Source organism: Eisenbergiella tayi, from assembly GCF_001881565.1.
Taxonomy (GTDB): domain Bacteria; phylum Bacillota; class Clostridia; order Lachnospirales; family Lachnospiraceae; genus Eisenbergiella; species Eisenbergiella tayi.
Genome location: NZ_MPDJ01000001.1, coordinates 1,942,011 through 2,023,726, shown reverse-complemented (window position 1 = coordinate 2,023,726; position 81,716 = coordinate 1,942,011). Strand labels below are relative to the sequence as shown.

The following is an 81,716-nucleotide window of genomic DNA, read 5'->3' as shown; positions in this document are numbered from 1 at the left end:
AGCAGAGTGAGAACGTGCCTGCGCAGGGTATACAGATTCCCCGGGAAGGAGCGCCGCAGGGGGAAACCAGAGAGGCAAGCCGCCCGGCGGAAGACACGATGCACAGTTCAACCCTTCATTGTATTTTACCCGGATAAGTGCTAAAATACATGCATACAAACACAAAATGCCGGACAACGGCAGAATGGAGGATTTATGAGCAGAAAGGTAGTACTGGCCGGCGGCTGCAGAACCGCAATCGGCGTAATGGGCGGAGCGCTTTCCACCGTACCCGCGGCAGATCTTGGGACAATTGTAATAAAAGAGGCTATGAACAGAGCCGGAATCACTCCGGATATGGTTGACGAAGTATATATGGGCTGTGTTATCCAGGCCGGACAGGGGCAGAATGTGGCAAGGCAGGCCGCCGTAAATGCGGGCATCCCTGTAGAGGTTCCCGCCACCACCATCAATGTGTTATGCGGTTCCGGCCTTCACTGCGTTAATCTGGCCGCCAAGCTGATTGCCAGCGGCGATGCAGACATTATCATTGCAGGCGGTACGGAAAATATGTCCCGTGCACCGTATTTGATTCAGCAGGGCCGTTTCGGCTATCGTATGGGCAACGCGCCTCTTGAGGATTCTTTACTGAAGGATGCCCTCACCGATGCCTTCCACGGCTACCACATGGGCATGACCGCAGAAAACATCTGTGAGCAGTGGGGCCTGACCAGAGAACAGCTGGACGAATTTGCCGCAAACAGCCAGCAGAAATGTGAAGCCGCCATGAATGAAGGACGTTTCAAAGAGGAAATCGTTCCTGTGGAGGTAAAAACCAAAAAGGGATCCGTCATCGTGGATACGGATGAAGGCCCCAGAAAAGGCGTCACCAGCGAAGGCCTCGCCAAATTGAAACCTGCCTTTAAAAAAGACGGCGGAATGGTAACCGCAGGCAATGCTTCCGGAATTAATGACGGCGCTGCAGCCATCATAGTCATGAGTGAAGACAAAGCGAAGGAGCTTGGCATCACTCCCATGGCAACCTGGATTGCCGGAGAACTGGCGGGCGTGGATCCTTCCATCATGGGAATCGGGCCTGTGGCCGCCACCAAGAAGGTTCTGAATAAGACAGGCATGCAGATCGGCGATTTTGATCTGATTGAGGCGAATGAAGCCTTTGCCGCCCAGTCTGTAGCTGTTGGACATGACCTGGGCTTTGACCTTGACAAGCTGAATGTAAACGGCGGCGCTATCGCCCTGGGACATCCTGTGGGCTGCTCCGGCTGCCGTATCCTTGTAACCCTGCTTTATGAAATGCAGAAACGCGATGTGAAAACCGGCCTTGCCACCCTGTGCGTGGGCGGCGGCATGGGCTGCGCGGCAGTTGTAAAACGGGATTAATACACGGAGAATGCATTCTATCATTATTCCCCGCGGCCTCAGGGTCTGCGGGGAATTTTATCCATAGGGACAGATGCTGTCATGGTAAGGAGGTGTGCTCTTATGAGACACGAACGAAGTAAAAACTCAGTACAGTTTATGTAATCTGCCGGCAGATTGTACTGAGGTTATGTTTTCCGCTGACAGACATAGCTGTACTGACTTTTCTGCTGCTTTTCAACCATGCACATAAGGAGTACAGATATGAATTATTTAAAAGAAATTGCCGGAAAGAATAAGATCTGGATTTGTATTTACATAAGTCTTGGAATCGGCTTATCCTTTTTGTCCAATTACAATATCAGTTTCTTTCAGAAGCTGATTGATAAATTTACTGACGGCACGCTTTCTTTACCGGTTATTCTGGTCTATGGCGGCCTTCTTCTGTTGCTGTGTCTGGGAAATTACCTGGATGAATATCCGATGCAGAAGCTCAATAATGGCATATATCTGGATTTAAAGCTTCTCGCCCTGTATAAAACAAGCCGGATTGATTATCTGGCTTATCAATCCATGGGAACGGGAAAGCTGATACAAAGAGTGGAGAACGGAGCCATGGCGGGAAAAAATATACTGTGCCAGTTCTGGTTTCGAATTGCACGGGAACTGCTTCCTTCCGCTTTGTTCAGCCTGTTTTTTATTTACCGCCTGAACCATGTGATCGCCTGTACAGTAGCCTGCGGTTATTTACTGGTTTTTCTTATTACCAATTTATTGCTGAAGCTTCTGTACCGGATGAAAGAAAGAGTTCTGGATAACGAAGAACTGCTTAACCACTTTCTCACGCGGGGCTTCATGGAAATGGTCGTTTTCCGCCTGAACCGGAAGTTTAGCGCGGAAATAAAGAAGGCAGAAAAGGCCAGAGATCAGATTGTACGCTCCAAAATAGGGATTTCCTTTATCCACGAAGCTTTTTTTGCAGCTTTTGCAATCCTTATTACCTTGATCAAAGCGGCGCTGATTATATATGCCTGGTATACCCGTTCCATTTCCATCGGTTCGATTGTCGCCCTGCTCACTCTGGTGGATAATGCCTACACGCCCATTGCTATTTTTAATGTATTATTTGTTCAGTTCCGTCTGGATTTGTCTGCATTTGGCCGTTATGCAGATTTTCTTGATTTACCGGAAGAATCCCGGCTGTTTGAAGGGAAGAAGCTGCCGGAATTCCATGGGGACATAAGCATCCGGAAGGCTGTTTTTTCCTACCATGGCATGCCTGTCCTTAAAGAGGTGTCGCTGTCCATATCTCCCGGAGAAAAGGTGGCCCTGGCCGGAAACAGCGGTTCGGGAAAGTCCACTCTGATTAAGCTGATTGCCGGGCTTCTGAAAACGGAAGAAGGCTCTATCTCCATAGACGGGAATGATCTGAACCGGCTTAACCTGGACAGCTATTACAGGCATATTACATATATTCCCCAGGAAAGCCCCGTATTTGACGGCACCCTACGGGAAAACCTTTTATTTGATGCATTGCTTCCGGACGAGGACGCAATCCGCGTTTTAAACAAAGTACAGCTGAAGGGTTGGTTTGACAACCTGCCGGACGGACTGGACACGCAGTTAGGGGAGAAAGGCATTAAGCTGTCAGGCGGCGAAAGGCAGCGGCTGGCTCTTGCAAGACTATGGTTTTCTTCCTCCCGGCTCATTATTCTGGATGAGGCAACCTCTGCGATGGATAATGTAACAGAGGAGCTGGTTATGAATGAAGTGCTGTCACTGACGAACGGCAGAAATATCATTGCCATTGCCCACCGTTTAAATTCTATCCGTTCCTTTGACAGGATTATACTCCTGAAAAATGGGAGGCTGGAAGGCGATGGAAGCTTTTCAGATCTTATGACATATAATCCGTATTTTCAGGAGCTTTACCGGGCTGGTATGTAGATTCTGACCGTAAATATTCACTGAATGCACAAATCGCCGCCAGGCCTTATGACCCGGCGGCGATACTATTTGTGAAATTGGCTTTTCTTTCATTTTCTGCAGTTACTTACAGTAACCGGTCTCCAAATCAATCACATTTTTAAGCGGTTCGCCTGCCTGATACCGTCTCAGGTTATCTGCGAAGATCTCCGCAATCTGCTGAAGGGTTTCCGGCAGCGCATAACCTCCTGAAATATGGGGTGTTATAATCGCTCCGGGCGCTTTCCAGATAGGATGCTCTGCAGGAAGGGGTTCCGGATCAGTAACATCCAGGGCTGCACCTGCGATTTTACCCTCATACAGGGCATCGCTGAGAGCATCCGTATCAATAGCGGTGCCTCTTCCGGCGTTCAGAACAATGGCATTGGAAGAAAGCAATGCGATGCGCTCCCTGTTCAGGACATGATAAGTGGACGGGTTGCCGGGAAGGCTCATGGCGACCACATCCGCCCGGGGAAGAAGGTTATCCAGTTCTTCCATTCCATAGAGTTCATCCACAGCCTCCGGCTTGTCTCCCACGCGGCGCTTTACTCCTATGGTGCGGCAGCCCAGAACTTTCATTTTGGCGGCGAAAGAGGTTCCTATATCTCCCAGGCCGATTACAAGGACCGTTGAACCCTGTATGACTCCAACATGGCCTTCGCTTTTCCACCGGCATGCCAGCTGGTTGACATAATATAAGTCCAGTTTTTTGCGGAGCATGAACAGACAGGCCATCATATGCTCAGATATAGCCAGGCCATAGGCGCCGGTAGCATTGGTGAGCAGCGCGTCCCCGGGCAGTATTCCCGGTGTGCAGTAGCCTTCGGTTCCCGCATTGTTCAGCTGGATCCACTTCAGATTTTCTGCGGCCTGCAGCTGTTCCGGTGATTCCAGATTGCCCAGAATCACCTCCGCTTCTTTCAAAATGTCAGGCGTAATGTCTTTTTTCAGACAGAACCTGAGATCTCCCGCATTGACTGCGGCAGAACGTATCTTCCTTTTTTGTTCCTCCGTAAAAGGAGGCGTTACCAAAATTTTCATATACCCTTCCTTACTGCCAATATTTTCTGACGGCTTCCTGTGCTTCTTCTTCACTGATGCCAAACCTGATTTTCACCTTTTCCACTGTTTGCCGGAAATCGGCACCGAATTCCTTACAGGTTTCTGTTAAAGCTTTCATTCCCTGTTCCAATCCCTGTTCAAGTCCTCTTTCAATACCCTTCTCAATTCCATCATCCACCAAAAGCTTCCCCAATTTTGTCATAGCTATCATCTCCTTCACCCAATTCAGTTCTTTCTCACTTACAAACTTATCCGCAAAAGTATATAACACTGCCAGCATTTTTTCCTGTTCTTCCGCCGACAGGGATCCCGCCGCGTCCTGAAGAATTTTCATGCCTTTAATAATGCGTTCCCCGATTGGGGATTCGCCGGACATTAACGGGGTTAAGAGTACAGATACGAAATCGGCCCGTTCCAGCCTTTCTCCACGTCTTCCCTTTTCCTCCAGACGTCTGAACAGCAAATCAGCATTCCGTCCTTTCAGCCGGACAATCTTTACCCTGTAAGTATTAATACCTACCTTCAATTGCGCCTTCAGGCACTTCACTTTTGAAGAACAAATGACGTAAGTAACCACCTCCACGCCGAATTTCCGGCTCACTGCGGCTTCATATTCCCGAAACCTCCTTAAATCTTCATCTGTAACAGAATCACTTTCAAATTCCAGATGTGACCAGCTCCTGTCCTCCATAACATAGTTAAAGTCCTGATACATCTGCCTTGCCTCAAGCTTCACTGTCTCGGTCGGCGCTATGTATTCCACTATTCCCGAGATACCCAGTGCAGGAAGTAATTCTTCACCAAAATAGTGGGCAGCGGTCTTTAAGGCCAGATCCTCATGATGGAGTCCCTGGTTTTCCGATGGTTTTCCCTCATCTTTTCTTATGTCTTCCTTCACACAGCCTCCTGTTCCGTAAGCCATGCGTAAAAATCTGTCTCCTATTTAATTATAACCACTCATACGGCCCCGGACAACATACTCTTACAATTTTTATTTTTGCTTTCTTATCATACTAAGGAAAATCTTGTCCGATATGGACAGAATGAATTGTTTTATTTCAGAAATGTTTGTTGCACTCCAGACAGATTTTACACATATCAATGCTGTCAGAACCAAGTATTATTATACCATAAGCTGTAATTTCCTCCAACCTTTTTGTGAATCTTATGAATCAGTACTCCATTTTTCTGAAGCACCCGGAAACAAAAAGAATGGCCGCAGCCATTCTTTTCGATTTATTTTCCATCCGGGCCGGGAGCCAGGATTTCCATCATATTTTTCACGTTTTCTGCTATATTTCCGTTGAAAATTGCGGATCCGGCCACAATGATATTGGCACCGGCATCCAGAACGACCTGCACATTGTCCCTGGTGATACCGCCGTCTACTTCGATATCCACATGAGCCTTGCGGGCATCAATAAGCTGCCTGGCCTCCCGGATTCTAGCCGTGGAAGCAGGGATATACTTCTGTCCGCCGAAACCGGGTTCCACCGTCATGACGAGAAGCAGGTCGATTTTGTCCAGATATTTTTCCACAGCCAAAATGGGGGTGGAGGGCTTAATGGAAATCCCTGCCTTGCGTCCCAGGCTGTGTATCCAGTCCAGCGTTTCTTCCACATCGCTGCAGGCCTCCAGATGGACGGTGATGATATCCGCGCCGCTTTTGGCAAAATCCGCCGCATAACGTATGGGCTCTTCGACCATAAGGTGTACGTCAAATACCATATCCGTCACTTTTCTCAAAGAGGAAACCACACACATGCCAAAAGAAAGGGAAGGCACAAACATGCCGTCCATGACATCAATATGCAGATATTCGGCTCCCGCGGCTTCAACCAGGCTGATTTCTTCTCCCAGCCTGGCGCAGTCCGCCGCCAGAATGGATGGTGATAAAATATTCATATTTTTTCTTTCCTTTTGCGCTGTATGGCCGCCCCCATAAGGGCCGGCATGCCTTTTTCAGGTTTATTTTACAAACGCTTTTACTTTTCCATAAATTCCTTCTGCATCCAGGCCATATTTGGCAACCAGGGCTCCTGCGGATCCGGATTCACCAAAGATGTCGTTCATTCCGATACGGCATACCGGTGTGGGCGCTTTTTCGGAAAGCACTTCACACACAGCGCCGCCAAGGCCGCCGATGATGGAATGTTCTTCCGCCGTTACCACTTTTCCGGTCTTCTTTGCAGATTTAATGATGAGTTCTTCATCCAGAGGCTTGATGGTATGGATATTGATTACCTCTGCGCTGATGCCGTCGGCAGCAAGCTTTTCAGCTGCTTCCAGAGCTTCGGGCACGCAAATGCCGGTGGCTACGATGGTAACATCGGTTCCTTCGCGGAGAAGAACGCCTTTTCCGATTTCAAATTTATAATTATCATTGTCATTGATTACCGGTACGGCGGCACGGCCGAAACGAAGGTAAACGGGACCTACATATTCAAGGGCTGCCTGAACTGCGGCTCTCGCTTCCACGGCATCACAGGGATTGATCACTACCATTCCGGGGATGACACGCATAAGGGCTATGTCTTCCAGGCACTGATGGGATGCTCCGTCCTCGCCTACGGTAATTCCGGCATGGGTAGCGCCGATTTTTACATTCAGGTGGGGATAGCCGATGGAATTACGTACCTGCTCATAAGCACGTCCTGCCGCGAACATAGCGAAGGAGCTGGCAAAGGGGATTTTCCCTACGGTGGAAAGCCCTGCCGCAATGCCCATCATGTCACATTCTGCAATACCGCAGTCGATATGGCGTTCGGGGAATGCTTTCTGGAAGGTATTGGTTTTGGTGGCATTTGCCAGGTCGGCATCCAGGACTACCAGGTTGGGATACTGTGCGCCGAATTCAGCAAGGGCTTTTCCGTAAGCTTCTCTGGTTGCGATTTTCTGAACAGGTTTGTTATTTACTTCTGACATAATGCTTCACCTACTTTCTCCAAATCTGCCATTGCCACTGCATACTGCTCATCATTAGGAGCGGTTCCGTGCCATGCCACATTGCCTTCCATGAAGGAAACTCCTTTTCCTTTCAGGCTGTGTGCAATGATTGCAGTGGGCATGCCTTTGGTTTCTTTCGCTTCTTTGAATGCCGCGCGGATGGCATCGAAATCATGGGCATCTATATTGATTACATGGAAATTGAATGCTTCGAATTTCTTGTCGATAGGGTAAGGAGAGCATACCTGGTCGATAGGGCCGTCGATTTGGAGGCCGTTGTTGTCAACAACTACTACCAGGTTGTCCAGCTTATGGAAACCTGCGAACATGGCTGCTTCCCATACCTGTCCTTCTTCGATTTCACCGTCGCCCAGAAGGGTATATACGCGGTAATCTCTGTTATCCAGTTTTCCGCCGAGAGCCATGCCTGCTGCTGCGGAAATTCCCTGGCCTAAGGATCCGGTTGACATATCAACGCCGGGGATGTGCTGCATGCAGGGATGTCCCTGAAGATAGGAACCCAGTTTACGCAGGGTGGTGAGATCTTCTACGGGGAAAAAGCCTCTGTGTGCAAGGGTGGAGTAAAGTCCGGGGGCTGTGTGGCCCTTGGACAGGACAAAACGATCTCTTTCCGGTTTGTCGGGGTTCTCCGGGTCAATGTTCATTTCTTCAAAGTAGAGATAGGTAAAGATATCTGCTGCGGAAAGGGATCCGCCGGGATGACCGGCTTTGGCACTGTGAACGGCTGTTACAATGCCTTTGCGGATCTCGTTCGCCATTTTTGCGAGTTCAAGATTATCCATGAATGATTTTCCTCCATATAATATGATTTGGGGTGGGGTGGTGGTGACCAAAGTTAAAAGGACGCATAAAGCGGAAGGGGTGAGGGGGCCGGGGTATCGGGGTGGTGGTACCGGACGGCAGAACCTCAAGACCTTCGGTCTTTCGGTCGCTTCGCTCGCCGGGCAGGTTCAGAAGGTCTGGGAAGGGCAAGCATGGATGTGGGGCGTATCCATGTTTGTCCTTCCCAGGCCTTCTGAGCCTGTCCGGTTCTGCCTGGTCACGAATATAATACTCTATTTACCCCCGTTTTGTCCATAGTAAGCGTTGGCTCCGTGTTTTCTGAAGTAGTGTTTGTCCTGGAGTTCCTGAGGAGCGGGCTGGATTCTTGCGTTAATTGCTTCGGCACGGTAGGCCATTTTAGCCACTTCTTCCAGAACTACGGCATTGTGCACTGCTTCGTGGGCATCTTTGCCCCAGGAGAAGGGTCCGTGGTTTTTGCAGAGTACGGCGGGTACTGCTTTGGGGTCTTTTCCCATGGCCTTGAATTCATTTACGATAAGATGTCCTGTATTTTCCTCATAGGCGTCTTCGATTTCTTCTTTGGTCAGGCAGCGCAGGCAGGGAACCTCTCCGTAAATGTAATCCGCATGGGTGGTTCCGTAGCAGGGAATGCTTCTACCTGCCTGGGCCCAGCTGGTGGCATAGGAGGAATGTGTATGGACGATTCCGCCGATTTCAGGAAATGCTTTGTACAGCTCCACATGTGTTGCCGTATCGGAGGAGGGGTTATACTTTCCTTCCACTTTATTACCATTCAGATCCACAATGACCATATCTTCAGGGGTCAGCTTGTCATAATCCACGCCGCTGGGCTTAATGGCAAACAGTCCGCTTTCTCTGTCGATTTCACTTACATTTCCCCATGTAAAGGTAACCAGGCCGTGCCGGGGAAGAAGCATATTGGCTTCGTATACTCTTTTTTTCAGTTCTTCTAACATGTTTCCATCCTCCCGTCCGCTTTGGCGGACATTTTTCTCCAAAAGTCTTCTGTTTCCTGATACGGGCGCCCTCCGTCAGAAAGGCGCCGCATGATTTACAGCTAAATCAGATTTTCCACAGCCGCCTTCTCAATAGGAAGCCCTTTCGTATAACGTTCCACAAACTTATTGAAGCCTTCCACATCTCTTGGATCGGGCTCGATCTTCACGCCGGCATTTCCTGCAAACACTCTGTTATCCAGGAACTGTGCCAGAGATTCACCGTCCTTTTTGGTCATCATATAAGACGCCAGGAGGGCAATTCCCCAGGCTCCGCCTTCTCCTGCGGTTTCCATTACGGATACCGGAGCATTAACGGCTGCCGCCAAAAGCTTCTGTCCCACTTCCTTTGTCTTGAACAGGCCTCCGTGTCCCAGCAGCTTGTCAATCTGTACATTCTCTTCCTTCAGAAGGATATCCAGGCCTGTTTTCAGTGCGCCCAGCGCGGTAAACAGGTGAACACGCATGAAGTTCGCCAGATTAAAATTGCTTTCCGGATTTCTTACGAACAGCGGACGGCCCTCTTCAAAGCCTGTAATATGCTCTCCGGAGAAATAATTGTATGCCAGCAGGCCTCCGCAGTCCGGATCCCCTTCCAGAGCTTTCCGGTAAAGGGTGCCGAACAGATCATTTTTATCCACCTTCATACCGAACGCCTGTGTAAATTCCTCAAACAAATCAATCCAGGCATTCAGATCTGAGGTACAGTTATTGCAGTGAACCATGGCAACGGCGCTTCCGTCAGGGGTCATTACCATGTCAATTTCAGGATGTACCTTTGCCAGTTCTTTTTCCAGTACTACCATGGCAAACACACTGGTGCCCGCAGATACATTGCCGGTACGCTTTGCCACGCTGTTGGTCGCTACCATTCCGGTTCCTGCATCTCCTTCCGGAGGACAAACAGGGATTCCAGCCTGAAGCTGGCCTGTTGTATCCAGAAGACGCGCGCCTTCTTCCGTCAGGCAGCCTGCATTCTCACCTGCACCAAGGATTTCCGGCAGAATATCCAGAAGCTTCCAGGAAAAGCCTTCCGGAGCCACAAGCTCATCAAAAGCCTTTACCATCCTGCTGCTGTACTGTCTGGTTGCCGCGTCCACCGGCATCATTCCTGCTGCCTCACCGATTCCCAGCACCTTCCTGCCCGTCAGCTTCCAGTGTACATAACCCTCCAGGGTTGTCAGGAAATCGATATCCTTCACATGCTCTTCTTTATTCAGGATCGCCTGATACAGATGGGCCACGCTCCATCTCTGGGGAATATTAAAATCAAAAAGTTTCGTAAGCTTTACAGATGCTTCTTCGGTAATGGTATTCCTCCAGGTACGGAAAGGCACCATCAGCTCTCCCTCTTTATTGAAAGCCATATAGCCATGCATCATGGCGCTGATACCAAGCGCTCCCACCTTTGTCAGAGTCACGCCGTATTTGGCCTGCACATCCTTTGCCATTTCCTGATAGCTGTCCTGCAGGCCGTTCCAGATATCCTCCAGGCTGTAGGTCCAGATATTATTTTCATAACGGTTTTCCCATTCATGGTTTCCCGCGGCGATAGGAGTATTATCCTCTCCTACCAGCACAGCCTTGATTCTGGTGGATCCGAATTCAATACCTAAAGCTGTCTTCCCGTTTACAATCGCATCTCTTATTTCTGTCATACCCATTTTAAAATCCTCCTCCTTATCTGTAATAAATACTGTTCCATCTCAGCTCATTCTTGAAATTGCGGATGGTAGTGTCTTTATCAATAACAACGCTTTCAATTCCCATGGCCGCCGCCCAGTCAACCATCTGATCAACCGTTAAATCATAAGAAAATGCGGTGTGGTGAGCGCCTCCGGCAAGAATCCAGGCCTGTGCCCCGGTCGCAAGGTCAGGCTGGGGTGTCCAGAATGCTGTGGCTACAGGAAGCTTAGGCATTTCTTTTTCACACTTCTTACAGTCAACCGCATTGATAATGAGGCGGAAACGATTGCCCAGATCCACAAGGGAGGTGGCTACCGCGGGACCCGTTTTGGAAGTGAATACCAGACGGGCAGGATCTTCCCTGTTGCCCATGGAAAGCGGCTGTACTTTAATGGATATGGGGCCTTCCGCAATCGAAGGACAAACTTCAAGCATATGCGCCTGCAGGATTCCTTCTTTTCCCGGAACCAGATTGTATGTATAGTCTTCCATAAAAGAAGTTCCCTTTGCCCCCGGAACTCCTGCCGCCATAATTTTCATCAGGCGTACCATGGCCGCTGTTTTCCAGTCGCCTTCTCCGCCGAAACCATAGCCTTTTTCCATCAGTCTCTGGATAGCCAGTCCGGGAAGCTGCTGCAGTCCGCCCAGCATGCCGAAATGGGTAACAATCGCATGATAATCCCCGTCTTCCAGGAATTTCTCAAGGCCGATCTCTATTTTGGCCTGAGCCGCCACATGAGCGCGGAATTCTTCCGGCTCCCTGCCTTCCAGCAGAATCTGATACTTGCTGTAATACTCCTCCACAAGGGCATTAACGTCTCCCCCGGAAACAGCATTTACGTATTCCACCGCGTCGTTTACACAGTAGTGGTCGATTTCCCATCCGAATTTTACTTCGGCTTCCACCTTATCGCCTTCGGTTACGGCAACATTATTCATGTTGTCTCCGATACGGCAGACCCTGATGTGGGAGGATTCCATAATACCGATAGCCGTTCTCATCCAGCTGCCGATTTTTTCCTGTACTTCTGCATTCGCCCAATGTCCCACAATAATCTTGCGTTCAATCCCCATACGGCTTACCATATGTCCGAATTCCCTGTCTCCGTGTGCGGACTGGTTTTCATTCATGAAATCCATATCGATGGTATCGTAAGGAATTTCCTCATTGAACTGGGTGTGCAGATGGCACAGCGGCTTGCGGTATTCCTTCAGTCCCAGAATCCACATCTTTGCGGGAGAAAAGGTATGCATCCAGGTAATGACACCTGCGCATTCGCCGTCCTCATTCGCCTCATTGAGGGTTCTTCTGATAGTGGCGGGATCGATCAAAGTGGGCTTAAGAACCACTTCAAAGGGAAGCCTGCCGGACGCATTCAGCCCTTCCACGATTTTGGCGGAATGCTCTGCCACTTTTCTCAGACATTCCTCTCCATACAAATCCTGGGAACCTGTACAGAACCAGAATTTGTAGTCTCTTCCTGTTTTCATTTCACATTTCCTCCTGAATAAAATTTATTTGTAATTGTTCCTGTTTACCCTGAAATTAGCTCTCGCCTTGTTATACCCGATTCAGGCTCCTGACGGAATCTCTTTCCACAATTTCCGTCACAAATTCATAATTCCCGTCAAAATTTCTGTTTTTCATGATGGCCAGCAGATTTTCCGCCGCCCTGGCCCCCAGCTTATCCGTGGGATGATGCACGCTTGTCAGCCTGGTTTCCGCCAGCTCAGCCAGCTCCGAATCGTCAATGCTGATCAGGGAAATATCCTCCGGCACCCGGATTCCCTCTTCTTTCAGAAGGACCTCCAGCTGAAAGGCAATTTTATCGTTATAGCAGAAAACAGCGGTGCATTCTTTAAAATTCCTCAGTATCCTTTCCCGATAATCATGGAGGTGCTGCTCTCCCTCCGTATCCAGCCAAACAATCCCGGAATCTCCCGCCGGAATCCCCGCCTTCCTGCAGGTATCCAGATACCCTGCATAACGCAGATGCCCCTGTCCGTCATCGAATTTCAAAAGCGCTCCGACTTTACGGTGCCCTGCATGGATCAGATATTCCACCGCCATTTCTGCTGCCAACCTGTCGCTTAAGGTCACATGAGGCAGAGGCAGTCCGGGATAAAAGCTGTTTATGAATAAAATCGGGATTTTCCGTTCCATCAGCTTCTGCAGCAGCGGCAGGTTCGGATTGGGCAGACCGCTTTTCGTGGCTTCCATAATAATTCCCGCCACATCGTCCCTGGCTGTGATGTCTTCCAGTATGGTACGCTCCCGTTCCAGCTGATTGTTGGTAAAAGCGATTTGAACCGAGTAACCCCGTTCAAACAGGGTATTTTCTATCCCCTGAATAGTCCTGGGGAAAATATAGCTGTCCACATATGTGGTTACCACCGCCACTCTCGTCTTATTCTCAAGGTTGGCCATCCGGTTGTCACTGATATAGGTTCCGCTTCCCTGCCGTCTGGCAACAATCCCTTCCTCTTCCAGAACGCCGATGGCATGCCGCACGGTCTGTCTGCTTAAGCCGAACAGCTCACACAGCTCGTTCTCAGAATTCAGCTTATCACCGGGACTCAGTTCTTTCTTTTCCAGCCTTTCCTTTACCCAATCCACCACTTCTTTGTACTTGGGTTTTCTCTCCATCCGCAGTCTCCCCTCCTTTCCAGTTGTATTTGTTCTTTCTCAAGTTGTATTCTTTTTATTTCCCCGGCTGTTCACATGGTTCGCATGCAGGGAATACAAAAAAGGAAACTCATGCGTTTTGTCAGTATTAAACAAGGGTATTCCTCTGATTTTGTGCATATTCACAGCCTTCTTTCTTTCTCTTTTGCAGCGGCTGCCCATTACTTTCACTATAGTCCAAACAAAACCGCATGTCAATATTTTAATGAAATTATAAATACATTTAACCAAAGTTGTATGTGTACAACTTATCAAAAATAATAACCATAGCTTTCTCTGTCATGAATGTCTCAAGGAATACATAAACTGTTAAAAACCCCCCAAGGAATTAGTTCTTTGAAAAAACGCATGCCACTCATCATTGCCGCCGCGGCCCTTCTCCTTTTTTCGGGGCTGTTTCTTTTTTTATACTTCTATAACGATACCCTCCGCTTCCATCACATGACTGAAGAATTTTTTGCCGAAGCTTTTCGGCAGGATAGCCTGAGTCTTCATTATACTCTGGCGGAACCTTCTGATTACCTTCAGAAACCATCTCCTGCAACGCTTCCCCTGTACTCCAGACAGTCACGCCAGGAAGCGGCAGCCGCACTGGAGAACCAGCTTCTTATCCTGCAGGAAATCAATCCGGAAAGACTGAACCAGCAGGATCGTTATACCTGGTCCCTGCTCGTTCCTTATCTGGAAAATGAACTGGCAGGCGCCCGCTGTGAATACTATGAAGAACCCCTTACCCCGTCCTCCGGAATGCAGTCGCAGCTTCCCGTCCTGCTGGCCGAATATTCCTTCCGCACCAAAGAGGATCTGGAGGATTACCTGGAGATTCTGGAAAGCGTACCTGCCTATCTGGAAAGCCTTGCCCAATATGAAAAGGAAAAAGCCAATGCCGGATTATTCATGACAGAATCAGATGCCAGTAACATTGTAAAGCAGTGCGACACCATTATGGATCCCGATCTGCTCTCCGCAGGAGAGCATTTTCTGCAGACCACTTTTCAGGAGCGTGCAGAAGCCCTTGTCCAGGAAGGATTGCTGACCGGAGAAGAAATGGAGCTCTACATAGCCGAAAACAACCGGATTCTCACCACCCTGGTAGCCCCGGCTTATATTGCTCTGGCTGACGCTGTTTTTCTTCTCTCCGGAAGCGGCACACACGAGGGCGGACTCTGTGAACTGCCGTCGGGAGGCGCTTATTACCTCTACCTTCTGCGGCATAATACCGGTACCTCCCGGACTCCTGAAGAAATACAGGTCCTGCTGTCGGACCGGTTCCAGTTATGCTATCAGAACCTTCAGGCCCTGGTAGAAACCTATCGGGAACAGACAGGAAATACCTCCATTTCCCTTCAGGACATTCCTGCCTTTCCTTTTCAGGATGCCCAGGAAGTCCTTGCAGATTTACAGCAGCGGATCCAAACAGATTTTCCTCCGCTTGATGCACTTACCAAAACTCTGCCGACCTGCCGGACAAAGGCTGTTGCGGAATCCATGGAGGAATTTACCAGTCCTGCATTTTACCTCACACCGCCCATTGATGATATGGGAGACAATGTAATTTATGTAAATAACGCTTCCACCTCCCCGGGCCTGGAGCTGTACACCACGCTGGCCCATGAGGGTTATCCCGGCCATTTATACCAGACCGTATACAGCCAGCTGTATGAAAATTCCCGGACCAAAAATCCTGTGAGAAGCGCTCTTTTCTATGGAGGTTTTGTGGAGGGATGGGCTTATTACGTGGAAAATATCTCCTACGGCTATGCTTCCGACGTCCTTCTCGCCAACGGAGCCTCCAACATCACCCCTCTGCTGGTTGACATCGCCTGTCTGGAACGCAACCTTCAGGTAAACCTTTACTGTCTTTTGGATCTGTCTATCCATTATTACGGCGCCACCAGACAGGATATCTATCGTTCCCTGGCTGCCTTCGGCATCTCTGATAAGGATACTGCGGACGCTATTTATGACTATATCCGGACAGAACCTACCACTTACCTGAAATATTACCTGGGATATCTGGAAATTCTGTCCCTGCAGGATAAGGCCAAGGAGCTCTGGGGACAGGATTATACCCCTCTTCGTTTTCATACCTTTCTTCTTCAGGCAGGGCCTTCAGACTTTTCCAATCTGGAAAAACGGCTGACGGAAACACCGATTACACGAACCACTATTGCTTATACGCAGACGGAAAAGAAACTGGCCATGCGGTAAAGCTCGTATATATCCGCAAAAACTGACAGCGTATATAGTGAATAATATCACTATATACGCTGTCAATATAATGTAAATTACTATGCTTCCTTTCAGCCATCCATCAATACTGCTTCTTTTACCATATTTTTATTTTCCAAAAGCTACAGACAACGCGGCATAATCACCAATCTGCTCTCCCAGTTTTGCAGGAACTATCTTACATACATCCCTTGATGCCTTTAATGCTTCCTTCTCAATAACTTTTTTAACACTGGGCAATAACAAATGTTCACTACGCTCATAAATACTTCCAAGAATAATTATTTCCGGATTTAAAATGTCAATTATGATGGAGAGTCCCATTCCCAGATAAAAGCCGCTTGTTTTATAAATACTCTGTGCAAGCTCATCCCCTTGATCCGCTGCCAATGCTACCGTTTTTGCAGATAGATTATCCAAAGTACCCAATTCCGGACATAACGCCGGCTTCACTCCAATCTGCAGTTTTTCAATGACTTTTGCTTTTGCGATTTGAGCGATTCCGCCCCCGCTGCAAAAACCTTCAAAGGAGCCTGATTTTCCAAACCCTACGGGACCCTCTTTCTCCAAACGTATATGTCCCACTTCACCAGCCATATCATTAGTACCGTTATACAGTCGGCCATCCAAAATTAATCCTGCTCCCATTCCAGTGCCGAAAGTCAGGAAAACCAGATTTTTATAGCCTTTTCCTGCTCCAAATTTCCATTCCGCAAGGGCACAGGCATTTGCATCATTCTGTATCAATGTCTCTATATGAAATTCCTGTTCCATCAATTGTACAATTGGAATATCATTCCATCCATATAGATTAGGCGGATTCATTACTACCCCCTTTTTATGATCTAATGGCCCGCCGCAGCTGATTCCTATCCCCACTGTGTTCTTTGCATCAACATGGTTTTTTTGCATTACTTTATACACTGCATCTATAATATTGCTGATTGTATATTCCGGCCCTTTGGCTGCTTCTGTGGGAAAACATATTTTATCAAGAATAAAATCTTCCAGTCCGCTGTCCGGTATACGCCCTTTTCCAAGAACTACCGAACACTTCGTTCCCCCAATATCCACGCCGATTGCATAATTCTTCATGATTGTACTCCTTATCCGGACCAACTGAATCATTTATACAGACTGCAGCCCTGCTTTTCTAATGCATTCCATATATAAGTCCTTATTAAATGGAGGATTCCACAGTACATAGTGATTTTTAAATTTCTTTCCGTGACAAGTCCATTCCAGAAGGAAAAATGCATGATGCTCACTCGCATCTACAGATGCTATGACAACAGAGGAATCTGCAGGCAGACTGGTTTCTCCTTCATATATAATCCTGTCTGTAATTACATCAGTCACTTTAAATTTGATATCTTTATCAATACCATAATCATTAACACCATATAGCTGCACATTATGTCCGGCTGGTTCATCAAATATTAAAGCAGTTCTCGCCTGGGAACGTTTGATATAATAATAAGCCATTTTCTTATTGTAATAGTAATCAACTACCGCATCGGAGAACTGAGGGCATCCGTCAATTACATTCCACCATATAATTCCCGTCCTTCTCCATTTTCCAATACGAAATCTTTCGATAAAATATTTTTTTGCTTCTGCCTGCGATATTTGGCTCATGCACGCGAAATCTTCCAAATTATCCGGTACTTCCCCGAACAAAACTTTTATCTGATTAGCCATCAGTTCAATTCTATAAGCGTATGTCTCATCTTTTTTCATTGTCGGAGATGAAGCATGCAGCAGCCATTCCCCATTATCCTTATAAGGCCAAAGCCCTTCCGGTGTAATAAACTTTTTAATTGATTCTACAGAAGGACAGCCATGATACCCTGTTTCACTCGCAAAATGAGCAAAAGCATTTCTGTAATAATCTCCTTTATAATAATCTCTGGGGCCCCATAAGTGCTGCTCCGGAAGATATGTATCTGTAGTGGAATACCTGTATGCAGTTTCATCCATATAAGGGGAACTGGGCAGATACTCTCTGATGTAATCATTCATACGCAAGACCTGAGGAATTATTTTTCTGGTATTTCTGTTCTGGTTAGGATCAAGTCTATAGTTTGTAAGCCAGCCATACGACATATCATTTTCGTTATCACCGGACCATAACGCTAAACATGCATGCTGCCGCAGTCTTCTTACCTGCCATACAACTTCCTCCTCAAAGTTCCTGAGAAATGTTTCATTTTCAGGATATAATCCACATGCCTGCATGAAATCCTGCCATACTAAAATACCTAATTCATCACATCGATCATATAAATAATCATCCTCATAATATCCCCCTCCCCAACAGCGAATCATATTACAGTCTAAATCCTCAACAAGCTTTAATGACGGTTCAATGCGCTCTTTTCCCCTTGATGGAAGAGAATCAAGAGGAACCCAGTTGGTTCCCAGGATAAAAGTCTTTTTATGATTGACCCAAAGGCAGAATTCTCCTTTTCCGTTTTCATCTGTCAGACTTGTTTTCTGTAATTCCACAGTCCTGATTCCAAAACGAAAATCCTTTTGTGCGTAACATACCCCATCCTTCTTCAGTTGAACCTTCACATCATACAGTTCAGGTTCCCCGGAACGCCTTGGCCACCAAAGAAGAGGATTTTCTACATCGAATGTAAAATGTCCTGCTTTTGACCATACATCCCAGTTCATACTGAAGCTAGATTCTTTACAGTGTCCCTCCAATACAATTTCAAATCCATGATAAGGCGCTTCGTTTAAATCAACCTCATAAAAAAATTCCAATTGGGCACTGCTATAGTCTGTATTCAAATTTCTCACAAAAAGATAGCTTTGTATAAATCTGAAATCCGGTTTATTAAAAATTCTGACCGACTTCCAAATCCCTCCTGACAACATCCTGGGAAAAATATCCCACCCATACATATAAGGTGATTTTCTGATATTGAGACTGTCCATCTCATATTTCAAACCATTCTGGAATAATGGATTGTCATATTTTCTCGCTTCCAGGCTTACCGGTATAATATGTACCAGAAGCTCATTATCTCCCTTATTCAGCAGTTCTTCCCCGACCTCGAATTCATATCCTCTCAGCATGTTCTCAGTATGAGCCAAAAGGCTGCCATTCAAATAAATATCAGCAATGGTATCAATTCCATCAAATTGTAAAATATACTTTTCGTTTATCACCTTATCTAACACGAATTTTTTTCCATAAAAAAGATGATCCATTTCTCTGTCCAGCGATTTCAACAGATTTTTCCCATAAAAAGGATTTTCTATGATTCCTGCCTTTTCTAAATCTATCTCATAATTTCCTGGAACATGCCCTTCAATAACAGTTATATTACTGTTGCACAAACTATCCAGGTCAACTATGTTGATTTTATTTTTTCTGAAGGTATCATTCGAACATATCCCTAATTCCCATATCCCGTCCAATACTATTTTCTGCATTTTTGCTCCCATCTGCGTTTTTCTGTACGCTTACAATCCAGAAAGGTTTCAAGTTTTTTCTACCTTTTCCCCGTTCTTACCTACCCTTTTATCGCTCCCTGTGTCATTCCGCTTACAAGTCTGTCTGACATAAGAAGATAAACAATAAGCATTGGTATTACTGAAATAATTATACTTGATAAAAGAATCGGATAATTAGTAAAATGGTCTCCTTTAAACTGCGAAATAAATAACTGAATTGTCTTGCTTTTCTCCTTTGTCAAAAAGATTAATCCCATCATCAAATCATTCCATGCATTTAGGAAAGTAATAATTCCAATTGTTGCAATTGATGGTTTCAATAAAGGTAAAATCACTTTATAAAACAGCTGGCCGATTGATGCCCCGTCGATAACCGCTGCCTCTTCCAACTCCAAGGGAATGGACTGCAGGTATCCTGTCATAATAAAAACTGCTGTTGGTATGGCTCCCGCAATATAGATTAAAATAAGTGCCAACGCATTGGTAATATGCAGCCGGGAGACCGAAATATAAAGCGGAACCAGCAGAGAATGGATTGGTATCATAATTCCCATAAGTAAATATGTCATACATAATTTACTCAGTTTCCATCTCATTCTTGCAATCGCGTATGAGGCCATAGCCGAAACAATAACCGTTACAATACATGTTATTGATGAATATATAACGCTGTTGATTAAATTACGCAATATACCATATTCCGTAAATACCGCAATATAGGAGTCCATTCTGACTCGCTGAGGAAATGCCCATGGATTTCCGTAAATCTCTTCTGTCGTTTTAAATGATGACATGAAAATAAATAAAATAGGAAATACCACTACCAAAACAAGAAATAAAAACAATAAATACCTCAGGACATTTATCACTTTCTTCTTCATAAAGCAATTACCCCCTGTCCTTCAATATTGTCTGAATCACTCCGGAAAAGACCAGACAGAACAAGAAAAGTATTAATCCTATCGCACATCCATATCCATAATTCAACTGTAAAAAAGCTTTATTATACATATGTGAAGCCATTACCTCAGTCGCGTGAGCCGGACCGCCGCCTGTCATGACATAAATGGAATCAAAGGCTTTAAAGGAACTTGTGGTTATTAACACAATGCTAACCCTCAATACAGGTTTCATATTAGGCGTAATTATTTTTGTTGTAAGCTGCCATGAATTTGCGCCGTCTATTCTTGCTGCTTCAATCATATCAGTAGAAATGGACGTAATCCCTGTTACAAATATTACCATATGATACCCTATCCATTGCCATGCAACCGCAATACATACACAAAGCATGGCAGTCTTACTGTCCGCAAGCCAAAAATGAACTAAATCTTCCTGACCTATCATTTTTAAAAAAGCATTTAACAATCCTACCTCCGGATGATATATAAAATAAAACATAAGGGAGACTGCCGTTCCTGAAATAATTGCAGGCATAAAAACAGTATTTCTTACAAGCTTTTCAAAACGTTTTCCTCTTGTTAGCAATATAGCAAGAAAATAAGCAAGAGGAATTTGAAAAAGGATAGACAATCCAAGATATTGAAATGTATTTCCAATAGACATTCTGAAAATATCATCTCTTGTAAACAATTTGACAAAATTTCTGATCCCCACAAATTTGGCCTTAGAAAGTAAATCCCAGTCAAAAAACGACAGACCAACAGACATAATCAGAGGCACTGGTATAATTAATGTAAAAATCAGAATGGCTGGTAAAATAAATATTGCAATAGTTTTCTTGTTACTCAACATTTTATTCATTCAGTGTTCCTCCTATATATTATGTCCGGGCGGCCTGCCCTCATAACGAAGGCAGGCCTGAAATATCATTCACCCCAGGCATCTTCTGCATATTCCTGCAGCTTTTCAAACTCTTTCTGAGGATCTCCTCCTGTAATAATCGCCTGCGTAGTATTATTTAATTCCTGTCCCACGTCAGTTCCCAACGGATTATCCCAAGGTATAATAGAATAGGCGGCACTCTCAAATGCGTCCAATACTTCCGTCGTTAGTGCACTTATCTTACTGGTATCATAATTTACATTCTTACATGCAATAAGAGCTCCCGTCTCTGCATAAGCTGCCTGTCTTTCCGGAGAAAAAATGAATGCCAGGAAGGCTTCCGCTACCGGTTGGTTTTTGGTCCCGGAAGAAATCGCAAATCCTTCATCAAAATTCATAAGCCAATCATCGGAACTTCCGGTTCCTCCTTCAATTTCAGGGAAATTAAAAATTCCAACATCTTCCCCTAATGTTTCGGCATAACCCGGTACTGACCATGAGCCATCAATAATCATAGCTGATTCACCAGCCTTAAATTTATTGCCAGCCTCTTCCTGGGAAATAGCAACAATCGATTCATTAAACATTTTCCTATTTACTATCTCCTGCAGATATTTACCGGCATTAACAAAAGCATCATTTGCAAAATCGGCTTCTTTATTAAGGACTACCTTTTCATAAAGTCCATTACCATTCAGGCGATTAAAAATCATCATATAAGGAATGGTTCCCGGCCAGGGATCTGAAATTCCTAACATACAGGGTGTAATACCTTTTTCATTAAAAAGATCTACCAGCGCCAATAACTCATCATACGTTTTGGGAATCTCGGCACCGCATTCTGCAAAAATCTTTTTATTATAAAAGAACATTTCCCCACTTGCAATCAAAGGAATCGCATAAGCCTTTCCGTCAAATGTAGATAATGCAAGTGCCTTATCATTCATTATTCCTTTTGTTTCCGGATAGGTTTCCAACATATGTTCAATAGGCAGCACCTTTCCTCCATCAACAAACGGCTGTAGCCTGCCGGTGAGATATGTACGAAATACATCCGGAGCATTACCTGCCGCAACTTCCGTAGTTATTTTTGTAAGATAATCTTCACCGGATGCTATAAAAGTCGCTTCTACTTCACATCCCGGATACTTTTCTTCAAAAAGCTTAATATTTTCTTCCATCCACGGATAGGTATGGTCATTAGTATTACTCTTATCCCCTGTGGTCCAAAAAGTAATTTTTCCGCTTAATTCGGAATTTTCTGTTTCTGCCTTCTCTTCCGTGTTTTTTTCTTCGGAAGCAGGTTCGCTATCCTGCGTCTGTTTCACAGAAGGTTCCTCCGCCTCCTTCTGTCCACATCCTGCCAGAACAGATGCCCCCAGCATAAATACCAAAGCTATTGATAATATTTTTTTCTTCATACTCCCTCCGTCCTGCGTAATATATACGCTGATAACATATTGATGTTTACAATTGAATTGTAGTAAATATATAGATTAAAGTCAATTAATTTTATTATATATTTGCATATTCTATATAAATAACAATTTTACATATCATATTTTGTTTATATTTTCTATATAATTAATCTATATTTTTATATTTAATAAATCTTCTATACTATTGTCTTTTATAAACACTATGTTATAATTTGAATAAAGGTATGCTGTTTCATCTGTCATAGAGTTTTTACTCATGCTGCAAAAGAAATAGGGAGAAACAAATGCAGAAAAGTTCAGGATCAAATAATCAGGATGTAAAACAAAAAAACCGTATGCTAGTGTTAAAGCTCATTACAGTGAATAAGGGGGTTTCCCGTGTTGATATAGCTAAAATGACAGGATTATCCAAAATGACAGTCGGAAATATCGTAACCGAATTGATTGAACAGGGAATCGTTACCGAAAAAAACCTGTCGGATAATCCGTTCCCTCAAAACAATGGTAATTATGGCAGAAAACCTATTATGCTTACTCTTTCTCCTGATTCTCCCTGCATATGCGGTATGTTGATAAAAAGAGAATTATGTCAGATTGTCATAGGTGATTTAAGCGGAACTATTTTGGAACAAATCAATTATGAATTTTCCAGTCTTGAAAACGGGGATGCATTGATTGATATGCTCATGCAGGGATTTCAAACATTAACAGCCCGAATAGAACGTCCAATACTGGCAATCAGCATCGCTTCGCTTGGTCCATTAAACAGTTCCGATGGAATAATATTGAATCCTCCCTATTTCTATGGAATAGAAAATTTTCCAATTACTTCTATCATCCATAAAATTACGGGGCTTCCCACTTTTTTAGTAAATGATGCCAATGCAGGAGCACTTGCAGAAAAATTATATGGTATTGGAAAAGATATTCCTAACTTCACTTATCTTCATATTATGAATGGAATTGGCTCCGGACTTGTTTTAAAAGACAGTTTATATGAGGGAGACACAGGTCAAAGCGGAGAAATCGGACATACTTCGATTAATTTTGCAGGTCCTCAATGTGCCTGCGGAAATAAGGGATGCCTTGATCTGTATGCCAATGTAGACAATATGAGACAAAAGGTTTTTGAATTATCTCCCTTCTATCCTGCTTCTCCCCTGGCATCTGTCAGTCATCCAACCTGGTATGATATTGTAGATTGTGCAAATAGAAAAGATGCTCTTGCTATTATTGTAATTGAAGAGTTTTGTTCTTACGTTTCTTATGCATTAATTAATACTCTTAATTTACTAAATATAGCCACTTTAATTGTCGGGTATGATTCTTCTCTCAATGGTTTTATTATTGAAGATATTATTAAGAATAAATTGTCCCGCACTCTTTTATCTGCCAATTATGATGATATAACTGTTATCCATTCTAAGTTTAATGGTAATGCTCCGTTAATTGGTTCTATCGCTTTTATTGCGGATAAAATATTCTCACTGAATCTCTCTCTTTTTAAATAATTGTATTGAAAAATCCCCCGATAACAGATATTTAAACATCTGTTATTGAGGGATTCCTCTGAATATAATTATTTTGTTTGTTAACCAGCTTTTATCTATTTCTTCCCATTCTGTATCCCCTGGAAAAACCCGAGCAAGTTCCCCAGAGACTTCTCCAGCACGGCCTGTTCGTCTTCACTCAGCCCTTCCAACACCATCTGTATCATCTCATCATGAAACCTTTTATGATGGGCAAATGCCTTCTTCCCTTTAGCAGTCAGGGAAATAAGAACCACACGCCGGTCTTCCTCACTCCTGACACGATCCACATATCCTTTTTTCACCAGGCTGTTTACAGAGATTGTAAGAGTTCCCGTAGTTACTGCAAGAGCCTTGGCCACGGAAGTCATATTCCTGGCCGCACCGGTACCTATGGCCTCAATGACGTGCATGTCGTTGGTGGTCATATCCTTATATTCTTCCGTGCGGATGGCCTGCTCCTCAATCGCGTTGATGCTGCGGAACAGCTTCACCAACAGTTCATTGAGTGTTTCATTGATATCCAACGGGGCTTCCTCCTTTGCCTGCAGCAAGACTTCTTTATCAGTCATCCTTACAACGATCACTTATCTTCTCTATTATAATTTACTCCACTCCATATTTCAACCAAAATGCTTTGAAACTCAAATATTCATTTATTTTCCAGTTCCGGAATTACTCTCTGTCTTGTTTACTCCACTGATTTCATGGATTCCGCCATATTGATGCCGTCCAGCTTTTTGTTCATGGCCCAGTCCACAATCCCCGCGAACACAAAGGTGAGAACAATACTGTACAGGACACTGAGGGGCGCAATATGCACGTCAAAAGCAATCATATCAATATCGATGTTATACATGACAAACTGATGGAGATACCGACCCATTATCAGCCCCACTCCGGCCCCTATTCCTGTCAGCACCAGGTTTTCCCGGAATACATAGCTCGCGGTTTCCCTGCGGTAAAAGCCCAGCACTTTGATAGTGGCGATCTCCCGCAGTCTTTCCGTTATATTGATATTAGTCAGATTATACAGCACGATAAATGCTAGGGAACCCGCGCAGCCGATAATCAGAAGCACTACATAATCCAGGCTCTTCATCATACTGCTGAAACGCACTTTCATATCGTCGTTTACGGTAACGGAAGCCACGCCGTCACAGTTCATTACGGCAGCGGATACGCTGTGGACATCCTTTTCTTCTTTCACATTGATATAAGCGCTTTTGTATTCCGGCGCACTCCCGATCTGCTCCGTCCAGGTTTCCGGGCTGATATAGGCATAATTATAGACATAATTTTCGCTGATGCCGGAAACCTTCAGCTCCAGTGTATTCATATCGTCATCCTGCAGGGTAACCATATCTCCGATACCGGCCCCGCATTTATCAGCCAGCTTTTCCGTAAGAACCACTTCGCCCTTACCCGGGAAAGCGATCGGTACATCACGTGTTGTATGCAGATTCAGAAAAGAAGAAATATCCTCCGCTTTTTCGGGAATCACCAGAGTAAGAGACTTGCTTTTGTCACCCTTAGTCAAATCCGTACTCTCTTCAAAAACAAGGGTATACCTTTCCGCATTCTCCGCCATGATTTCTTCAAAATCACTGTTATCCATTTCATACCATGGATCATTGAAAACCACACTCATATCATTTATCTGGATTTCATCAAACTGGTTGTAGGTAATGCTTTTAATAGAATCTTTGATTCCAAAACCGGTCAGCAGCAGCGCCGTACAGCCTCCGATGCCGAAAACCATCATGTAAAAACGCTGTTTATACCGGAAAATATTCCTGGCAGAAACCTTCCGCAGAAATTTCATACGGTTCCATAAAAAGGGAATACGCTCCAGAATGATCCGCTTGCCGCTTTTTGGGGCTTTGGGCCGCATCAGTTCGGCCGCCACACTGGTCAGCTCATAGCGGCAAGTGGCAATCGTTGTTCCCATGGAGCATAAAATGGAGACGATAAGGGAAATTAACCCCAGCTTCCAGTCCAGAATAATCCGGATATCCCCCAGCCGGTACATAATCCGGTACGCGCTCCAGATAACCACAGGGAAAATATAGGAACCAAGCAGGAATCCGATGCCGCAGCCCAGTACGGCGGCGCTTCCTGAATAAAACAGATATTTCCCCATGATAGTGCCTTCGCTGTAGCCAAGTGCCTTCAGGATACCTATCTGCGTCCTCTGCTCCTCCACCATCCTCGTCATGGTAGTAATACACACCAGCGCAGCCACCAGGAAAAAGAAAATAGGAAATACATTGGAAATTCCCTCTACAATATCCGAATCACTTTCAAAACAGGCATAACCGATATTTTTATCCCGGCCCAGCACATAGGTTTCCGGCTCCTTCAAATCCGCCAGTTTTTCTCTGGCATCCTCCAGCTCCTTCCTTGCGTCCACCTTCTCATCCGCCAGCTTCTGCCGGTTTTCTTCATATTCCTCCCAGCCGTCCGCCAGTTCTTTTTCCGCGTCTTCCAGCTCTTTTTCCGCATCCTCCAGTTTTTTCTCTTCCCTGGCTATTTTATTTTCAGCCGCCTCCAGCTGCCGGCTTCCCATATTGGCCTGGGCAAGCCCTGCCTCTACCTGGGCTTTCTTTCCCTTTACCTGCGCTTCCTTCAGATTCAGGCCGGTTTCGTAAGCATCCTTTTCATCGCCGTCCTCCATATCCGAAGCCTCTATCCTCTTTTCCTCCAGAAGCTCCAGGCCATCTGCTATTTCAGCCTTTCCATCCTCCAGTTCAGACAGGGAATCCGTCACTTTCTGCCGGTTTTCTCCGATTTCCGCTCTGGCATCGGCGATCTCCTGCCAGCCGTCTGCTATTTCCTTTTTGGCATCCTCTATTTCCTTTTCTCCGTCCAGAAGCTCATCTTTGGCATCTGCCAGCTTTTCATCCGCTTCGGACACCCGTTTCTCCAGCTCCCGTTCGCCGTCGGCGATCTGCCACTCCGCGTCCTCCTTAAGCCTTTCATAACGTGCCTGGGCCACATCCTCACAAAGCGGTTCCGCCCAATCCATGGCCTCGTCAATATAATCCTTATATTCCTGGCTGTAGAGAGGGAATTTATCCGTAAGACGTATGAAAACCTCCGTATAGGTATCCGTATCAAACCCGTCCTCAGGTATATAAATATAGCCCTTCAGCTTGCCATTCCCCAGAGCGGTGCTTCCTCTTTCATAATTAATATAATAAGAAGCGTCACAGATACCCACAATTTTATATTCCCTGCCGGCAAACATATCTATGGTATCTTCTTCATTGTTCTCAGAAACACGGATGGTGGTACCGATATCTTTCCGTGTAAAGCTCAGGCTGTCCACCACACATTCATCCGGCGCCGTAGGCATTCTCCCTTCCTTCACCACCACATGGTTCTGTACCCATAACAGCGAATGAGCGCGCAGGACTGTTTCCGCCCCGCTCTCATCCTGAGCGAGAAAATCCACATATACCGCGCCTTCTGCGATTTCCACACCTTCGCGGCTGTTCAGTTCTTTCACATCCTGTTCGTCGAAACCGACCGTAGACAGCAGGCGCAGATCATACAGGTTATTCTTCTCCAGATACTCACCGCCCGCCTTAAGCATGGCCGGCTTTGTTACCTTTAATCCCGTAAAAAAACCAACCCCCAGCGCTACAATGGCTAAAATAGCCATATAGCGTCCCAGGCTTTCTCTGATTTCCCGTAAAGTTGTCTTTAATATGGTAGATTTCATTCTATCCCTCTTCCGACTGACAAACGATTACCTTCTGCTACCATTCAATTTCTTCAACCGGCGTAATATGGGGATTCATTTCCATGCTGCGTATGGTGCCGCTCTTTACCCGGATAATACGATCCGCCATGGCCGTAATGGCCTGATTATGGGTAATAACCACCACAGTCATCCCCGTCTCCCGGCAGGTATCCTGCAGCAGCTTCAACACCGCCTTTCCCGTATTATAATCCAGCGCACCCGTAGGCTCATCACAAAGCAGCAGCTTGGGATTCTTGGCAAGCGCCCTGGCAATCGCCACCCTCTGCTGCTCTCCGCCGGAAAGCTGGGCTGGGAAATTGGACATTCTCTCCTCCAGCCCCACCTTTTTCAATGTTTCCCCCGCATCCAGCGGGTTCCTGGATATCTGTGACGCCAGCTCCACATTTTCCAGGGCTGTCAGATTCTGAATCAGATTATAAAACTGAAAGACAAACCCTATTTCATATCTTCTGTAGGAAGTCAGCTGCCTCTGATTATAAGCAGAAATTTCCTTCCCATCCAGTATGACCTGCCCCTCGGAAAGAGTATCCATCCCTCCCAGAATATTTAATATCGTGGTTTTCCCTGCCCCGGAAGCTCCTACAATAACGCAGAATTCCCCTTCCTGAATCTCAAAATTCACATCCTGCAGGGCATGGATATCCACTTCTCCCATATGATATACTTTTTTTACATTTTTAAATTCCACAAATGCCATAACCGTACCGCCTTCTTCCGGCGTTCAACACGCCTGAGCCATAGAATGCTCCACAGCCGGAGGCAGCGCTCTCCGGACGCATTCTAATCCTGTTCTTCCATCATGCTGTCAATATAACCTCTGTCCCAGAGAAGAATCTTCAGCTTCCCTGCTGCCGCAACCGCTGCTGAAGTAAAATACTGGTTTGTCATTACCGCTCCTACCATCCTGTCATAATAGTCCCGGCCCGCGTAGACCTCCTGTACGGCTTTCACGCCGATTGGCGCATTGTAGCACTTACACTGAACCGCATAAGTCACTCCATCCTTTTCCGCCAGGATATCCACACCGTAATCTCCGCTTCCCTTCGTGACCTCCACATCCAGGAATCCGTTTTTCCGCAGAAGATCCGCACAAAAATATTCGAAATCATGCCCTTCCATTTCATCCATCAGCTGGCTTCTTCTTCTGCGCTTCCACCTCCTTGATACCAGAAAAGCGGCAAAAACAAGAACCGCCAGGCCCGCTGCAGACATAATACTGATAAAAATAACTGATGACTGATCCATATAACGAAACTCCATTATCTGTATGGCCTTCTCCGGCCTTTATTTTATCCTTAAGGACGCGCCTTCTATCACAAAAAGAACCAGACCGGCTGTCTTACCGGCGCCGGCTCTGATTCCCCTCATTTACATAATACTCTTTTTTCTTCTGATTTCCTAGATATAATTTATTAAATCTCTCTTGTCATTGGAATATTTATACGCATTTTCCCGTGTAATCATTCCCAGAGACACAAGACGGGCAAGATCTCCGTTCAGCGTATGCATGCCGTTTGCCGCACCGGACTGCATGATGGTGGACATCTGATGCCCCTTGCTTTCCCTGATCAGATTCATGACCGCATCCGTCCCCGTAAGCAGCTCCGTTGCCGCTGTCCGTCCCCTTCCGTCTGCCGTGGGGATCAGACACTGGGTAATGATCCCTTTCAGCACTCCGGAAAGCTGGATGCGTACCTGGTTCTGGCTGGAGGCCGGGCAGGCGTCAATAATACGGTCTATCGTCTGCGCCGCCCCTGTGGTATGAAGGGTGGAAAGCACCAGATGCCCGGTTTCCGCAGCTGTCAGGGCGGCGGAAATCGTTTCATAATCCCTCATTTCCCCTACCAGAATGATATCCGGATCCTCACGCAGGGCAGAGCGCAGAGCGGCGGCAAAAGAGGAAACATCCCTTCCCACCTCTCTCTGATGGATCAGCGCCTGCTTTCTTTCATACATATACTCAATCGGGTCCTCTATCGTAATGATATGCTCCGGCCTGGAGGCATTCACGTAGTCAATCATGGCTGCCAACGTAGTGGACTTACCGCTTCCCGTAGGCCCTGTTACCAATATCAGCCCTCTCGGTTCATCGGCCAGCTGTTTCAGTATGGGCGGAAGCTGCAGCTCTTCTATGGTGGGAATGCGGTCATTGAGCAGACGGATGGTGCAGGCCAGCTTTCCCTGCTGCCGGAAAATATTTACACGTTCCCTTCCCCCATCTGGAGACTGTATGGCAAAATCCACATCTTTTCCTTCCGAAAATTCCTTCTGCAGCCATGCATCCGGCATCTGGAGGATCATCTGCCGGGTCTCTTCCTCTCCCGGCTGGATAGGCGCATACACCAGCGTTCCTTTTACTCTTATCAGCATGGGCAGCCCTTCCGACAAATGAATATCCGAGCACCCTGTCTGCCGTCCCATGGCAATGATTGTATGAATGTCCATTCATGACTCCTTCCGGGTTCTTCTCTCTTATAACAGTTTAACAGCATTCTCCTGCGTTATGCATAATAGGCAACCTTCATCAGCTCTTCCATAGTGGTCACTCCCGCTTCCACCAGTTCCACGCCGCATTCCTTCAGGGTTTTCATCCCCTGCTTTTCAATGGCATAGTCCTTGACCTCCTCCATGGTGGCTTTGCGGGATATCATTTCCCGGATCGGCCTGTCGATGGTGAGGATTTCATGGATGGCGGTACGTCCCTTATACCCCGTATTATTACAATACCGGCATCCTTTGGGACGCATTACCTTAGGAATATCACGTTCCAGGAATTCCCGCTCCTCTTCCGTGGGTTCTTCCTCCTGTGCGCAGTACGGACATACCTTTCGCATCAGCCTCTGGGCTACCACACCTACCAGGGAATTGGCGATCATATACGGTTCCAGCCCCATGTCCACAAGCCGGATGACTGAGGATACGGAATCATTGGTATGAAGCGTTGAAAAAACAAGATGTCCGGTAATAGCGGCACGCACGGATATAGACGCCGTTTCCGCATCACGCGTCTCTCCCACCATGATAATATCCGGATCCTGACGCAGAAGGGCGCGAAGCCCCGACTCAAAGGTTACTCCGGCCAGTGCATTCACCTGCATCTGATTGATTCTCGGCACATTTTTTTCAACCGGATCCTCAATTGTGGAGATATTCACCTGCTTTTCCGACATCTCCTCCAGTATCATATACAAAGTCGTGGACTTTCCGCTTCCCGTAGGGCCTGTCAGATAAATAATCCCGTTGGGTGAACGCAGAAGCCTGCGGAATTTCTGATAATCAGAATCCTTCATTCCAAAAGAAGCCGGATGGTCAATCGCCGCATTTCCCGTCAGCAGACGCAGCACCGCCTTTTCCCCGAAAACAGTGGGAATCACAGAGACACGGATATTGATCATCTCATCCTTTACCTGAGTCCTGAAATGTCCATCCTGCGGGGCGCGCCTTTCGGCAATATCCAAATCAGACAAAATCTTGATACGCGCTATCAGGGAAGCATGAAGCTGCTTCTGCAGGGTGACATATTCCGTGATCGTTCCGTCCAGACGCATACGGACCGTTGTCTTATGCTCGAAGGGTTCGATATGGATATCACTGGCGTTGGTATTCGCTGCTCTCTCGATCAAAGTATTCAGCAGGTTGATGACAGGGGTGTCATCATCCGCTTCTTCAATCTGCAGCTCCTCCACCATATCTTCACTGCTTGTATTTGCCTTCTTAGCCGCCATTTTGGCGGATACCTCGGAATAATAATAGGAGATGGCATTTTCCAGCGCGTATTTTTCACACAGCTGGATTTCTGTCTGCATACCTGTTATCTGACGGATATCCTCAATGCCATAATAATTCAGCGGATCATTGGTGATCACCGTGAGCCGATCCCCATTTTTGCTGACTGCCAGCATCAGATACCTCTCCGCCAGCTGCCTTGGGATCATCCCCACAGCATCAATATCCACCGAAACAGAGGATATATCTATGGTCTGCAAAGCCAGCTTGGCCGCAAGGGCTTCCACTTTCTGACCTTCTGTTATAAATTCCAGAGCTATAAGGGCATCCCCTATTCGCATACCAGGATTCTGCTTCTGGTATTCCACAGCCCTTTCGATCTGTTCTTCGGTTACATACCCGGCTTCCTTCAGAAGCTGCCCCAGCCTGATATTTTTAATTGACGCTGTTTCCATTATTATTCGTCCCTTTTATACATATATATTTCCATCTGAAGCTGCAGGGTATCATTCAAAGAAGATACATACTCCCCTGCCTCATTCCGCAGGCTGCTGTTTTCTTTCCCCCATACAGCACCCGTAATGCGGATAGCCGGATAATCTTCGGATATTTCATCCGCCATCTGCTCCAGCACACTGCGCTCGCCCTTTATGGTAAGCATCACCTGCGCCGCATAAATCCCATAAAAAGAGGTGGAGGTTTTCTGGACAGTATCCGTCTGTTCCTCCCCATCCTGCCCAATTGCCTGTGAAAGCATTTCCTCAAGCGCAGCCTGAGAAGCATAAAAAGGGTCAAGTATCATCTCTCCCTCAGGCATCTGAATAACCAGCTGCCTGGATTCCAGTCCCCAGGATAATGCAATGCCCGTAAGAAGCTTGTCGATTTCCTGACTCTTCATAACCGGGTAAAAATCCTCGGCAGCCGCCGCCAGCTCCTCCTCTGTCTTTTCCACATTAGCCTGCATGGAAGGCAGGAGCATCAGCTTCTGCTGCGTACGGATCTGCAGTTCTTCCTGAACTGCCAGCTCTTCCTTCAATGCGGCATCCGTCTCCGCCAGAGGGCGTATGATAAAAAAGCCGAATACCACAACGATTACAAAGATTGCCAGGAACAGAAGCAGCTTTTTATCTCTATCCGTAATTTCTGTTGTTATCTTCACACTGCTCTCCTCCTATTTCCCGGCATTTTCAGAAAGATAGCAAACCAGATTGATGGTCCACATCCCTCTCTCTTCCGACCAGACATAGCCCGTATAATCCAGCTGTTCAAAAATGTCCCTTTCCTCCAGCCGATCAATGAACTGGTTGATATCCTCTACCTCCGGCGCAGCAGTATCCACATTCACAATACCTGTAGCTGCGTCAAAGCTCAGCACTTCAATCACCACCTGCCCCAAAGAACAGCTTTCTATTTCCTTACGGACAGAACTGTTAAAGGATGGATAGGATTCTATATTCCTTTTAGCCCGTTCCAGAGATGCTTTCAAAGTCTGGTTCCACATAAGACGGCTTTCCAGCTCATCATATTGGGCGCTTTGCTCCAGAACCTCAGGATTTTCATTATAATCCCTCACCTCCTGCAGCCTCTTTTGCGTTATCAGGCAGTTTCCCACAAAAAAACCGGTAATCATCAGCATAACCACAAGAAGAAGCAATACCGGAATCAGCTGTTTCATCAGACTTATACGCTTCTGATGGCTCTCAGAGCTTTTCTTATACCGGTAATACAGATTGCTTTCCTTTTCCAGCCTGAACAGGCCGCTGACCGCAAAAAGGAAATTGTCCACAGCCCCATCACCGAAACGTATCACCTTTTCATCTTCAAGCATACCCGCCTTCAGATCTGGATCCATCTGTTCCAAAGCCTGCGCACATACCTGCATATCCCTTTCCGGGAAGCCCGCCCAGAAAACATCCGTCACCGAATTTTCCAGCTTTTGGGCGGAGGCAAACTGAAGGATTCCGCTGATATTTCTCGCCACCTCCATACCATAGCCTTCCGTCCCGTGCTCGCTGAATGTACGGCTCACGCTGGAATAACAGTAAATACCCTTATCCAACAGAATACTGGTTAGATTATCTTCATCCTGTATCTGAACCACACAGGTTTTTCCCCTTACCAGCTCCATCTGATGAAGAACGGATACCACACATCCAAGGGCTGCCTGTACAGAATTTATCTGGATTCCCACAGAAGCAAACAGCTTCCTGTAGGAGTCCAGAAAATCTCTTTCCATACGGGTGGCAAAAACCTCCCGCATTCCCTTCCCCTTATTCACAGAAATCCGGAAATAACCATAAACACTCCCGGAATCATTATTCACACCCGGGAACTCCCTCTGGATATAGTTTAAAGTTTTATTCGTATTCATGGCGGGAATCATCAGTGTTTTAGCCATAAACTGAGAACTGTGCAGCACCAGGCAGACATTCCTGGTGGAAAGATGGTTTTCTTTCCAAAACTGACTTAAATGTGCCCCAAGCTCTTCTTCTCCGGTTATTACACCATTGATGATGCTTCCCTCCGGCGCCTCCGTCTCATACAGCCTTTTCACTGCTATGGAATGATTTTTTGGATTTCCGACCGCCACCTGTATCTTGCGGTTGGACATATATACACAAGTCTGCATGCAGGCATTGTCCTTTCTGTTAATATCCCGAATTGCTTATTGCATCATAAGAACCATAAATAGGCATGAGTACGGAAATCATAATGAACCCTACTATAATTGCCATCACTACAATCAATACCGGCTCCAGAGTGGCCACCATTCTGTCGACGGCCATATTGGATTCATATTCCATGGAATCCGCGATAGAATTCAGCATCGTATCCAGGCTTCCCGTTTCTTCTCCCACCCTGACGGCAGAAGTCAGTTTCTTTGTAAACCCTTTTATATTATCCAGGGCATCCGATAAATTCCCTCCGGAGCGTACTTTGGCAACCGCATCATCGAACTGGCTGTCTATATATGTGTTGCCGATTGTTTTTCTCCCGATCTGCAGCGCCTGTACAATAGGTATTCCCGAAGAATACAGAGAACTGATTGTTCTGGCAAACCGGGCCGTATAGATAATCATCAGAAGCTTTCCAAAAACAGGAAGCTTGATTTTCAGTTTATCCAATTGAAGTTTTACCGAGGGCAGATGACAGATAAATATAGTGGCCGGAATCAAAAATGCCAGAAGAATCAATAGAATCACCCAGTGATTCTTTACCCCGTCACTCATAAAGAACAAAATCTTCGTAGGCACAGGCAGCTCTTCCATCTGATCAAAGAGATCCTGAAACTGCGGCAGGATATAGCTCAGCATGAATATTACTACGACGACAATGACTCCGCTTAGAATTTTAGGATAAAGTGTAGAATTGCTGATTTTAGTGTTCAGCCGGAATTGCTTGTCATAAAAATCCGCCATGCGCATGGCGGTTTCATCCAGATTTCCCGCCGTTTCCGCTGAACGGAACATATTAATCAAAAGCTCAGGAAATGCCTCTCCCTGATCCTCCATGGCATCCGATAAAGCCGTTCCCTGCCTTACCTGACGCAGCAGATTTTCAAATACCGTTTTCTCATTGGGCTTATTCGTCTCATCCTGAGCCACAATATTCAATGCCCTCACAAGGGAAACACCGGAAGCCGAAAGCGTGCCTATCTGCCTGCAGAAATCAGACAGATATTTAGCCTTAATCCTGCGAAGTCTCTTCGCTTCTTCTTCCCGTTTGGCATTGACCAGATATTTATTATCAGCCTGCAGCTTCTGGTGCAGATCTCTTTCATCCGCCGCCTGCAGAAGCCCGGTCACTAATTTTCCATTTTCGTCCTTAGCCTTATAACTGTACTTAGGCATATTGTTTCCTTTCGTGCCGCTATCTTCAATAAAGCAATCCCATATACCAGTTCAATACCCAATCCCCCACAAACAAAGCGGCCGCCATGCCTACACAAAGAAAAGGCCCGAAGGCAAAATGCTCCTTGCCTCCCTTTTTCCTTGTGAGCAGAAGCCAGATTCCATACAGGCCCCCCGTCAAAACCGCAAAAGCCAGAGAAAGGAGGCACAATTTCGCCCCCAGAAAAAGTCCGCAGCCCGCCATCAGCTTAATATCCCCTCCGCCAAAAGCTCCCGGCACGGCGAGTGTAAGCAGCAAAAGCGGTACGCTAACCGCAAAAATACCAATGATTCTGGAAAGGATACCCGTGTCCGGCATGGTAAAAACTGACAGAAGTCCTGATGCAAAGGCTGCTGCCACAAAAGAATCAGGAATTTCCATGGTATCCCAGTCCACAAACCCCACCACCAGGAGAAGCCCCAGGAAAAGAATCACCGTCACTGATGCTGCGGGGCTTTCAAAGTATATTTGGGATGCCACTGCTGCAGCGCCGCCCAAAACTATGCTTATCAGATACCTGGGCCGGAATCCACCTTTGCGGAATGCCCGATAGCCTTCTTTGAATCCCAATTTTCTTGGCACCAGATATATTATCCCGTTAAGAAGATAAAAAAAGCAGGCGCCTGCTACAAACACCAACATATATAATAAAATACTCCCTGTCAGCAGCATTACACGTCCCCGCAATTCCGGTCTGTCTTACAAACCATCTCTTTTGCTTATTATAAATTATCCGCAGGAAAGAGACAATAATATTTTCCTATATAAACTTCCTGCCCGGATATCATTATGATACCGGGCAGAAAAACTATCCTGTCTCTTTATTAGCTGAATGGAACTTTTTGTTCCCAATCACTTATTCTTCACCCAGAGCCATTACCTTTTTCAGACGGTAGATGCTCCATTCCGGCTCATCTCTTTTCGCGTCGTATTCGTAGACTGCAAGAAATGAATCTGTCTGATAAAAGAACTTGCCAGGTAAAGCTTTGTCGTAATTCCAGTATACTAACGTTATTTCTCCATTGGCACCGGAGAGTTCTTTAATCTGACTAATTGTATCAACCGCCATACCATAGGGTTCACCCGGCTGGTAAATATTGCGATCCTGTCCATAATACTGAATGGAGAGAAGCCTCATAGCCAACTGTATGTTTTTAGCATCCATGAGCGTTATTCTTGCCATACTGTTATTACTGAAATGATATGCAACCGGGCATAAAATCAAAGTAATTATAATGATAATCTCCAATATGTATAAGCAGGCATTAACAGCTTTATTATTTGTGTTAAAAAACTTCTTAATCATAACTTATACATTCTAAGGACTGACAGCAACATTCGTCCACCCCTTGGCTTTCACATACTGAATATATTTGTTACCTTCTCTGTATTCCAGCGCCAAAATTTCACCTGTATTTTCGTCGATACTGTTACCTGTAAGGCCAATATCATTCATAGCTTTAATATCCATTATTACTTTACCAGTCTCGGGAATACCTTCAATATCAGAAACAGTCAAACCCGCTGCTCCTTTTGACTGATAATCTGCAATCACATCAATAAAAGTTACGATATTGCTGCTTCCAAAGGCTTCGAGAAGATTATCCTGGACAGCAATGTATGCAGATCTTGCATTTACCATGAACTGTCTGTCTTTTGCTTTATCAATGTATTTGAATAATCCCGGTACGAGTATGGATAACAGTATTCCTATAATAACTATTGTGACAATCATTTCTGTTAGAGTGAAACCATTATTGTACTGAATAATGTTACTCCCAATAAAGAAAATAAAATTAACAATATAAATAATTATGCCCTAATTACCCGTACCAGTATCTCCTTAGTCACCAGAACCTACAGGCTCCACTTCTCCCCATACTTCATCTGTCATTGTAATTTGTCTATCCCCTCGAACATAGGTCATTGCTTTTACTTTACCAGTTGCAGCGTCTATATCTGTTACTGTCAGAGTTCCGTTCTCTGGCACATCTACCGTAACAATTACAGACTTAGCACCATCTCCTGTACCTGCTGTTACTGTCACCTTTTGTTGAGAAGTAACACCCGCTAACTGTTCTTTAAAAGCACTCTCCACATTAGTCCCTGTTATTCCATTAGCTCCATATGCTTCCTGTGCCGCCATCTGAACATCCAAATATGCCGTTCTTGCATCAACCAAAATCTGCTTATCTTTCGCCTTCTGGATATACTTAAACATACCAGGAACCAATATAGCCAGCAAAATACCAATAATAACAATTACAACAATCATTTCAACAAGGGTAAATCCCTTTTTATCTTTTTTCAATCTCTCAACTAAATTCATATTCATTTCCTTCCAATCTTTTTCCTATTTAATATTCCTACAGTAACTAAAACACCCTGTCTGAAACCCTGCGCCATTAAAACCTTTATCACAATATATCTGCCGTGTATCAGCACAGTTCCATAAGACAGCAATTGCGGATATCCCAAATCCGTTTCTTACTTCCTGCCTCCTTCGCCTTTAATCTTCGGATTTTTAATCCCTTACTAACAATTTCCGTACTCCGGATAATCCCATACTTTATTGTCGATATACAAAGGAAAACTCCACTCTGCAGTTACCCTTTAGATACCGTTTTATTACATACAAGATTCCTAGTATCATTAATATAAACTTTTCGACACTAATTGTCAACATTTCCTGTTTTTTTTTACAAATATACGAAATTTTATTAATCTTTTATAAATTTTGCACTCTAATTTGCACACTTTATTCGAGACTGGCAATAAATGTTCAAATTTTAGTTACATTTATATTTTGTGCTTCCATATTTCTGCATTTCACTATTCTGCTCACCGTAAGAGGGCTGAAATGAGTCTTCGCATTTTCCAATGTAACAGTAATCCGGATCAGGTTTTTATCTTCTTCCACTTTCTCAATTTTGAATTGCGTTAAAACCGTTCCCATATATGATGGCTTTCCATAGTACCAGTTCGTATATTCCGTGTTTTTATCACCGGTTACCGGATCAATTGCCTTCGTGCAGTAACGAAGAAGCAGCATCTGATCCATGACTGCATTTTCATTCAGCCCGGCTCGATCCGATGGGGACGGTATAATATCACCAAGCATTCCCATGGTTACCTGAATGCCCTCCTCATTCCGAAACACTGCAATGTCATGCCTGCTGCCGCCGGACGCCTGACTCTGATAGATATACAAAGAATATTCTTCTGTGGGTATCTCCTCCTCATCTTTTTTCGGAGAGAACACCCCGCCCTGTCCGCCGGATAATTCACCTGCTGCTTTTGTTAAAAGTACATCTGCAACATTCTGAGCGCTTGAAATGCTTTTTACCCGTGCAAATACATGCATAAAGGAAGACATTACGGCAGTTGCTGACACCATGAAAATTCCGATAAGGACAAAGGTAACTATCAGTTCTATGAGCGTAAAGCCTTTTTTATTCCGCAGTTTTTTCCAAATCCACATTTTCATCAGTCCTTATCAAAATAATAGTACTCATAGCTGATATTATCTTCTGTATATGTTTTTGCATATCCCCGGGAGTTATTTATTTTTAACTGTATAGCCGTTCCATTCACAGGAACGAGTGTGAAGTTCTGGGACACTAAAATCCCTTTCTCCCCTTTTAGATAATATTCCTCCACGGCACTCTCAATAACCTTCCTTTTAGCCCCGGACTCATTTATCAGCTTCAAAGAAACAGTGGTGGACGTCGTCATCATCAGGATACCCAGCATGAGGATGGAAAAGGCCACCATCACAGATACAATGGAGGTACCTTTTTTATCTGCAAGTAATTTTTTCCCATTAGCTACGCTTTTACGAAAATCCATTTATGTTCCTCCTCTCCGGGTTCCCCGATAATTATCATCCGATATTTCTGCCGGATATGATAGCTGTCATTTCCCTTACTGCAGGTAACTACCGTATATAAAAATAAATCTCCAAATTTTCCGGACTCAGTCTGACTAACTTTACGTCGGTCAGCATCCTCTTTTTCCATATTTGATACATCACCAAAATAGATTGTTACCGTAATATCATAACCCCGAATCGTATCCCCTACAGACGCCCCATTATCTGTTTCCGGTTCAAATTCCCATACCAAACCTTCTTTTTCTTTGTACCAGCAGAAATTAAAATCAGCATCACTGAGCAGCAAATCTCTGATATTTGTCTGAAATTCAGTAACCTTTGTACTATCTGTCAAATCTTTGCCCATCATCTCACTGAAGCTTTCCGCCGCCAGACGGCAGCGGGTAAGCGCGGCATTTTTCTTCAGAGAACCGGTTACCGCAGATACGGACAGGAGCATGGCAAGAGATAGCACTGTAAACAGAAACATGAGACAAACCACCACTATCATGGCGTCTCCTCTTGTATCTTTTATGTTATTCCTGAAATCTTTCTTTCTGTTCCTATCACTCATTACCCGGCTTTCCCTCCTTCTTCATTTCTGAATCCGGCAGGCTTTCATTCTCTGTACTGATTTCTGAAAAAGACGTGGACTGTGTATGTACTTCCGTATCCGGCTCATCTGTCTGAGAGCCGGTATGGCTCTCAGACTCCGTCCGGGTTTCTGCAGCAGATTCCGTTTCGGTTTCCGTTTCCTTTTCGGGAACGGTTTCTGTGCTTGTCTGGGACTCTGTTTCCTTTTCTTCTTCTGTACTGGTTTCTGTTTCTATAGTATTACCTGATACGGAATTCTGAGGCTTTTTGTCCGGCAGGGTATTTCCCGATATGGTGTTGCTCCTGCCTGCGTAAGTTACAGAATTATTATCTTTACATATAACAATAGGCAGAGGGTCAGATTTTACACTATATACATCATATCCGTTATGAGAATTGCTGTCCCATGTTTCAATAACCTTTTGCAGGTTTTCTACCGTTTCACCCTTTTCCCAGGTTAACGTTTTGAGTTCTTCAGGCTGCCATATGCGAATGCGGAAAGCTGTATCGGAATTCGTCCATACGCTTTGATTACCGAATGTCTGTTTAACAGAAACAGCGGATGTAAACAAATACTGCAATTCCTGATTTGCACCCGTATCAAACGCACTTCTGATATCCGGCAGTATCAGCCGGCAGTTATATACTGTCTTGCCTTCTGTTTCCCCTTCGGTAATCCTTAAAACGGCAGAGTGCCTCGTGTTGGAATTTTCCCACGGCCATGCGGCTTCATAGGAAATAGAGTCTATCGTATATCGATAGACCTTGTCCTGTTCTTTTTTTATCTCTATATACGTATTTCCATCTGAAACCTTTGGCTCTTTTCCCTTTTCAAAAGTAATAGAAACCGTATGTTCCTTTCCGGCTAAATCTCTGACGGCAATCTGGCAGGTTCCTTCTTCATATTTCCATTTCCACTCCAGCATATCCCGGGAAATAGTATGCGCTCCTATTTGTTCTTCTTCTGTTCCTCCGTTTAATAAAATAGTGTCAGGCTTCACTTTGGGAAGCCGGTAAACCAGATAATCAGACCATAAAGAACTGATTTTCTCATTTTCTGTTGCCCTGTATCTGATGACCAGATATTTTCCCGCAAGTGTGGAATCCCACCCGATTAAATTATCTTTGCTTAGTGTAAATTCAGCATTACCATTTGCATCCTGTGAAATCAAAATACAAGGAGACTCTGAAACAGGAGCAAGCGGCCGAACTGAAATTATGCCATTCTCATCCAGGAAAACCGGATTTACATTGCCATCATCCGAAATGAAATTCATTTCATCATAGCGGTCCGCATAAACAGCCGCTTCTGCCTTATAATCTCCTGAAAACGTGTCGCTTTGCAGCTTAAATTTCATAACCAGATCTTTAAAATCATCCTCCATGTATTCCGAATCGGAAACAATCTCTTTCTCTTCTTCATCCGTCAGACTATATTTCAAATCCTTTGGCATCTCCAGGCGTTCGGACACCTTTACCTTATAATGCTGGCCCTCTTCTGAATCACGGTATTTACCATTTTCTTCGACGGCTTTTGCATTAACAAAAAGATCGATTTCCCAGCCAGCAAAGGATTCCAGGCTGCAGTTTAATTCCTGATTTTCGCGATAATCTTTATCATATTCAGGTTCATAAGGTCCTGCCGCCTTTTTCCTGACAGCCAGAAGAACTTTGAAGCCTTGAATATTCCCTGAAACGTCAGCAATTTCTTCTACTGCCCCGCCATAATTCTTCTTAAGAGCTTCCTTCAGCGCTGTCACCTTCTGCTCCTTCGCACCCATACAGGAAACATAGGCATACAGCTGATACTCCTTCAAACAGCTTCGCTGTGATTCCTCCGCTATACGATTCCAATAAATATCATAATTTAATTCATCATGAGTGCTGAGTTCAACAGTTCCCCAGGTAACTTTTGAAAGCTTTCTGTGGAATTCCTGTACGGACTTACTATACAGCTTGTCACTTACCAGCCGTGTCTGATTAAAGGAATCTGTAATCTCCTTCTGGCTCCCCAGTCTGGTAACCTCCAGCCGTAATGCTTTGTAACTGTTTTCCCAATCGAAGCCAGTAAGGGTGAGGCTTGCCTGTTCTGTTTCCTTCAGACTGTACAGATTCACTTCACTGCCGTCTTCCCGGACACCTGTCAGATTTACCTGATATTTCGCACTGCTGTCTCTCTGTCTGCCGTCCCAGCGGAAAGTAACTGAATCACCATCTTGTTCATATTCATCTGAAATTACCGGAACAGGCTGCTTTAAGCTTTCTGTTTTAACCTCCACTTTCCGGTATTGAGCAGACATCGTGTCTGTATTCTTTAATACCAGTCTGTAATATACATTATATAAGGGTTCTCCGTCACTTCGAACACCTGCACGTTCTATAACATATCCGTCATTTACTAAATAGCGCGCTTTAGTTCCCGTTGTTGTTAGTTCAAATGTTCCTTTTTTGGTTAAATATTTACTATTTGAGGTAAGTTCTCTTGCCGTCAGTGGCTGTGTATTCAAAGGATTTCTGCTTCCAAGATAACAAACCGGTATCTGAGACTGGCCATCTGCCGCCGTTGTATTGCCTGATGCATATGCATACGTTCTGACGGTTATAGTATTTATTTCATCACATACACCTTCCGCCTGGTATCCGGCCAGTTCCTGGTTCACTCCTGATATACTGCCATAAGTTTCTTCCTCATTTGACCTGCCTGAAACCGTATCACTATAACCCGCTACAACTTCGGTGCCAAGCTGAGGATCGAAGATAAGCATCTCTGTCCTGTATATAGTACTGCGATCCTCTGTCACACTCTTAAGAAGCGTATCATAGCCCAGTGTGTCCGGCGAAGTTCCGGTCAGATAAGGAGTATCTTTTTGTAAACTGATATCCGTCACTTTTGATTTCAGATAATCACCGGTCAGCATCCATTGCTCCATGGTAACCATAGGAGAATTTAAAAACTGTGTTTCACTATCTTTTCCCGGCACCATCTGGAAACCAATTATTGTATCCTCCAGCAATGTGTCTGAGTCGAACAGACTTTTCTCAATATCTAAGACTATTTCATCATTTACCACTTGGAAATCCGATATAGCAGCTTTTTTAATCTCTTCCCATTTATCCCCTGTCTGTTTTGCAATAATCAGACTGCAATTCACAAACTGCTGCCCCGATTTATAAGCATCCGCATTTTCCAGATGCAGGGTCCATTTATCCGTTCCGCTGCTGTTATCCCTTTCCAGATATATCTCCGGAGCAGGCAGCATAGGCTGTACTTTTATAAAGGCATTATTATTCTCATCCGTATAGTATATCTCATCCGAATCATACTTTTCTCCGAAAATACTCTTGGCCTTTATGGAAACGCGCAGATATAAGCCCGCCCAATCCATAGATGGGGTGATAAATGTTTCTGTCCCCAGAGGAATATAAGCACTGCTGCCCATACCATTCACCCTGGTGCTTTCATCTTTATCGCTATACAAGGACGCATTTACTTCATAGCCGTAGGCTTCTGCCACAGAATTCCAGGTGACATGATACTGGCTGTTTTTCAATTCCACCTTGATTCCCTGAGGGTTATCCAGTTTTTCCACCACTCTGTCTTTCCAGTGAAGCTGATCATCGATCTTCAGATATAACTCCTTACCGGTTCCATTCCAGGTACATGGGTTTACCGACATTTCACGGATGAAAGGCACATTGTCAAGCCTGCTCTTCTTATAGGCATTCCAGTTTTCTGCATTCGGATTCTTCTTCACATACAAAGGCTCTGCAATTCCTCTTTTCTGTGCTTCTTCAGGCGGCAGCTGGGCGTTATCCACAGAAATATCCCAGACAGAATATTCATTCAAAGACTGATTTTCGTCTCCTTCATATCCTTTTAAGTTGATAATAATGGTCTTTATTTTTTCATTCTTCCAGCCATTTGCACTCTCCAGAGATACTTCATTACAATTTTCAATAGAGGCTCCCGCATCCTTATTTCCTGCGGCTTCTCCTGTCCAATAATTAGCGCTTCCATTACCGGAAGGCGTCAGTTCCACCCTTTCTCCGTGTTCATATTCTACAGTAATAGTAAACTTCACCGTTCTCTTCTCATCATTCTCCCGGAACCAGGAAATACGCAGGGAATTCGTATCTATAGCCGTTTTATTTCCGTCCTTATCCAGAAAATCAAGACGTATATGAGAATCCCCTGATTTTTGGATAATTCCCCGCGTACGGTTATCATTATCAACCACATTGGCAGCATTATTTTTATTGGATCCGGAATATGGTGACAGAACAGCCGACACTGTATTCCCGTCAAAGGAAGCCGGCTGTGTGAAATAATAATTATTGTCATAATCCGCCGGTCTGAGGGAATCAGAAGCCACCGGATTTTCCAAATCCGATACATTAATACATTCCGATATCTTCAGATACTTTTCCGCTTCGAAAGCACCACTTCCCTGATCACCGGTTTCTCCCAGAATGCCCTGCATTTTATCATTTTGGTTCAATGGCTTCCCATAATTGCGGCAGTCGTTTACAGTGATGTTTCCGCCATTGGCTTTTCCATCCAATATTCCTATAATCCCGCCTGTGACAGATGATTTTCCGTCAAGATCCGCAGTATTGACACAATTTCGAATTAATAAAGTTCCATTGTTCATACCGGAGATTCTGCCCGTCACACCTGACGCGTTTTTCCCATATACAGCCCCGTGATTCACGCAGTTTTCCATACTGGTATTATTGGGACCGTCCGTTACATCTACGATACCTACAATACCTCCGGCATTTTGGCTGCCTTCGATCTTCCCATTATTTTCACAGCCGGAAACAACAGCCTCTCCGGACACAAGGCCAATAATCCCTCCGATTCCAGTAACACCCGTTCCTGTTATCAGTACATTTCCGGAAAAACTGCAGTCCGTGATTTTTCCCCGGCTCTCTCCTGCAATACCACCGGCAGCGCCGGTACCTCCGGATATAAGAATACTGGCTTCCGCTTTTGCTGCGTTTATGGTTCCCCTGTTAATCCCGGCAATACCGCCTGCCCGGTAAGTATCTCCTGATAATTTCACCTTTACTTCAGAAGCGCTGACACTCCCGGCATTAAAGCCGGCAACACCTCCTATACAGCCATTCTCTGACTGTATATCTCCGTTCATCGTCAGTACATCAGCAAGAGTGCTGATACTTCCGAAATTTTCAGCCGTAATTCCTCCTGCCATTCTGCTTCCGATAACTGTTCCGGAAACCACACAATCAATAATTTCCCCTTCAGCCGTATTCTTTCCGGTAATTCCTCCGGCATAAGTCCCCTGGAACTGTTCAGGCAGATTTACCTGACAGCGTATAATAGTACCAGAATTTACTTCTGTCAAATTTCCATAATAAGTCGTTCCCAGGGCATGTACAGCGACATTGCCCGTATTCACACAATTATCGATAGTCACATTGGCTCCTGCCGTACCAATAATTCCGCCTGTGTAAGAATAATTTACCGGGTCACCCCCTTCGGATATATAAGGCCTCCCCGTTCCTCCCTGATAGGAAAGTGATGCCTGTGTATATCCGCCGATATTCCGGCTTCCCAGGGAAGTAAGATCCGTGGAAGCAACATTTCCTTCAGAACGTACCGTTGCTTTATTCACAAGTCCCCGCAGCTCCAGCTGGGTATCCGGGGCGCTGTATCCTACGATACCGCCCACCATAACGCCGCCGCTGACCTCACCCACACCATTGATATGGGTTCCTTTCCCTGTATTGGGAGTTATTTCACTGGCGTCATTCGTTGTATCCACAATATACATCTTCCCGGTTCCGGCGGACTGGGCTGTCTCTGCTTCCCATTGGAATACTGCATTTATCATACCCGTGAGATCCTTCGCATAAGTGCCGGAAATATCCACCAGATAGTCCGCTGCCTCCCTGATGCTCCCGCGAATCTGGGAAGAATTCCCATGGGCCGTCATAAGCCTGTTATAGCCAATGCAGCCCCCTGCCATACCGCCCACCATTTTTACGGTACCGTTATAAACAGCAGTCACTTTGCCCAGCTGATTACCGGTCCTGCACTGAAGATACCAGTCCTTTCCGTCCGCCCCGTTCACGGCTGCCAGATTGCCTCCTATTAATCCTCCGACAAACCATATACCTGAAACCATATCCGGATCAGCCTGAAGCAGCATATTTCCTGCCTCATCCTCCGTATCGGAAAAAATAGACTTCGATACATTACAGCCGATCAGACCTCCGACAAAGGCTTCCCCTTCTACATAGCCTCCCTTAAGGCTGTAGTTTTTCAAATCCACAACCCCGTTAACATCATTATATCCAATCAAACCGCCCACATAGTTGGTGCCTACCACCATATCCGTATTAAATCTTCTGATACTGCTTTCCACAATACCATTATTATAACCTGCAAGCCCTCCGGTACACCCTTTTGTGCTGAAGCTGAACCATTGTGTGATGGCAGATGCATATTCTTTCCACTCTATCCCGGTAAGCTCCTTCATACTTGTACAATCAATCAGCTGACCTGCATTAAAGCCGGTTATTCCGCCTGCATACCCGTTAGAAGAAATGATAATTCCCTTGTTTTTCCAGTTTTTAACAATTCTCATTTCCTCATAATCTTCGACAGGCCTCTGTTTCGCATCCAGGGACGCATTCGCGCCCAGAATTCCTCCGGCGTACTGAAAAGCGATGATATCCGCATTATTTTCCGAACCTTCACCATCCAGCACGGTCATTCCTTTTCCGTTTTCATATTCCAGATATCCCGCAATGCCTCCTACAAAATAGTGGCCTCGCAGAACACCTCCTTTGGTGGAACAATTCTTTATTCTTGTTCCTGCCGTACCATATCCGATGATACCTCCCATATAATCTCCGACGAACGCGTCTTCATCAAGCTCGTCCATTGTATCGCTCACAGACTTCATAGAATAGAAATCTTTTTTCCCAAGAGTACTCTCACAATCTGAAAGCCCTACACCATATGCATAGCCGACAATTCCACCCAGATACAGGGATGTTCTCTTTTTACCCTTCTCCCCTGTAATTGTCCCTTCGTTTACACACTTTTCAATCAAACTGCCGCTGTCAGTCAACTCCTCATTTCCAAAACAGGATGCGCCGATAATACCTCCAACATAAGAATTCCCTCTGATCGGAGTCCCATTGTACAATCGTTTATACCCTGACGGTTCCTGCCCTTTTCCTTCTGTTTTCAGATATTGCTCATCCACCGTACTGTCTTTCAGCAGCAGTAAATCCCCTCCTGTAATACCGCCGACAAACTGAATACCCTTCACATAGCTCAGTTCCGTCTCTTCCTTCTCCATCTTGTCAGACACTTCGTCACTCAGCCTGACTGATATATGGGACACTGCTCCCCGGTTTACTCCGCAGACCGTACCCACATAATTCTGTCCTTCCACCTTTACGTCGGAAAAATCCACATGAGAAATCTTACCTTCATTCCAGCGGAAAAGACCAAGGGCATAATTTTTTACTTCCGTATAATCAAATACTGATGCTGCATTTTTTTCATACAATGTCAATCCGAATATCTGGTGATTTCCGGACAAGATAGATTTTTTAGCCGAATAACTGCTGTTTTCTCTCAATATGGGATTGGCAGGAAAAGGAATTCCTTCCTCATTGCTGTAATCCGCATTGTATAAGGCATCGGGATTAATCTGCCACTCCCCCTGTTGTCCTGAGCTATCATAAAGCATATAATGGTCAACCAGTCCGTCCATACCTCCCCAGCCAAAATCTGCGGTCTGAATGTAGCTGACCGTTTTTTGATCTGTGCTGCCCGATTCGTCCTTCAGTCCATAAAATATTTCCGTAAAACGAATATTAAATAAATGTCGCGCATTCTGTATGTCATACGTAACAGACGTATCGCCGCTGATTACCTTTTCCTTCCCCATCAACGGATTTTGAACAGTATCTGTTGTCTTAACCCTGGCGTCACTAAGATCCAGACCTGCACGGGATATAACATAAATAGTTTTCGTATCAAAGGGGATCCCGAAGGAAGACGTATCCTCTCCCATAAAGCGGAGAATACTTGCCGTATCCTGATAGAAAGAAGAATCCAAAAGCTTCTCATAGGTTTCAGTTCCAGCCACAGCTTTACGATTCTCTTCATCAAGGATTCTTGCCGCCTGTAAATCAACAGCATCCAGTACAATACAGATTTCTTTATTTTCATTGACGGTTATCTGCAGTGGGTATTCTTTAGGGATTTCTTCTTGGTTCTTTTCATTAAATCTGGCTACCTTTACATTGACAGTATGGGTTGTCGCAATATTATTATCATTGTCTCCCAAATCGCTTCCCTTGATATAAAAGGCAAGGCGTTTTTTATTCGAATCATCACAGACCTCAAAGCCATAGTTGTATTTCAGCATGAACCGTTCATATTTTGAGGCAAGCTTCAGCCGGAGTACGAGTGTTTCCCCATTCTCCAGCACCGCCTTCTGGAAAGAAGGCTTTCCATAGCTTTCTATCGGAGCCTGTTCGGACAGAACGGTATCATAATAGCCGAGCATCTGCTTTCTGCGCAGACCCTCGTCTTCACGTATCCTGGCATTTATACCCATGGTTTTCCCGTCAGAACCGTCATCCTCCGAATAATTAAAGGCATTCACCCGATCCGTATAGCTCAGGGAATAAACAGTCCCTTCTCCAGGATCAAATTCCAGCCGGATAGCCGCCTGAAAAATTTTCTGATCATATACATAATTGCACAAAAGCTGATAAAGCCTGTTTCCCTCCAGGTTATCGCTTTCATCTGCTTTGATATCCAGATAATACAGGGATCTGGATGCGTCATAACCCTGTACCAGTCCGGATCCTGCGCCGCCATTTTCCACATAGGCAAGCAGCTCCCCGGAGTTTCCGGCGGCTGCTTCCTGTGCAAGCGCTGTCTGAGCGGCAATAAACAGGGTCTGGGCATATTCATTGTTCCTTTTATAAATGGAATTACGGTTCCAGGAGGCGATCCCCATTACTGCACCGGTGAGAAGGATTGACAGGATTACAAGAGTTACAATTACCTCTACAAGAGTAAAACCAGAAATCTCTTCTATTATTGTATATCTTAAATCAGAAGCTTTATGCTCTTTCATTTTTATCCTTTACCTTATATATACCTAACTGATTTTTCGAAAAATTATACGGGATACAGAATAATCCAATTACTTCCGTCCGTCTCCATCGGGAAGCCATCCCATCTTCCCTTATCGATGTCATCCCCTACCCGCAGGAAATATTTGCCCTCATAAAGAAAGACAGTACCTGTTTTTACCTTACTATTCATACTATAATTCCCGGAATCTTCAGTGATTTCATTTTGAAAATCATATATTGTTTTACTGCTCCCATTTGCATCACTGGGTATCTCTTTCATCAAATTACTGTTTTCACCTTTAGGATTATCCAACAAATTATTCTCTTTGGCATATGCAAACTTATTATTCGATAATTTATAAATATGATATTGTTCTAATTCCACACTCCCCTGTGCATCCTCCAGGTTAACATGATAATAAAACTCTTTCCCACCTATTACAAAAGTTCCGTCATTTATCATCTCAACCGGCTGTTTTTCCGGCTCTGTCGGAACAGAAGATTCTATCGTTCCTTCCTCTGTCGGCAGCGCAGACTCTTCTTCCGGAATTTCAACAAGTTCTCCGCCCGCCTTGTCACCGGCCGCAGACAAAGCACTATCCTTCCCATGCACACTGCATTCCACCGTATTATCATCCGGCGCACGGTACACCCCGCCCGAAGGACAGCTGATATCCGTATTTTCAGCAAGTACCTCAGCCATTACCGCACCGGGGTTCAGCGCCCTGTCTGATTCCAGCCGGGCCAATAAAGCCTTCCTATTTATCTCACAGTCTCGTTTCTTCCCATCATCAATATACTTAGCCAGGGAAGGAACCGTAATTGCTGCCAGAATTCCCACCACCACCATAACAACAACAATTTCCACCAGGGTAAACCCCTTTTTACCCATACTTCTCATAAGGTACCTCTTTTCACGAACAAGGGCAGATCCGCCCTATTATTGAGATTACTTCATCATACCATAACAAAAATTGTTACACAAGCAGGTTAATTCCATACGAAAAATGATCTTATGTAATCCTGTATCAAAAACTATTTTTTCTATTGACTTCCCCAATTTTCTTTTATATGCTGGTAGCGTATATACTATAAATGAGGGGGAACCTTTAATGGAAAAAAGAGAGAAATTCTCGTCACGTCTGGGATTTATTCTGATTTCAGCCGGCTGTGCTGTCGGCCTTGGCAATGTATGGCGTTTTCCTTACATTACCGGAAAATATGGTGGGGCAGCTTTTGTATTAATTTATCTTGTATTTCTTGTTATTCTCGGCCTGCCTATTATGGTAATGGAATTTTCCGTAGGGAGGAGCAGCCAGAAATCCGCTGCCAGAAGCTTTCATGCCCTGGAGCCTGCCGGCACCAAATGGCATTTCCTGTCTTACATCGCCATCGCCGGAAATTACCTGCTGATGATGTTTTATACTACGGTAGGCGGCTGGATGCTTTCCTATGTTGTAAAAATGATTAAGGGAGAATTTACGGGTCTGGACCCGGACGCTGTGGGCGCCGTATTTAATAACATGCTTACCCGTCCCGGCTCCATGGCCTTCTGGATGATTTTGACCGTTGTAATCAGCTTTCTTGTATGCAGCCTCGGACTTCAAAAAGGTGTGGAACGGATTACAAAGTTCATGATGGGATCCCTTTTTGTTATCCTGATCATCCTCTGTATCCGAAGCGTAACCTTACCCGGCGCTGCGGACGGAGCCGCCTTCTATCTGATTCCTGATTTCAGTAAAATTAAAGAATACGGATGGTTTGACGTTATCTTCGCCGCCATGGGACAGGCTTTCTTTACCCTGAGTTTAGGAATCGGCGCAATGGCTATCTTCGGCAGCTATATTGCAAAGGATCACACGCTTACAGGAGAATCCATACGTATCTGTCTTTTGGACACCCTGGTGGCCCTGTTGGCCGGCTTAATCATTTTCCCGGCCTGCTTTGCTTTTAAAGTAAATCCCGGAGAAGGCCCCGGTCTGGTATTCGTAACCTTGCCCAATATCTTCAACCAGATGGCCGGCGGAAGGATTTTCGGAACCCTGTTCTTTGTATTTATGAGCTTCGCCGCCCTTTCCACCATTATAGCGGTATTTGAAAATATCATCAGCTTTTCCATAGACCTGTTCAGCTGGAAAAGAGGTAAGGCGGTAGCGGTAAATCTGGTGTTGATTATCGTCCTCTCCCTTCCCTGTGTCTTCGGATTCAATATCTGGAGCTCCATCGCTCCGCTGGGTGCCGGCTCCACAATCCAGGATCTGGAAGATTTTATTGTTTCCAACAATCTTCTGCCGTTAGGAAGTCTCGGTTATCTTCTGTTTTGTACCAGCCGTTATGGCTGGGGCTGGAAAAATTTTATTGCGGAAGCCGACGCCGGCAAAGGCGCCAAATTCCCTCAGTGGTCCCGTATTTATGTAAGCTTTATCCTTCCTGCCATTGTACTGTTTATCTTTATCATGGGATATATACAAAAATTTGTTAAATAGCGAAAGAAAAAGGGCTATCGGATAGGTAGCCCTGAATTTTTCCTTATCCGCTCAGAAAAAATTGTATATTTAATTTAATGGTTTTCTTTTCAAATTGTAAAATAAGACGGAATATGCTATATTTGAGATATCACACAAATTGTCCGATTATCCTTCAAAGCTATAAACCTATAATATATTACATTATTTGAAAGAGAGGTATATCAAACATGAACAGGCTTGAAAACAAGGTAGCCATCATCACCGGAGGGAATTCCGGAATCGGGGAAGCATGTGCACTGCTTTTTGCCAAAGAAGGCGCAAAAGTAGTTATCACTGCAAGAAGAGAGGCTCAGTTGGAAGAGGTTGCCGCGAAAGTACGCGAGGCAGGCGGTGACGTCCTTGCGGTGAGGACCGATATTTCCAATTCTGAAGATGTAAAGAAAATGATTGATAAGACGATTGAAGCCTACGGAAAGCTGGACATTATTATAAATAATGCAGGTGTTCTGGAGGAAGGACTTCTCCCCATTGATCGTGTCAAAAACGAAGATATGGACTACCTTATGGATATCAACACCAAGGGAACCATGAACTGCATGCGCGAAGCAAGCCGTCTCATGCTGGAACAGGGCAGCGGCTCCATCGTAAATGTAGCTTCCGTTGCAGGTGTTGCCGGAAACGGCGGCGCCGCCTATGTTGCGAGCAAAGCTGCCGTGGTAGGCGTTACCCGCCATACCGCTATGCGCTGTGCATCCAAAAATGTGCGCTGTAACGTTATCTGTCCCGGTAATGTAATCACTCCCATGACTATGAATCTGAATCCTGCCGCTCTGGATCCTGATATGATGGGCGCCATGGCTTCCCATGGGGATATGAGGCTTCCCTCCTGTCAGGCTGAGGATGTTGCCAATATTGCTCTGTTCCTGGCGAGCGATGAGTCCAGGGCTGTCACAGGACAGACTATCGTTTCTGATTTCGGATGCACCTTATAAAAACACAAAAGGAAACCGGACAATCGCCCGGGCTGAGATGCCCGGCGGTTGTCCGGTTATTTTATTTCACGAAACACTTCTGATTTCTTCCCGCCGATTCTTTTCCCTTACAGAAAAATTCCGCACTATCCCAGCATCCCGGCCAGCACTACACTGGCTGCAATCCCAGCCGCCGTCGCCGTCAGCGCCCCGGCCAGCGTATACCGGGTCTTTGTAACCTTAGCCGCCATAAAATAAACGCTCATTGTATAAAAGCAGGTTTCCGTACAACTCATAAGAATAGAGGTCATCATTCCAATATAGGAATCCGTCCCATAATTCTTAAAAATATCCAGCACCAGCCCGGTAGCCGCAGAGGATGAAAAAAGCTTGATAAAAATAAGAGGCACAATGGGCGCAGGCAGTCCCATCGGTTCTGTTATCTTTCCAATCAGCCCTCCAAAAAACTCCAGGAAGCCGGAAGCCCGCAATATCCCCACCGCCATCATCAGTCCAATCAGCGTAGGCATGATCTTTATAACCGTATGAAAGCCATCCTCCGCCCCCTTGATAAAGTCTTCATATACGTTCGTATGATGAATCACCCCATAAGCCACGATATAAAATATCAGGGCCGGAATTATGATATTGGATAGGTTCGCCAGCGCATTCATCATAAAAGAGGATACCTCGGCAGTATTTTTCTAAACAATATATGCTTTGATTTCCTTTTTCATGAATCCCTATTTTTTTCGATCCATCACTTTCACAAAGATTATCGCAACCAATGTGGAGGTCAGTGTAGCAATAATTCCCGGCACAATAACCGCCGTCGGATTTACGCTCCCGTACTGGCTGCGGTATGCAATAATGGATACTGGTATCAGCTGCAGGGAAGATATGTTCATAATCAAAAAAGTACACATTTCATTGCTCGCTGTGACAGGCGGCTTCCCCGTTCTTCTGCACTCCTCTTCATTCAGTTTCTGCAGCTCTTCCATGGCTTTCAGCCCGGCCGGAGTGCAGGCCCAGCCCAGCCCCAGAATATTGGCGATAATATTGGTGGAAATATATTCCCTCGCCGCATGGTTCCCCGGAATACGGGGAAAAAGGAAGGAAATAAAGGGCTGGATCCCTTTGGTCATCGATGCTATCAGACCGGAATTCTTTGCAATCTCCATCAGCCCTACCCAAAGAGCCATAATTCCCGTCATGGTGATACACAGCTGTACCGCCTCACCCGCACTGTCCAGCGCCCCATTGGCCACCGCCTCAATATTGCCTGTAAGAGCGCCATAAATAACCCCTATGGCAATCATAACTGCCCAGATATAATTCAGCATAAAAAATCCTTTTTTTTCATTATATTTTTTATTTTTCTGAGAAAGAACTCTTTATGCCAAATCCTTATCCGCCGAATCATCTTGTCAGCCAATTTCCATCCGCCTTTTACAGCACCTTGGAAAGGAATTCCCGCAGTCTCGGATTCTTCGGATTATCGAAGAATTCCCGGGGAGCGCTCTCCTCTTTAATCATTCCGTCATCCATAAAGAGCACCCTGCTTCCCACTTCCTTGGCAAATCCCATTTCATGGGTAACAATCACCATCGTCATACCATCCCTGGCCAAATCGGACATAACCCCCAGAACTTCTCCTACCATTTCCGGATCCAGCGCGCTGGTAGGCTCATCAAAAAGCATCACATCGGGATGCATACAGAGGGAACGCACAATGGCAATACGCTGCTTCTGCCCGCCGGAAAGCTGGGAAGGATAGGCATTTGCCTTTTCCGGCAGCCCCACTCTTTCCAGAAGCTTCATGGCTTCCTCTTCCGCTTCTTTCTTCGATCTCTTCAGAAGCTGTACGGGGGCCAGCGTCATGTTCTGCAGAATCGTCTTGTGAGGAAAAAGATTGAAATGCTGGAATACCATGCCGATATGCTGCCTGTACAGGTTAATATTGGCTTTCGGATCCGTGATATCCTTTCCTTCAAAAAGAATCTGTCCGCCGGTAGGCTCCTCCAGCAAGTTGAGGGAACGGAGGAAGGTGGACTTCCCGGAGCCGGAAGGCCCTACTATAACCACTACCTCTCCCTGGGATATGGTCGTATTGATATTTTTAAGGACTTCAATATCCCCGAAGGATTTGCAAAGATCCCTGATTTCAAATAAAAGCTGTCCATCAGCGTTCATTAGTCCGTAACCTCCTTTCCAATGCGGAAACACCTGCTGCCAGCAGGGAAACAATCGCCAGGTAAACCAATGCTACAGCAAGCAGAGGCATAAATGCGGAATAGGTCTGGCTGCGGATGACGTTGCCGCCATGAGTCAGATCCGTCAGGGCAATATAACCGCTGATTGAAGTTTCCTTCAGCAGTACGATGATTTCATTTCCCAGCGCAGGAAGCACATTTTTAAGAGCCTGGGGCAGAATAATATGCCACATAGTTGCAGCATAACCGAAGCCAAGGCTTCTTCCCGCTTCAAACTGGCCGATATCAATAGCCATAATACCGGAACGGACGATTTCCGCCACGTAAGCGCCGGAATTGATTCCGAATGCCAGGATAGCCACCACCCGCTTATCAATCGACACGCTTCCGAAGATAACATAGTACATGATCAAAAGCTGGATCATGGTAGGCGTACCGCGGATCACCGTCAAATATAACTGACAAATGAAATCCACAAGCTTAAACAGGTAATACCCCAGCAGCTTTCTGATATATACGCCCTTCTCTTTCATCTTTACCGGCTTCTTGATTCCGCTTTTTACAGCGCTGGAACGGACAATTGCCACGAGAAAACCAAGCACAATACCCAGAATCACCGCAAAAAAGGTAATCAGCAGCGTCGTCTTCAGGCCATCGGTCAGATATTTCCATCGGTTGTCCTTAATGAAGTTCAGATAAAACTGATCCATAAATTTCTGCATGTAAACACCCTCCACCATTTCTCCTTTGTCTTTTTGTACACCAGCCAGGCACTGTCAGGCTGTCTGATAATGTCTGGCTGATGCGCAACAAACGGGCCCATGGTATTTCATGGGTCCGCCTGTATATAACGCATTCTGTTTCACAAATACAGCTTACGTTCCGTCTTTTTCGGAAGCCGTGCTCCGTAATTGTCACTCTTTTACAATGATAACCTGCTTGGAGGAAGCATAGGAGTCTGTGAAATCAACACTCTGCTGACGATCCTCCGTAACGGTGATGCCGGCAACACCGATGTCTGCCTTACCGGACTGGATAGCATTGATAATGGAATCAAATTCCATATCTTCAATTTTCAGTTCATATCCGAGCACATCACATACGGCCTGGGCCATATCTGCATCAATACCTACTACCTTGTCACCCTGATAATATTCATAAGGCTCAAAATAAGCATTGGTCGCCATAACCAGCGTTCCGTTGGAACGATCCACATCCGCGGGAGATTCATAGGGAGACTGACCTTTTGTATCATCCCCGATATAATTCTTAATGATATTATCCAGAGTTCCATCAGACTTTAACTGAGCAAGCGCTTCGTTAATCTTTGCTGTAAGATCTGCTTTATCTTTGGAAACACAGATGGCATAATCTTCTTCCGCAAAAGGCTCGTCCAGGATTTTCAGCCCTGTGGTATTTGCAACAAAAGCCTTTGCCGGCTGTTCGTCAATGATCACACAGTCAATTTTTCCCTGAAGAAGTGCCTGAACCGCATCATTTCCTTTGTTGAAACGCTCGATGGTGGAACCTTCTTCTTCATAATCTGATGCATAAATATCTCCGGTGGTTCCAAGCTGAACACCGATTTTCTTTCCGGGAAGGTCGTCGATACTGGTTACCGCGCCTTCTGCCGCAGGTTCCTGTGCTTCTGTGGATTCTGCCGCCGGTGCGGTTTCCGCCGCCGCTTCCGTACCTGCCTCTGAAGATACTGCTGCAGAAGACTCCGCAGCCGGTTCATTTCCCTGTGCGGAGCTTCCGCAGGCCGCAAGAGAAATTGTCATACATACAGCAAGTGCTGTTGCCAAAAACTTTTTCATAATAATCCTCCTTATATCAAAGTGCGAATCACCCTGATATGCTGTTCTTAATAATTAGATTGTATAATTATACATTAATTACAATTAATATTAACATATTTATTTTGAAACACAAGCGGTATTTTTCACAAAATAAAAAGAGATGAGGAACCGGTTTTTTTCACTTTTGCTTTAATCCATCTTTTTTGGCATATATAAAAACAGAAGGGGGCGAAAATCCGTGATTTCCGCCCCCTTCATCCATATTTTCACTTCTGCAGGCTCATTGCCCGCGGGAATAAATATACTACCACTCCATCACTGCCGTTCCCCAGGAAAGCCCGGCGCCAAAACCGCAGAGTACAATTTTATCGCCTTTTTCCAGATATCCCTTCCGGTTGCACTCATCCAGAAGAATCGGCACGCTTCCGGCGGATATATTTCCACAATGGTCCAGGCTTACGGGAAACTTATCCACAGAAATATGCAGTCTCTTGGCAACAGACTGAAGAATACGCAGATTCGCCTGGTGCAGGAAAAAGTATTTGATATCTTCGGCCTGCAGCCCTGCCTTCTCAAGAGCCTTGCCTATCGACGCCGGAACCGTTTTCACCGCGAATTTGTATACCTCCTGCCCGTCCATATGCACATAATCCAAATCGGTATCTGACTGCACCAGAAGGTTGTTATTCCCCCTGTTACGGCATATCAGGGCATCTCCCTTACTGCCGTCACAGCCATGATCGAAGCTGAGGATCCCCACTTCCTCCCTCCGTACCACGGCCGCCCCTGCTCCGTCCCCGAACAGGACGCAGGTACTTCTGTCCGTCCAGTCCATAATCCGGGACAATGTTTCCGCCCCCAGCACAAGGACATTCCGGAAGCGTCCGGTTCCGAGAAAAGCATCTGCGCTCTCCAGGGCAAACAAAAATCCCGAGCAGGCCGCATTGATATCAAAAGCCATGGCGTTTCCTGCTCCCAAGCGGGCCTGAAGCTCACAGGCCGCGGACGGAGTCACATGATCCGCAGTAATGGTACCTACCAGTATCAAATCCAGATCCTCCGGAGCAATTCCCGCGTCCTCCAGAGCCAGCCTGGCTGCCTGTTCTGCCATATCCGTGGTGGTTTCTTCCCTTGCGATCCGTCTTTCCCGTATCCCTGTACGGCTGACAATCCATTCATCCGAAGTATCCATCTTAGTGGACAGCCAGTCATTTGTTACCTTCGCCGCCGGAAGACAGCTTCCGGTACCTATAATTCTGCTCTTCATATATTCCTCCAGCTCTCCGGGGACGTGTGACACACATCCGTTATAAATGTCCGTCCAGCGCGTTCCCAATCTATTTTAAAGCATCCGCAACCTCGCCCAGGATATCTTCCACCTTTTCGATTTTATCCGATCGGCAGGCATTGCTTCCGCAGAAAAGAAGCCCGTTCTCCACATCCCCTTCCACAGCGCGAATCAGCGCCTCCGTAATACAGTAAGGGGTATCTGCGGGCTTACAGGTCTTAATACATCCAAAACATCTTCCATGGGGAATCGGCCCCTTTTCAGCCCTTTCCAGAAAAGCATTCCGAATAGCGCGCCCCGGCATTCCCACCGGGCTTTTTACCAGAACAATATCCTCTTCCCCTGCATCAATATAGGTTTGCTTGAATGCAGGATGGGCATCGCATTCCTCCGTGGTCACGAAACGGGTGGCCATCTGTACTCCCTGCAGTCCGCGTGAAATCCAGTATGCGGCCTCTTCTCCCGTATAAATGCCGCCGGCCATAACCACAGGTATCTCTTTTCCCTGTTCTGCCCCATATGCCTTGACGGCTTTCAGAATTCGCTCCACCTCTTCCTCATAGTGCATACCCGGAATATCCTGAAGCTGTTCCCTTGTAAAACCCAGGTGCCCTCCGGCAAGAGGTCCCTCTATCACCACCATATCAGGCAGGTAATCATATTTTTTCATCCAGTATTTAAAAATCACATTGGCTGATTTCAAACTGGATACGATGGGCGCCAGCTTAACAGAATGACTTCTGCCCTGAGAGGATGCGCCTGCCGCGATATCCGGCAGAGTTACCGGCAGTCCGGCGCCGGATATGATCAAATCAGCACCGGCCTCAATGGCAGTTCTCACATAATCCTCATAGTTCTGGGTAGCTACCATGATATTCACGCCAACGATTCCGCCCTGCGCCAGCTCTTTCGCCCTGATGATTTCCTGTCTGACTGCCCGCAGATTGGCCTCATGGGGGTTTTTATGATAATCCGGTTCCCGGAAACCGATTTGGGCCGTGGAAATAATTCCGATTCCGCCCTGCGCCGCCACTGCTCCCGCCAGTCCGGAAAGACTGACGCCGACGCCCATCCCTCCCTGTATCACAGGAATCCTGGCCGTCAGTTCCCCGATTGTTAAAGGTTTTACACTCATTTTTATCTCCCGGTCCCCCTTTTCAGGCTTTCTCCGGTTCGCTGACAACAAAAGTCAGTTCCGCCTTGGCTACCAGCTTCCCGTTTACGGTCGCTTTCGCACTGCCTATCCCTATCGGGCCCTTAACCTTGATGATTTGTGTTTCCAGCAAGAGCACATCCCCCGGAACCACTTTCCCCTTGAAACGGGCTCCGTCAATCCCTCCGAAAAGCACCAGTTTTCCCTTGTTTTCCGGCTGGCTGAGAATGGCAACCGCTCCGGCCTGCGCCAGCGCTTCCAGGATAAGGACTCCCGGCATCACCGGTTCCTGAGGAAAATGGCCGGCAAAAAAAGGCTCATTATAGGTCACACATTTTTTTCCTACCGCACGTACTCCCGGTTCCAGCTCCTCGATGGTATCAAGAAGCAGAAAGGGCTGTCTGTGAGGGATGATTTCCATAATCTGTTTGGTTGAAAGCTGCATAAGGCATTCCTCCTAATCCACGAATTTCTTTACCAGAAGACTGGCGTTGTGGCCTCCGAAGCCCAAAGAATTGGAAAGTGCATACAGCACCTCTTCTTCCGCAGGTTCTTTACAATAATCCAGGTCACATTCCTCATCCGGTATCTGATATCCTACTGTAGCATGAATATAGCCTTCCTGCAATTCTTTCACACAGGTGATGAATTCAACGGCCCCCGCTGCTCCCAGCAGATGCCCCACCATGGATTTCGTGGAATTGATTTTTATATTTTTCGCATGTTCCCCGAAGGTCAGCTTAATCGCTCTCGTTTCGAACAAATCATTGAGATGGGTGCTGGTACCGTGAGCATTGATATAAGTGATATCTTCAAAAGCCGCGCCCCCGTCTTTCACCGCGTATTCCATGGCCTTGGCCGCACCGGATCCATCCTCCGCCGGAGAGGTGATATGGAACGCATCGGAAGAGCATCCGTAGCCCACTACCTCCGCATAGATTTTAGCTCCTCTTTTTCTTGCATGCTCCAGCTCTTCGAGCACTACGACACCGGCGCCTTCTCCCATAATAAAACCGCTTCTCTCCTTATCAAAAGGGATGGAGCATCTGGCGGGATCCTCGGAAGAGCTCAATGCGGTAAGCGCCGTGAAGCCGGAAACTCCGATAGGACAGATGCTGCTTTCCGCACCTCCTGCCACCATAACCTCCGCATCTCCATACTGAATCGTACGGAATGCCTCTCCGATACAATTGGTACCGGTGGCGCAGGCCGTAACCACATTAATGCTTTTTCCCTTCAGTCCGAACTGTATAGAAACATTACCGGCAGCCATATTGCTGATCATCATGGGCACCAGAAAAGGATTTACCCGGTTGGGCCCTTTTTCCAGCAGCTTGCCGTATTCCCTTTCCATCGCCTGCAGGGAACCGATTCCGGATCCTACGGCAACGCCTACGCGCCAGGGATCCTCTTTTTCCATATCCAGCCCTGCATCCTCCAGCGCTTCCCTGGAAGCTGCCACCGCATACTGGCAGAATGCCTCCATTCTCTTAGCCGCCTTAAAATCCATATAGTTCTTGGCATCGAAGCCTTTTACCTCTGCTGCCAGCTTACATTTATATTCAGATGCATCGAATTTGGTAATAGGGCCAAAGCCGGTTTTTCCTTCCTTCACCCCTTCCCAGAATTCCTCCACCGACAGGCCGATGGGCGTAATCGCTCCCATTCCTGTTACTACTACTCTTCTGCTCATATCTGCCTCTCAATCTGCCGCACAAACGGCCTGTAACCACATCCGGAATGGTCAGATAGCCATTCCACCATCAACCGAAATTACCTGCCCGGTAATATACGCTCCGCCGTCTCCGGCCAGAAAAGCCACCAGCTCAGCCACATCCTCCGGCCGGCCTTCTCTTTTCAGAGGAATCTGTGAAATAATCCCCTGTTTTGCCTCATCAGACATCGCCGCGGTCATATCCGTTGCAATATAGCCGGGAGCCACCGCATTCACAGTCACATTCCTGCTGGCCAGTTCCTTTGCCACACTCTTCGTCAGGCCGATGACGCCTGCCTTGCTTGCCGCATAATTAGCCTGCCCCGCATTTCCCAGCACACCGGATACGGAAGACAGGTTAATGATCCTGCCGCCCCTCAGTTTCATAAAATTCCTGTATAAATGGCGGATGGTATTGAAGGTACCCTTTAAATTGGTGTCAATCACCGCATCAAAGTCCTCTTCCTTCATTCCCACCACCAGGTTATCCTTCGTAATTCCTGCATTATTCACAAGAATATCAATATGTCCGAAAAGCTCCAGCGCTTTCTTAACCATATCGCCGCAGGCCTGGAAATCCGCCACAGAACACTGAAGAGCCTCCGCTTTCCTTCCCATATCCCGGATCTGTGAAACAGTCTCTTCCGCCCGTTCCCTGCTGCCGTTGTAATTTACAATCACATCCGCTCCCTGTGAAGCCAGAGTAAGCGCAATCTGTTTTCCGATACCGCGGCTGGCCCCGGTCACCAGGGCTGTTTTTCCTTCCAGCGTCATACTCTTACTCCCTTCCGGACAGGGGAAGCTTCTCCAGATCCTCTGCCTTTTCCACATTTATCACAGTCACATCCCGGTTTATTTTGCGCATAAAACCGGAAAGGGATTTTCCGGGACCAATCTCCACAAAGGTATCGACGCCGTCCGCGATCATACGTTCCACACATTCCTGCCATCTTACGGAACTGGAAACCTGTTTTACAAGAAGTTCCTTTACCTGTGATGTATCCGCAACGTAATCTCCTGTCACATTGGAAAGATAGGGAACGCGGATTTCCTTCAGGCTGATATCGGCAAGCACCTGACCCAGCTTCTCCCCGGCGCCTTTCAGCATAGGGGAATGGAAAGGCCCGCTGACCTTCAGCGGCACACAGCGCTTGGCTCCCAACTCCTTCAGTCTCTCCGAAGCCGCATTCACCGCACCGGCTTCTCCTGTGATTACCGTCTGTCCCGGACAGTTATAGTTCGCTACACTGACTATCCCATCCGTTTCTTCACAGGCTTTCGCTATGGTTTCACTGTCCAGCCCCAGAATCGCGGTCATCGCTCCGCCGGTGGGAACAGCCTCCTGCATGAAAATTCCCCTCTTGCGCACGCAATAGAACAGATCCTTTACATCCATTACATCCGCTGCCGCCAGGGCCGCATATTCCCCCAGACTAAGGCCTGCCGCCGCATCCGGCCGGAATCCCATTTCCTCCAGCACCTTCAGCAGCGCCACCTCTACGGTGAGCATGGCGATCTGTGTATATTCTGTAATATGAATCTGTTCATTTTCCTCAAAGCACAAAGCTGCCACGTCCAGCCCGGAAGCTTCCGATGCCTTGTCAAAAATATCCCTGGCCGCAGGAAATTTTTCATAAAAATCTTTTCCCATCCCCACATACTGGGAACCCTGCCCCGGGAAAATAAATGCTGTTTTACCCATTATTTTCTCTCCTATGAAAAGCGAAACGCAGACTTATCCGTCTCCGCAGTACTGTCTGTTCTGATCGGTTATGTTAAATCTTAATGGTAGTATGGTAGAAGTTATGGTAGTTGGTGTGTGAAAAACGATAACGGTATATATTTTGATATCCTTTTTATTTGATATTCAAAATATATAGCTGTAAAAAAAGACTGCCGGAATTCCCTGCCTGCAAACGGGCCCGAAAGTCTTTCCCTGCTGATTGGCACAAAGAAGCCTGTTGACGGAATTTCTCAAAATACCCGATTATGTCAGATTTTCAGCAATGCACTGCCGTCGTGGATAATCTCTTCGATAATCTCACGGCAGCTCTGAACGCGGCTGACCATACCTGCACACTGTCCGGCCATAAGGGTTCCGTTTACCACGTCTCCCTCCATAACCGCTTTTCTCAAAGAACCAAGAGTTAAATACTCCAGTTCCTCAAAGGAAGCGCCTTCCTTTTCCAGCTTCAGATATTCTCTGGTCATTTTATTGCGGATCTGACGAATGGGATGCCCGGTGCTCATACCGGTAATTTCGGAATCGATATCCCTGGCTTTGATAACCTTCTGCTTATAGTTATCATGGGCAATGGATTCACTGGCCGCCACAAAACGCGTGCCCATCTGCACCGCCTGTGCGCCAAGCATAAATGCCGCGGCGAATCCTCTGCCGTCCGCAATACCGCCGGCTGCAATAACCGGAATATTAACGGCGTCCACCACCTGGGGAACAAGCGTCATAGTGGTTGCGGATCCTATATGCCCGCCGCTTTCCATGCCTTCCGCCACCACTGCATCCGCTCCGGAACGTTCCATCATTTTAGCCATGGCAACGCTGGCGACTACCGGAATGACCTTCACTCCTGCCGCCTTCCACATATCCATGTATTTTGCCGGACTTCCGGCGCCGGTAGTAACTACCTTCACGCCTTCTTCCACGATCACCTCTGCCACTCCGTCAGCATTGGGATTCAGAAGCATAACGTTCACCCCGATGGGCCTGGACGTAAGCTTTCTCGCATCCCGAATCTGCTGCCTCACAATATCCGCCGGTGCGCTGGCGGCTCCGATAATTCCAAGCCCGCCTGCTTCAGAGACGGCAGCGGCCAGATGGTATTCTCCAACCCAGGCCATGCCGCCCTGTATAATCGGATATTCTATTCCGAGAAGTTCCGTGACTGCTGTCTTCATTAAGCCTCGATGCCCTGTGCTTTCAGATATTCTACAACTGAACCTACCGTTGTCAGTTTTTCCAATTCCTCTGCAGGAATTTCAACACCATATTCTTCTTCTACCGCCATAACCAATTCAAAAAGGTCCAGTGAGTCAGCTCCCAGATCATCCTTGAAAGAGGACTCCTCTGTGATTGTCACACCTTCCAGATTCAACTGCTCCTGAATAATTTCAATTACTTTCTCTAACATTTTGTTATCTCCTTTTTTTGTTTTTATAAAAAAGTTTGACATTCAAAGTATATTCTCTGTTCCTTTGTTTGTCAACTACTTCTTTCCACATTTTTGATAAAATACTGATAAACATCCCTCTTGCTGATTCCCCTGTCCTTCGCCACCAGCTTCATGGCCTCTTTCCGGTCAATCCCCTGGTCCTCGTAGGATTTCATGTGCTCTTCCATGGACATCCTGGAAAAAATTTCCTCTTTTTCCTGCTGCTTTTCAGCCCGGCTTTTTCCCTCCAGCACAAGCACATATTCCCCTCTGGGCACCTCCGACTCATAATAATGAAGGGCCTCCTCCAGGGTGGTCGGCATTACCGTCTCGAATTTCTTTGTCAGCTCCCTGCAGAGGGTTATCCTCCGGTTGCCGAGTTCCTCATACAGACACTCCAGCGTCCGGATCAGATGGTGAGGAGCCTCATACAGGATTATGGTCCTGGTTTCCTCCTTTAATTCCTCCAGCACAGCCTTTTTTTCTTTTTTATCATCAAAGGGCAGGAACCCTTCAAAGCAAAACCTTCTGGTGCTCAGCCCGGACAGCGTGAGCGCCGTAATGCAGGCCGCAGGCCCCGGCAGGGAGGTAACGGTGATTCCCGCCTCCTGGCACATTTTTACAAGCACCTCACCGGGATCGGATATAGCCGGTGTTCCCGCGTCGGTAATCAGTGCAATATTTTTTCCTGCCTGCAGCTTATTTATCAAATCATATGCTTTTTCTACTTTATTGTATTCATGATAGCTGGTCATCGGAGTCTGAATTCCAAAATGATTCAGAAGCTTTATGCTGTTGCGGGTATCTTCAGCCGCAATCAGATCTGCCGTTTCCAGCGTTTCCCGTACCCGGGGCGTCATATCCTTCAGGTTTCCGATAGGTGTGGCACATAAATATAGAATACCAGCCATTGCTTTCCTTTCCTTCAGCTATCCATTTCCTCAGGAAGCAGCCCTCCCTCCGTATAACGGTTAGAGGCGTTCCACAGAATCCATTCCTCGTAGCCGGCGTCATAAACCGCCTGTATCTGCGCCCGAATCTCTTCAGGGCCATAACGGATATGCCCTTTTACCCATGTGGCGGTAAAATCCTGCAGCCAGGGCCGTACATCCGCCCGGATTTCCTGATTCGGAACGAGATCCTTAGGATCCGCCGCATCCATACTATTACCGGAGGCACTGTTTTCTGAAATGCTGTTGCCTGATATGCTGTTGCCTGAAATATCATTTCCGGATACCTGCATATCTTCCGCTTCCCGTCCCATACCGGCCAGTACCTTCCGGGAAGTCTTCATGCTTCTGAATATGGTTTCATATGGCTGTGCATCCGGCACCGCCAGCCCCAAATTCCCCGGCCCGTAATGGGAGGGATAAACCATTGGGCTTATATAATCCAGATGCTTCGCCATTTCGTAATAATTCTGCCCTACAATGGAAGCATCCAGTTTGCTGTCAATTATAACCCCGTATACATCTGCCGACAAGGGAACTCCCATATCATGCAGCTCCTGTGCCGCATAGATCGTAAACTCCGTTATGACATCCTCCTTGTCCTGCTCCAGGGCATCCTCTCCGAAATCCACCTTTGACATTCCGGCATCTGTCGAAAACCGGATATAATCAAACTGGATCTCATCAAAGCCGACAGAAGCCGCCTGACGGGCTATCTCCAGAAGATAATCCCATACCTCCCTTTTATAGGGATTCACCCAGGCGAGCCCGGATTTATCCCGGAAAATATTACCATTCTTGTCGGTAAGGGCCAAATCCTGCCTGTTTTCCGCCAGAAAAGGATCCTTAAAGGCCACAATCCTGGCAATCAGATAAATTCCGTGTTCCTTACATTTACGTATCAGTCCCGGCATATCGGAAACATACTCTTTGACGGCTCCGATTTCCCTGACAAACGCGGAATCCATGTCATATACCACACGTCCTTCGTCGTTCTTCACGTCGATTACCATGGTATTCAGTTCCGTCCTGTCCACCAGAGCGATAAGATTATCCATATTGGAGGTTCCGGCCATAGCGCCGGTAACATAAATCCCCTTCACACGGACTTTTTCCGCAAAAGGTTCCGTTACCGTTTCTTCCTGCGCTTCTGTTTCCCCATTCCCGGTTTCTGCTTCCGTGCCCTTTACGGTATCGGAATCTGTATCCGTCCCGGCCCGGTCATCCGTATTTTCTGAAACAGCATTTCCCGAAACCGCCTTTCCGGCTTCCTCAAGTACCGCCGTTTCTTTCGCTGTGTTGCTGCATCCGGCCAGATACAGGCTTGTTATGCCGATAATCAGAATGCAAAGCAGTGCGGCCGCAACTATACTTTTTTTTCTCATCTTCCGTTTCTTTCCGGCCTGTGCACCGTAATTATTTCATCTATCTAATCTAAAATAATAACCGATACTTCGGGAATTTTCAATACCCATATATATCATATATTTCATCGGTATAGATACCGGGTTCCCGATACACGATCAGAGGCCTTTCCACCGTCATCCGGCTTCTCCCTCCCCGGTTCGCTTCCAGCAGGACCATATTGGGCTCCTTGTCCGCAAAAGGGTAAACCAGACGCATCCGTTTGGGCTCCAGCTTATACCTGGTCAGGGTTACCATAATCTCCGCAAGACGGAAGGGCCTGTGCACAAGGAAAAAATTGCCCCCCGGCTTCAGGAGCCCTGCCGCCTGTGCCGCCACATCCTCAAAAGTACACTTGACCTCATGGCGCGCAATGGCCTTGGGCGCTTCCGGATTGGTGAGCCCATGCCCTCCCGCCATATAAGGAGGATTACAGGTCACAACGTCAAAAGAAGCAGCCGGAAACAAGCCCGCTGCTTCTCTGATATCTCCCTGTACAATATCTATTTTCTCTTCCAGACCGTTTAAGGCCACGCTCCGCCTCGCCATATCGGCGCTGTCCGCCTGGATTTCCAGCCCTGTCAGATGGGACGCCCCGGTTTTGGCTTCCAGCAGGATGGGGATAATCCCCGTTCCCGTACCCATATCCAGTACCGTTCCCCCGTCTTTTACCCTGGCAAAGCCGGAAAGGAGCACCGCGTCCATTCCAAAGCAGAAGCGTTCCTTATCCTGTATGATCACATACCCGTTTCGCTGCAGCTCGTCCAGCTTTTCACCAGGCTTCAACTCGCTGCTACAGTTTGGATTTCTCATCCTGCTTCTCCAGTTTTTCCAATTCCTTCAGTTCTTTTTCGCTCACATCATTCTTTTTATTCCGGCCGTGTCTCTTTTTAAAACGCAGCTGATCCAGGGGATACTCCCTGATTTCCTTCTCGTCATCCACATTTACAATGACCTTCACCTGCTGGCGGAGTACATTCACACTTGACACCTCACCCTTCAGGCCGTCATCCGTTGTCACATAATCCCCGATATTAGGAAGCCTCCTGTTTAAATCTTCATAGGTTTCCTCCTCATGCTTCAGACAGCACATCAGTCTGCCGCATACCCCGGAAATTTTGGTAGGGTTCAGAGAAAGATTCTGTTCCTTTGCCATTTTTATGGAAACCGGGACAAACTCGGACAAATGGGTGTGGCAGCAAAGACGCCTTCCGCAGATGCCGATTCCTCCCAGGATTTTTGTCTCATCCCTCACGCCGATCTGCCGCAGCTCAATCCTTGTTTTGAACACACTCGCCAGATCCTTTACCAGCTCCCTGAAGTCAATCCTTCCGTCTGCCGTAAAATAAAACAGCACTTTGTTATTATCAAAAGTATATTCCGCATCAATGAGCTTCATATCCAGTCCGTGCTTGCGGATCTTTTCCTGGCAGATACGGAAAGCTTCTTTTTCCTTCCCCTTATTTGCCGCTTCCTGCTCGTTATCCCGTTCCGTGGCTATCCGCAGCACCGGCTTTAAGGGCTGTACCACCTTGCTGTCGTCCACTTCCCGGATGCCGCCCACTACGGTTCCGTATTCCACGCCCCGGGCGGTTTCCACGATCACATGGTCCCCCTTCTTTATCTCAAAACGGGTGGGGTCAAAATAATAAATTTTCCCCGCCGTACGGAATCTCACGCCTATAACTTTTGTCATCTATAAACCTCCCTGAGGGATCTAGTTTTCCTTCATCGTAAGGAATAAGAGCTCCATCGTTAAATCAAAATTAACATTGGCAGACAGCCTTGACTTGGCTTTTTCCAGGGAATCCAGAATAATCTCTATTCCTTCATAGCTCTTCTGATCCGCTTCTTTTCTAATATACTTTATTTCTTCCTTAAAAATCAAGTGATTTGCATCATTCGTAGCCTTAAACAGCAGAACATCCCGGTACCAGATGGAAAGGATATCCAGATAATCCGTCACATCCAGCTTGTACTCGCTGATCTTCTTAATCGCCGCCACTATTTCAGATATTTCCATATCATGAATATATTTTAAAAGCGTTACCGCTTCTTCTTTCACATTATCGAAATCCTCACTGGAAGCCAGCAGCTTGGCTCGTCCGATATTCCCTCTTGCAAAAGCCACACAGACATTGGCCTTATAATCCGGGATCTGCATGTCCTCCATGAGAAATTTACGTACGATATCATCCCTGACAGGCTTCATATTCAGCACCACGCACCGGCTTACAATCGTGGGAAGCAGCGCCTCCACGTTCGTGGTAAGGATGAGCAGCACCCCATAGGCCGGCGGCTCCTCCAGCGTCTTTAAAAGCGCATTCTGGGCCTGTACGGTCATTTTCTCCCCCTCATTGATAATATATATCTTATAAGGGCTGGAATAGGGCTTAATCGCCATATCGTTATTCACCTGGCTGCGGATATCCTCCACGCCGATGCTGTTGGGCTTCTCATGGGTCACCCGGATGATATCCGGCTGGTTATTGCTGTCCGCCTGCTTACAGGAATGACACTCGCCACAGGCATCCGTACCCCCCTTTTCACACTGCAGGGTTTTGGCAAAAATCCTGGCAATGAATTCCTTTCCTGAGCTTCGTTCCCCATTCATAATATACGCATGGGATACCTTGCCGGTCTTTATTGCATTCTGCAAATGCTCCTTCATCGCTTCCTGCCCGTAAATATCCTGAAATCCCGCCATATTTCCTCGCTTTCCCCTGTACCGGCTCGGTTAATCCCGCGTCTGCCTGATATAGTCCTTCACTTCCTCCAGACAAACCTCCAGGCTGTTGTTTTGGAACCGCTTCTCAATCCCCGCCTCCGCTATCTTCTCTTCACTGAAATCTTCACAGTCCGCCAGAAACCGTCTGCACATCTCTTCGTATTTCGGCTTTTCCTGTTTTCTTTCCCGATCCAACGCCCTCTGCAGGCGTTCCCCGTCATCCACTTCTATATACAGGGGCACGATGCTGCCGCCGCCCACATATTTCCTTATCGCCAGAAAGGATTCCAGCGTCCCTATCATCAGATAATCCCGCTTCGTCAAATCCAGCTGTCCGTCATCCACGGTAAAATAATACCAAGGGCCATGATAGGTGTGATAAACGCGTTCTTCAATCACCCTGCCGCTTTCACGCAGCTTCTCCAGCCCGGCCTCATCGGTAAAAAAATATTCCCTTCCGTTCATTTCCCCGGCCCTTATGGGCCGGGTGGTATAAGGAATCAGCTTATTCAGTCCTAAACTCTCACATTCCAGAAGGCTCCGGTAAATCGTATCCTTCCCGGAAGAACTCTTTCCTGCCAAAAAAAATATTTTTCCCATATTTGTTTAACTGCTGCTGCCAGCCGTCACTCTTCCTCCTCGGTACAGTCCGTAGCGTAAGCTATTGCACAGTTTACAGCCCGCTTCCAGCCCTTCAGTTTTTTATTCCGTTCTTCCTGGGACATAAAAGGAAGGAAGGTTTTCTCCAAAAACCAGTTTTTCCGGATATCCTCCTTATCCTTCCAGAAGCCCGTGGCAATTCCGGCAAGATAAGCGGCTCCCAGCGCCGTAGTTTCTATGCACTCCGGACGCAGCACTTCTTTATTCATAATATCCGCCTGGAACTGCATCAGAAAATCGTTTGCGCTTGCGCCGCCGTCAACCCGCAGATTTTTCAGCTTAATGCCGGAATCCTTTTCCATGGCTTCCAGCACATCCTGTGTCTGGTAAGCAAGAGACTCCAGCGTGGCGCGGATAAAATGCTCTTTCTTCGCACCCCTGCTCAGCCCAACAATCGTCCCTCTCGCATACGGATTCCAATAAGGCGCTCCCAGCCCGGTAAAAGCGGGCACCACATAAACACCGTTGGTGTCCTCCACCTCCATGGCGTACTCCTGGGACTGCGGCGCACTTTTTATCATGCGCAGTTCATCCCGCAGCCACTGTATGGCCGCTCCTGCCACGAATACACTGCCTTCCAGCGCATAACGGATTTCCCCCTCCGTACTGGCCGCAATCGTGGTCAGAAGCCCGTTATCGGAGGCCACAGCCTTATCCCCTGTGTTCATCAGAAGGAAACATCCGGTCCCATATGTATTCTTCGCCTCTCCCGCATCAAAACAGCACTGTCCGAACAACGCCGCCTGCTGATCTCCCGCCGCACCGGCAATCGGGATTTCCCCGCCGATTACCGATTCATCCGTATAGCCATAAATACAGCTGGACGGTTTTACCTGAGGAAGCATGGAGCGGGGAATTTCCAGCTTATTCAGGATTTCATCATCCCAGTCCCTTTTATGGATATCAAAAAGCATCGTACGGGATGCATTGGTATAATCCGTTACAAATACTTTTCCTTTCGTAAGGTTCCAGATAAGCCAGGTATCCACCGTACCAAAAAGCAAATCACCGGCCTGTGCCATCTCTCTGGCACCCTCCACATTATCCAGAATCCATTTGATCTTCGTCCCGGAAAAATAGGCATCCGGCACCAGTCCGGTCTTCTCCCGGATAACCTTATCGAAGCCCTCTTCCTTCAGCTTTTCAATCGTGTCCGCCGTCCGTCTGCACTGCCATACTATGGCGTTATACACCGGTTTTCCGGTTTTTCTGCTGAAACAGATTGTCGTCTCCCTCTGGTTTGTAATACCTATCGCCGCGATTTCATCAATCGCCGCGCCGATTTTTCCCATAGCCTCCACAGCCACACTCAGCTGTGAGGACCAGATTTCCAGAGGATCATGCTCCACCCAGCCCGGCTTTGGATAAATCTGTGTGAACTCCCTCTGTACCACAGATTTCATATGGCCTGCCTTGTCAAAAAGAATACAGCGGGAACTGGTAGTCCCCTGATCAAGAGCCATCACATATTTTTTCATACGTACCCCCATTCCGCGTATATGGATGCACGCTTTCCTTTAAAAGGCCGCGGCATCCTTCCCCCATAATATACGCAACAATTTTATCGTATTATACCATAATTTCGTGTGCCGCAGGCACACATGGAATCAGAAGTGAATTTATTCACATTTATACTTCAACCACACGAAGCTGGTTGGTTTTTCCGGATATACCCAGAGGCATACCTGCGGTGATAATAATTTTATCTCCTTTTACAATATACCCTGCATCCACAGCCGCGTCAATTGCCGCATGGAACAAATCCTCCGCGGTATTTTCTTCCTGGATGAGAAGAGGCATCACACCCCACTGCAGATTCAGCTGACGCCATACAAGACGCTTCACCGTACATCCGATAATCGGGCAGCTGGGTTTGAAACGGGAAATCATGCTTGCCGTAAAACCGGACATGGTAACACAGATGATCGCCTTCACATCAAGATCCGCCGCCAGTGTACATGTGGCATGGGAAATCGCGGTGGTTATGTTACCGTCCCCGGGAACCTCACGCTTCTTCAGACGGCCGGCAAAATCAATATCCTCTTCCGTTCTTTCCGCGATGCGGGCCATGGTCTGCACAGCCTCCACCGGATACTGTCCCTGTGCGCTTTCTCCGGAAAGCATGATAGCAGTGGTTCCGTCATAAATAGCATTGGCAATATCCGTAGTCTCCGCTCTGGTAGGGCGGGGATTATGCATCATGGACTCCAGCATCTGTGTAGCCGTAATAACCTGTTTTCCCTTGGCAACAGCCTTCTTGATGATCTGCTTCTGAAGCACGGGAACCTCTTCGAGAGGAACCTCCACGCCCATATCCCCTCTGGCAACCATAATACCATCGGAAACCTCGATGATTTCATCCAGGTTTTTAATTCCCTGCATATTTTCAATCTTAGAGATAATCATCATCTTGGAATTGCGCTCATCCAGAATCTTACGAACCTCCAGGACATCCTCCTTGTTCCGTACAAAGGATGCGGCAATAATATCGAAGCCCAGCTCCACACCGAATAAAATATCGTTTTTGTCAGACTCGCTGATATAAGGCATGGACAGCTCCGCACCGGGCACATTCACCCCTTTGTGGTTGGATACCGGTCCGCCGTTTACAACATTGCAGATGATATCCGTGTCCGTAATTTCCTCCACGGTCATCTCGATCAGGCCGTCGTCAATCAAAATCGTGGTTCCCGCACTGATATCATGGATCAGTTCTTTATAAGTAATGGATGCTATTTCATTCGTACCCATTATTTCCTTTGTTGTGAGTGTAAACTTCTGTCCTGCTTCCAGCATTACCTTTCCGCCTTCAAAATCACGCAGACGGATTTCCGGTCCCTTTGTATCCAAAAGCGCAGCGATGGGAAGATTCAGTTCCTTGCTCACCTTGCGCATTCTATCATATTTACCATGCTGCTCTTCATGATCTCCATGGGAAAAATTAAAACGGGCTACGTTCATTCCTGCCAGCATGAGTTCTCTCAGCTTTTCCTCACTTTGGGATGCGGGTCCGATCGTACAGATAATTTTGGTTTTTCTCATATTAACTCCTTCCGGTGTCTGCACACCTGTCATTTAAGTATTGATATTTGTAAGTCTCCGGTCAACCCCTTGCTGTCACCTGCGTTCTCCACCCCTTGTACGTTCAGCCTCTGCCTTACGTACATCTCTATTAACTTAATGACCTCCTCCGTAATAACCTCTCCCGGAATTACCAGAGGAATTCCCGGCGGATAAAGGTTCACATAAGTTCCTGCTGTCTTTCCTGCCGCTTTCCGCAAAGGGCAGAATTCCTTCGGCGCCGTCAAAGCCCTGTGAAGCGGCAGCGCCGTTTTCAGTTCCGGATATGGCTTACCGGTCAGAGCCTCTTCCCCCGGAAGACACTGTCCTTCCCTTCCGTCCGATTCTATTTCTGTCTCTCTGTCAATCTCCAGCAATGCTTCCGCCAGCCTTAACAGACCTTCCTCCCTGTCCCAGGGAGTCACTATGGCAATTACGTAAGTATCGGATGCCATCTCCAATTGAAGATAATACCGGTTCAGAAGCTCTTTGTAAAGCGTATTTCCAGTAATTTTCGTATTAATTACGGATATCAGCAGTTTTCCCGCATCAAAAGCTTTCATACAGCCTTTTTCCATAATATCCCTGTTCATCACCCGGATATGCTTCAATCCGGCTGTTTTTTCATAAAACAGCCGTAATTTATCCCCGAATCCATCCCAGCATTCCCCTTTTTCCAACAGGCGCACACAGGCGTCAATACTGCCCGTCAGCAGATAGGACGGGCTGCTGGTCTGATATATCCTTTCAAAATCCCTTACCCCTTCACGATCCACCAGAGGCCCGCTGACATGAAGCAGCGCCGTCTGAGTCAGCGCCGGCAGCGTTTTATGAAGGCTCTGTACCACCAAATCCGCTCCCTGACGAACCGGGCTTTCCGGGAAAAGAGGGCTGAAACCGAAATGTGCGCCGTGAGCCGCATCCACAATCAGGGGAATCCCGGCCCGGTGCACGATATCTGCAATCTTTTCAATATCGGAAACCACTCCGTCATAAGTAGGGGATGTAATGATAACCGCCGCTATGTCAGGCACGTCCTTCAAAGCCTCTTCCACCTGTTCCGGCCGGATCGCATCCGCTATCCCATATTCCCGCACAGTCCGGGGATACAGGAATACCGGATGCAGTTCCCGCAGGAAACAGGCATGATATACTGATTTATGGCAGTTCCTTGCCACAATAACCCTGCTGCCCTTCGGCGCCGCCGCAGAAACCGCTGTAAGAATTCCGGCCGTGGAACCATTTACCAGAAAAAAGGTCTCATCCGCTCCGAAAACAGCCGCCGCTCTTTCCTGTGCTTCCAGCAGAATCCCCTTCGGCGCATGCAGGTCGTCAAATCCTTCTATCTCCGTAATATCCAGCTTTGCCGCCCCGGCCAGCCGGGATATCTCCTCCGGCATATTCCGTTTATGCCCCGGCATATGAAAAGGATAAACCTCCGAAGCCGCATATTCACTTAACTGCTGAAGTATTCCTTCCATTTGCCTCCTGCCCGCTGTTGTTCTCAGGTGTCTCACTATTCGTTCTTACCGTAACCTTCCGGGGAATGACAGCCCAATGCCGCCCCAGATGCTTCATCTGCTCCAGACGCGGCTCCACCGTTTCCAAAAAAGAACAATACTTATCCGCCGCCGTCACAATCCAGGCTTCCCTGCACAGAGGAGGCACCAATGTGAGCGGCCACATATGCTTTTTGATGATATCCTGCTCTCTGGGCGAAAGCTGATATTCTTTTCTCGCATTATTCAGCGCTGTCTCCGGGTGGGTAAAGCCATGCAGATTCCTCCATCCCTTTTTATGAATATGATTATGCCAGTCATAGAGGAAATAATCATGAAGCAAAGCTCCACGGATAATATCACGCTCTTCGCTGCGTATCCCAAGCTTCTGCAGCTTTTCCCTGATCGACAGACTGCATTCGGCCACGCTGATACTGTGGCTGTGCACAGATACCCTTCCGTGCTGCATATTTTTCCGTGTTTTCTGAAAATTAACGGAATGCAGAATATCTCCGCCGTTTTGACTGATGCTTTCCCGGATCCTCCGGCGCCGTTCCAGCCGTCTGGCCTGTTTCTCCAGCTGCCGGACTGTCAATTCCCTGTTTTTCATGCTTGATCTCCCAAAAAAATTCATAACATTTAAGAGTGGAACAATTACAATGCCTTTTCTTTAATAATAGCAGACAATCGGAAAATTGTGCTCCATATACCCATAAATGATTTCCGCCTTATCCTTCGGCAGATTAATACATCCATGGGAACCGTTTCTCATATAAATATCCCCGCCGAAGCTTCTCCTCCAGCCTGCGTCATGCATCCCGATATTACCATTAAAGGGCATCCAGTAATCCACCGGCGTAGTATAATTTTCACCCCGCAGCGTGGCGTTACGTTCTTTATAGGTCAGACCGAATACCCCGGCAGGCGTTCCAAATCCCCTGGATATATTGCCGGACACAAAATCACTTTCCAGTATAATCTCTCCGTCAATATAAAGATACAAATGCTGATTTCCCATATCTATTTCCACATAGGAACTGCCGATATCCTCTCCCGGCCTGCCCGTGGCATAACCCCGTGCAAAATACAGAGGCTCTCTTTCCACCCGCTCCCCATTTCTGACAGACGCAAGCAAGGCTTCTGTTTCTCCCGCCCGATCCGTCCACCAGCCATAGGAACCGCTCTTTAATAGAATAGTATCTCCATTTGATGTGGTAAAATTACGATCTCTTCCATAAGTATCATGTTTTTTTGCCAGTCCATTGATATATGCCCTTACCGCTTCTTCATCCAGCTCCACCTGACTGCCGTCAATCGTAATCCATCCGCTGATCAAATCACCGTCAATGACTTCTTTTTCCCCGTTCCAATCGTAGGTCACTTCAGCTCCCACATACCGGTTCGCTTTTTCCAAAGCTTTATTCAGAGCCTTATCATCTGCTTTAACCGCCGCATCGCTATAGAAGCCTCCCTGGGTTAAATCCAGAGAATCCTCCATATCTTCCAGCGCTGCCGCCACCGCCGCCTTCACTTTGTCAAAATCCAGCACGGTACCCGGATACTCCTCAACAATCTCATAGCCTTTATCCGGACTGTATGCACCAATATAGGCATTCACCGGCGCATGAATATTCGCCTTATCAAAAAAGACAGAACCTGAAAGCCTTTCCTTCAGAGCCTTTTCACTGTAAGTAACCATTTTAGGCAGTTCATAATGATTCCTGTAAAATAACATCGTCGGCCATTTCAGCCCTGTCATCTCGGCATTCAGCCTATCCAGGGTATCATCAAATACATATATCATTTCCAGCTCGGCCGGAGTCATGGTATCTTCCATACCCTCTCTGCCCTTGATCTGCAGCTCATATGTAACAGACGGATTCAGCAGTTCTTCCCTCACCTGTTCCTTGGAACGGAAGCTGTAATCCGTACCATCTATCCAGGTTCTCCAGTAATAGTGACCAGCAAAAAAGAAGGTACCTGCAAGATAAATAAGAGCAGCCGCTGCCGCAATATAACCCGCAGCAATCATTGCCCTTCTGAATGCAGTCCCCCCTCTTTCTTCCTGCCCGTCTTTCAATTTTCTTTTACTCATTCGATAATTTCCTTTGTATCTTCTTTCCTTTCTATTGTAACACCTTTCCTTAAAAAGAAAAATAGATAAATACTGTATCGACTGAGAAATACAGGTAATTTTATTACAATTCACTGCCCTTTTGTGCCCGCCCCGCCGCCCCTGGGATGCCCCGCCCCGCTTTGGCCTGTCCCGCCGTCCCTGCCGTCCACCCTGCGCGGCGCTGTTCTGTAAGGATTCCTGTAAGGGGCGTCATAATCACGCCGGTCCTTTGGCTGCGTCCTTCGCAGCCTTAGTACCGTTGCGTGATTATCCGAGCGGAAGCGTCCCCTGCAAGGAACCTTACAGGACAGCGCCGCGCAGGGTGGACGGCAGGGACGGCGGGACAGGCCAAAGCGGGGCGGGGCATCCCAGGGGCGGCGGGGCGGGCACAAAAGGGCAGTGAATTGTAATGTAATTCTTACTCGAACTGTGCAAGATACATCTGTCTGTAAAGGCCGTCCTGCCGGATTAACTCCTCATGGGTTCCCTGCTGCACAACATCTCCGTCATTTACCACAAGAATAATGTCCGCATTCTGTATTGTCGACAGCCTGTGAGCGATAATAAAACAGGTTTTCCCCTCCATCAGCTTTCTCATCGCTTCCTGTATCTTCATCTCCGTACGGGTATCCACATTGGAGGTAGCTTCGTCCAATATAAGCATTCTTGCCGGAAGAAGCATTGCCCTGGCTATTGTCAAAAGCTGCTTCTGGCCTTTGGAAATATTCGTACCCTCGTCGGTCAGGATCGTGTCATAGCCCTGAGGAAGCCTGCGGATAAATCCGTCTATTCCTGCCGCTTCAGCCGCCTCCCGGACTCTCTCCACTTCCATTTTCTGCTCCATCCCGCCAAGACTTCCATAAGCCAGATTTTCATAAATACTTCCCTGGAACAGCCATGTATCCTGCAGAACCATGGCATAGGACTTGCGCAGGCTCTCGCGCGTAATCCGGGACACATTCATACCATCAACACATATACTTCCATCCTGTATATCGTAAAACCGCATAAGAAGATTGATAAGGGTGGTCTTTCCGGCGCCCGTAGGCCCTACAACCGCTATCATTTTACCGGGTTTCACATGAAAACTCAAGTCATGGATAATAGTTTTAACAGAATTATAGCCAAATTTTACATGGGAAAGCTCCACATCCCCTTCCGCCTGGTTAAGTTCCATGGAATCCGGCGCGTCCACAGGCTCTTCCGGCTCGTCCAGAAGCCGGAAAATACGTTCTGCCGCCGCGATGGAGGACTGAAGATCACTGATAATATTGGCCGCTTCATTGATAGGACCTGAAAATTTCCTGGAATACAGAACAAAAGAAGAAATATTTCCGATACTCATACTTCCGAAAAGATACAATACCGCCCCGAATACACTGATAAGTGACAAAGACAGGTTATTCACGAAATTAACCATAGGCCCCACAATGCTGCCGTAATACTCCGCACGGTAATAAGCCTTCATAGCCTTTTCATTCTTCTCTTCAAAGCGGTCTATCGTATGATCCTCCTGACAGTAAGCCCTTAAGGTCTTCTGTCCCGATACCATTTCCTCTACAAAGCCATTTAATTCTCCCAGTTTCGCCGACCTCTCCCTGAAAAGAGGTCTTGTTTTTCCTGTCAGGTAACGGGTGATGCAAATGGACAAAGGCATCGTAAAAGCGAAGACCAGCACAAGCCTGGGCGAAATCAGCACCATCATCACAAAAGCGCCGCTCACCGTGATCACTGTAGTCAAAAGCTGAACCACATCATCCGAAAGTGAAGCATTCACCGTATCAATATCATAAGAAATCCGGCTGATAATATCCCCGCTCTGATGCACATCAAAATATCCCACCGGAAGGGAAAGCAGCTTTTCGAACACATCCCTGCGCATCCGATATACCACCTTCCGGCTTATCGTTATCATCAATACCTGAAGCAAATAAGAAAAAACAGAGGATACCACATAAAAAACCGCCATCCAGGCCGCATAATAGAAAACTCTGCTGAAAATTACCCTCCCCGGCCCCGGTTCAATCGCATCCACCGCATACCCGGAAAGCATCGGCCCGATCAGGGCAAACAGATTACTGCCTACTGTCAGCAGCAGCGCAGCGGCAAGATACCACTTATAATGCATAAGATAACCGCCCAGCCTCAGCAGAGTACCCTTTTTCCCTCTTTCCTTTTTTTCCTGTTTATCCTTTTTTTCTTGTTTACCCTTTTCTTCCTGTTTACCCTTTCCTCCCCACTTCATACCACTGCCTCTCCTGTCTGTGAACGGCTGATTTCTTTATACACCTGACATTGTTCTATCAGCTCCTCATGGGTTCCATAACCAATCATCTCCCCATCCTCCAATACAAGAATATGATCCGCATGCATAACCGAACTGATTCTCTGGGCAATCATAATAGTGGTAGTATTCCGAAAATGCTCTTTCAGCTGTTTCCGAAGCTTCGCATCCGTCCGATAGTCCAGAGCGCTGGAGGAATCATCCAGTATCAATATATCCGGCTTCGCTGCCAGAGCCCTGGCTATCAGAATACGCTGTTTCTGTCCACCGCTGAGGTTAGCCCCTTTAATATCCAGCATTGCCCCCTCATTACGTTCCTTCTCCCGTGTGAATTCATCCGCCTGCGCATAACCCAGAGCTTTTCTTACATCCTCACGGGACAGTTCTCTTCCCATCCTTACATTCTCAAAAATAGAATCCTCGAAAATAATGTCATTCTGGAAAACAACCCCAAACTTTTTCTGCAGCTCCTTTTTTTCCATACTCCGGATATCCTGTCCTTGTATCAGAATCCTCCCCTGATCCACATCCACAAGCCGCATAAGCAGCGCCGCCAATGTTGTCTTTCCCGATCCGGTGGCTCCTATCACGCCCAGCATTTCCCCTTTATTAACACAGAAGGAAATATCATTCAGATTTGGTTCATTTTTATTGTAAGAAAAGGTAACATGGTCGAATACGATCTCCCCGTATTGCCCCTGCTCCTCTTTTCCGGCCCCCTCACCGAGCTTTTCTCCAGGCTTTTCTCCAGGCTCCTCACCACGCTCCTTTCCAGCCTTTACTCCACACTCATCTCCAAAAATACGCACCATATCCTCTTCGCAGTCCAGCACCTGTTCTATTCTCGCCCCGGATGCAACCGCCTTATTTATTATCACAAACATACGGGATATGGACATCATGGCATTCAGTATAATTGTAAAATAAGTCATGAAGGCCAATATTTTACCTACTTCAGAAGTTCCCGCATTCACACGGTAGGCCCCCGCCAGAATAACTCCCACCAGTCCAAGGTTTAAAAGTATATTCATTGCCGGATTCAGGACAGCCATCGTTTGCTCCGCATTTCTTTCGCAGGTAACGACCATGGTATTGACTCTGTCAAATTTATCCTTCTCATAATCCATTTTAGACAACGCCTTAATCACTCTGATTCCGGCGATGTCCTCTCTTACCAGACATACGAACTTGTCCGCAGTTTCCTGAAGCTTCCGGTACAAAGGCATACCCTTCCGGGATACCGCCGCCATAACCAGCGCTAAAACAGGCATAACCAATAAGAGTATGGATGCCAGCACAGGATCCAGCGCCATAGTAAAAATAATCCCGCCGATCAGTAAAATAGGGGCTCTCACTCCAAGCCTCTGTATCCTGCCTATCATCTGATTTACATTATATGTATCTGTAGTAAGCCTTGAAATCAAAGATGGTTTGGTAAAAGCATCCGTCTGCCTGGCCGATAAATACATTGTTTTCGCAAAAAGGTCATGCCTTATAATCTGCGTCGCCTCACTGGCAACCTTAGATGCCATACGGTTCGCAATAATATTAAAAGCAACCGCAACAAAAGAACAGAATATCATCACTCCGCCCCAAAGATAGATCTTCTGCAGACTTTTCATGGGGATCACATTATCAATAACATAAGCAAGAACCCAGGGAATGCACAAATCCATAATAGATCCCGTAAACTTAACGGCAAAACCAATGCCCATCCTTTTATAATAAGGCTTTAAATAAAAAGATATAATCTTCTTCATTTTATATCCAGTTCTCTTACCTTTCTTAATAAAAACGGCTGTATATCAGAATATGTCCAGAAATCCTTTCTGTCAGGAAACTCATCAAACAATCTGGTCTCCCTGATTTCAAACGCCGGCAAAGCTCCCAGTTCCTTCACATCCGCATAATACAGCATACCAAAGCTGGCATCTCCTCCCTGCTTCATACAAGAATACGCACAAATTGGCTGAAGCGTATAATCCTTCGCCCCGGTTTCCTCAAACAGCTCTCTTCGGGCCGCGTCCTCTATCCTTTCGCCTTTTTCCCTGTGCCCTCCCGGGAATTCCCAGGTTGTCCTCTCCTTATGACGGCATAAAAGCCACTTTCCATCCTTCTTTGCAATAATTACCGCAAAATCAAATACGGAATCTTCAGCCGTGTCGTAAAATGCTACCTGTATCATTTCCCTGCTCCTTCTCGTATAATTCCTGATCTTTGGAAATCTTCTTATTACTTAAATTATATACCAGTTCACAACAGTTGCAAAGTCAAGTATCCCAAAACTGCAGTTTTACCTGCTTTTATTTACAACAAAAAACCTCAGCTATAAAACTGAGGTTTTTGTACTGAAGCACGGGGGATTCGAACCCCCGACAACCTGATTAAAAGTCAGGTGCTCTACCGACTGAGCTAGTGCTCCATATCCCATATTTAATTTGTGACAGTAAGAAATGCCCAGAACCGGAATCGAACCAGTGACACGAGGATTTTCAGTCCTCTGCTCTACCAACTGAGCTATCTGGGCATTTAAGTAGCGGGGACAGGATTTGAACCTATGACCTTCGGGTTATGAGCCCGACGAGCTTCCAGACTGCTCCACCCCGCGTTAATGAATATATTGTAACACCTAAACGGTATCACTTGCAACTTTTATTTGAGAAAAAATGGATGGAGGTGGATTCGAACCACCGAAGCAATTTGCAGCAGATTTACAGTCTGTCCCCTTTGGCCACTCGGGAATCCATCCATAATTATTAAGTTATAAGCCGATGATCGGACTCGAACCGATAACCTGCTGATTACAAATCAGCTGCTCTGCCAATTGAGCCACATCGGCATATGCTAAATCCGAACAATCGGTAACTTTAAACGTAAGAAATGGGACCTATAGGGCTCGAACCTATGACCCTCTGCTTGTAAGGCAGATGCTCTCCCAGCTGAGCTAAGATCCCATACCTCATATCTGATTTCTTATTCAGAAATCAACGACCCAGATCGGACTCGAACCGACGACCTCCGCCGTGACAGGGCGGCGCTCTAACCAACTGAGCCACTAGGCCGAATGAAACTTTCGTTTCAAAAGGATATATCAGAATATACCCTCAAAACCGAACATTGAATTTAATCTCTTTCTCCAAAACTTACTTTCCCATACCTTCAGGATAAGCCCTCGACCGATTAGTACTGGTCAGCTACATACATTACTGCACTTCCACCTCCAGCCTATCTACCTCATACTCTCTAAGGGGTCTTACTTATTGGGATATC

General features: G+C 46.5%; 65 protein-coding genes, 7 tRNA genes and 1 pseudogene. 6 read left to right on the top strand and 67 right to left on the bottom strand.

Annotated features, from left to right (window positions below):
- Positions 1-195 precede the first annotated feature (195 nt).
- Together BLA28_RS08685 and BLA28_RS08680 are read left to right on the top strand one after the other, a co-directional pair.
- On the top strand, positions 196-1,380 hold the full coding sequence (locus BLA28_RS08685; RefSeq protein ID WP_071698979.1) for an acetyl-CoA C-acetyltransferase: 1,185 nt from the start codon (positions 196-198) through the stop codon (positions 1,378-1,380).
- Between the two features lie 243 nt (positions 1,381-1,623).
- Complete coding sequence (locus BLA28_RS08680) at positions 1,624-3,306, top strand: ABC transporter ATP-binding protein (RefSeq protein ID WP_071698978.1); 1,683 nt, start codon at positions 1,624-1,626, stop codon at positions 3,304-3,306.
- A gap of 102 nt (positions 3,307-3,408) precedes the next feature.
- Here the strand turns inward: BLA28_RS08680 and BLA28_RS08675 are convergent, their stop codons facing one another.
- From BLA28_RS08675 to BLA28_RS08635, 9 genes are all read right to left on the bottom strand, one after another.
- Positions 3,409-4,368 carry a D-2-hydroxyacid dehydrogenase gene (locus BLA28_RS08675; RefSeq protein ID WP_071698977.1) on the bottom strand — a complete coding sequence of 320 codons (960 nt, stop codon included), beginning with the start codon at positions 4,366-4,368 and terminating at the stop codon, positions 3,409-3,411.
- A 10-nt stretch (positions 4,369-4,378) separates the two neighbouring features.
- The gene (locus BLA28_RS08670) at positions 4,379-5,287 is read right to left on the bottom strand and encodes an RpnC/YadD family protein (RefSeq protein WP_330393271.1); all 909 of its coding nucleotides are present in this window, start codon (positions 5,285-5,287) and stop codon (positions 4,379-4,381) included.
- Between the two features lie 338 nt (positions 5,288-5,625).
- The gene (gene rpe / locus BLA28_RS08665; RefSeq protein WP_071698975.1) at positions 5,626-6,294 is read right to left on the bottom strand and encodes a ribulose-phosphate 3-epimerase; all 669 of its coding nucleotides are present in this window, start codon (positions 6,292-6,294) and stop codon (positions 5,626-5,628) included.
- Positions 6,295-6,357: 63 nt separating this feature from the next.
- The gene (locus tag BLA28_RS08660) at positions 6,358-7,314 is read right to left on the bottom strand and encodes a transketolase family protein (protein ID WP_009254805.1); all 957 of its coding nucleotides are present in this window, start codon (positions 7,312-7,314) and stop codon (positions 6,358-6,360) included.
- The gene (locus BLA28_RS08655; protein ID WP_009254806.1) at positions 7,302-8,138 is read right to left on the bottom strand and encodes a transketolase; all 837 of its coding nucleotides are present in this window, start codon (positions 8,136-8,138) and stop codon (positions 7,302-7,304) included. Before BLA28_RS08655 ends, BLA28_RS08660 begins: the two co-directional genes overlap by 13 nt.
- Before the next feature lie 273 nt (positions 8,139-8,411).
- Positions 8,412-9,116, bottom strand: a complete 705-nt coding sequence (locus BLA28_RS08650) for an L-ribulose-5-phosphate 4-epimerase (protein WP_009254807.1) — start codon at positions 9,114-9,116, stop codon at positions 8,412-8,414.
- Between the two features lie 101 nt (positions 9,117-9,217).
- Entirely contained in the window at positions 9,218-10,819 is a 1,602-nt protein-coding gene (locus BLA28_RS08645; protein WP_071698974.1) for a xylulokinase, read from the bottom strand.
- Positions 10,820-10,835: 16 nt separating this feature from the next.
- Positions 10,836-12,332 (bottom strand): L-arabinose isomerase, encoded by a 1,497-nt coding sequence (araA, locus tag BLA28_RS08640; RefSeq protein ID WP_044966074.1) that lies wholly within the window; start codon positions 12,330-12,332, stop codon positions 10,836-10,838.
- A 70-nt stretch (positions 12,333-12,402) separates the two neighbouring features.
- Complete coding sequence (locus BLA28_RS08635) at positions 12,403-13,488, bottom strand: GntR family transcriptional regulator (RefSeq protein ID WP_071698973.1); 1,086 nt, start codon at positions 13,486-13,488, stop codon at positions 12,403-12,405.
- A 375-nt stretch (positions 13,489-13,863) separates the two neighbouring features.
- Here BLA28_RS08635 and BLA28_RS08630 point away from each other — a divergent pair, with 375 nt between their 5' ends.
- A complete protein-coding gene (locus BLA28_RS08630; RefSeq protein WP_071698972.1) occupies positions 13,864-15,738 on the top strand; it encodes a DUF885 domain-containing protein in 1,875 nt (624 codons plus the stop codon).
- A gap of 129 nt (positions 15,739-15,867) precedes the next feature.
- Here BLA28_RS08630 and BLA28_RS08625 read toward each other — a convergent pair whose 3' ends face one another.
- The 5 genes from BLA28_RS08625 to BLA28_RS08605 form a co-directional block, all read right to left on the bottom strand.
- Positions 15,868-16,854 carry an ROK family protein gene (locus BLA28_RS08625; RefSeq protein ID WP_044966079.1) on the bottom strand — a complete coding sequence of 329 codons (987 nt, stop codon included), beginning with the start codon at positions 16,852-16,854 and terminating at the stop codon, positions 15,868-15,870.
- A gap of 33 nt (positions 16,855-16,887) precedes the next feature.
- Positions 16,888-19,206 carry a glycoside hydrolase family 2 protein gene (locus BLA28_RS08620; RefSeq protein WP_169897212.1) on the bottom strand — a complete coding sequence of 773 codons (2,319 nt, stop codon included), beginning with the start codon at positions 19,204-19,206 and terminating at the stop codon, positions 16,888-16,890.
- 80 nt (positions 19,207-19,286) lie between these two features.
- Positions 19,287-20,108 (bottom strand): carbohydrate ABC transporter permease, encoded by an 822-nt coding sequence (locus BLA28_RS08615; protein ID WP_044966081.1) that lies wholly within the window; start codon positions 20,106-20,108, stop codon positions 19,287-19,289.
- Between the two features lie 7 nt (positions 20,109-20,115).
- Positions 20,116-20,991, bottom strand: coding sequence for a carbohydrate ABC transporter permease (locus BLA28_RS08610; RefSeq protein WP_044966083.1), 876 nt, complete (start codon positions 20,989-20,991; stop codon positions 20,116-20,118).
- A gap of 65 nt (positions 20,992-21,056) precedes the next feature.
- Entirely contained in the window at positions 21,057-22,433 is a 1,377-nt protein-coding gene (locus tag BLA28_RS08605) for an ABC transporter substrate-binding protein (protein WP_069158702.1), read from the bottom strand.
- 302 nt (positions 22,434-22,735) lie between these two features.
- Between BLA28_RS08605 and BLA28_RS08600 the strand changes: the two genes are divergently transcribed.
- Positions 22,736-23,962 carry an ROK family transcriptional regulator gene (locus tag BLA28_RS08600; protein WP_044966087.1) on the top strand — a complete coding sequence of 409 codons (1,227 nt, stop codon included), beginning with the start codon at positions 22,736-22,738 and terminating at the stop codon, positions 23,960-23,962.
- Between the two features lie 95 nt (positions 23,963-24,057).
- On the opposite strand, the gene BLA28_RS08595 is transcribed toward BLA28_RS08600, so the two are convergent.
- The 19 genes and pseudogenes from BLA28_RS08595 to BLA28_RS08510 all read right to left on the bottom strand — a co-directional run bounded on the left by BLA28_RS08595 (position 24,058) and on the right by BLA28_RS08510 (position 49,870).
- Entirely contained in the window at positions 24,058-24,507 is a 450-nt protein-coding gene (locus tag BLA28_RS08595; protein ID WP_242880641.1) for a MarR family winged helix-turn-helix transcriptional regulator, read from the bottom strand.
- 164 nt (positions 24,508-24,671) lie between these two features.
- The gene (locus tag BLA28_RS08590; protein ID WP_069158700.1) at positions 24,672-27,707 is read right to left on the bottom strand and encodes an ABC transporter permease; all 3,036 of its coding nucleotides are present in this window, start codon (positions 27,705-27,707) and stop codon (positions 24,672-24,674) included.
- Between the two features lie 37 nt (positions 27,708-27,744).
- Complete coding sequence (locus tag BLA28_RS08585; RefSeq protein WP_009254814.1) at positions 27,745-28,446, bottom strand: ABC transporter ATP-binding protein; 702 nt, start codon at positions 28,444-28,446, stop codon at positions 27,745-27,747.
- Between the two features lie 83 nt (positions 28,447-28,529).
- Positions 28,530-28,994 carry a restriction endonuclease gene (locus BLA28_RS08580; protein ID WP_009254815.1) on the bottom strand — a complete coding sequence of 155 codons (465 nt, stop codon included), beginning with the start codon at positions 28,992-28,994 and terminating at the stop codon, positions 28,530-28,532.
- A gap of 153 nt (positions 28,995-29,147) precedes the next feature.
- A complete protein-coding gene (locus tag BLA28_RS08575; protein WP_044966093.1) occupies positions 29,148-30,194 on the bottom strand; it encodes a type IV pilus twitching motility protein PilT in 1,047 nt (348 codons plus the stop codon).
- A gap of 56 nt (positions 30,195-30,250) precedes the next feature.
- Positions 30,251-31,930, bottom strand: a complete 1,680-nt coding sequence (locus BLA28_RS08570; RefSeq protein ID WP_207648291.1) for a GspE/PulE family protein — start codon at positions 31,928-31,930, stop codon at positions 30,251-30,253.
- Between the two features lie 2 nt (positions 31,931-31,932).
- Positions 31,933-32,634 carry a hypothetical protein gene (locus tag BLA28_RS08565; RefSeq protein WP_069158699.1) on the bottom strand — a complete coding sequence of 234 codons (702 nt, stop codon included), beginning with the start codon at positions 32,632-32,634 and terminating at the stop codon, positions 31,933-31,935.
- Between the two features lie 12 nt (positions 32,635-32,646).
- Positions 32,647-34,104, bottom strand: a complete 1,458-nt coding sequence (locus BLA28_RS08560) for a type IV pilus biogenesis protein PilM (protein ID WP_069158698.1) — start codon at positions 34,102-34,104, stop codon at positions 32,647-32,649.
- A 19-nt stretch (positions 34,105-34,123) separates the two neighbouring features.
- Entirely contained in the window at positions 34,124-35,326 is a 1,203-nt protein-coding gene (locus BLA28_RS08555) for a type II secretion system F family protein (protein WP_069158697.1), read from the bottom strand.
- 25 nt (positions 35,327-35,351) lie between these two features.
- Entirely contained in the window at positions 35,352-36,008 is a 657-nt protein-coding gene (locus BLA28_RS08550; RefSeq protein ID WP_141702972.1) for a prepilin peptidase, read from the bottom strand.
- 214 nt (positions 36,009-36,222) lie between these two features.
- Positions 36,223-36,672 carry a hypothetical protein gene (locus BLA28_RS08545; RefSeq protein ID WP_069158695.1) on the bottom strand — a complete coding sequence of 150 codons (450 nt, stop codon included), beginning with the start codon at positions 36,670-36,672 and terminating at the stop codon, positions 36,223-36,225.
- 12 nt (positions 36,673-36,684) lie between these two features.
- Entirely contained in the window at positions 36,685-37,008 is a 324-nt protein-coding gene (locus tag BLA28_RS08540) for a hypothetical protein (RefSeq protein WP_069158694.1), read from the bottom strand.
- A 54-nt stretch (positions 37,009-37,062) separates the two neighbouring features.
- Positions 37,063-37,134, bottom strand: a pseudogene (locus BLA28_RS34765) (type II secretion system protein); the annotation flags it as partial.
- Positions 37,135-37,209: 75 nt separating this feature from the next.
- Positions 37,210-37,695: a prepilin-type N-terminal cleavage/methylation domain-containing protein gene (locus BLA28_RS08535; protein ID WP_069158693.1), complete on the bottom strand. Its 486-nt coding sequence runs from the start codon at positions 37,693-37,695 to the stop codon at positions 37,210-37,212.
- Positions 37,696-38,148: 453 nt separating this feature from the next.
- Positions 38,149-38,847, bottom strand: a complete 699-nt coding sequence (locus BLA28_RS08530; RefSeq protein ID WP_169897211.1) for a type II secretion system protein — start codon at positions 38,845-38,847, stop codon at positions 38,149-38,151.
- A gap of 5 nt (positions 38,848-38,852) precedes the next feature.
- Positions 38,853-39,215, bottom strand: coding sequence for a hypothetical protein (locus BLA28_RS08525; RefSeq protein ID WP_044966106.1), 363 nt, complete (start codon positions 39,213-39,215; stop codon positions 38,853-38,855).
- Positions 39,194-39,811 (bottom strand): hypothetical protein, encoded by a 618-nt coding sequence (locus BLA28_RS08520; protein WP_069158691.1) that lies wholly within the window; start codon positions 39,809-39,811, stop codon positions 39,194-39,196. Before BLA28_RS08520 ends, BLA28_RS08525 begins: the two co-directional genes overlap by 22 nt.
- Positions 39,804-48,968, bottom strand: coding sequence for a type II secretion system protein (locus BLA28_RS08515; RefSeq protein WP_069158690.1), 9,165 nt, complete (start codon positions 48,966-48,968; stop codon positions 39,804-39,806). Before BLA28_RS08515 ends, BLA28_RS08520 begins: the two co-directional genes overlap by 8 nt.
- Before the next feature lie 44 nt (positions 48,969-49,012).
- Positions 49,013-49,870: a prepilin-type N-terminal cleavage/methylation domain-containing protein gene (locus tag BLA28_RS08510; protein ID WP_069158689.1), complete on the bottom strand. Its 858-nt coding sequence runs from the start codon at positions 49,868-49,870 to the stop codon at positions 49,013-49,015.
- Between the two features lie 211 nt (positions 49,871-50,081).
- On the opposite strand from BLA28_RS08510, the gene BLA28_RS08505 reads away from it, so the two are divergent.
- Positions 50,082-51,455 (top strand): sodium-dependent transporter, encoded by a 1,374-nt coding sequence (locus BLA28_RS08505; protein WP_009254831.1) that lies wholly within the window; start codon positions 50,082-50,084, stop codon positions 51,453-51,455.
- Between the two features lie 209 nt (positions 51,456-51,664).
- Positions 51,665-52,429, top strand: coding sequence for an SDR family NAD(P)-dependent oxidoreductase (locus tag BLA28_RS08500; RefSeq protein WP_009254832.1), 765 nt, complete (start codon positions 51,665-51,667; stop codon positions 52,427-52,429).
- Positions 52,430-52,554: 125 nt separating this feature from the next.
- Here BLA28_RS08500 and BLA28_RS08495 read toward each other — a convergent pair whose 3' ends face one another.
- The 34 genes from BLA28_RS08495 to BLA28_RS08330 all read right to left on the bottom strand — a co-directional run bounded on the left by BLA28_RS08495 (position 52,555) and on the right by BLA28_RS08330 (position 81,508).
- Positions 52,555-53,082: a spore maturation protein gene (locus BLA28_RS08495; protein WP_025482274.1), complete on the bottom strand. Its 528-nt coding sequence runs from the start codon at positions 53,080-53,082 to the stop codon at positions 52,555-52,557.
- Positions 53,083-53,151: 69 nt separating this feature from the next.
- Positions 53,152-53,751 carry a nucleoside recognition protein gene (locus BLA28_RS08490; protein ID WP_044966710.1) on the bottom strand — a complete coding sequence of 200 codons (600 nt, stop codon included), beginning with the start codon at positions 53,749-53,751 and terminating at the stop codon, positions 53,152-53,154.
- Positions 53,752-53,857: 106 nt separating this feature from the next.
- On the bottom strand, positions 53,858-54,601 hold the full coding sequence (locus BLA28_RS08485; protein WP_009254846.1) for an amino acid ABC transporter ATP-binding protein: 744 nt from the start codon (positions 54,599-54,601) through the stop codon (positions 53,858-53,860).
- Complete coding sequence (locus BLA28_RS08480) at positions 54,591-55,343, bottom strand: amino acid ABC transporter permease (RefSeq protein ID WP_044966707.1); 753 nt, start codon at positions 55,341-55,343, stop codon at positions 54,591-54,593. Before BLA28_RS08480 ends, BLA28_RS08485 begins: the two co-directional genes overlap by 11 nt.
- 192 nt (positions 55,344-55,535) lie before the next feature.
- Entirely contained in the window at positions 55,536-56,438 is a 903-nt protein-coding gene (locus BLA28_RS08475) for a transporter substrate-binding domain-containing protein (RefSeq protein ID WP_069158688.1), read from the bottom strand.
- 286 nt (positions 56,439-56,724) lie between these two features.
- Positions 56,725-57,687: a beta-ketoacyl-ACP synthase III gene (locus BLA28_RS08470; RefSeq protein WP_069158788.1), complete on the bottom strand. Its 963-nt coding sequence runs from the start codon at positions 57,685-57,687 to the stop codon at positions 56,725-56,727.
- A 70-nt stretch (positions 57,688-57,757) separates the two neighbouring features.
- Positions 57,758-58,843, bottom strand: coding sequence for an NAD(P)H-dependent flavin oxidoreductase (locus BLA28_RS08465; protein ID WP_009254850.1), 1,086 nt, complete (start codon positions 58,841-58,843; stop codon positions 57,758-57,760).
- Between the two features lie 22 nt (positions 58,844-58,865).
- The gene (gene fabZ, locus BLA28_RS08460; RefSeq protein WP_009254851.1) at positions 58,866-59,306 is read right to left on the bottom strand and encodes a 3-hydroxyacyl-ACP dehydratase FabZ; all 441 of its coding nucleotides are present in this window, start codon (positions 59,304-59,306) and stop codon (positions 58,866-58,868) included.
- A 12-nt stretch (positions 59,307-59,318) separates the two neighbouring features.
- Positions 59,319-60,554: a beta-ketoacyl-ACP synthase II gene (fabF, locus tag BLA28_RS08455; protein WP_071698969.1), complete on the bottom strand. Its 1,236-nt coding sequence runs from the start codon at positions 60,552-60,554 to the stop codon at positions 59,319-59,321.
- Positions 60,555-60,605: 51 nt separating this feature from the next.
- Positions 60,606-61,349 carry a 3-oxoacyl-[acyl-carrier-protein] reductase gene (gene fabG, locus BLA28_RS08450; RefSeq protein ID WP_044966700.1) on the bottom strand — a complete coding sequence of 248 codons (744 nt, stop codon included), beginning with the start codon at positions 61,347-61,349 and terminating at the stop codon, positions 60,606-60,608.
- A 4-nt stretch (positions 61,350-61,353) separates the two neighbouring features.
- Positions 61,354-62,277, bottom strand: a complete 924-nt coding sequence (gene fabD / locus BLA28_RS08445) for an ACP S-malonyltransferase (protein ID WP_069158687.1) — start codon at positions 62,275-62,277, stop codon at positions 61,354-61,356.
- A 290-nt stretch (positions 62,278-62,567) separates the two neighbouring features.
- Entirely contained in the window at positions 62,568-63,491 is a 924-nt protein-coding gene (gene fabK / locus BLA28_RS08440) for an enoyl-[acyl-carrier-protein] reductase FabK (protein ID WP_069158686.1), read from the bottom strand.
- On the bottom strand, positions 63,491-63,724 hold the full coding sequence (acpP, locus tag BLA28_RS08435) for an acyl carrier protein (protein ID WP_009254856.1): 234 nt from the start codon (positions 63,722-63,724) through the stop codon (positions 63,491-63,493). Before acpP ends, fabK begins: the two co-directional genes overlap by 1 nt.
- Positions 63,725-63,795: 71 nt before the next feature.
- The gene (rsmI, locus tag BLA28_RS08430) at positions 63,796-64,656 is read right to left on the bottom strand and encodes a 16S rRNA (cytidine(1402)-2'-O)-methyltransferase (RefSeq protein ID WP_069158685.1); all 861 of its coding nucleotides are present in this window, start codon (positions 64,654-64,656) and stop codon (positions 63,796-63,798) included.
- Positions 64,657-64,670: 14 nt separating this feature from the next.
- A complete protein-coding gene (locus BLA28_RS34105) occupies positions 64,671-66,080 on the bottom strand; it encodes a putative glycoside hydrolase (RefSeq protein ID WP_069158684.1) in 1,410 nt (469 codons plus the stop codon).
- A 79-nt stretch (positions 66,081-66,159) separates the two neighbouring features.
- A complete protein-coding gene (locus BLA28_RS08420) occupies positions 66,160-66,912 on the bottom strand; it encodes a tRNA1(Val) (adenine(37)-N6)-methyltransferase (RefSeq protein WP_016360170.1) in 753 nt (250 codons plus the stop codon).
- Positions 66,893-67,795, bottom strand: a complete 903-nt coding sequence (locus BLA28_RS08415; protein WP_009254861.1) for a PSP1 domain-containing protein — start codon at positions 67,793-67,795, stop codon at positions 66,893-66,895. Before BLA28_RS08415 ends, BLA28_RS08420 begins: the two co-directional genes overlap by 20 nt.
- Positions 67,796-67,816: 21 nt before the next feature.
- Entirely contained in the window at positions 67,817-68,806 is a 990-nt protein-coding gene (locus BLA28_RS08410) for a DNA polymerase III subunit (RefSeq protein ID WP_009254862.1), read from the bottom strand.
- Between the two features lie 30 nt (positions 68,807-68,836).
- Positions 68,837-69,427, bottom strand: coding sequence for a nucleoside/nucleotide kinase family protein (locus BLA28_RS08405; RefSeq protein ID WP_069158682.1), 591 nt, complete (start codon positions 69,425-69,427; stop codon positions 68,837-68,839).
- A gap of 26 nt (positions 69,428-69,453) precedes the next feature.
- Complete coding sequence (glpK, locus tag BLA28_RS08400; RefSeq protein WP_069158787.1) at positions 69,454-70,965, bottom strand: glycerol kinase GlpK; 1,512 nt, start codon at positions 70,963-70,965, stop codon at positions 69,454-69,456.
- 151 nt (positions 70,966-71,116) lie between these two features.
- Positions 71,117-72,529: a pyruvate kinase gene (gene pyk / locus BLA28_RS08395; protein ID WP_009254865.1), complete on the bottom strand. Its 1,413-nt coding sequence runs from the start codon at positions 72,527-72,529 to the stop codon at positions 71,117-71,119.
- 29 nt (positions 72,530-72,558) lie between these two features.
- Positions 72,559-74,028, bottom strand: coding sequence for an aminotransferase class I/II-fold pyridoxal phosphate-dependent enzyme (locus tag BLA28_RS08390; RefSeq protein ID WP_069158681.1), 1,470 nt, complete (start codon positions 74,026-74,028; stop codon positions 72,559-72,561).
- Positions 74,000-74,656, bottom strand: coding sequence for an HD domain-containing protein (locus BLA28_RS08385; protein WP_069158680.1), 657 nt, complete (start codon positions 74,654-74,656; stop codon positions 74,000-74,002). Before BLA28_RS08385 ends, BLA28_RS08390 begins: the two co-directional genes overlap by 29 nt.
- A 60-nt stretch (positions 74,657-74,716) precedes the next feature.
- A complete protein-coding gene (locus BLA28_RS08380) occupies positions 74,717-76,141 on the bottom strand; it encodes a L,D-transpeptidase family protein (RefSeq protein ID WP_069158679.1) in 1,425 nt (474 codons plus the stop codon).
- A gap of 439 nt (positions 76,142-76,580) precedes the next feature.
- Entirely contained in the window at positions 76,581-78,407 is a 1,827-nt protein-coding gene (locus BLA28_RS08375; protein WP_069158678.1) for an ABC transporter ATP-binding protein, read from the bottom strand.
- Complete coding sequence (locus tag BLA28_RS08370) at positions 78,404-80,206, bottom strand: ABC transporter ATP-binding protein (protein WP_069158677.1); 1,803 nt, start codon at positions 80,204-80,206, stop codon at positions 78,404-78,406. Before BLA28_RS08370 ends, BLA28_RS08375 begins: the two co-directional genes overlap by 4 nt.
- The gene (locus tag BLA28_RS08365) at positions 80,203-80,631 is read right to left on the bottom strand and encodes an NUDIX hydrolase (RefSeq protein ID WP_081330151.1); all 429 of its coding nucleotides are present in this window, start codon (positions 80,629-80,631) and stop codon (positions 80,203-80,205) included. The genes BLA28_RS08370 and BLA28_RS08365 overlap by 4 nt, the downstream gene beginning before the upstream one ends.
- Positions 80,632-80,795: 164 nt before the next feature.
- Positions 80,796-80,868, bottom strand: a tRNA-Lys gene (locus tag BLA28_RS08360).
- A gap of 32 nt (positions 80,869-80,900) precedes the next feature.
- Positions 80,901-80,973, bottom strand: a tRNA-Phe gene (locus tag BLA28_RS08355).
- Between the two features lie 7 nt (positions 80,974-80,980).
- A tRNA-Met gene (locus tag BLA28_RS08350) sits at positions 80,981-81,054 on the bottom strand.
- A gap of 59 nt (positions 81,055-81,113) precedes the next feature.
- A tRNA-Tyr gene (locus BLA28_RS08345) sits at positions 81,114-81,195 on the bottom strand.
- Between the two features lie 17 nt (positions 81,196-81,212).
- Positions 81,213-81,285, bottom strand: a tRNA-Thr gene (locus BLA28_RS08340).
- Positions 81,286-81,327: 42 nt separating this feature from the next.
- Positions 81,328-81,400, bottom strand: a tRNA-Val gene (locus BLA28_RS08335).
- A gap of 34 nt (positions 81,401-81,434) precedes the next feature.
- Positions 81,435-81,508: transfer RNA gene (locus BLA28_RS08330), tRNA-Asp, on the bottom strand.
- Positions 81,509-81,716 lie beyond the last annotated feature (208 nt).

Coding starts and splice junctions, on each gene's coding strand:
- BLA28_RS08545 (WP_069158695.1), bottom strand. CDS start 36,672: ATGATTAAGAAGTTTTTTAACACAAATAATAAAGCTGTTAATGCCTGC.
- BLA28_RS08370 (WP_069158677.1), bottom strand. CDS start 80,206: ATGAAGAAGATTATATCTTTTTATTTAAAGCCTTATTATAAAAGGATG.
- BLA28_RS08420 (WP_016360170.1), bottom strand. CDS start 66,912: ATGAGAAATCCAAACTGTAGCAGCGAGTTGAAGCCTGGTGAAAAGCTG.
- BLA28_RS08390 (WP_069158681.1), bottom strand. CDS start 74,028: ATGGAAGGAATACTTCAGCAGTTAAGTGAATATGCGGCTTCGGAGGTT.
- BLA28_RS08615 (WP_044966081.1), bottom strand. CDS start 20,108: ATGAAGAAGAAAGTGATAAATGTCCTGAGGTATTTATTGTTTTTATTT.
- araA (WP_044966074.1), bottom strand. CDS start 12,332: ATGAAAACAGGAAGAGACTACAAATTCTGGTTCTGTACAGGTTCCCAG.
- acpP (WP_009254856.1), bottom strand. CDS start 63,724: ATGTTAGAGAAAGTAATTGAAATTATTCAGGAGCAGTTGAATCTGGAA.
- BLA28_RS08635 (WP_071698973.1), bottom strand. CDS start 13,488: ATGGAGAGAAAACCCAAGTACAAAGAAGTGGTGGATTGGGTAAAGGAA.
- BLA28_RS34105 (WP_069158684.1), bottom strand. CDS start 66,080: ATGAGAAAAAAAAGTATAGTTGCGGCCGCACTGCTTTGCATTCTGATT.
- BLA28_RS08405 (WP_069158682.1), bottom strand. CDS start 69,427: ATGGGAAAAATATTTTTTTTGGCAGGAAAGAGTTCTTCCGGGAAGGAT.
- BLA28_RS08680 (WP_071698978.1), top strand. CDS start 1,624: ATGAATTATTTAAAAGAAATTGCCGGAAAGAATAAGATCTGGATTTGT.
- BLA28_RS08415 (WP_009254861.1), bottom strand. CDS start 67,795: ATGACAAAAGTTATAGGCGTGAGATTCCGTACGGCGGGGAAAATTTAT.
- BLA28_RS08490 (WP_044966710.1), bottom strand. CDS start 53,751: ATGCTGAATTATATCTGGGCAGTTATGATTGCCATAGGGGTTATTTAT.
- BLA28_RS08530 (WP_169897211.1), bottom strand. CDS start 38,847: ATGTGGATTTGGAAAAAACTGCGGAATAAAAAAGGCTTTACGCTCATA.
- pyk (WP_009254865.1), bottom strand. CDS start 72,529: ATGAGAAAAACCAAAATTATCTGTACGATCGGACCCGCATCCCAAAGT.
- fabK (WP_069158686.1), bottom strand. CDS start 63,491: ATGAAGACAGCAGTCACGGAACTTCTCGGAATAGAATATCCGATTATA.
- BLA28_RS08600 (WP_044966087.1), top strand. CDS start 22,736: ATGCAGAAAAGTTCAGGATCAAATAATCAGGATGTAAAACAAAAAAAC.
- BLA28_RS08365 (WP_081330151.1), bottom strand. CDS start 80,631: ATGATACAGGTAGCATTTTACGACACGGCTGAAGATTCCGTATTTGAT.
- BLA28_RS08385 (WP_069158680.1), bottom strand. CDS start 74,656: ATGAAAAACAGGGAATTGACAGTCCGGCAGCTGGAGAAACAGGCCAGA.
- BLA28_RS08485 (WP_009254846.1), bottom strand. CDS start 54,601: ATGAACGCTGATGGACAGCTTTTATTTGAAATCAGGGATCTTTGCAAA.
- BLA28_RS08515 (WP_069158690.1), bottom strand. CDS start 48,968: ATGAAAGAGCATAAAGCTTCTGATTTAAGATATACAATAATAGAAGAG.
- BLA28_RS08650 (WP_009254807.1), bottom strand. CDS start 9,116: ATGTTAGAAGAACTGAAAAAAAGAGTATACGAAGCCAATATGCTTCTT.
- BLA28_RS08510 (WP_069158689.1), bottom strand. CDS start 49,870: ATGAGAAGTATGGGTAAAAAGGGGTTTACCCTGGTGGAAATTGTTGTT.
- BLA28_RS08410 (WP_009254862.1), bottom strand. CDS start 68,806: ATGGCGGGATTTCAGGATATTTACGGGCAGGAAGCGATGAAGGAGCAT.
- BLA28_RS08380 (WP_069158679.1), bottom strand. CDS start 76,141: ATGAGTAAAAGAAAATTGAAAGACGGGCAGGAAGAAAGAGGGGGGACT.
- BLA28_RS08505 (WP_009254831.1), top strand. CDS start 50,082: ATGGAAAAAAGAGAGAAATTCTCGTCACGTCTGGGATTTATTCTGATT.
- BLA28_RS08500 (WP_009254832.1), top strand. CDS start 51,665: ATGAACAGGCTTGAAAACAAGGTAGCCATCATCACCGGAGGGAATTCC.
- BLA28_RS08470 (WP_069158788.1), bottom strand. CDS start 57,687: ATGAAGAGCAGAATTATAGGTACCGGAAGCTGTCTTCCGGCGGCGAAG.
- BLA28_RS08625 (WP_044966079.1), bottom strand. CDS start 16,854: ATGAAGAATTATGCAATCGGCGTGGATATTGGGGGAACGAAGTGTTCG.
- BLA28_RS08645 (WP_071698974.1), bottom strand. CDS start 10,819: ATGGGTATGACAGAAATAAGAGATGCGATTGTAAACGGGAAGACAGCT.
- BLA28_RS08585 (WP_009254814.1), bottom strand. CDS start 28,446: ATGGCATTTGTGGAATTTAAAAATGTAAAAAAAGTATATCATATGGGA.
- fabZ (WP_009254851.1), bottom strand. CDS start 59,306: ATGCAGCTTTCAACCAAACAGATTATGGAAATCATCCCTCACAGACAG.
- BLA28_RS08685 (WP_071698979.1), top strand. CDS start 196: ATGAGCAGAAAGGTAGTACTGGCCGGCGGCTGCAGAACCGCAATCGGC.
- BLA28_RS08555 (WP_069158697.1), bottom strand. CDS start 35,326: ATGCCTAAGTACAGTTATAAGGCTAAGGACGAAAATGGAAAATTAGTG.
- BLA28_RS08535 (WP_069158693.1), bottom strand. CDS start 37,695: ATGAATTTAGTTGAGAGATTGAAAAAAGATAAAAAGGGATTTACCCTT.
- BLA28_RS08675 (WP_071698977.1), bottom strand. CDS start 4,368: ATGAAAATTTTGGTAACGCCTCCTTTTACGGAGGAACAAAAAAGGAAG.
- BLA28_RS08375 (WP_069158678.1), bottom strand. CDS start 78,407: ATGAAGTGGGGAGGAAAGGGTAAACAGGAAGAAAAGGGTAAACAAGAA.
- fabD (WP_069158687.1), bottom strand. CDS start 62,277: ATGGGTAAAACAGCATTTATTTTCCCGGGGCAGGGTTCCCAGTATGTG.
- BLA28_RS08525 (WP_044966106.1), bottom strand. CDS start 39,215: ATGGATTTTCGTAAAAGCGTAGCTAATGGGAAAAAATTACTTGCAGAT.
- BLA28_RS08560 (WP_069158698.1), bottom strand. CDS start 34,104: ATGCAGACTTGTGTATATATGTCCAACCGCAAGATACAGGTGGCGGTC.
- BLA28_RS08480 (WP_044966707.1), bottom strand. CDS start 55,343: ATGCAGAAATTTATGGATCAGTTTTATCTGAACTTCATTAAGGACAAC.
- BLA28_RS08655 (WP_009254806.1), bottom strand. CDS start 8,138: ATGGATAATCTTGAACTCGCAAAAATGGCGAACGAGATCCGCAAAGGC.
- glpK (WP_069158787.1), bottom strand. CDS start 70,965: ATGAAAAAATATGTGATGGCTCTTGATCAGGGGACTACCAGTTCCCGC.
- BLA28_RS08550 (WP_141702972.1), bottom strand. CDS start 36,008: ATGTTGGTGTTTGTAGCAGGCGCCTGCTTTTTTTATCTTCTTAACGGG.
- fabG (WP_044966700.1), bottom strand. CDS start 61,349: ATGACGCTGGAAGGAAAAACAGCCCTGGTGACCGGGGCCAGCCGCGGT.
- BLA28_RS08590 (WP_069158700.1), bottom strand. CDS start 27,707: ATGAAATCTACCATATTAAAGACAACTTTACGGGAAATCAGAGAAAGC.
- BLA28_RS08580 (WP_009254815.1), bottom strand. CDS start 28,994: ATGGATCAGTCATCAGTTATTTTTATCAGTATTATGTCTGCAGCGGGC.
- BLA28_RS08570 (WP_207648291.1), bottom strand. CDS start 31,930: ATGGAAACAGCGTCAATTAAAAATATCAGGCTGGGGCAGCTTCTGAAG.
- BLA28_RS08465 (WP_009254850.1), bottom strand. CDS start 58,843: ATGAGTGTAAAACCTTTAACAATCGGGGAACTGACGGCCAGGATTCCT.
- rsmI (WP_069158685.1), bottom strand. CDS start 64,656: ATGGCTGGTATTCTATATTTATGTGCCACACCTATCGGAAACCTGAAG.
- BLA28_RS08620 (WP_169897212.1), bottom strand. CDS start 19,206: ATGCAGAAAATAGTATTGGACGGGATATGGGAATTAGGGATATGTTCG.
- rpe (WP_071698975.1), bottom strand. CDS start 6,294: ATGAATATTTTATCACCATCCATTCTGGCGGCGGACTGCGCCAGGCTG.
- BLA28_RS08660 (WP_009254805.1), bottom strand. CDS start 7,314: ATGTCAGAAGTAAATAACAAACCTGTTCAGAAAATCGCAACCAGAGAA.
- BLA28_RS08610 (WP_044966083.1), bottom strand. CDS start 20,991: ATGAATAAAATGTTGAGTAACAAGAAAACTATTGCAATATTTATTTTA.
- BLA28_RS08495 (WP_025482274.1), bottom strand. CDS start 53,082: ATGAATGCGCTGGCGAACCTATCCAATATCATAATTCCGGCCCTGATA.
- BLA28_RS08605 (WP_069158702.1), bottom strand. CDS start 22,433: ATGAAGAAAAAAATATTATCAATAGCTTTGGTATTTATGCTGGGGGCA.
- fabF (WP_071698969.1), bottom strand. CDS start 60,554: ATGAGCAGAAGAGTAGTAGTAACAGGAATGGGAGCGATTACGCCCATC.
- BLA28_RS08520 (WP_069158691.1), bottom strand. CDS start 39,811: ATGAGTGATAGGAACAGAAAGAAAGATTTCAGGAATAACATAAAAGAT.
- BLA28_RS08575 (WP_044966093.1), bottom strand. CDS start 30,194: ATGGACATTCATACAATCATTGCCATGGGACGGCAGACAGGGTGCTCG.
- BLA28_RS08540 (WP_069158694.1), bottom strand. CDS start 37,008: ATGGTAAATGCAAGATCTGCATACATTGCTGTCCAGGATAATCTTCTC.
- BLA28_RS08475 (WP_069158688.1), bottom strand. CDS start 56,438: ATGAAAAAGTTTTTGGCAACAGCACTTGCTGTATGTATGACAATTTCT.